Origin of the sequence: Aequorivita antarctica, from assembly GCF_007997155.1 — a bacterium.
Lineage (GTDB): Bacteria > Bacteroidota > Bacteroidia > Flavobacteriales > Flavobacteriaceae > Aequorivita > Aequorivita antarctica.
Map to the genome: position 1 here is coordinate 1 of NZ_VORT01000003.1, position 115,343 is coordinate 115,343.

At 38.2% G+C, this 115,343-nt stretch carries 101 protein-coding genes and 3 tRNA genes (1 of these 104 running past the window's edge); 47 read left to right on the forward strand and 57 right to left on the reverse strand.

Annotation, left to right across the window (positions count from 1 at the left end):
- The first annotated feature begins 158 nt into the window (after nucleotides 1-158).
- From purE to ESU54_RS04625, 4 genes are all read left to right on the forward strand, one after another.
- Nucleotides 159-650, forward strand: a complete 492-nt coding sequence (gene purE / locus ESU54_RS04610) for a 5-(carboxyamino)imidazole ribonucleotide mutase (RefSeq protein ID WP_111843614.1) — start codon at nucleotides 159-161, stop codon at nucleotides 648-650.
- Nucleotides 650-952 carry a hypothetical protein gene (locus ESU54_RS04615; protein ID WP_146743970.1) on the forward strand — a complete coding sequence of 101 codons (303 nt, stop codon included), beginning with the start codon at nucleotides 650-652 and terminating at the stop codon, nucleotides 950-952. Before purE ends, ESU54_RS04615 begins: the two co-directional genes overlap by 1 nt.
- 26 nt (nucleotides 953-978) lie before the next feature.
- Entirely contained in the window at nucleotides 979-3,000 is a 2,022-nt protein-coding gene (locus tag ESU54_RS04620; protein WP_111843612.1) for a M3 family metallopeptidase, read from the forward strand.
- Nucleotides 3,001-3,150: 150 nt separating this feature from the next.
- A complete protein-coding gene (locus ESU54_RS04625) occupies nucleotides 3,151-3,699 on the forward strand; it encodes a sigma-70 family RNA polymerase sigma factor (protein WP_111843611.1) in 549 nt (182 codons plus the stop codon).
- A 256-nt stretch (nucleotides 3,700-3,955) separates the two neighbouring features.
- Here ESU54_RS04625 and ESU54_RS04635 read toward each other — a convergent pair whose 3' ends face one another.
- The gene (locus tag ESU54_RS04635) at nucleotides 3,956-4,774 is read right to left on the reverse strand and encodes a UbiA family prenyltransferase (protein WP_111843609.1); all 819 of its coding nucleotides are present in this window, start codon (nucleotides 4,772-4,774) and stop codon (nucleotides 3,956-3,958) included.
- 132 nt (nucleotides 4,775-4,906) lie between these two features.
- Between ESU54_RS04635 and gcvP the strand changes: the two genes are divergently transcribed.
- The 3 genes from gcvP to ESU54_RS04650 all read left to right on the forward strand — a co-directional run bounded on the left by gcvP (nucleotide 4,907) and on the right by ESU54_RS04650 (nucleotide 9,493).
- Complete coding sequence (gene gcvP, locus ESU54_RS04640) at nucleotides 4,907-7,756, forward strand: aminomethyl-transferring glycine dehydrogenase (protein WP_111843608.1); 2,850 nt, start codon at nucleotides 4,907-4,909, stop codon at nucleotides 7,754-7,756.
- A 116-nt stretch (nucleotides 7,757-7,872) separates the two neighbouring features.
- Nucleotides 7,873-8,931, forward strand: a complete 1,059-nt coding sequence (locus ESU54_RS04645) for a 3-oxoacyl-ACP synthase III family protein (protein WP_111843607.1) — start codon at nucleotides 7,873-7,875, stop codon at nucleotides 8,929-8,931.
- Between the two features lie 40 nt (nucleotides 8,932-8,971).
- Nucleotides 8,972-9,493, forward strand: a complete 522-nt coding sequence (locus tag ESU54_RS04650) for a class I SAM-dependent methyltransferase (protein ID WP_111843606.1) — start codon at nucleotides 8,972-8,974, stop codon at nucleotides 9,491-9,493.
- Here ESU54_RS04650 and ESU54_RS04655 read toward each other — a convergent pair whose 3' ends face one another.
- On the reverse strand, nucleotides 9,494-11,050 hold the full coding sequence (locus ESU54_RS04655; RefSeq protein ID WP_111843605.1) for a T9SS type A sorting domain-containing protein: 1,557 nt from the start codon (nucleotides 11,048-11,050) through the stop codon (nucleotides 9,494-9,496).
- A gap of 55 nt (nucleotides 11,051-11,105) precedes the next feature.
- Between ESU54_RS04655 and ESU54_RS04660 the strand changes: the two genes are divergently transcribed.
- From ESU54_RS04660 to ESU54_RS04675, 4 genes are all read left to right on the forward strand, one after another.
- The gene (locus ESU54_RS04660) at nucleotides 11,106-11,960 is read left to right on the forward strand and encodes a glycosyltransferase (protein ID WP_111843604.1); all 855 of its coding nucleotides are present in this window, start codon (nucleotides 11,106-11,108) and stop codon (nucleotides 11,958-11,960) included.
- Nucleotides 11,961-12,095: 135 nt separating this feature from the next.
- Complete coding sequence (locus ESU54_RS04665; RefSeq protein WP_111843603.1) at nucleotides 12,096-13,196, forward strand: alkaline phosphatase; 1,101 nt, start codon at nucleotides 12,096-12,098, stop codon at nucleotides 13,194-13,196.
- Nucleotides 13,197-13,264: 68 nt separating this feature from the next.
- A complete protein-coding gene (locus ESU54_RS04670; RefSeq protein WP_200830096.1) occupies nucleotides 13,265-14,002 on the forward strand; it encodes an MlaE family ABC transporter permease in 738 nt (245 codons plus the stop codon).
- The gene (locus ESU54_RS04675) at nucleotides 14,002-14,766 is read left to right on the forward strand and encodes an ABC transporter ATP-binding protein (RefSeq protein WP_111843601.1); all 765 of its coding nucleotides are present in this window, start codon (nucleotides 14,002-14,004) and stop codon (nucleotides 14,764-14,766) included. Before ESU54_RS04670 ends, ESU54_RS04675 begins: the two co-directional genes overlap by 1 nt.
- A gap of 2 nt (nucleotides 14,767-14,768) precedes the next feature.
- Here ESU54_RS04675 and ESU54_RS04680 read toward each other — a convergent pair whose 3' ends face one another.
- The 9 genes from ESU54_RS04680 to porU form a co-directional block, all read right to left on the reverse strand.
- Nucleotides 14,769-16,205: a DUF389 domain-containing protein gene (locus tag ESU54_RS04680; protein ID WP_111843600.1), complete on the reverse strand. Its 1,437-nt coding sequence runs from the start codon at nucleotides 16,203-16,205 to the stop codon at nucleotides 14,769-14,771.
- A complete protein-coding gene (locus tag ESU54_RS04685; RefSeq protein WP_111843599.1) occupies nucleotides 16,206-17,285 on the reverse strand; it encodes a mannose-1-phosphate guanylyltransferase in 1,080 nt (359 codons plus the stop codon).
- A 156-nt stretch (nucleotides 17,286-17,441) separates the two neighbouring features.
- A complete protein-coding gene (locus ESU54_RS04690) occupies nucleotides 17,442-18,038 on the reverse strand; it encodes a SprT-like domain-containing protein (protein WP_111843598.1) in 597 nt (198 codons plus the stop codon).
- A gap of 4 nt (nucleotides 18,039-18,042) precedes the next feature.
- A complete protein-coding gene (locus ESU54_RS04695) occupies nucleotides 18,043-18,723 on the reverse strand; it encodes an SDR family NAD(P)-dependent oxidoreductase (protein WP_146848082.1) in 681 nt (226 codons plus the stop codon).
- 160 nt (nucleotides 18,724-18,883) lie between these two features.
- Complete coding sequence (locus ESU54_RS04700; protein ID WP_111843596.1) at nucleotides 18,884-20,545, reverse strand: pyruvate dehydrogenase complex dihydrolipoamide acetyltransferase; 1,662 nt, start codon at nucleotides 20,543-20,545, stop codon at nucleotides 18,884-18,886.
- A gap of 3 nt (nucleotides 20,546-20,548) precedes the next feature.
- Nucleotides 20,549-21,547 (reverse strand): pyruvate dehydrogenase (acetyl-transferring) E1 component subunit alpha, encoded by a 999-nt coding sequence (pdhA, locus tag ESU54_RS04705; RefSeq protein WP_111843595.1) that lies wholly within the window; start codon nucleotides 21,545-21,547, stop codon nucleotides 20,549-20,551.
- A 440-nt stretch (nucleotides 21,548-21,987) separates the two neighbouring features.
- Nucleotides 21,988-22,470: a cytidine deaminase gene (gene cdd / locus ESU54_RS04710; RefSeq protein WP_111843594.1), complete on the reverse strand. Its 483-nt coding sequence runs from the start codon at nucleotides 22,468-22,470 to the stop codon at nucleotides 21,988-21,990.
- A 4-nt stretch (nucleotides 22,471-22,474) separates the two neighbouring features.
- A complete protein-coding gene (gene porV / locus ESU54_RS04715) occupies nucleotides 22,475-23,653 on the reverse strand; it encodes a type IX secretion system outer membrane channel protein PorV (protein ID WP_111843593.1) in 1,179 nt (392 codons plus the stop codon).
- Nucleotides 23,654-23,687: 34 nt separating this feature from the next.
- Complete coding sequence (gene porU, locus ESU54_RS04720; protein WP_111843592.1) at nucleotides 23,688-27,518, reverse strand: type IX secretion system sortase PorU; 3,831 nt, start codon at nucleotides 27,516-27,518, stop codon at nucleotides 23,688-23,690.
- Nucleotides 27,519-27,740: 222 nt separating this feature from the next.
- On the opposite strand from porU, the gene gldJ reads away from it, so the two are divergent.
- Both gldJ and ESU54_RS04730 read left to right on the forward strand, forming a co-directional pair.
- Nucleotides 27,741-29,408, forward strand: a complete 1,668-nt coding sequence (gene gldJ, locus ESU54_RS04725; protein ID WP_111843591.1) for a gliding motility lipoprotein GldJ — start codon at nucleotides 27,741-27,743, stop codon at nucleotides 29,406-29,408.
- Between the two features lie 69 nt (nucleotides 29,409-29,477).
- A complete protein-coding gene (locus tag ESU54_RS04730) occupies nucleotides 29,478-30,758 on the forward strand; it encodes a UDP-N-acetylmuramoyl-tripeptide--D-alanyl-D-alanine ligase (protein WP_111843590.1) in 1,281 nt (426 codons plus the stop codon).
- Nucleotides 30,759-30,760: 2 nt separating this feature from the next.
- On the opposite strand, the gene ESU54_RS04735 is transcribed toward ESU54_RS04730, so the two are convergent.
- From ESU54_RS04735 to ESU54_RS04785, 11 genes are all read right to left on the reverse strand, one after another.
- Nucleotides 30,761-31,198 carry a phage tail protein gene (locus tag ESU54_RS04735; protein ID WP_111843589.1) on the reverse strand — a complete coding sequence of 146 codons (438 nt, stop codon included), beginning with the start codon at nucleotides 31,196-31,198 and terminating at the stop codon, nucleotides 30,761-30,763.
- Between the two features lie 220 nt (nucleotides 31,199-31,418).
- Nucleotides 31,419-31,493: transfer RNA gene (locus ESU54_RS04740), tRNA-Val, on the reverse strand.
- A gap of 46 nt (nucleotides 31,494-31,539) precedes the next feature.
- Entirely contained in the window at nucleotides 31,540-31,929 is a 390-nt protein-coding gene (locus ESU54_RS04745) for a DUF4280 domain-containing protein (protein ID WP_111843588.1), read from the reverse strand.
- A 2-nt stretch (nucleotides 31,930-31,931) separates the two neighbouring features.
- Nucleotides 31,932-33,272 carry an ATP-binding protein gene (locus ESU54_RS04750; protein WP_111843587.1) on the reverse strand — a complete coding sequence of 447 codons (1,341 nt, stop codon included), beginning with the start codon at nucleotides 33,270-33,272 and terminating at the stop codon, nucleotides 31,932-31,934.
- Nucleotides 33,263-33,793 (reverse strand): contractile injection system tape measure protein, encoded by a 531-nt coding sequence (locus tag ESU54_RS04755; RefSeq protein WP_111843586.1) that lies wholly within the window; start codon nucleotides 33,791-33,793, stop codon nucleotides 33,263-33,265. The genes ESU54_RS04750 and ESU54_RS04755 overlap by 10 nt, the downstream gene beginning before the upstream one ends.
- 30 nt (nucleotides 33,794-33,823) lie before the next feature.
- Nucleotides 33,824-35,608, reverse strand: a complete 1,785-nt coding sequence (vgrG, locus tag ESU54_RS04760; RefSeq protein WP_111843585.1) for a type VI secretion system tip protein VgrG — start codon at nucleotides 35,606-35,608, stop codon at nucleotides 33,824-33,826.
- A 41-nt stretch (nucleotides 35,609-35,649) separates the two neighbouring features.
- The gene (locus tag ESU54_RS04765) at nucleotides 35,650-36,096 is read right to left on the reverse strand and encodes a phage tail protein (protein ID WP_111843584.1); all 447 of its coding nucleotides are present in this window, start codon (nucleotides 36,094-36,096) and stop codon (nucleotides 35,650-35,652) included.
- Between the two features lie 2 nt (nucleotides 36,097-36,098).
- Entirely contained in the window at nucleotides 36,099-36,554 is a 456-nt protein-coding gene (locus tag ESU54_RS04770; protein WP_111843583.1) for a phage tail protein, read from the reverse strand.
- A gap of 40 nt (nucleotides 36,555-36,594) precedes the next feature.
- Complete coding sequence (locus tag ESU54_RS04775) at nucleotides 36,595-37,152, reverse strand: DUF4255 domain-containing protein (protein ID WP_111843582.1); 558 nt, start codon at nucleotides 37,150-37,152, stop codon at nucleotides 36,595-36,597.
- Between the two features lie 182 nt (nucleotides 37,153-37,334).
- Nucleotides 37,335-37,409, reverse strand: a tRNA-Val gene (locus ESU54_RS04780).
- Between the two features lie 60 nt (nucleotides 37,410-37,469).
- A complete protein-coding gene (locus ESU54_RS04785) occupies nucleotides 37,470-38,450 on the reverse strand; it encodes a YitT family protein (protein ID WP_111843581.1) in 981 nt (326 codons plus the stop codon).
- A gap of 147 nt (nucleotides 38,451-38,597) precedes the next feature.
- Here ESU54_RS04785 and ESU54_RS04790 point away from each other — a divergent pair.
- Nucleotides 38,598-38,675: transfer RNA gene (locus tag ESU54_RS04790), tRNA-Val, on the forward strand.
- Nucleotides 38,676-38,728: 53 nt separating this feature from the next.
- Here ESU54_RS04790 and ESU54_RS04795 read toward each other — a convergent pair.
- From ESU54_RS04795 to ESU54_RS04830, 8 genes are all read right to left on the reverse strand, one after another.
- A complete protein-coding gene (locus ESU54_RS04795; RefSeq protein ID WP_111843580.1) occupies nucleotides 38,729-39,946 on the reverse strand; it encodes a bifunctional folylpolyglutamate synthase/dihydrofolate synthase in 1,218 nt (405 codons plus the stop codon).
- Nucleotides 39,947-39,958: 12 nt separating this feature from the next.
- Nucleotides 39,959-42,454, reverse strand: a complete 2,496-nt coding sequence (locus ESU54_RS04800; protein ID WP_111843579.1) for a T9SS type A sorting domain-containing protein — start codon at nucleotides 42,452-42,454, stop codon at nucleotides 39,959-39,961.
- 61 nt (nucleotides 42,455-42,515) lie between these two features.
- Nucleotides 42,516-43,334, reverse strand: a complete 819-nt coding sequence (locus tag ESU54_RS04805) for an energy transducer TonB (RefSeq protein ID WP_111843632.1) — start codon at nucleotides 43,332-43,334, stop codon at nucleotides 42,516-42,518.
- Nucleotides 43,335-43,433: 99 nt separating this feature from the next.
- On the reverse strand, nucleotides 43,434-43,826 hold the full coding sequence (locus ESU54_RS04810; RefSeq protein WP_111843578.1) for an ExbD/TolR family protein: 393 nt from the start codon (nucleotides 43,824-43,826) through the stop codon (nucleotides 43,434-43,436).
- Complete coding sequence (locus tag ESU54_RS04815) at nucleotides 43,826-44,524, reverse strand: MotA/TolQ/ExbB proton channel family protein (protein ID WP_111843577.1); 699 nt, start codon at nucleotides 44,522-44,524, stop codon at nucleotides 43,826-43,828. Before ESU54_RS04815 ends, ESU54_RS04810 begins: the two co-directional genes overlap by 1 nt.
- Before the next feature lie 48 nt (nucleotides 44,525-44,572).
- On the reverse strand, nucleotides 44,573-45,952 hold the full coding sequence (gene nhaD / locus ESU54_RS04820; RefSeq protein WP_111843576.1) for a sodium:proton antiporter NhaD: 1,380 nt from the start codon (nucleotides 45,950-45,952) through the stop codon (nucleotides 44,573-44,575).
- Nucleotides 45,953-45,973: 21 nt separating this feature from the next.
- A complete protein-coding gene (locus ESU54_RS04825) occupies nucleotides 45,974-47,200 on the reverse strand; it encodes a Glu/Leu/Phe/Val dehydrogenase dimerization domain-containing protein (protein ID WP_111843575.1) in 1,227 nt (408 codons plus the stop codon).
- A gap of 130 nt (nucleotides 47,201-47,330) precedes the next feature.
- The gene (locus tag ESU54_RS04830; protein WP_111843574.1) at nucleotides 47,331-48,392 is read right to left on the reverse strand and encodes an anhydro-N-acetylmuramic acid kinase; all 1,062 of its coding nucleotides are present in this window, start codon (nucleotides 48,390-48,392) and stop codon (nucleotides 47,331-47,333) included.
- 235 nt (nucleotides 48,393-48,627) lie between these two features.
- Here ESU54_RS04830 and ESU54_RS04835 point away from each other — a divergent pair, with 235 nt between their 5' ends.
- Nucleotides 48,628-49,770, forward strand: a complete 1,143-nt coding sequence (locus ESU54_RS04835; protein WP_111843573.1) for an acyl-CoA dehydrogenase — start codon at nucleotides 48,628-48,630, stop codon at nucleotides 49,768-49,770.
- 170 nt (nucleotides 49,771-49,940) lie between these two features.
- Here ESU54_RS04835 and ESU54_RS04840 read toward each other — a convergent pair whose 3' ends face one another.
- Nucleotides 49,941-51,824, reverse strand: a complete 1,884-nt coding sequence (locus ESU54_RS04840; protein WP_111843572.1) for a putative porin — start codon at nucleotides 51,822-51,824, stop codon at nucleotides 49,941-49,943.
- 131 nt (nucleotides 51,825-51,955) lie between these two features.
- Here ESU54_RS04840 and ESU54_RS04845 point away from each other — a divergent pair, with 131 nt between their 5' ends.
- The 6 genes from ESU54_RS04845 to ESU54_RS04865 all read left to right on the forward strand — a co-directional run bounded on the left by ESU54_RS04845 (nucleotide 51,956) and on the right by ESU54_RS04865 (nucleotide 59,528).
- Entirely contained in the window at nucleotides 51,956-52,555 is a 600-nt protein-coding gene (locus ESU54_RS04845) for a ribonuclease HII (protein WP_111843571.1), read from the forward strand.
- Nucleotides 52,556-52,691: 136 nt separating this feature from the next.
- The gene (locus ESU54_RS04850) at nucleotides 52,692-55,148 is read left to right on the forward strand and encodes a 6-phosphogluconolactonase (protein ID WP_111843570.1); all 2,457 of its coding nucleotides are present in this window, start codon (nucleotides 52,692-52,694) and stop codon (nucleotides 55,146-55,148) included.
- An 84-nt stretch (nucleotides 55,149-55,232) separates the two neighbouring features.
- Nucleotides 55,233-58,169, forward strand: a complete 2,937-nt coding sequence (locus ESU54_RS04855) for a hybrid sensor histidine kinase/response regulator transcription factor (protein ID WP_111843569.1) — start codon at nucleotides 55,233-55,235, stop codon at nucleotides 58,167-58,169.
- Nucleotides 58,170-58,292: 123 nt separating this feature from the next.
- Complete coding sequence (locus ESU54_RS17785) at nucleotides 58,293-58,442, forward strand: hypothetical protein (RefSeq protein WP_170253259.1); 150 nt, start codon at nucleotides 58,293-58,295, stop codon at nucleotides 58,440-58,442.
- 19 nt (nucleotides 58,443-58,461) lie between these two features.
- Complete coding sequence (locus tag ESU54_RS04860; RefSeq protein WP_111843568.1) at nucleotides 58,462-58,782, forward strand: hypothetical protein; 321 nt, start codon at nucleotides 58,462-58,464, stop codon at nucleotides 58,780-58,782.
- 59 nt (nucleotides 58,783-58,841) lie between these two features.
- Nucleotides 58,842-59,528, forward strand: coding sequence for a TapB family protein (locus ESU54_RS04865; RefSeq protein ID WP_111843567.1), 687 nt, complete (start codon nucleotides 58,842-58,844; stop codon nucleotides 59,526-59,528).
- 83 nt (nucleotides 59,529-59,611) lie between these two features.
- Here the strand turns inward: ESU54_RS04865 and ESU54_RS04870 are convergent, their stop codons facing one another.
- Nucleotides 59,612-62,776 carry a choice-of-anchor B family protein gene (locus ESU54_RS04870; RefSeq protein WP_111843566.1) on the reverse strand — a complete coding sequence of 1,055 codons (3,165 nt, stop codon included), beginning with the start codon at nucleotides 62,774-62,776 and terminating at the stop codon, nucleotides 59,612-59,614.
- Between the two features lie 406 nt (nucleotides 62,777-63,182).
- On the opposite strand from ESU54_RS04870, the gene ESU54_RS04875 reads away from it, so the two are divergent.
- The 3 genes from ESU54_RS04875 to hemL are packed head-to-tail and all read left to right on the forward strand — an operon-like array spanning nucleotide 63,183 to nucleotide 66,256.
- A complete protein-coding gene (locus ESU54_RS04875) occupies nucleotides 63,183-64,070 on the forward strand; it encodes a 1-aminocyclopropane-1-carboxylate deaminase/D-cysteine desulfhydrase (RefSeq protein WP_111843631.1) in 888 nt (295 codons plus the stop codon).
- Between the two features lies 1 nt (nucleotide 64,071).
- The gene (locus ESU54_RS04880) at nucleotides 64,072-64,908 is read left to right on the forward strand and encodes a glucosaminidase domain-containing protein (protein WP_111843565.1); all 837 of its coding nucleotides are present in this window, start codon (nucleotides 64,072-64,074) and stop codon (nucleotides 64,906-64,908) included.
- Nucleotides 64,909-64,960: 52 nt separating this feature from the next.
- Entirely contained in the window at nucleotides 64,961-66,256 is a 1,296-nt protein-coding gene (gene hemL, locus ESU54_RS04885; RefSeq protein WP_111843564.1) for a glutamate-1-semialdehyde 2,1-aminomutase, read from the forward strand.
- A gap of 98 nt (nucleotides 66,257-66,354) precedes the next feature.
- On the opposite strand, the gene ESU54_RS04890 is transcribed toward hemL, so the two are convergent.
- From ESU54_RS04890 to ESU54_RS04925, 8 genes are all read right to left on the reverse strand, one after another.
- Complete coding sequence (locus ESU54_RS04890; protein WP_111843563.1) at nucleotides 66,355-66,702, reverse strand: hypothetical protein; 348 nt, start codon at nucleotides 66,700-66,702, stop codon at nucleotides 66,355-66,357.
- An 87-nt stretch (nucleotides 66,703-66,789) separates the two neighbouring features.
- Nucleotides 66,790-67,218 (reverse strand): hypothetical protein, encoded by a 429-nt coding sequence (locus ESU54_RS04895; protein WP_111843562.1) that lies wholly within the window; start codon nucleotides 67,216-67,218, stop codon nucleotides 66,790-66,792.
- A gap of 330 nt (nucleotides 67,219-67,548) precedes the next feature.
- Nucleotides 67,549-69,675, reverse strand: coding sequence for a T9SS type A sorting domain-containing protein (locus ESU54_RS04900; RefSeq protein ID WP_146743969.1), 2,127 nt, complete (start codon nucleotides 69,673-69,675; stop codon nucleotides 67,549-67,551).
- A gap of 188 nt (nucleotides 69,676-69,863) precedes the next feature.
- Entirely contained in the window at nucleotides 69,864-70,148 is a 285-nt protein-coding gene (locus tag ESU54_RS04905; RefSeq protein ID WP_111843560.1) for an addiction module antidote protein, read from the reverse strand.
- Nucleotides 70,149-70,153: 5 nt separating this feature from the next.
- A complete protein-coding gene (locus tag ESU54_RS04910; protein WP_111843559.1) occupies nucleotides 70,154-70,453 on the reverse strand; it encodes a type II toxin-antitoxin system RelE/ParE family toxin in 300 nt (99 codons plus the stop codon).
- A gap of 168 nt (nucleotides 70,454-70,621) precedes the next feature.
- Nucleotides 70,622-72,313 (reverse strand): lysine--tRNA ligase, encoded by a 1,692-nt coding sequence (gene lysS / locus ESU54_RS04915; RefSeq protein WP_111843558.1) that lies wholly within the window; start codon nucleotides 72,311-72,313, stop codon nucleotides 70,622-70,624.
- Between the two features lie 185 nt (nucleotides 72,314-72,498).
- Entirely contained in the window at nucleotides 72,499-73,392 is an 894-nt protein-coding gene (locus tag ESU54_RS04920) for a thioredoxin family protein (RefSeq protein WP_111843557.1), read from the reverse strand.
- 98 nt (nucleotides 73,393-73,490) lie between these two features.
- The gene (locus ESU54_RS04925) at nucleotides 73,491-74,552 is read right to left on the reverse strand and encodes a helix-turn-helix domain-containing protein (RefSeq protein ID WP_111843556.1); all 1,062 of its coding nucleotides are present in this window, start codon (nucleotides 74,550-74,552) and stop codon (nucleotides 73,491-73,493) included.
- A 108-nt stretch (nucleotides 74,553-74,660) separates the two neighbouring features.
- Here ESU54_RS04925 and ESU54_RS04930 point away from each other — a divergent pair, with 108 nt between their 5' ends.
- The 4 genes from ESU54_RS04930 to ESU54_RS04945 all read left to right on the forward strand — a co-directional run bounded on the left by ESU54_RS04930 (nucleotide 74,661) and on the right by ESU54_RS04945 (nucleotide 76,799).
- Complete coding sequence (locus ESU54_RS04930; RefSeq protein ID WP_111843555.1) at nucleotides 74,661-74,819, forward strand: YqaE/Pmp3 family membrane protein; 159 nt, start codon at nucleotides 74,661-74,663, stop codon at nucleotides 74,817-74,819.
- 4 nt (nucleotides 74,820-74,823) lie between these two features.
- Entirely contained in the window at nucleotides 74,824-75,564 is a 741-nt protein-coding gene (locus tag ESU54_RS04935; RefSeq protein WP_146743968.1) for a hypothetical protein, read from the forward strand.
- A gap of 214 nt (nucleotides 75,565-75,778) precedes the next feature.
- On the forward strand, nucleotides 75,779-76,315 hold the full coding sequence (locus ESU54_RS04940) for a hypothetical protein (protein WP_146743967.1): 537 nt from the start codon (nucleotides 75,779-75,781) through the stop codon (nucleotides 76,313-76,315).
- 124 nt (nucleotides 76,316-76,439) lie between these two features.
- Nucleotides 76,440-76,799, forward strand: a complete 360-nt coding sequence (locus ESU54_RS04945) for a four helix bundle protein (protein WP_111843552.1) — start codon at nucleotides 76,440-76,442, stop codon at nucleotides 76,797-76,799.
- Nucleotides 76,800-76,932: 133 nt separating this feature from the next.
- Here the strand turns inward: ESU54_RS04945 and ESU54_RS04950 are convergent, their stop codons facing one another.
- Nucleotides 76,933-79,197, reverse strand: a complete 2,265-nt coding sequence (locus tag ESU54_RS04950; RefSeq protein WP_111843551.1) for a reprolysin-like metallopeptidase — start codon at nucleotides 79,195-79,197, stop codon at nucleotides 76,933-76,935.
- Nucleotides 79,198-79,376: 179 nt separating this feature from the next.
- On the opposite strand from ESU54_RS04950, the gene lipB reads away from it, so the two are divergent.
- On the forward strand, nucleotides 79,377-80,102 hold the full coding sequence (lipB, locus tag ESU54_RS04955; RefSeq protein WP_111843550.1) for a lipoyl(octanoyl) transferase LipB: 726 nt from the start codon (nucleotides 79,377-79,379) through the stop codon (nucleotides 80,100-80,102).
- 359 nt (nucleotides 80,103-80,461) lie between these two features.
- On the opposite strand, the gene ESU54_RS04960 is transcribed toward lipB, so the two are convergent.
- Nucleotides 80,462-81,169 (reverse strand): hypothetical protein, encoded by a 708-nt coding sequence (locus ESU54_RS04960; RefSeq protein WP_111843548.1) that lies wholly within the window; start codon nucleotides 81,167-81,169, stop codon nucleotides 80,462-80,464.
- 355 nt (nucleotides 81,170-81,524) lie between these two features.
- Between ESU54_RS04960 and ESU54_RS17790 the strand changes: the two genes are divergently transcribed.
- The 5 genes from ESU54_RS17790 (at nucleotide 81,525) to yidD (ending at nucleotide 84,771) form a co-directional block, all read left to right on the forward strand.
- A complete protein-coding gene (locus ESU54_RS17790; protein ID WP_160113253.1) occupies nucleotides 81,525-81,686 on the forward strand; it encodes a hypothetical protein in 162 nt (53 codons plus the stop codon).
- A 31-nt stretch (nucleotides 81,687-81,717) separates the two neighbouring features.
- Entirely contained in the window at nucleotides 81,718-83,373 is a 1,656-nt protein-coding gene (locus ESU54_RS04965) for a tetratricopeptide repeat-containing sensor histidine kinase (protein ID WP_111843546.1), read from the forward strand.
- Nucleotides 83,374-83,376: 3 nt separating this feature from the next.
- Entirely contained in the window at nucleotides 83,377-84,042 is a 666-nt protein-coding gene (locus ESU54_RS04970) for a helix-turn-helix domain-containing protein (RefSeq protein ID WP_111843545.1), read from the forward strand.
- 220 nt (nucleotides 84,043-84,262) lie between these two features.
- Complete coding sequence (locus ESU54_RS04975) at nucleotides 84,263-84,493, forward strand: hypothetical protein (RefSeq protein ID WP_111843544.1); 231 nt, start codon at nucleotides 84,263-84,265, stop codon at nucleotides 84,491-84,493.
- The gene (gene yidD / locus ESU54_RS04980) at nucleotides 84,490-84,771 is read left to right on the forward strand and encodes a membrane protein insertion efficiency factor YidD (protein ID WP_111843543.1); all 282 of its coding nucleotides are present in this window, start codon (nucleotides 84,490-84,492) and stop codon (nucleotides 84,769-84,771) included. Before ESU54_RS04975 ends, yidD begins: the two co-directional genes overlap by 4 nt.
- An 89-nt stretch (nucleotides 84,772-84,860) precedes the next feature.
- Here the strand turns inward: yidD and ESU54_RS04985 are convergent, their stop codons facing one another.
- Both ESU54_RS04985 and ESU54_RS04990 read right to left on the reverse strand, forming a co-directional pair.
- On the reverse strand, nucleotides 84,861-87,353 hold the full coding sequence (locus ESU54_RS04985) for a DUF5686 and carboxypeptidase-like regulatory domain-containing protein (protein ID WP_111843542.1): 2,493 nt from the start codon (nucleotides 87,351-87,353) through the stop codon (nucleotides 84,861-84,863).
- A gap of 36 nt (nucleotides 87,354-87,389) precedes the next feature.
- Complete coding sequence (locus tag ESU54_RS04990; protein WP_111843541.1) at nucleotides 87,390-88,370, reverse strand: pyruvate dehydrogenase complex E1 component subunit beta; 981 nt, start codon at nucleotides 88,368-88,370, stop codon at nucleotides 87,390-87,392.
- A 219-nt stretch (nucleotides 88,371-88,589) separates the two neighbouring features.
- Here ESU54_RS04990 and ESU54_RS04995 point away from each other — a divergent pair, with 219 nt between their 5' ends.
- Nucleotides 88,590-89,330 carry an electron transfer flavoprotein subunit beta/FixA family protein gene (locus ESU54_RS04995; protein ID WP_111843540.1) on the forward strand — a complete coding sequence of 247 codons (741 nt, stop codon included), beginning with the start codon at nucleotides 88,590-88,592 and terminating at the stop codon, nucleotides 89,328-89,330.
- A 20-nt stretch (nucleotides 89,331-89,350) separates the two neighbouring features.
- Complete coding sequence (locus tag ESU54_RS05000; protein WP_111843539.1) at nucleotides 89,351-90,319, forward strand: electron transfer flavoprotein subunit alpha/FixB family protein; 969 nt, start codon at nucleotides 89,351-89,353, stop codon at nucleotides 90,317-90,319.
- 88 nt (nucleotides 90,320-90,407) lie between these two features.
- Here ESU54_RS05000 and ESU54_RS05005 read toward each other — a convergent pair whose 3' ends face one another.
- The 9 genes from ESU54_RS05005 to ESU54_RS05045 all read right to left on the reverse strand — a co-directional run bounded on the left by ESU54_RS05005 (nucleotide 90,408) and on the right by ESU54_RS05045 (nucleotide 103,029).
- Nucleotides 90,408-91,691 carry a T9SS type A sorting domain-containing protein gene (locus tag ESU54_RS05005; protein WP_111843538.1) on the reverse strand — a complete coding sequence of 428 codons (1,284 nt, stop codon included), beginning with the start codon at nucleotides 91,689-91,691 and terminating at the stop codon, nucleotides 90,408-90,410.
- A 10-nt stretch (nucleotides 91,692-91,701) separates the two neighbouring features.
- Nucleotides 91,702-92,970 carry a M20/M25/M40 family metallo-hydrolase gene (locus ESU54_RS05010; protein ID WP_111843630.1) on the reverse strand — a complete coding sequence of 423 codons (1,269 nt, stop codon included), beginning with the start codon at nucleotides 92,968-92,970 and terminating at the stop codon, nucleotides 91,702-91,704.
- A gap of 61 nt (nucleotides 92,971-93,031) precedes the next feature.
- Nucleotides 93,032-93,886, reverse strand: coding sequence for a cyanophycinase (locus ESU54_RS05015; RefSeq protein WP_111843537.1), 855 nt, complete (start codon nucleotides 93,884-93,886; stop codon nucleotides 93,032-93,034).
- 137 nt (nucleotides 93,887-94,023) lie between these two features.
- Nucleotides 94,024-95,151, reverse strand: a complete 1,128-nt coding sequence (locus ESU54_RS05020; protein ID WP_111843536.1) for a DUF5050 domain-containing protein — start codon at nucleotides 95,149-95,151, stop codon at nucleotides 94,024-94,026.
- 7 nt (nucleotides 95,152-95,158) lie between these two features.
- Nucleotides 95,159-96,508, reverse strand: a complete 1,350-nt coding sequence (locus ESU54_RS05025) for a PKD domain-containing protein (protein ID WP_111843535.1) — start codon at nucleotides 96,506-96,508, stop codon at nucleotides 95,159-95,161.
- A 25-nt stretch (nucleotides 96,509-96,533) separates the two neighbouring features.
- The gene (locus ESU54_RS05030; RefSeq protein ID WP_111843534.1) at nucleotides 96,534-97,862 is read right to left on the reverse strand and encodes a RagB/SusD family nutrient uptake outer membrane protein; all 1,329 of its coding nucleotides are present in this window, start codon (nucleotides 97,860-97,862) and stop codon (nucleotides 96,534-96,536) included.
- Between the two features lie 5 nt (nucleotides 97,863-97,867).
- Entirely contained in the window at nucleotides 97,868-101,158 is a 3,291-nt protein-coding gene (locus ESU54_RS05035) for a TonB-dependent receptor (protein ID WP_235004537.1), read from the reverse strand.
- A 113-nt stretch (nucleotides 101,159-101,271) separates the two neighbouring features.
- Nucleotides 101,272-102,330 (reverse strand): FecR family protein, encoded by a 1,059-nt coding sequence (locus ESU54_RS05040; RefSeq protein ID WP_111843533.1) that lies wholly within the window; start codon nucleotides 102,328-102,330, stop codon nucleotides 101,272-101,274.
- Nucleotides 102,331-102,435: 105 nt separating this feature from the next.
- Nucleotides 102,436-103,029, reverse strand: a complete 594-nt coding sequence (locus ESU54_RS05045) for an RNA polymerase sigma factor (protein WP_111843532.1) — start codon at nucleotides 103,027-103,029, stop codon at nucleotides 102,436-102,438.
- A gap of 599 nt (nucleotides 103,030-103,628) precedes the next feature.
- On the opposite strand from ESU54_RS05045, the gene ESU54_RS05050 reads away from it, so the two are divergent.
- From ESU54_RS05050 to ESU54_RS05085, 8 genes are all read left to right on the forward strand, one after another.
- Nucleotides 103,629-104,252, forward strand: a complete 624-nt coding sequence (locus ESU54_RS05050) for a bifunctional nuclease family protein (RefSeq protein WP_111843531.1) — start codon at nucleotides 103,629-103,631, stop codon at nucleotides 104,250-104,252.
- 123 nt (nucleotides 104,253-104,375) lie between these two features.
- Entirely contained in the window at nucleotides 104,376-106,130 is a 1,755-nt protein-coding gene (locus tag ESU54_RS05055) for a NupC/NupG family nucleoside CNT transporter (RefSeq protein ID WP_111843530.1), read from the forward strand.
- Between the two features lie 101 nt (nucleotides 106,131-106,231).
- Nucleotides 106,232-107,056: a thymidylate synthase gene (locus ESU54_RS05060; RefSeq protein WP_111843529.1), complete on the forward strand. Its 825-nt coding sequence runs from the start codon at nucleotides 106,232-106,234 to the stop codon at nucleotides 107,054-107,056.
- A gap of 22 nt (nucleotides 107,057-107,078) precedes the next feature.
- Nucleotides 107,079-107,513 carry an energy transducer TonB gene (locus ESU54_RS05065; RefSeq protein ID WP_111843528.1) on the forward strand — a complete coding sequence of 145 codons (435 nt, stop codon included), beginning with the start codon at nucleotides 107,079-107,081 and terminating at the stop codon, nucleotides 107,511-107,513.
- Complete coding sequence (locus ESU54_RS05070; RefSeq protein ID WP_111843527.1) at nucleotides 107,510-108,025, forward strand: energy transducer TonB; 516 nt, start codon at nucleotides 107,510-107,512, stop codon at nucleotides 108,023-108,025. Before ESU54_RS05065 ends, ESU54_RS05070 begins: the two co-directional genes overlap by 4 nt.
- Nucleotides 108,026-108,127: 102 nt before the next feature.
- On the forward strand, nucleotides 108,128-109,291 hold the full coding sequence (gene egtB / locus ESU54_RS05075) for an ergothioneine biosynthesis protein EgtB (RefSeq protein WP_111843526.1): 1,164 nt from the start codon (nucleotides 108,128-108,130) through the stop codon (nucleotides 109,289-109,291).
- 16 nt (nucleotides 109,292-109,307) lie between these two features.
- Complete coding sequence (locus ESU54_RS05080) at nucleotides 109,308-110,279, forward strand: L-histidine N(alpha)-methyltransferase (RefSeq protein ID WP_111843525.1); 972 nt, start codon at nucleotides 109,308-109,310, stop codon at nucleotides 110,277-110,279.
- Nucleotides 110,280-110,361: 82 nt separating this feature from the next.
- Nucleotides 110,362-110,643, forward strand: coding sequence for a DUF427 domain-containing protein (locus ESU54_RS05085; protein WP_200830094.1), 282 nt, complete (start codon nucleotides 110,362-110,364; stop codon nucleotides 110,641-110,643).
- Here the strand turns inward: ESU54_RS05085 and ESU54_RS05090 are convergent, their stop codons facing one another.
- Nucleotides 110,644-111,720: an aminotransferase class V-fold PLP-dependent enzyme gene (locus ESU54_RS05090; RefSeq protein ID WP_111843523.1), complete on the reverse strand. Its 1,077-nt coding sequence runs from the start codon at nucleotides 111,718-111,720 to the stop codon at nucleotides 110,644-110,646.
- Between the two features lie 87 nt (nucleotides 111,721-111,807).
- Between ESU54_RS05090 and ESU54_RS05095 the strand changes: the two genes are divergently transcribed.
- From ESU54_RS05095 to fabD, 3 genes are read left to right on the forward strand one after another with little or no spacing between them, the layout of a single operon-like run.
- A complete protein-coding gene (locus ESU54_RS05095; protein WP_111843522.1) occupies nucleotides 111,808-112,245 on the forward strand; it encodes a 2TM domain-containing protein in 438 nt (145 codons plus the stop codon).
- On the forward strand, nucleotides 112,242-112,727 hold the full coding sequence (locus tag ESU54_RS05100) for a dihydrofolate reductase (RefSeq protein WP_111843521.1): 486 nt from the start codon (nucleotides 112,242-112,244) through the stop codon (nucleotides 112,725-112,727). The genes ESU54_RS05095 and ESU54_RS05100 overlap by 4 nt, the downstream gene beginning before the upstream one ends.
- Nucleotides 112,728-112,764: 37 nt before the next feature.
- A complete protein-coding gene (gene fabD / locus ESU54_RS05105) occupies nucleotides 112,765-113,646 on the forward strand; it encodes an ACP S-malonyltransferase (protein WP_111843628.1) in 882 nt (293 codons plus the stop codon).
- Nucleotides 113,647-113,805: 159 nt separating this feature from the next.
- Here the strand turns inward: fabD and ESU54_RS05110 are convergent, their stop codons facing one another.
- From ESU54_RS05110 to galE, 3 genes are all read right to left on the reverse strand, one after another.
- The gene (locus tag ESU54_RS05110; protein WP_111843520.1) at nucleotides 113,806-114,150 is read right to left on the reverse strand and encodes a cupin domain-containing protein; all 345 of its coding nucleotides are present in this window, start codon (nucleotides 114,148-114,150) and stop codon (nucleotides 113,806-113,808) included.
- A gap of 138 nt (nucleotides 114,151-114,288) precedes the next feature.
- Nucleotides 114,289-114,480, reverse strand: coding sequence for a hypothetical protein (locus ESU54_RS05115; RefSeq protein WP_111843627.1), 192 nt, complete (start codon nucleotides 114,478-114,480; stop codon nucleotides 114,289-114,291).
- A gap of 222 nt (nucleotides 114,481-114,702) precedes the next feature.
- A protein-coding gene (gene galE, locus ESU54_RS05120; RefSeq protein ID WP_111843519.1) for a UDP-glucose 4-epimerase GalE crosses the window boundary here: on the reverse strand, nucleotides 114,703-115,343 show its 3' portion. It continues 379 nt past the right edge of the window; 641 of the gene's 1,020 nt are visible here — the last part of the coding sequence; its start codon lies beyond the right edge, outside the window; it ends in the stop codon at nucleotides 114,703-114,705.

Here is a 115,343-nt window from a genome sequence, read left to right on the forward strand (position 1 = left end):
TTCATTAAATAAAATGAAACCAACAGAATTTGAAACTTATGTTGATAGCTTAACCAATAAGCATAAACCAAAATATAAGATAAACTATTAACCAGAAAAAAGGCAACCTTAATCAGGCAAGCTCAAACCAGAAACCTGAAACCTGAAACCTAAAAACAATGAGCAAAGTAGCAATAATAATGGGAAGCACCAGCGACCTGCCAGTAATGCAGGACGCAGTAGATATTCTAAAAGAATTCAATATTGAAGTGGAAGTGGATATCGTTTCCGCCCACCGCACTCCCGACAAACTTTTTGATTACGGTAAGAACGCACATACCCGTGGCATTTCGGTAATAATAGCAGGAGCAGGCGGCGCGGCACACCTTCCCGGGATGATTGCTTCGTTGTCGCCATTGCCAGTTATTGGCGTTCCGGTAAAATCCAGTAACTCCATTGACGGCTGGGATAGCATTCTTTCCATCCTCCAAATGCCTGGCGGCGTTCCCGTTGCCACGGTTGCATTAAATGGTGCGAAAAACGCTGGTATTTTGGCTGCACAAATTATAGGCTCTTCCGACAAAAGTGTTTTAGATAGGATTATTGCTTATAAGGAAAGTCTTAAAACAAAAGTTGAAGAAGGTGCCAAAAAGATGAAAGGAAACAATTAGTGAAACACAGTATCTATTCCATAATTGTGTCTTTTATTGGCATATCCTTTATTCTTTATATGAACTATTACTTCGCCCAAGAAGTAAGCTTGCTTCAAACCAATCAACAGTTTAACGAGCCACAATTGATAATAACACCGAAGGTCCACAAAATGGCTGCCCTTATTATCGGTTTAATTGGAGTATTCTTCGGAATAAAAGGATTCAAATCTTTCAAAAAACTCAGCCTAATTGGCATAGTCCTGTCATTACTTCTTATCGCTATCAGCTTTTTTCCCCTTTGGCATTATTTTCGACCGTAAGCACATTACAAACAGAAACTACATTTATGAACAATCCTCTTTTACAAGATTATAACACCGCTCCCTTTTCCAAAATAGAAAATGCACATTTCCTACCCGCAATCAGCAAACTGATTGAGGAAACAAAAGCGGAAATAGATGCAATTACTTCCAACACTGAAGCAGCTACTTTTAAAAATACAGTAGAAGCTATTGAAAATACTGGCGAAAAGCTTGATAGAGCAACCAGCATCTTCTTCAACCTCAATAGTGCCGAAACCAATGACGAAATCCAAAAAATAGCACAGGAAATATCGCCAATGCTCACTGAATTCAGTAACGACATGTTGCTGAACGAAGGCTTGTTTGAAAGGGTGAAAACAGTTTACAGCCAAAAAGACTCTTTAAAAAATCTTACAGAAGAACAGCAAATGCTGCTCGAAAAAAAATATAAAGCCTTTTCAAGAAATGGCGCCAATCTTTCTGAAGAAAAGAAAACAGAACTGCGAAAGATAGATACAGAGCTTTCAAAGCTTAGCCTCACTTTTGGAGAAAATATTTTGGCGGAAACTAACAAGTTCGAACTGCATATTACCGACGAAAAAGATCTTTCCGGCTTACCTGAAGGCGTAATTGAAGCTGCTGCACAAACTGCAGTGGAAAAAGATAAAACTGGTTGGATTTTCACTTTGGATTATCCAAGCTACGTACCGTTTTTAACCTATGCCGACAATCGCGAACTCCGCAAAAAAATGGCAATTGCCTTTGGCGCAAAAGGTTTTCATAATGACGCATTGGACAACCAGCAAAACGTTATTCAAATTGCAGGCCTTCGCTATAAACGAGCAAATTTGTTGGGTTATAAAAGCCACGCACACTTTGTGTTGGAAGAACGTATGGCGGAAACGCCAGAAAAGGTAAAATCATTTTTAAATGAATTGCTAGAAAAAGCAAAACCTGCCGCCCAAAAAGAGTTTAATGAATTAACCGCTTTTGCGAAAGAACTGGATGGAGTTGATCACTTAGAGAAATGGGACGGCGCTTATTATTCTGAAAAACTAAAACAAAAGCTTTTCAATCTGGATGACGAAAAGCTGAAGCCATATTTCGAATTAAAAAACGTTATAAATGGCGTTTTCAAAGTTGCGGAAAAACTATACGGACTTCATTTTGAAGAAGTGCAGGACATCGATAAATATCACACCGATGTAAAAACATACGAAGTAAAAGATGACGAAGGCGAGTTGGTCGCAATTTTTTATGCAGACTTCCACCCTCGCGCAGGAAAACGCAATGGTGCCTGGATGACATCCTATAAACCACAACAAATGAAAGACGGTAAAAATGATCGTCCACATATTTCCATTGTTTGTAATTTTACGAAGCCAACTGCTAGTAAGCCTTCACTTTTAACTTTTAATGAAGTAACTACTTTGTTCCACGAGTTTGGCCATGCCTTGCATGGCATGTTGGCAAACACCCACTACCCTAGTCTTTCCGGAACCAGCGTTTATTGGGATTTCGTGGAATTACCAAGTCAGATTTTAGAGAATTGGTGTTATGAAAAAGAAACATTGGAGCTCTTCGCGACACATTACAAAACGGGTGAAGTAATTCCGATGGAATACGTTGAAAAGATAAAAGATTCTGCTACCTTCCATGAAGGGATGGCAACACTGCGTCAATTAAGCTTTGGAATGTTGGACATGGCTTGGCACGGCCAAGATCCTTCAGGAATCAAGGATGTAAAAGCTTTTGAGGTTGCAGCTTTTGAGGATACGCAGCTTTATCCAGATGTGAAAGAGAATTGCATGAGCACTTCGTTTTCACATATTTTTCAAGGTGGTTATTCGGCAGGATATTACAGCTATAAATGGGCTGAGGTTTTGGATGCGGATGCTTTCGCCTTGTTTAAACAAGAAGGCATCTTCAATAAAAAAGTGGCTGATAGGTTTAAAGGCTTTGTGCTTTCACAAGGTGGGACTATGGACCCAATGGAACTTTACATAAAATTCCGCGGACAAGAGCCAGACCCAGAGGCACTTTTGAAAAGAGCTGGACTACTTTAATAGCAAATAGAAATAGCCAGAAGAGTATAAGTTTTAGTTGCGACTGTTTAACTATTTTTGATTATAAAATATTCCAAACTAAATGGTTGGCATTTTCGTATATGTTTATAGAAACTTCCCTATTTTTGAAATTGGCTAAAAATTATTCATTTGGAACTACTTAATCCCGACAAATGGGTTGACAATTATGCAGATTACCTCTACAATTACACTATTGTGAGGGTAAACGACCATATAGTTGCACAAGATCTAATTTCGGAAACTTTCTTAGCAGGACTTAAATCGAAAAAAAACTTTAAGGGAGAAGCTTCAGAACGCACTTGGCTTATTTCAATCCTGAAGCGAAAAATTATTGATCACTACAGAAAGATAAATTCCAATAAAGGAAAGGCCGAGGTACATATTACGTATCGGGACGAGGATTCCGAAGGCGATTGGTTAGAAGAAAACGCCGCCGACCCTTTTGACAAAACCGCCGAGGACAAAATGGAAAACGAGGAATTGGGACTCGCAATTTTGCAATGTTTGGATAAACTTCCTGAAAAACAAGCGACCATTTTTAAAATGAAAACCATTGAAAATTATGATACCGAAGCAATTTGTAAAGAATTTAATATTACGCCGTCTAACCTTTGGGTAATAATCCATAGGGCTCGAAAAACCTTGGCAGAGTGCCTTGAGGAGAATTGGTTTAATTAAAGAATATGAAGTTTTTTTTGAAGTGTAATGAAGCCGCTCACGTATGTGACAAAAGCCAATATAATGAGGCCAGCTTTTTCGAAAAATTTAAATTGAAAATGCACATCCTTATGTGTGTATTGTGCCGTAGGCATGTAAAGCGAAACATCAAGCTTACCAAAACCATAAAATCTGCGAATATCAAAACCCTCCATCCTGATGAGAAACAGTTGTTGAAAACACGTCTTCAGCATGAAGCAAACAACGCGCAAGAATCTTAAAGTTGTTCAAAAAGCAAAAAAAGCAAAAACCAGATTATAGGTAGTCCTTCCACCCAAAAAGAAGAAAAAAAACGCGTTTGATGGGTTTTGGAGATAACCAGCATCCAACCCAAAATCACACAAAAAACCAATAGACTTATTATATAGGCCACCTGAGATTGGTGCTTAAAAAATTCAAAAACCAAGCAGAGACATAAAACAGCTAAGCCCAATAATTTTGTGTTCCGAACGCCAAACTGTTGTGGCAAAGTTTTAAGGTTGAGCGAATCATAAGGCACATCGCGAATTTCAAAAGGAAGAATAAGCGCCACAACTATCATAATCCGTTGAAAAAAACTTAGCAGCACATCTGCAGAAATAGAGCTTTCAGTTGCGACCATAGGCAAAATAACAGTAACGCCAGCCCACACAAAAGCCACTACAAATATCTTTAAGCTCGAAAAATTTCGCAAGTTTTTATGCCTTACAAAAGGTACTGCATAAAAAAAAGTCGCTAGAGCAAATCCTGCAGTTACCAAAAGTGTACTGATGGAAAGTTTGAACGCTATAAAAGCAAGAAAAACAAAACATATTCCTGAAAAAACCTGAATGGTTTTTAGTGAATATGTCAAACTTCGGTGGTGTAGGCCAGCTACTTTGGCGTATTTCACAAAATTATAGCCCGTTAAAGCCCCAAGAAAAACAAAGGCCCAAAGCTCCTTTGAGAGCACTAAATTATATTCTAAAACTGAAATCGCCAAAAGCGCTACAACAGCCAAAGCAACGTGAATGCTACTGTTGATATAAAACGCAAAAACACGTTTAAAAATCTTCATAATATCAAAAATAGCCAAAGTGTTAGTAACCCATAAATTTAGTTGAAAAATTTAATTATTCAGCCACTTAAAAGCAGACTATTTTAGGTTAAATATTGTAATTTTGCCACCTAAATTTCAAACGCAAATTTAATGAATACAGATTCTTTTGCTTTAAGGCATATCGGTCCTCGGGAAAACGACCTTCCCGAAATGCTTAAAACCATTGGTGTAAGCTCTCTTGACCAACTTATTTACGAAACCGTTCCAGACGATATTCTGCTGAAAAAAGCACTAGATCTTGATATAGCGATGAGCGAACAGGAATACCTGGAGCACATTACGGAACTTTCTTCCAAAAACAAACTTTTTAAAACATATATAGGCTTGGGCTATAACCAGTCTAACACCCCTCCCGTAATTCAAAGAAATATTTTGGAAAACCCGGGATGGTATACGGCTTATACTCCATATCAAGCAGAGATTGCCCAAGGAAGGCTTGAAGCTTTGCTGAACTTTCAAACTATGATTGCCGATTTAACTGGAATGGAACTTGCAAACGCTTCCCTTTTGGATGAATCTACCGCTGCGGCAGAAGCAATGGCACTGCTTTATAACGTTCGTGAAAAAGATAAAAAGAAAAGCAATGCTTCCAAGTTTTTTGTTTCGGAAGAAGTGCTACCACAAACACTTTCAGTTCTTGAAACACGTTCCATTCCCTTGGGAATAGAATTGGTGGTGGGCAAACACGAAGATTTCGACTTTTCTGAAGGATTTTTTGGAGCAATTGTTCAATATCCAAGTAGAACAGGAAAGGTTCACAACTATAAAAACTTCATCCAAAAAGCGAACGAAAACCAAATAAAGGTTGCCGTTGCTGCTGATATTTTGAGCCTTGTGATGCTAGAAGCTCCCGGAAAATTTGGGGTTGATGTGGTTGTGGGAACAACGCAGCGTTTCGGAATTCCATTGGGTTACGGTGGACCGCACGCAGCTTTCTTTGCAACAAAAGACGAATACAAACGAAGCATTCCAGGAAGAATTATTGGCGTTACAAAAGACACCGATGGCAACCGTGCCTTGCGAATGGCACTTCAAACAAGAGAGCAACACATTAAGCGAGATAAAGCAACCTCAAATATATGTACTGCCCAGGTTTTACTGGCTGTTATGGCGGGAATGTATGCCGTTTATCACGGCCCAGAAGGCTTGAAATATATTGCTAAAAAAGTTCATAACGGAGCGGCAACACTTGCAAATGCTTTAGAAAAATTGGGTTTTGAGCAAATAAACGATACTTATTTTGACACTATTGCCATCAAGACCGATGCTACCAAAATCAAGTTTTTGGCTGAAGCGAAAGAAGTGAATTTCTACTATCCTAACGACGAAACGGTTTCAATATCCATCAATGAAACTACCACGGTAAAGGATTTGAACAAAATAGTTGCAATCTTTTCCGAAGCCAATAAAAAGGACTTTCAAAAAATTACCGAACTTGAAACTGGCACTAAAATTCCACAAGAAATTGCACGTAAAACCGAGTTTTTGCAACAGGAGGTTTTCAACAAATATCACAGCGAAACCGATTTGATGCGTTACATCAAAAAACTGGAGCGCAAAGACCTTTCGTTGAACCACTCTATGATTTCTTTGGGCTCGTGCACAATGAAACTTAATGCAGCGGCTGAAATGCTTCCGTTGAGCGACCCAATGTGGGGAAATATGCACCCATTTGTTCCTGTAGATCAAGCTGAGGGCTACCAAACCATTTTGAGAAAACTTGAAAAGCAGCTCACCGAAATTACAGGCTTTGCTGGAACTTCCCTTCAACCAAATAGTGGCGCACAGGGCGAATATGCAGGTTTGATGGTTATTCGTGCTTATCACGAATCGGAAGGTGAAGGTCATAGAAACATCTGCTTAATTCCTGCTTCAGCCCACGGAACAAACCCTGCAAGTGCTGTAATGGCTGGAATGCAAGTGGTGGTAACCAAGTCTACTGACGAAGGAAATATTGACGTGGAAGATCTTCGCGCACAAGCCATAAAACACAAAGACAATCTTTCCTGCTTGATGGTTACTTATCCATCAACACACGGTGTTTACGAATCTGCCATTCGCGAAATAACTAGTATTATTCACGAAAACGGCGGACAGGTTTATATGGATGGCGCAAATATGAACGCGCAGGTTGGCTTAACCAACCCAGGTGCCATTGGCGCAGACGTTTGCCATTTGAACCTTCACAAAACTTTCGCCATTCCGCACGGAGGTGGTGGGCCAGGCGTTGGACCTATTTGTGTTGCCAAGCAATTGGTTCCGTTTTTACCTTCAAATCCTATTATTGCCACTGGTGGTGAAAATGGTATTTCGGCAATTTCCGGAGCACCTTATGGCAGTTCTTTGGTTTGCTTAATTAGCTATGCCTACATCTGTATGCTTGGGGTAAATGGTTTGAAAAAAGCTACCCAATATGCCATTTTGAACGCCAACTATATTAAAGAACGACTTAACGGCCATTACGAAGTGCTTTATGCAGGCGAACGCGGCCGCGCAGCCCACGAAATGATTGTGGATTGCCGCCCGTTTAAAGCAAAGGGAATTGAAGTAACAGATATCGCAAAACGATTGATGGATTACGGTTTCCACGCACCAACAGTTTCCTTTCCAATTGCAGGAACTTTGATGATTGAGCCTACAGAAAGCGAAAGCAAGATAGCTTTGGATCAATTCTGCGATGCAATGATTTCTATCAGAAAAGAAATTGAAGCAGCGGATAAAGACAATCCAAACAACGTATTGAAAAATTCGCCACATACCTTGGGAATGCTTACCGCCGATAATTGGGATTTCCCATATAGCAGGCAGGAAGCGGCTTTCCCAATGGAATACATTTCAGACAATAAATTCTGGCCTACAATTAGAAGAGTAGATGACGCTTTCGGGGACAGAAACTTGATTTGTACGTGTAATCCAATTGAAGCTTATATGGAAGCCTAAATAAGTATGCAATATTCAGTGTTTAGTAATCAGTGGAAACGAATAAGATTACTACATACTGATAACTGAACACTGATTACTGTTTTTTTTGTATTTTTAACAAAACATTTCAATATATGAATGTCAAGATAACCGGCATAGGTAGTTACATTCCAAGCGAGATTGCGAAGAATGAACATTTCGGTGACCATCATTTCTACAATGAGGACGGCACCCGTTTTGGCCAAGAAAATGAAACCATCATTGAAAAGTTCAAAGCTATTACCGGTATTCACGAAAGACGTTATATCCCGAAAACACTATCAACTTCAGACATTGCGTCTTTTGCGGGTGAAAACGCTATCAAAAATGCGGGAATAGATAAAGAAACGCTCGATTATATTATTGTCGCCCATAATTACGGCGATGTAAAACACGGCTCCGTGCAGAGCGATACCGTGCCCAGTATTGCAACCCGAGTGAAGCACAATCTTAAAATTCAAAATCCAACTTGTGTTGGGTATGATGTACTTTTCGGCTGTCCAGGTTGGATAGAGGGAATGATTCAGGCGTATGCGTTCATAAAAGCGGGTATTGCCAAAAAATGTTTGGTAATAGGCGCCGAAGCCCTTTCTCGCGTGGTTGATCCACACGACCGTGATTCTATGATCTACAGTGACGGTGCGGGTGCTGCAGTCGTTGAAGTTACAGACCAAGCTGGAGGAATACTGACACATTTCAGTGCAACCTATGCTTTTGAAGAAGCGCATTTCATCTTTTTTGGTGAAAGCAACAATCTAGAGAAAAAAGACAATCGCCGTTACATAAAAATGTATGGCAGAAAGATTTATGAATTTGCACTAAACCATGTTCCAGATGCAATGAAAACCTGCTTGGACAAAAGCGGCATTGGTATTGACGAAGTGAAAAAAATCTTTATCCACCAAGCCAATGAAAAAATGGACGAGGCTATTGTAAACCGTTTTTACAAACTTTACGGCAAGTCAGCTCCTGAAAATATTATGCCAATGAGCATTGACAAACTGGGAAATAGCAGTGTGGCTACAGTACCAACCCTTTATGATCTAGTATTGAACGGCGAGTTAAAAGGCCATTCCATCCAAAAAGGTGATGTGGTTATTTTTGCCAGTGTTGGCGCAGGGATGAACATTAATGCTATTGTTTATAAAGTGTAAATAATTCAGATTTATAAATTCTGAATTCTGAATTAATAAAATGTACGAAGGCAAATTTCCGAAGAAAAGATACAAACACACCCTCCGTTTTCTTAACGAAGTTATTTCCAAGGAAGAAAAAATACTTGATTTGGGCGTTCCCAATCCATTTTCCGAAATTCTCACGACCGAAGGCTTCAATGTTACAAATACCAAAGGCGAAGATCTTGACCTCCACACAGATATCGTGAAAACACAAGAATTCGGTGTGGTTACCGCTTTTGAAATCTTTGAACATTTAGTTTCGCCCTTCAATGTTTTAAATGACATCCAAGCTAAAAAATTAGTAGCTTCCATCCCCTTAAAACTTTGGTTTGCATCGGCTTATAGAAGTAAAACTGATAAATGGGACCGCCACTATCACGAGTTTGAGGATTGGCAATTTGACTGGCTTTTGGAAAAGGCTGGCTGGCGCATTGTGAAAAGTGAAAAATTCACTAATCCAGTGAATAAAATAGGGATACGACCTATTCTTCGAAGAATTACTCACAGATATTATTTGGTTTATGCGGAAAAATTATAACTATTGTTTTATTAGTTTAAAAGCTCTTAAATTTCCATTTTCCAAAGAAATTTTTACCACATACCCCCCAACTGGTAAATAAGAAACATTGAAAATATTTAGATCCAAATTATCATAGTTGACAACCAATCGTCCATTTATATCAAAAATTTGAATTTTAGAAATACCTTCTGTAATATTAAGACTAAAGGAGTTTTTAGAAGGGTTGGGATAAAGAAAAAAACTATTTGACCCATTATCAATTTCTTCTATAGATAGAATAGTGCCAAGTTGCAAAACCCACACACTTCCTTTTTCAAACCCTCCTTCATTATCAGAAAACGCACCAATGGCAATACAATTATTTTCTGTTAATCTTCCAATATTACTCACACTAAAACCAAATGAATCTCCTTCATCTATATCTCCTTCAAAATACTGAAGTCCTTCCGTGTATTTAATATAACTATTTACTGTACCGTCCACATTCAAATTAAGAATATAAAATGCACCAAAATTCAAAGCCCCATCCTCTTGATATCCTCTAGCGCCAACTGCTATTTCAATCAGTTCATCACCATTTAAATCTCCCATCAAGTCAATTGACTTTCCGAAAAACATTTCGTCATTGAATTCAGCATCAAAATTTCCAGTAATATCGCTAATTTTTTGCAGGTTGTTGACAGTGCCGTCTGTATTCATAAATAGGATATAGACTGCTCCTCTATTCAAACCTCCGTCATCATCACGATAAGCTCCAACAGCCAGATCAATTATGCCATCACCATTAATGTCTCCAATATTCGCAACCGAACCTCCAAAATAATCACCCGCTTCCAACACACCATTTAAACCTCCTTGTGTATCACTTATTTTTTGGTAATTTTTTACTGTAAAATCGACATTAAGAAATAGGATATAAACTGCACCTCTATCCGACCCTCCATCTGGATCTCTTCTGGCCGAAACCGCGATATCTTGAAATCCGTCGCCATCTAAATCCCCAATAGATTCAATATCTGTTCCGAATACATCTTCATCATCCAGCGGAGCATTAAACCCACCTTCTGTATCGCTTATTTTAACATAAGAATTAACCGTTCCATCGGGATTTAAAGATAAAATCCAAGCTGCTCCATGCCAATAGCCACCATCTCCGTCATATTCTGCCCCTACTCCAAGTTCAATTAAGCCATCATTATTCATGTCACCTAAGTAAGATAGTGATGTACCAAAAATATCCCATTCATCCAATTGACCTTCAAAACCACCTTCTGTATCACTAATTTTTTGATAACTAGCTACATAACCTTCTAAATTCAAAAAAAGAATATAAACGGCTCCGTGATTAAATCCTCCATCATCATCTTTAATTGCAGATACTGCTATATCATTAATTCCATCACCATTTAAATCACCGATTCCTTCGACAGAAAACCCGAACCAATCCTCATTTTCCAAACCATCTCCAAAACCCCCAACCTCATATCCAATTTTTTCATAAAGAGTAACATCATAATTCTGTCCGTTAATACTGTTTAAGAAAATCAATGCCATCAGTACTAATGTTTTTTTCATAATGTAGATTTTTAAAATTCCTAAATATTCCTAAATATATTAATATTTTTACACAATGAAGATAATAATTATTATACCTGCCCATAACGAAGAATCTCTTATCGGCAATATGCTTCAATCCATAGTCGACCAAACTGTACTTCCCACAAAAGTGCTTGTAGTAAATGATGCCTCCACCGATAGCACTCCAAAAATTATCCAACAATTCTCAGAAAAATATCTTTTTATTGAAAGCATTTTTCACGATTCCGAAGCACTTCATGCACCCGGAAGTAAAGTTGTCAACGCTTTTTACAAAGGTTTTGAAACCCTTGAAAACAATTTTGACCTCATCGGAAAATTTGATGCGGACCTTATTTTACCTTCAGATTATTTCGAAAAAGTTATTGCTCTATTCACTTCCGATGAAAAAATTGGAATCGCTGGTGGCAACCTTTATATTGAAAGAGAAAACGGTTGGGATTTTGAAGCCATTTCGGAAAAAACAAAAGTCCGCGGCCCTATAAAATTATACCGCATGGCTTGTTTTGAAGAAATAGGAGGCCTCAAAAAATCCATCGGTTGGGACACAGTGGACGAGCTCCTTGCCCAATACCATGGCTGGAAGATTAAGACCGACACTTCATTGCATGTAAAACACTTAAAACCCACTGGGACGGTTTATTCCACTAATTCAAAACACAAACAGGGCGAAGCATTTTACAAAATGCGATATGGGTTTTGGCTCACGCTAATAGCCTCTGCAAAACTGGCTTCCAAAAAAAATAACTTTCAGTTTTTTATGGATTCAATGAAAGGTTATTCCAAAGGGAAAAGGGCAAAACTGGAATTTATAGTTTCGGAAAAAGAAGGGGGATTTATAAGGAATCTGCGTTGGAAAAATATACTTAAGAAAATTGGGATTCGTTGATTTGGGATTTGAGATTTGGAAATTGGAAATTGGAAATTGGAAATTGGAAATTGGAAATTTAAGATATAACAACATCTCCTTAACACTTCAAAACCTTTATATTCTCTATTTTTGCTGACAAAATTTTTACATAAAATGAAAATTCGATTTCTCATCCTACTACTTTCATTTACAATAATAGCAACTTCGTGTGTTTCAGTTCAAGTTAGCGATAATACCGTTACGCCTATTTCCGCGGATGTAAAAAAACCTAAAAATATCATCCTACTTATAGGCGATGGAATGGGTTTGAGTCAAGTTTCTACCGCTATTTACTACAAAGATGGCAAACCAAATTTTGAACGTTTCCACACCATCGGTCTGAGTAAAACCTCTTCCGCAAGTGATTTGATTACCGATTCTGCTGCTGGGGCAACAGTTTTTTCTGCTGGCGTTAAAACATACAATGGGGCAATTGGAGTTGACAAAGACACAATAGCAGTACCAACCATTGTTGAACAACTTTCCAAAGAAGGCTACGCTACGGGTATTGTTGCAACTTCTTCCATTCAGCACGCTACGCCAGCCAGTTTTTATGCGCACGTAAAAAGCCGAAGAATGTATGAGGAGATTAGCGAATTTGCACCAAATTCTGGTGTAAACTTTTTTGCAGGTGGCGGACTTAAATTCTTCAACCAAAGAAAAGATGGAAAGGATTTATTAGCCGAAATGAAAGCCAAAGGTTATGAAGTGTTCACAGACCAGCTTCCACAAACACCCAGCGAAAAAAACGAACTCATCTTGCTTGCAGCAGACGGAATGCCCAAAATGAGTGAAGGTCGCGGCGATTTCCTGCCAAATGCAACCAAACTTGCACTGGAAAAACTATCAAAAAATGAAAAAGGATTTTTCTTAATGGTTGAAGGCAGCCAAATAGACTGGGGTGGCCACGACAACGATGCAGATTATTTAATTAAAGAACTTTTGGATTTTGACAAAACATTGGGGGTAGCATTAGATTTTGCCAAACAAAATGGCGAAACACTTGTTATTGTTACTGCAGACCACGAAACTGGCGGCTATACGCTGGCTTCAGATGGAAAAGATTACAATAAAATAAAACCCAGTTTTTCCACAACTGGTCACTCAGGCACAATGGTACCCGTTTTTGCGGAAGGTCCTGGCGCTTCCCTTTTTAATGGGATTTATGAGAGTACCGAAATTTACTATAAAATGATGGCTCTTTTTAATAAATAAAAGCTAAAAAAGACTTTTTGAATTAACAGTGACCTAATTTTAGTACTTTAGCCCTAGCTATCTATTTTATGAAGTATTTACAAGATATTGGTTCCTATTTTTTGATGCTTAAAAAGGTGTTTGGCAGCTTTACCAAGAGGTCTGTTTTAAAGCATCTTATCTTTAAGGAAATTGACGACCTTATTATTGGTTCCTTGGGCATTGTAGCCTTTATATCCTTCTTTGTGGGAGGTGTTGTGGCTATCCAAACCGCGCTGAATATGGACAACCCCATCATTCCCGAAAGTCTGATAGGTTTTGCTACCCGCCAGTCCGTTATTTTGGAATTTGCCCCAACATTCATATCTATCATTATGGCGGGGAAAGTAGGTTCATTCATTACATCCAGCATAGGTTCTATGCGGGTTACGGAACAGATTGACGCTCTGGAGGTAATGGGCATTAACTCGCTCAACTACTTGGTTTTTCCAAAAATTGTGGCTTTAATGTTCTATCCGTTCGTTATCATTCTTTCAATGTTCTTAGGGATTTTAGGTGGTTGGGTTGCCGCAGTGTACGGAGGTTTTAGCAGTTCGGCAGCTTTTATAGAAGGCGTACAGCAGGATTTTATTCCCTACCAACTATTTTACGCCTTTTTTAAGACTTGTGTTTTCGCATTTATTCTTGCTACGGTACCTTCTTGGCAGGGATTCTATATGAAAGGAGGCGCATTGGAGGTGGGCAAGGCCAGTACCAATTCCTTCGTATGGACGAGTGTTCTTATTATTGCCTCTAATTATATTATAACCCAACTATTGCTGAGCTAATGATAAAAGTAGAAGACGTACATAAAAGCTTTGGGGACGAAGAAATTTTGAAAGGGATAACCACAAAATTTGATAAGGGAAAAACCAACCTTATTATCGGGCAGAGCGGTAGCGGAAAAACTGTTTTGCTGAAATGTCTTATCGGCCTTTTTAAACCTGAACAAGGACGGATATATTACGAAGAAAACGCCATTCAGGATATGGATGACGAACAACAACGAAAGTTGCGAGAAGAAATAGGAATGCTTTTTCAAGGGGGAGCATTATTCGATTCTATGAATATTGAAGAAAATGTTATGTTCCCGCTGCGTATGTTCACCAAACAGAAAAAAAGCGATATGGTGGCACGGGTAAATGAAGTATTGAAGCGCGTAAACCTTGAAAACGTCAACAAAAAATTTCCTGCCGAAATATCTGGGGGAATGCAAAAAAGGGTTTCTATTGCAAGGGCTATTGTAAATAAACCAAAGTTTTTATTTTGTGACGAACCAAACTCAGGGCTTGATCCAAAAACGGCCACCTTGATTGATACGCTTATCCAAGAAATCACCCATGAATACGATATTACTACCGTTGTAGTAACGCACGATATGAACTCGGTGATGGAAATTGGCGAGAAAGTGGTTTTGCTCAAACACGGAAAACTTGTTTGGCAAGGCACCAATCAGGAAATCTTCAAGACCGACAATGAAGATGTTACAAGTTTTGTGTATTCTTCTGACCTTTTCAAAAAAATCCGTGAAGTTCAGTTGAAAGAAGGCTAATCTTAAGGATATTCTGATACCTGAAGTGTGTCCAACTTCAATTTAAATTTAAGCCATTCCTCAATTTTTTTCAAATCGGTTCTTCTTTCTTTTAATGAAACATCCTTTTTCCAGCGAATATTAATTACTGGAAGCGTATCAGTTTTTTTATAGTTTGTAGTAATTTTATTGGAGTAGCTGAAAGTTTCAACCCCTTCATAATTAATTTTCAGTTCCTCACTCAACTCCTTAAAAGGGACATTTTGGACTTTCATCAGTGCGATTTCATTTTCCAAAAAGCTTATCTTTTCGTCTTTGTTCTGAATTAATTGTTCATTCTTAACATAGAGATCTTCAAGTATGCCAGCCTTAATTTCACCCGAAAGCTTGGCCGATATTTCACCTGTTTGGTCTGCACCTTGGTATATTCGCAAATGCGTTTGTTCCAGTTTCTCAGTTTTTTCAAGTTCTGAAAGCCATTCGTTTATCTTATTCTGCGGCACGGGACGGCCAATTAAGTAAACATTTATATTTTTTGATTTATAATCTTGGGTAAATTTAACTACTTCGGCTCCTTCGTATCTGATTATGTTTTTCACAAACTCTTTTGTTTTATTCTCAAAAACTTGCTGGTCTAAAAGCTTGATGAATAACCAAACACTTGGCACCATAACTGCAATCGCAATTAAGGAAGCAATCTGAGCGGTTCTTTTTCGTCTTTTACTATTGGCATACCGCACCAACGGAAAGCGCAAAATTTTTGAAACGATAAAAGTGGAAAGCGCAATGAAAACTGCATTTATACTAAATAAATACAACGCACCCCCAGCATAAGAAGCATTGCCTATAGCCAAACCATAACCCACTGTACATAAAGGAGGCATTAACGCAGTGGCAATAGCAACCCCAAAAATTACACTCGCAATAGTACCACTTTTGGTTTTTGCCACAATCAATCCCAAACCACCAAAAATAGCTATCAATACATCCAAAATTGTAGGGTATGTTCTTGCTATAAGCTCTGGAGTTTCTTCTGTAAGCGGTGAAAGTTTAAAATATAGAAAAGCCGTGAGTACACTCAAAAACACCATCACGCCTAAGTTTATAAGCGAACGCCTCAAGGTTTCAACATCGTTGATTGCAACCGACAAACCGATACCCACAATTGGACCCATCAATGGCGAAATAAGCATCGCACCTATCACGACAGCGGCACTACTAACGTTAAGCCCAATAGATGCTACAAAAATGGAGAAAATAAGAATCCAGGCCGTATGCCCTTTAAATGAAATATCCTTTTTTACGGCGTCAATGGTTGCGTCACGATCCGTATCTGAACGAATATCAAAAAGTTCGCTCAGAAATTTCTTGATGCTTTCCCAAGTATTGAGTTTTACTTTTTCAAACTCCGCCTCATTCGGAGTTGCCTTTATATCGCTATTGTTGTCTGTATTTTCCATTTACAAATATTTTTTGCCAAATTTATTGGAAACTTCTTTCAATAATTCTTTTATTTCCTGCTCTTTTTTCTTCGGAAACAAAAGCAAAACGTCTTCTTTATCGACCACTATATAATCTTCAATTCCGTCCAGTACAACCAACTTTTTAGTGTTTGTAAAAACTACGTTGTTTTTGGAATCTTTAATATATGTTTCAGCATTAACGACTGAATTATTGTTTTTATCTTTTTCCAGTTTATCGTGAAGTGCCCCCCAAGTGCCCAAATCGTTCCAATCAAACGTAGCCCTTTTTAAATAAACATTGTCCGCTTTTTCGAGGATTCCATAATCTATTGAAATGTTTTCGGCTTCAGCATACGTATTTTCAATGAACTCTTTTTCTTCGGAAGTGTTCAAAACAGCTATTCCCTTTGAAAAAAGTGAATTCATTTCTTCTAAGTGATTTTCAAAAGAAGCAACTATACTTTTTGCACTCCAAATAAAGATGCCGGCATTCCAAAGAAAATTTCCAGCGGCGAGAAATTGTTTTGCCGTTTCATAATCGGGTTTTTCACAAAACCGCTTCACTTTTTTTATTTCTGAAGCATCATTTTTATCGCTTTCAATATACCCGAAACCTGTATTTGGAAAGGTGGGTTCTATGCCCAAAGTGAGTAAAATGTCCTCACGTTGTGCTGCATCAAAACAGGCTTGAACGTCTTTTGCAAAAGCGTTTTCGTCTTCAATCCAATGATCGCTGGGAGCAACGAGCATCAGTGCATTGGGATTGCTTTTTTTTATTTTTAAAGCGGAAAGAAGAATACACGGGGCGGTATTTCGCATAGCTGGCTCCAACACCACTTGCTTTTCTGAAATTTCTGGCAATTGCTTCAATGTAATTTCCAGATATATTTCATTTGTAAGTATGTATATATTTTCTGAAGGGATAATCTTGTTCAGCCTGGAAAAAGTTTTTTGCAGCAGCGTTTGTCCAGTTCCCAACATATCATGAAATTGCTTGGGAAACGCTTGGGTACTCACTGGCCAAAATCGCGACCCGATGCCGCCGGCCATAATTACTGCGTAATAATCTTTATTCATATTTTATAATTTGAGCCACGACTTAAAGGAACCAAGAAGCACGACAAATTCGGCTTATAATAAAACTTGTATCTTAAAGTTATCCTGTCTTGATTCATTCAACTTATCTTTTCGTCCCGTTGCCTTGATCCCTTAAGTCGTGTTTCGTGATTCATTTCACTTCAAAAATTCCACTTCGGCATTTGGATTGAAAAGATACGTTCTTCCAGTGGCAACCTCCAAACATTCAAACCGCTTAACTCGCTGCTTACCACGCTTAAAAATTTTTCCGTTGTACAATCTAAAATGCCCTCCGAAAGGGATTTCAAAGATATAGTTTTTATCGTTCTCTGGGTCAAACTGCTTTAGTGCCAATGCAAGCGTTGCATCCGTATCGCTGGAAGCCTTAGGGTTTTTAAAATGCCTCGCTAACAGCGGCAACAATTGATTCGGAAAAATCTCGGGGCGCAAATAAGGAAGCATCAACAATTGAAATGTACGCTTCCACTCCAGTCCGTGTGGCTTTATGAGTCTTCCATGTTTTGTAAAGGCTTCCAAATGCGCTATTTCGTGAACGAGTGTAATTAAAAAACGATATTTATTCAGGGAAGCATTTACGGTAATTTGATGTTGTCCATTGGACATTTTTCTATAGTCACCGTGGCGTGTAACCCTTTCATTTACAATCTTAAGGTGAACATTGTGCGTTTTTATCAACTCAAAAGTTGATACCACCGAAGCTTGCGGAATGTATTTTTCAAGAATCGCTGTCATAAATTCAAGGAGTTGTACTTGAAACCTGAAGTATTTTCCCATTGTAGAATTTATTCCCACTAAGAGAAAAGTCCACTATATATTGTGCCATTTCGGTTGCTGAAAGCGGTGCCTTAAAACCTGGGAAAGCTTCTTCAAGCATTTCGGTTTGCACAGAGCCTAAAGCCAAAACGTTAAATGATGGACCGGTTTCTTTGTATTCTTCAGCAAGCAATTCGGTTAAGGTGATGATTGCGCCTTTACTGCTGCTGTATGCACTTAAACCAGGGAATTTCACACTGCCTTGGATTCCGCCCATACTGCTGATATTAATCACATGCCCATCTTTTTTCATAAAGGGAAGTACAGTTTTTGTCAATGAAGCAACGCCAAAAACGTTCACATCATAACTTCTTTTAAACTCTTCGGAAGTGATTTCTGAAAAAGGTTTATTCACTAAAAAACCTGCATTGTTAATTACTACATCCACAGTTTTCATTCCTTTTTGTATATAGGCTGAAAGTTTTACAATTTCAGATTCATCTGCAATGTCAAATTCGAGAGCCGTTACATTTTTCAGTTTTAAATCTGAAATAGGCTTTGAATTCCGCGAAAGTGCCAATACATTTTGGCCTGCTTCGGAAAAAATTTTTACCATTTCAAAACCAATGCCTCTTGAAGTACCTGTAATAATTATGTTTTTCATCTATAAAAAATATTTGATAAAGCGGAAGATGGATGCCCAAATTATTTATCTCTAGTTACAACAAACTATAAATGGGCATTTCATCTTTTAAATATACATAAATCCCGATAGTTTCAATAAAAATGAAGCTATCGGGATTTTTGTTAATAATTGATTTTTGTTAAACAAACATCGTCACAGGATTCTCAATATACTGTCGCAATGTTTGCAGGAATTTTGCTCCGGTTGCCCCATCAACTGTTCTGTGGTCGCAGGCCAAAGTTACCGTCATTGTATTTCCAACTGCAATTTGTCCATTTTTAACCACTGGTTTTTGAACAATTGCCCCAACGGATAAAATTGCCGAGTTTGGCTGGTTTATGATAGAAGTAAATTCCTTGATCCCAAACATTCCAAGATTGGAAACCGTAAATGTACTGCCTTCCATTTCCTGCGGAGTTATCTTTTTGTTTCTGGCTTTGCCCGCAAGTTCTTTTACCTGCCCGCCTATTTGTGAAAAGGTCATTTGGTCTGCAAATTTCAATACAGGAACCAATAAGCCTTCGTCAACGGCAACTGCAACCCCAATATGAATATGTTTAGCTATTCTTGTAGCTTCTGCCGTCCATTGGCTGTTTACTTGTGGATGTTTTCTTAAAGCCATCGCACAAGCTTTTATAACCATATCATTGAAGGATATTTTCACATCCGGATCTGCATTTATCGCTTCACGAGCGGCGATTGCGTGATCCATATCCAATTCGATAGTCAAATAATATTCCGGTGCAGAAAATTTGGATTCGCCCAAACGTTTTGCAATGGTTTTGCGCATTTGCGAGTTTTTCACTTCCTCAAAACTTTCGGTTCCTACGGGAGTGTATGCTTGTCCGCCACCTGCAGCAGGTTGATAGTTCTCAATATCGCTTTTCACGATACGCCCGTTTTCGCCACTTCCACGAACTTGGCGCAAATTGATTCCCTTTTCCTCAGCTAATTTTTTAGCCAAAGGCGAAGCAAAAATACGGCCTTCGTTTGAAGTCGGTTGGCTTTCTGATTTCCCTTTGTCTTCCGAATCTTTAGCAGAAGTGGTTTTTTTGTCTTCTGTAGCTTTAACAGACGAGGATTCCTTTCCTTCCGAAGCTTCCTCGGAAGAAGTGCCTTTTTTAAAGTTTTTGCCAATCCCAGAAACATCTGTTCCTTTGGGACCGATGATGGCGAGCATTGCATCAACTGCAGCTGATTCGCCTTCGCCTATACCTATTTTCAATAGCGTTCCAGAATAGAACGACTCAAATTCCATCGTGGCCTTATCGGTTTCAATTTCTGCAAGAATATCGCCCTCTTCTACTTTGTCGCCTTCTTTTTTCAACCAAGATGCGACTGTTCCTTCGGTCATTGTATCGCTTAGGCGTGGCATGGTAATAACCTCAACGCCTTCAGGTATTTCAGTTTTTCCTGTGTTCTCCAAAGCTTTAGCGGAGGATGAACCTTTATCATCTGAAGCTTTAGCGGAGGAGGGTTCGTCAGAAGATTTACTCTCTTCTGAAGAATCACTAGATTTCTTATCTGATTTATTTCCACTTAACAGACTAGAAATATCCTCGCCTTTTTTTCCAATAATTGCCAAAAGCGAATCCACGGGTGCAGTTTCGCCTTCATTAATTCCTATGTGAAGTAATGTTCCTTCATAGAAAGATTCGAACTCCATTGTGGCCTTGTCGGTTTCAATTTCAGCAAGAATATCGCCTTCCTTTATGGTATCACCCACTTTTTTAAGCCAGGTTGCTACCGTTCCTTCTTCCATCGTGTCGCTCAATCGCGGCATGTTTATTACTTCTGCCATTTCTTATAATTTATCTGATAAAAAAGGGTAATCCTCTTGTTCGTAAACCACATCGAACATTACATTCTTCTCTGGATAAGGTGAGTCTTCAGCAAATTTTTCACATTCCTCTACCAAATCTTTCACCCTTTGGTCAATCTTTTTTATCTCGGCTTCAGTTGCCCATTTATTCTCATAAATCTGATGAAGCACATACGCAATTGGGTCTTCTTCTTGTTTTTTGGCAACTTCTTCTTTGGTACGGTAATGCTGGGCATCACTCATAGAGTGGCCACGGTAACGGTAAGTGCGCAATTCTAAAAATGTTGGGCCATCCCCGCGACGGGCACGTTGGATTGCTTCGTCCATTTCCTTTGCAACAACTTCTGGTTTCATTGCATCTACAGGTTTGCAGGGCATTTCGTAACCCAGGCCAAGTTTATAAATATCTGTGTGGTTTGCAGTTCGAGCTACGGAAGTTCCCATAGCATAGCCGTTGTTTTCAACGCAGAAAACCACTGGAAGTTTCCAAAGCATTGCAAGGTTAAAAGTCTCGTGAAGTGAGCCTTGACGCGTTGCGCCATCGCCCATATAGGTGAGTGTTACAGCATCTCTATCGAAATATTTATCGGCAAAAGCTAAACCAGCTCCTAATGGGATTTGCCCGCCCACTATACCGTGGCCACCATAAAAACGGTGCTCCTTGGAAAAAATATGCATCGAGCCTCCCAAACCATGTGAGGTTCCAGTTGCCTTCCCATAAAGCTCTGCCATTACTCTTTTGGGGTCAACGCCCATCCCAATAGGCTGTACGTGATTTCGGTAAGCGGTTATCATACGGTCTTTAGTAAGATCCATTGCGTGCAAAGCCCCTGCCAATACAGCCTCTTGACCGTTGTAGAGGTGCAAGAAACCCCTCACTTTTTGATTGATATATACTTGAGCAAGTTTATCTTCAAACTTGCGCCAAAAGAGCATGTTCTCGTACCAATCCAGGTACGTTTTTTTGGTGATTTTCTTCATCTATCTGCTATAAGTTTTTCCCGAGGGGAAAATTTATTAAACGGATAACAAAAGTAGTACTTTATAAGTAGAAAATACAAATTCCAAATCCCAAAAACCAAATCTCTAATAAATTCCAAAATTTGAATTTTGAATCATTGTTGTCCGATAAAAGGAATGACTAACTCTGGTAAACACGATATTATATGTAGTCCCTACGGGACTAGGCATTGAGGGGGTTTTATTTTTTACCCATATTTAATGCCTAACGACATACTACTCCATCTGTGCAAAATATTGGTAATCAAGAAATCGCGCCTAAACTAATTCCCGTAGGGAATAAATATGATTTTTAATCGGACATTACTGATTTTGAATTTTGGTAATTGAGTTTTACCTGCCCCTTCGACAGGCAGGTTTGGGTTTTGGGTTTTGGAATTTGTGATTTGGTGCTTCCACTTTTAGAGGTATTTCGCATCAAAGCCCAATGGTAGCAATTCCATTACTGAAGCAACTTTTACAATTTTTCCGGTTTCACCCATAAAGTAAATGGCAATTGGTGATTTTTGCTTTTGCTCATATTCTGCCATAGATTGACGGCAAGCGCCACAGGGACCAATTGGTTCGGAAAGAACTTGGTTGGAAGAACTTGCAGAAATGGCCATGGCCTTAATTTCTTCATTTGGAAAAAGAGCTCCTGTATGAAATATTGCCACGCGTTCTGCACAAAGACCTGAAGGATAGGCTGCATTCTCTTGATTGCTGCCAATGGTAATTTCACCTGAAGAAAGCCGAATGGCTGCACCCACTCTAAAATGCGAATAAGGCGCATAAGCATTTTTACGTGCTTGCTGCGCCTTATTCATTAATTCTTGAATGTCTTTTGGTAGTTCTGAAATGGTTTCAAAAACTTCCAGCTGAATTTCAATTTTTTGTTTTATCACACTACTAGTATTCGTCGTAGGTATCCCCAAAGTTAAAGGTAAGACCAAAACGAAGGGTTCCATCCAAGGGGCTGTTTGCTAGTTTAGACGTAGAGAACAAATACGAAATATCAATATTGATCGCAGTATATCGGAAACCTGCTCCAATAGTAGCAAATTTTCTTCCACCCTTCATATCGCTTTCATTAAAGTAACCCCCTCTAAATGCAAAAACATCTTGGTACCAATATTCTGCACCTAAAGCCCAAGTGAATTCTTTCATCTCTTCCCCGAAACCACCAGGGGCATCACCAAAAGATTTAAACATCCCTGAAATGAACGTTATATCGTTGTATTCTAGGTTGGTTTGAGATCTTTCTTCAGCAGTTATTTCACCATCGCCATTTAAATCTGGATCTTGACGCGTTGGCACCAATAATTTATTTACTTCTGCAGAAACACCTATTTTGTTGTATTCATCAAGTATGAAATCAAAGCCACCTCCAAGAGCAAGGTTTGATGGCAAGAAGCTTTCAGAACCTACTTCGTCATATTTTAGTTTGGGACCTATGTTTGAAATATTGAAACCCAATCTCCAACGACCGTCAAAATCATCATACGGAATTTCTTCACTTTGATAATATCCTGCAATGTCAACCGCAAAAGTATTGGCGGCAGTTGCATCAGCAACAGATGATTGCAATTTTAAATCTGAGCGAATATAACGTCCAGCAACAGCCATAGAAAAACGCTCGCTTAACCTAAGTGAATAGGAAAGATCAAACAGAAGTTCGTTTGGTTTTACAAGAAGTGGTTCTTGTTCTGCAGTTTCGCGAAGTTCTATTTCCCCATTGCTAAAATAACGAAAACTCGCAGCAACTGCGCTACGTTCATTCAGCCTGTTATAATAGGTAACATTTCCTAAAAATATATCGTTCACCAATTTGCTTAAGTAAGGAGTATATGTAACACCCACACCTTGTTTTGACAATGAAAAAGCATATTTTGCTGGGTTCCATTGTTGCGAAAAGGCATCCGCAGAAGTTACAACCCCTATATCTGCCATACCACCCGAACGTGGATCGGCTCCTATCAACATAAATGGAACTCCTGTGGTAATGGGGTTAAAATCTTCAATATTGTCCTGTGCAATAGATTTAAAAGCCACAAGGCCTATCAAAATTGGAATAAGTAATTTCTTCATAAAAGTTAATTTTGAGCAAATATAAATTTAATTTTTAAAGGATAACGAGTTTCTCAAATTTTTCAACCCGCTGATTGGTTAACGTAGATCTTACAGTTATCTTATATACATAGACACCTTTTCCAATACGATCGCCAAAATCGTCGCGACCGTCCCAGGTAATATCACGGCATAAATAACTGCCAGATGGCGGTAAAGTGGCATTTTTAGTCCAGACAACTTTTCCAGTAACAGTAAATACCTGCACCTGCACCTCCAAGGTTTCATCTGGCCTATTGTGGTTAAACCAGAATTGGGTATAATTCACAAAAGGGTTTGGGTAATTTAGCACTCGGGTAATTTCCAACTTTCCGCTACCCGCAACTATAAACTGTATATCTGCAGTGGAAGAATTATTATAAACATCCCAAGCTTTCAAAGTGAGCGTATGGAGACCATCTTCCAAATCGCGGAATTTATAATGGGTTTTCCCTTTTGTATAATCATCCACTTCTGCCTGATAAAATTCATTTAAAAGAAAAGGATTGGATTCATCACCGTCCAAAATTGCTACAATATCGTGGCCAATTCCGCTGGCAGTGTTTATCCCGTTTGGGTCTTCTAGTTTTGCAAGTAGAATTGGGGAATCATCCGTAATTCCTCCAGAAACGAAACTTTCATCGTTCATATAAAGCCTAATCAATGGTCCTTCGTTGTCCTCTGGAGCATTTTCATTAAGCCCCCCTACATTCAATTCAAGGTTTACACCTGTTTGGTCTTCCAAGATATTGTCTCTTTTCGCATAAAAACTCACTCTGCCCTTGCCGACAGGGATTTGAATATCACGCGGTACGACGAATTCAAATTCAAAAATACCATTAGAAATGGTTGCTTGTCCATTAAAAAGCCCTTCACCCAAAGTTGTGAAATCCATAAAAATATTGTGATTATCATTGTCCAAAGTTCGCCGCATCACATTTTTATCAAAAATCTTGGCCTCAAGAACACCATTGTAATCAGACATTAATGTGCCAGCAGTATTGACTACCTCTCCTTCTATTTTAATTTTACTCAAAGCCTTCAAAGTATCTGTGGCTTGTGCAATGGGAACACCGTTCAGTTTAGTAAGGCGGATGTTTCTTTTAGGAAAAGCGAGTGGCATTGCCGGGTCACCAATATAGAAAACCACGCGTCTTGTGGTACTGGGTATTTGCGTTTTAGAAATGCGGAGTCCTTCCGCAGGAGTATTGGGCGTTTCTGTATCAAAACCAAAAAGTTGGTTTGCCAAGCGTTCGTTGAAATCGACTCCAACATTGATGAATACCGCCCGTGTGGTGGTTACCAATGAAATAGCACCGCCATCTTTATTTTGAAACGTAAGTTCCCCAGCCGTAATCCGCAAAGGATTGTCAAATTTTGTGAACTCGCAAGTAACAGTTATTATACACGGAAGCTTGTCTTTGTTCTTTAGCTCCTGCGCTGCTTCTTTAGTGTAAATAGCTTCGTGGGCCAACCCATCTTCCCCACCGTGGCCAAAATAATCAATGATTATAGCTCCGGCCTCAATGGCGGTTTTAATGGCGTCATTAACCTCCGGATAGCGGTTACCCCCTGCAGATGCTTGTTGTTGGTAGGCATCAGAATGAATTTTTTTAACGTTTACAAAGGGTTTTTTTATTGAAATAGTATCGCCAAGCGCATCTAATTTTCTTTCTAAAATATCTTCATTAGGTTTATCAACATCATCAGAAATAAGCACAAAGTTGTTCCTCCAATTGCCATAGGAAGATTTTTCGTTGTACTTTATAATTTTATCCACCATAGTATTTGCCAAAGACACATTATCTGCAATAATTCTACCCATAGCAATATCCAGTCTATCTATATCGTTGCTAGAGCCAATGGAACCTTCATTCTCGTCCATATTCCCAAAGAAATCGTCAGACATAAAAGAATTACTAATGCTTGTTCCCAAAAGAGTTTGGAAGGTAGGGACGTCATTATTATTGTTGGGAATTCTGTTTTTATAGTCTATGGAAGTATCGCCCATTATCCCAACATACTTTATACGTTTTGATTCTGTGGAAGCATTGTAATAGATATACCTAATAAAATTTCGGATAGCACTGATTTCCTGTCTTCCGGAGCTGAATTCTTCATAAATCTTATCGGTTGTAACCACTTTCACGTTAAGCCCCTGAAGTTCTTTGTTGTGCTGGGCCAAACGCAATGCAGGCTGAATAAGAAAAGGAGGCGCAATAATAATGTAATCCACATCTTTAAAATTGCCAGATTCGTCCTTGAATATGGTCCCCTTTAAGTTTTGATTTTGAACCGCTGATTGAGCGATTTTTAAAGGAACATAATAATTATTTGGATTCACAGCCACATACTTGCGAACTTCGCCAAGGGTTTGTTTAAAACTAAAAGACGAAGCATTGGCTTCATTTTGCTTTGAAGTGATAAGCTGAAAATCGGTTACATCCCAAACCTGTGAAAATTCGGCGGCATTGCTTATTTGGTATTCCCCTACCCCTGCTGAATTAGCCGCGTCGTTATACTGAAAAGCCAACTGCCCTCCCGCCCCTTTCAATTGTCGCATTGCCCAAATACTAATATAGTCCAGATAACCAATACTAGATGGATTGCCAGCGTTATTGTATGCCAAATCTACTTTAACCGTAGCACTACTTGCAGGAACTTCAACATCTAGAAAGTCCATGCTAAGCAGTCCGCCGTCTCCCAATAGTGAAAAATTAAGAGGGTTCAAGCTGGTACTGTTTATGGAAACCGCCATAGAAGTATTACTTTCAGAAGCCGCAGCAGCCTTCACTATCAACCTCATCGGCTTGCCAGGAACAATATTTAAAAACTCAAAACTATAACTCTGTTCGCTTTCAATATCAAAACGGTTTCCGAACCACTTTCTTCCCAACTTAGTGGGGCTTATTTCGTCCTTTTCGTAAAATTGGTAATCATCAAACTCATTGATATTAAATTCCACAATACCTGTAGGTTCCACCATTGGAATTACACGCTTTCCCGGAGCGCCACCTGCAGTAACATAATAATAAGAGTCGTCACTATATGGATTTAGGTTAGAATCGTTCTCTTGCACATAACCTTCGGTACTAGTGCCATAAAACAGTATATAATCGCCTCCATCAAAACTGCCGTCCTGTTCGCCTGCTACTTGTATCGCATTTTCGGGAAGATCAAAAAAACGTGTTTGGTCATTTCTCAAAGGCAAAGATTGCCCGCCATTACCATAAACTTTAAGACTTCTGGGATCAATACCATCTGTGTTCATCCCCAAACTGTTCAGGAAATTTTTGTCCAATTTGTAAACGCCAGTCTTTTCTACTTTAAACTTAAACCATTGTCCCGTGGCTAAAACTGAATTGGTTATTGCCGGCGGATTATTGCGGTTTTGAGGCCCATACTTATAATTAACATCAAAAGAAAGCACTTTTTGATAGCTTCCATTGTTCTTAATTATTGGCGAAATACTAAAAATAGTATAAAGTACATCCCTAGCCATGGTACTTGCAATATGGTATTCAAGTTTGTTAGGCAATGCTTCGGGAGTGATTTTTTTTAGCTCTTCGGAAGAAACGGGACCAAAACGAACATTGGTAACAATTAAGGAGTTTTGGTCTGCAAATGCGCCGTCTTCCCACTGAGTAGTATATTGGACGGTGCTCTTGTCCATTTGAAGCTTCAGTCTTTCCAAAGCCATATCATTGGAAGAAATAGCAGACTTTTTACCACCAAAGGTCTCGGTAGCAGTATTAGTACCGCCCCAATATATATTTATACTTTTTGATTGTGCCTTTCCCAGAAAAGGCATTGCAAACAAAACAAAAAGAAGTATTACTTTTCTCATTAGTACCATTAACGCTTCAAATTTACACTTAGTATAGGGTAACATTTTAAACTTTTTCCGCAAAATGATATTAGGATAATAATTTTAAAACTAATACGTTTGCATTCGGGATTGGTCATAAAACCTTTTAAAACCCCACAGCGCAATAATAACAAAATATTATTGTGTTTTTGTCGTTAATTACTATATTGCGAACCCAATTTTATCATATTTGAATCTATGATGTTAAGAAAAAACCTTGCATTAAAGCTATTTATTACTATAATAGCGGCCTCGCTTCTTGTAGGTTGCAACAAAACGAGAGACTATAAAGACAGTTCACGTGCCACAGGCTGGAAGATGAACGCCAAAGAAGGTGGTTTTCAGTATGACCCACAAACTAAAGAACAAGAAACAGGGCCAGGTCTTGTTTTTGTTGAAGGTGGAACTTTTACCAAGGGACGGGTTCAGGACGATCCAATGCACGATTGGAACAACAGCCCAACACAACAACACGTTCAATCCTTTTATATGGATGAAACCGAAGTAACTAACCTAATGTATCTTGAATACTTAGACTGGTTAAAGAAAGTTTTTCCACCATCTGACGAAAACTACAGAAGAATTTATGAAGGAGCTGTTCCAGATACACTTGTTTGGAGAAATCGTTTAGGTTTTAACGAAGTAATGACAAACAATTATCTTCGCCACCCAGCCTATGCGGAATATCCCGTAGTAGGTGTAAGCTGGATACAGGCTGTAGAATTTAGCAACTGGAGAACTGACCGCGTTAACGAAATGGTTTTGGAAACCAATGGAATCACAGCACGTAACGCACGTTACGATGTTGAGCCCGGCGAAACATTCAGTACAGAAACTTATTTAAACGCTCCAACATTAACCTACGGAGGAAACGATTCTATTACCCGTGGCGGAAAAAAATCTGAATCCATTGCCAAGAGAAGCAAGGACAGTACAAATTTATACATCGGACGCGAAGATGGGTTACTTTTGCCAGGATACCGCCTTCCTACCGAAACAGAATGGGAATATGCAGCACTTGGTCTAGTTGGGCTTCGTAATTACAATGTTTACAGAGGAAAGAAAAAATATCCATGGGAAGGGCAATACACTCGCTCTGGAAAAAGAAGATCACGTGGCGACCAATTAGCCAACTTCAAACAAGGTGATGGTGATTACGGTGGTATAGCAGGCTGGAGTGATGATGGTGCCGATATTACTGCTCAAGTAAAATCTTATGAGCCAAACGATTATGGTCTTTATGATATGGCCGGAAACGTGGCTGAATGGGTTGCCGACGTATACCGTCCTATCGTTGATGATGAATTTAATGACTTCAACTATTACCGTGGAAATGTTTATACCAAAAACGCCATTGGCGAAGATGGAAAAGTTAAAGTAGTCACTATGGACTCTATAGTTTATGACACTTTGAGCAACGGAAAAATTATAGCTCGCAACTTGCCAGGAGAAATTCTTCAAGTGCCAGTTGATGAAAACGAAACTTACTTACGTACAAACTTCTCTAAGAGCGACAACCGTGACTATAGAGATGGAGACAAAGGTTCTTCTCGCTACTATCAATCTTTTGCCGATGACGAAAGTAGTGATGGCACCAAACGTATGTACAACTCACCTATCCAAAACGTATATGCAGATAGCTTAGGAGATCTGGACCGACAATATGATAAAACTTCAGGGAGAACAACTTTGGTCGACAATGAAGTTCGCGTGTACAAAGGTGGTTCTTGGAGAGATAGAGATTATTGGTTAGATCCTGCACAAAGACGTTATTTCCCTCAGGATATGGCAACAGACTATATTGGTTTTAGATGCGCTATGAGCCGCGTGGGGTCAAAATCTAAAAAAGGAAAACGCCCAAGAAATTAAAAATTCAAAATTTATAAAAACAACCCTCCTTGGCATACGCTTCGGAGGGTTTTTTAGTATATTTATTTTATGAATATAGAATTGATCCACAAACATTTTTTGGATAGCAGTGGTGCTTCTACAGACACTCGTAAAATTTCAAAAAACTGTATTTTTTTTGCACTTAAAGGCGAAAATTTTAACGGAAACCTATTTGCGCAGGAAGCTTTGGATAAAGGTGCCGGAAAGGTTATTGTTGATGATGAAGCTTTTCATAAAAATACCGGTGAAACCATTTTGGTGGAAAACGTTTTGTTGACCCTTCAGCAATTGGCGCGATTTCACAGAGAATTTCTCAATCTTCCCATTATTTCTTTAACGGGAAGCAACGGAAAAACAACTTCCAAAGAACTTATAAATGCGGTGCTTTCCCAAAAATTTAAAACCGTCGCCACAAAAGGAAATTTGAACAACCACATTGGTGTTCCCCTAAGCTTACTGGCAATGGACAAAGAAACCAAGTTTGGAATCGTAGAAATGGGTGCCAACCATTTGGGCGAAATAAAAATGTTAAGTGAAATAGCGGAACCCGATTATGGCTACATCACAAATTTCGGAAAAGCACATTTGGAAGGTTTTGGAAGTATTGAAGGAGTGATCCAGGGTAAAACAGAGCTCTATCAATTTCTGAAAAAACACAACAAAAAACTTTTTGTAAATGCAAACGATCCAAAACAATTAGCGAATTCTGAAGGAATTGACCGCATAACTTTTGGTACACCTCAAAGTGATTTCGATATAAAATTACTGAACAGTACACATCATCTTTTACTGGAATTCAAAGGAATACAGATACAGAGTAACTTAGTGGGCGCTTATAATTTCGCAAATCTTTCCGCCGCAATTGCTATTGGGGCCTATTTTAAGGTTTCCCCCGAAAAAATTAAAGCTGGAATTGAAGCTTATGTTCCCTCCAACAATCGTTCACAATTGATGGTCAATGGCACAAACACCATTTTGATGGATGCATACAACGCAAATCCTACGAGCATGATGGCAGCTCTGGAAAACTTTAAACAGGCGAAAGGCGACAACAAAATAATGTTTCTGGGCGATATGTTTGAACTGGGTAAAGAAGCAGAAACCGAGCACCAAAACATCGTTGATTTTTTAGTGGAAAACTCTTTTGGAAACGTATTCTTGGTGGGAAGCAATTTCTTTAAAACAACCAGCCATGCCTCTCATATAAAGCAATTTGAAACTTTTGATGAATTAAAAGAAGCAGTTAAAAGCAATTCGCCAAAAAACGCAACAATCCTGATTAAAGCTTCCCGCGGAATGGCTTTGGAAAGAATTTTAGAATTTATTTAAAGTTATTGAAAAGAACTATAAGCAAATTCCAAGGTTTCAATAGTTATATTATTTTCGGGATTTACATCCGAAACAGTCCACTTTACGGGATAGGCATTCATAAAAACCCATGATTTGAGTGGGATTCCATCGGTATCCAACAAATTTACAATTATATCCTTGGGCTTTATGGAATCTTTCGGATTAGCATTAAAAGTATTAATACACCAAATAACAATTTCAGAATTTTTTGACACTAACCCTTTTTTTAGTATTAGGTTTGAGTATTTTATAGAATTAGGCGCACGATATTTGTAGTTATTGTTTCCGATTTTTGTCATTTCTTCTGTCCCCATTTCCATTGTAATTCCAGAAATTTCTTTAAAAAACACTTCATCTTTTCCAGATGTATTTCTAAGACTTAGTTGAAAATAAAATGCAACGGGAGGGTGATTGTTCATTAGGAACGATTTTTATAATTTAAAAAAAAAGTGTCCCTAATAGAATAATTTACTGATTATAAGTATTTTAAAAATTATTAGGAGAACTTCATACCCATAATATTAACTATAAAAAGACTTAGTTCCTATAAGTAGTACTACGTAAATTTAATTCACAAAAAACCCGAAGAGAAACACTCATCGGGCGTGAAAATCATGAAATTTGTGAAATTATTTATAGTGGGTAATACTGGATTCGAACCAGTGACTTCCACGTTGTCGACGTGACACTCTAAACCAACTGAGTAATTGAACCAAAATCTTAAAACATCAAAGTTCAAAAAATGGTATATTTAATGGAGTTAACCAACCTCACACTTCACCTGTCCCGCATGTTCAAAAGTTATAACCCCACCCCACATACAATTTAAAGAACAGGTATTGTTTAAAGTGGGCATATTGGCAAGCATTACTGTCGGGCTTCCAGGAGCCCAAGGCGCTACTGTTGCTGGTATGCAAGGCATAGGCGTTAAAACCCCCAAAGCGGCAGTTGTAGCGGCAGCAACCGTAGGGTTGGCTATAGAAGAACACATTCCAAAAGGAAGAATATTTACTAAAGGTTTATTGTCTAAAATAGTGGCGGCAGGCATACTGCTGGTCATTACCCTATTTGCAGGCAACACAATTAATGTGGAAGGGGCAATACCAAAAGAACACCTTATTGTGGCTCCCATACATACTTGCTTTGGCATAATTATATGGTTTTATTTTGTTTTCTATATACGCTACGTATTCCTGTAATAATATCGTTTAGCAATACTTTTTTTTCGTTTCTTCTTGCGGCTTGCAAAGCGCAATAGCGTAGCACCTCTGTAATTTCGCCCCCTGTAAGTTCGTATCTCTCTGCAAGATCATCTAAATCTATGAAAGATTCTAGTTCAAAATTTTCTTTGAAAAGATGTTCCCACAATAATTTTCGTTGCTGCGAGTCTGGTGCTGAAAAATGCACCATATTCTGAAAACGTCTAGTAAAAGCTGCATCTATATTGTTTTTTAAATTGGTTGAAAGAATTACCAAACCTGAAAAATCCTCAATACGCTGCAACAAATATGCAACTTCTTGATTCGCGTAACGGTCATGGGCATCTCTTAAATTAGTTCTTTTTCCGAAAAGTGCATCGGCCTCATCAAAAAAGAGTATCCAGTCTTTCTGTTGGGCTTCATCAAAAAAACGACTTAGGTTTTTTTCGGTTTCACCTATATATTTTGAAACCACCAGAGATAGATCTACCCTATAAACAGGACGATTGGTTTCCTTACCCAGCAAACTGGCGGTTAGTGTTTTGCCTGTGCCAGAAGGGCCGTAAAATAATGCGCGATACCCCTTTTTAAAATTATTTTCGAAATTCCATTCCTTTAAAATCTTTGGGCTATGTTTAAGCCAATCCTTTATTTCTAAAATCGCTTCGGTTATAGCTGCTGCTACAACAAGGTCTTCCCATTTTAAAGCAGTGGTAATTTGATTTGCAGGAAATATAGTGCTGTATTGCGGCAAATGTTTTTTACCCATTGTAAAAAGACCATAATATTCTGAAGAAATTTGAAGTTTTTGATGAACTCCAAACTGTTGTTGAGCATCTATTTCTAAAATCCCTTTTTTGAACAATATATTTTCTGTGTTGGTTGTTGCCAAAAGTTTTAATCGAGTAGTAAGGTTGTAGCCACCCAGAATAAAATACGCTGTTTCTAAAGTGGGGGTAAAACCTGGTTTATTTGCGTTATTAATTCCTCCAAATTCTGAAAAGCCAGAATTCAAGTTTTGGTTTTTAATTAAAAACACATCTAAAACGTCAGGTTTTAAATAGGGAATCATCGCTAAAATTAGCATTAGCCTTTCTTCAAAACCCAGCTGTAACTCTTTCACTATTTCAGCATAAGGCGAGCTGTCTTTATCTAAATCTGGAGGCGCTATAGCGTAAACAGATTTTTGGTTGCTTTCATTTTTAAAATACAACGCCAGGCTAGTATCTACAACACTTTTAAACCAGTTAATTTCTTTTTGAAGTGTTTTTGCTAATTTTTCTATTACCTCCATGTTACATTTAGTGTTTTCTGCATCCAACCTAATTTTATTGTAGTGATATTCCACGGAATTTGATCCAATAGCATGTCAAAAGCCTTCTGTTCTACTCTCAAGAAATAGGCGTCGGCATCTTCTTCAAGTCTTCCTTTCCGTTGAAGAAAAGTTTCTTGTAAACCTGCGATTGAGGTTTGGCCAAGTACAGTCCATTGCTGGATAACCGCAAGCAACAAGCTTTCAACCAGTTCTTTATCCGTATCACTCAATGTAATTGATAAATCTATGGGAGTTTTTATACTAATGCCGCAGAGCACTTTATGGATTACCAAATCCTGCTCATTCACTATTGTGCTTCCGGCAGCAGCATATTCAAGTAAATGAATGGCTTTATATAAACTTTCAGCATCTCTAAATCTACTGTCTTGCATTAGCCCAGATTTTTCAAATAACATTGGCAGAAAAGGAGCAATAATTATTAATCCTGCACTGTTTATTAATAATGAGTCCAAAAATTCACGATCTACTTGTTCACTCATTTTTTTATGTTATTTAAATCTTTTTCTAAATTAATTAATATTAACCATGGCTCCTTTGGCTGATAAGTTTCCATCGCTGGAGATGGTACATTCGGCTCCACCTTTAACACTTGTTGACATATCGCCGGTTATTGCAACATTTGCTGCTGTGACTTTTAAAGACGCTTGACCCTTTATACTCACATTGCTACCTTCAATCTTAACATCTTCCGCAGCTTTAATATGTATGCTTTTAGAACTTTCTAATGAAATTCCTTCGCTGCTCATTTCTATCTTATTGCTATTTTGATCTAAGATTGTAATTTTTTTAGCGTCATCACTTAATATCATCGTATTTCCACTAGGCGTAAGAATTGTTATTATTTTATTTTCATCATCAAACTTTAACTGCAGTTTGTTTTGCGTAATCAATGCTTTAATTGAATTATTTTCATCTGGAATTTCGGGTGCTGGGTTGGCGCTGCTGTAAACACTTCCCAAAATAATGGGAAACCGTGGGTCTTCGTTCATAAAGCCCAGTAAAACCTCATCTCCTACTTCTGGCATAAAATAGGCGCCAATACTTTTACCTGCATAAAAGGTTGCCAATCTAGCCCAAACCGCTTCACCTTCTGCCCCGAGAAGTGGAATTTCAACCTGCACGCGAAATTGGTTTTCGGGATCTTCATACATTTTTTTTACGATTCCTGTTTGCAATCCCTTTACGCCCGGCAGCAATCCGGATGCTTCAGGTGCTGAAATACGATATTCTTCTGAAAACCATTCCGCAGCCATTCCTATTTTTACTTCCGTATGCCATTGGCCATCTTCAACAGTATGGATAACCCCAGAAACAAAAGCATTGCCGTTAAAACGACTGCTCAATCCTTCTAATTTTATTGTTGAATTTACTTTCGCTTTTGAAGAACCTTGAAAAACCAACGTTCCTCTAAATTGAGACAATCGTGATTTCAGTAAGGCCGCATCAGACCAAACGTGGATATCTTCGCTGGTAATTCCAGTAGATGAATTTAAGTTGTTGGTTTTGCCACCAAGCACTTCAGAAAGTTTTTTTCCCGTTAAATTGCCTTGTTTGTTTACGCTAGGTTCTGTGGATACAGCATTGATTGTATTTTGGGCACTCATATCCCAAGCATTTGCCGTGGTCCCGTTATATTGATTTGTAGCGTCCATTTCTACATCAAATTCAATAATATCATTCCCAAATTGCAACTGTAATTCTGGACCTGCAGAAACATTTGGCTTTGCTAAAGTTAGTTTTCCGCTATCGGTAATTACAATCATACCGTTTGCTTCTGCGCGGCTAATTATGAAGTCCCAATCTGTAGCGTAAAATTGAACAATTTCTTTGTGTTCTACTGTAGTTGCAGAGATAGCTGTAGATAAACCGTTGTTGCCCACAATTTTTTCAATTGCCGCACTGTCTTTCATGTCTGTAAAAATGGCACTGTTTCTATTAATCGCCATTTTTAGTGCTTTGTCTTTGCAAGTAATTGTTAAAGTGCTTCCAGATACAGAATCGGCATTAATTTTTTGTTTTACTACAATCCCTTTAAAAATACTTTCGTTTTTACTGTGATAGCCTAGTTTTATTTCTATCTCGGCCCCAGGCACAAAGCTATTCGACTCTGCAATTTCAAAGGTTTGCGAAGCAGGATTTCCGTCAAACAATACAATTTTTGCTTCTGCTATTTGGTTTAGGTGTTGTTCCAATTTTATGGAAACTACCTCGTAAGTACTAGGTATTTCTTTTCCTCCGGAAAGGATTGAAAACGAGAGTAAATTTGTTTCTTCAGTTAAAGGTGAGGTTGGCATAGGTTTGTATTTTAATGGGTTTCTTGGCTGTCTGTTTGGGGTTAAAATACTTTAAAATAGCTGTAAGCAAACTCCAGACTTTCAATAATCAATTCATTACTTCCTGAATTTAAATCTGAAACCGCCCATTTTACGGTCCAAGCATTAACAAAACTCCAAGATTTAATAGGATTTCCGTTTTCATCTAACAACTTTACAATTATGGTTTTGGTTTCTACCAAATCGTCAAGATTGCCGCCCAAAGTTTTATTGCACCAGGTTATTATTTCAGAATCCTTGGGTACCAAACCGCGCTTCAAAACTAGGTTCGAGAATTTTACAGAAGTAGGAACACGATGTTTGAACATGTTGTTGCCGCCTTCAGCAATTTCCTCCACGCCCATTTCCATTGAAATTCCAGAAACTTCTTTAAAAGCAGCATCCTCGTTTGCAGATACATCACTTAAACTGAGTTGAAAATAAAAAGCAACGGGAGCAAATTCATTCATTATTATCCGTTTTTAATAGTTAAACCTTCATGGCTGAGTTCTAAAGTTTCTACAGCAACTTCGTTTGCATCCGCTTTCATATCGGTACCTGTTATCTTGGTTGGCCAAGCATTGGTCAATGTCCACGTCATTGTAGGGCTACCTGTTTCGTCCAAAAGCTGGATGGTTACAGTTTCCTTTGTTATGGTGTTCATTTTTACAGCATCAAACCATCTCCAGAAATTGTTGTCGTTTACAAAGATTCCCCTCTTCAAGGTTACATTTCCAGTTTTTGTAATACCCGGCATTTTTATGGTAGAAAATAATTTATTATCCCCATGCCTATATTCTATGGGCTGTGTTTCTGTTTCCAAACCTGAAACTTCTTGAAAGGAAACTGTATTATCTTGTGAACCCAAACGTACACTAAAGTAAAACTTGGGTAAAGGCCAATTACCGTCTTGTGCTTCTCCTGCCATTTTTTTATATTTTAAATTTTTATTTTACTATTAATGAACTCTAAGGGTTTGTAACCGGAGGTATTTCTTTTTTTATTCGGTCTTCCTGCAGTGTTATAATTCGTGCCCTGTAAACTATTGAAGGTATATAATTAGCCCCAATGCTGCTCCAAATATGGCTCAATTCTGTGATTGGCACATTGTATATTTCCAGTGTCAATTTCTCCAATGGTGCCGCCATATTGGGATGTTCATTTTTGGCGAAATAAGGATTTGCTTGAAATGAAGTAATTACGGTCGAAAGCATTTTAAGGGATTCCAAATAATTTGAGGAACTGTAATTTGCCGAGATTAACAAGTATAGATTAAGATTTATTGGTGGTGCAACTTTACCATACAAATTGCCAGCTGTTGGTTTATAATTGCTCAATGATTTTGAAAAGGTTTCCTGTTCAATATTTATAACCGAAACCACAATCTTGTTTTCAATATTTTTAGAAACTGAACCATCTGGATTCACTAAACTGCTAGCTATTACAACATCTGAACTTAGACCGTAGACCATTTTTAGTTCCTGATTTAGGAAATCTGTAATGATGTTTAAAGCTTTATCAATCATCGTTATATCTTTTAAGAGTTCAATTTCTTATAAAAAGCGATTATTCAGCACTTGTCTATAAATCGTAATCTATTTGTTATTATAATATTAGCAATAAAAGGCTTTGATTCCTATAAGTGCTACTACGTATATAATGCCAACAAAAAATCCCGATGAAAATTCATCGGGATTTTAAAATTTTGTGGGTCATACTGGATTCGAACCAGTGACTTCCACGTTGTCGACGTGACACTCTAAACCAACTGAGTTAATGACCCTTTCTTTTAAAACACCAAAATACAAATTCCAAAAACCAAAACAAACATCAAAACTGAAAGTTATTTGTCGAATTTTTTAATAGGTTTCTTTTTTATCATTCCGCCTTTCGCATCCTTTACAGACGTCATAATAATAAAGGCCTGCTTGTCTATTTTATCAATTTCGGTCTTGAGCTTGCTCATCTCCAATCGAGTTATTACCGTATAAACCACATCAACGGGTCTTCTGGTTTCGCCGTTTTTTGAAAACCCGTTTTCTGCCTTAAAGATAGTACAGCCGCGCCCCATCTTTTCGATGATGGCCAAACGGATTTCATCACTTCGTTCCGAAATAATCGTGATTCCCATAAACTCCTCAATACCGTCAATTACAAAATCTACTGTTTTTGATGCGGAGAAATAGGTTAAAATCGCGTAAAGTGCTATTTCTGTAGAAAGAAAGTAGGCCGCAGTCATAAAGATAATAACGTTGAAAATCAAAATCACATTCCCTACTGTAAGGCTGGTTTTTCGACTTACGAATATTGCCAATACCTCTGTCCCGTCAATGATAGCGCCACCACGGATTGCCAGCCCAATACCAAGGCCCAAAAACAGACCCCCAAAGGCCGCAATCAATATTTTATCATCCGTAATTTGTGGGTAAGGGATTAAAGCCACTGCAATGGCCAAAAGTACGATCCCCATAACACTTTTTATTGCGAACCTCTTTCCGATGGAAAAATAGGCAAGTATCAAAAAAGGAAGGTTAAAACATACCAGCAAAAGTGAAAGCCCTACACCCGTCAGTTCATTTATCATCAGCGAAATGCCAGTTACACCCCCATCAATAAAGGCACTGGGCATCAAAAAACCCCTAAGACCGAAAGAGGCAGATAATACTCCGAGAAAAAGATAGAATAAATCTGTAAGCTCGTGTGTTACCTCTACTTCCAAATTTGTAACGCTTTTGTCAAAAGCCTCCAAAGGTTTAGAACCCGTTTTGTTCTTTTGGCGTTTCTTTACAACGTTTATTATTATGTTTCTGAAGATTGGATTCAAGGGTTTTGGGTTTTAAAAGATGAATGAAGTCAAAGTTAAACTTATTTAATTCTACAATCCGCATTAAAATACTTCCTTGCACAATTATTTCAAATAAATGTTTGCTGAAATTAAAAAGTAACTTATATTTGCAACCGCTAACAAGAAGGGCGATTAGCTCAGCTGGTTCAGAGCACCTCGTTTACACCGAGGGGGTCGGGGGTTCGAACCCCTCATCGCCCACCAGTTTTCAAAAATCCTGACGAATTCGTCGGGATTTTTTTATGCCTATATTTTGCTTAAATAACTTCAGCCACCACAAAAGTGCTCCCACCAACAAATATTAAATCTTCTGACGTAGCAACTTCAAAAGCAGCTGAATATGCGTCTTTTACCGAAATATAGTCTTCTCCAACCAATCCAAACCCTCTTGCCTGAGATAATAATAAGGAAGCATCCAACCCGCGTGGAATCTTTGGCTTACAGAAGTAATAAGTAGCATCTTTCGGAAACAGCGGCAATACTGATCCCAAATCCTTATCGTTAACAACTCCTAAAACGATATGCAGCTTTTTATAGTTTTCCGTCGCCAGTTGTTCCATCACCAACTGCAAACCATCTTGGTTGTGGGCGGTATCACAAATTGCTTTAGGGCTTTCGCTTAAAACCTGCCAACGCCCCATCAAACCTGTGCTTCTGATTGTATTCAGCAATCCATTTTTAATGTTTTCGTCGGAAATGTTCCAGCCTTTTTTTTGAAGGATTTTTATGGTTGCTAAAACAGTTTTTACATTCTTTTTCTGATAAATTCCTTTTAAATCTGAAGTGTAGCCAGAAGAATCAATTATTTCCGCAAAAGTGATTGGCGCATTGCTATCCGAAGCAATTTTTTCAAAAACACCTTTTGTCTCTGGAAGTGTTTCGCCTATAACAACTGGAATTCCTTCTTTTACAATTCCTCCTTTTTCGGCCGCCACTTTTTCCAAAGTGTTCCCCAAAAACTGGGTGTGATCCAAACCAATATTTGTGATTACAGAAACTTCGGGTGTTATAATATTTGTGCTGTCCAGCCTACCGCCCATTCCTACTTCAACAATAGCGATATCTACTTTTTCTTCTCTGAAAAAATCAAAAGCCAGCCCGACTGTCATTTCAAAAAAAGACAATTGGTTGGTTTCAAAAAAAGCTTTGTGCTTTTCAACGAATTCCGAAACATTTTTCTTCGGAATCATTTCGCCATTAATTTTTATCCGCTCCCTAAAATCCTTTAGATGTGGCGAAGTGTAAAGTCCCGTCTTATAGCCCGCTTCCTGAAAGACCGAAGCCAGCATATGGCTCGTGCTTCCTTTACCATTGGTCCCTGCAACATGAACACTCTTGAAACTTTTTTCAGGATTATTTAAATAGTTCGCGAGCTGAATTGTAGCAGATAAATCTGCTTTGTATGCGGACTGCCCTACCCTTTGATACATTGGCAGTTGTGCAAAAAGCCACGCTATGGTTTCTGAGTAATTGATGACTAGAAGATTTTATTTTACAATCAGTTTTTTGGTCGTCTGTTTTCCCGCTTGGGAAATTTTTAAATAATACACACCCGACTGTAAATTTTCAACAGAAAGGTTGAGTTGCCCGTTTTCAAAACGCTGTTGTTTTACAAGCCTTCCCATAATGTCATAAACCATCAACAAAGTTTTTTCTGAAGCATTTTTCATAAAAATGGTCACTATTTCCGAAGCTGGATTTGGAAAAACTTTCACCTCCGAAGTGAACAAATTTTCATCAGAATTCAAAATATTTCCTGAAATATCAATTTTATAAATTGAACGTCCAAAAGTTGCAGCATACAAAAACTGCGAGCCTTCGTGGATAAACAAATCCGACACCACTGCAGACGGCATATTTTCTCCCACAACGTTCCAGTTGACTCCTTCATCCTTGGAAGCCAAAACCCCAATATCGGTTCCTATAAAAAGATTTCCAAAAATGTCCTGTTCAATATCATTCACCGGAATATCCGGCAAACTGCTTGAAATATCAACCCAACTATTCCCAAAATCAATACTTTTATAAACATGCCCCACATCTTCCCCAAAACGATAACCCGAAAGCGTCAAATAGACCGTATTCGGATTTTCCTTTGAAGCCAGAATCTTAGTAACCCAACGGTTGGGAATTCCCGTTGAAATGTCTGTCCAATTAGACCCCCCATCTTGGGTTACCCAAGCTTTTCCATCATCGGTTCCCACAAAAATAACCTGACTATTAAATTGGGAAACACTGATAGTTGTTATGGTTCCAAAAGTGAGATTGCCCGTATGTGGCCCATTGGTTAAATCGGGGCTGATGGCACTCCAATTACCTGCAGCATTCGTGGTTTTGTAAAGCCTATTTGCACCGAAATAAAGAATTTGAGAGTTATTGGGATCGAATGCTATCGGGCTGTCCCAATTTTTTCGGTCGCCGCTGGATATTCCGTTTGTAGCATTGGAAAATGAACCCCCATTATTGGTTGATTTTCCAAGCGAACCATATTGATAGAGCGCATAAATAACATTTGTATTTGTGGGATCAACCAATGTCTGAAAACCATCGCCCCCATAAATTATATTCCAATCGCTCAAGCCACCCGTCTGGGTTCGGCTCGTGCTATTGTCCTGCGCCCCTCCGTATATTTTGTTTTCATTCTGTGCATCAACATACATTCTGTTGAATTGGGTAATAGGCAGTTTTAAATCCTTTACTGCGGAAGATCCTCCGTTGTTGCTGTAATAGAGACCGCCATCATTTCCCAATAAAACTTCGCCAGGAACAGATGCATTAAAAGCCATTGCATGCTGGTCCACGTGTGCATTCGTAAAAACGCTACTCCAGCTAGTGCCACCATTGGTGGATTTCTGTACTTCAAAATCTACATTGTACAGCACGTTTTCATCTGTGGGATCAATAAAAATTCCACCGAACCACCAGTGAAAACCTACATCAGTCAATTGACTGGAATTTACAGCGGTCCAAGAATCCCCACCATTAGTGGTCTTGTACACTCCCTGAATATTGCCAGAGGCATCGGCATAACGCGTATAAAGCACACTGGGATTTGATTGCGAAATATCTATACTGATTCTACCTTTTTGGGAAGCTATACTTGGCAAACCATTGGTAAGCTCAGTCCAATTGGAACCGCCGTCTGTGGTTCTATATATTCCAGAAGTTATTCCTCCGTATTGTCTCTTGTTGGGTCTTCTGATACGCTCCCAACTTGCAGCATAAACAATGTTTCCATTTGTAGGGTGAATTGCCATATCTACAACCCCCGTGGAATCACTTACAAACAAAACCTGTTGCCAACTATCGCCACCGTTTGTGGTTTTGTAAACTCCACGATTAGCGCTATTTCTGAACAATGGCCCCATTGCGCCCACAAATGCGGTGTTATCGTTATTTGGGTCCAAGACAATTTTTCCAACACTGCCTATATCTGGCAATCCTTTGGACTGCCATGTAGTTCCACCGTCTATGCTTTTATGGATTCCATCGCCATCATAAACCAAGGAACCGCCGCCAGCGTTTACTTCGCCCGTTCCCACATAAATTAAATTGTTGTTGTTTTTGGAAATTTCAATATCGCCAATGGAGAGCATTTGCTGTTCGTCAAAAATAGGCGTCCAATCATCTCCGCCATTTACGGTTTTAAAAATTCCTCCTGAAGCCGCACCTACATAGTAAACATCGGGCTGGTTGGAAGGAATTTCAATATCGGTAATCCGTCCGCCAATATTTAAGGGGCCACTGAATTGCCATACTTCACTAGCTGGATTTCTATTTGCCGCTTGTATTTTCCATTGAATTGCTTCAGAATAGGCAGAGGTATTTATTTCGCCACTGGGATAGGCACGCTGCATAAACATTAAATCAAAAGGATATTTACCATCCTTTTTTTCGAAGGAAGAAATTTCATCTCCTTCCGAAGAGTTTTTACAACTGATAAGGCAGGAAACAAGAAAAATAAAAGTAGAAATACGAATCATAGTATCTTTTTTTGATGCTTAAAGATACTGAAAAAATTATGTGTATTACTATTGGGAATTGCTATTGAGAAAGACTGAATCTATAGATAATCTTTCCAATTTGTTTTGCAGGCGCTTTATCGTCTGCATTAAATTTTGTGGCCAAAGCCGCACGTTTTGCAGGTTCTGTGAGGCATTTAGAATTGTTTGTGGTTCCACGAACGCCAGGCGTTGCGCTGATGACTTTTCCGCTTCGGTCTACTTCAATGCTAACCACCACAGTTCCGGCCTCATTGCATTCCTGTACAAATTTCTCTTTGTTTAATGCTTTTCTACCACCCAGTAAATAATTGCCGTCGCCGTCCAATCCTTTTCCAGTACCGTAATAACTACTTGCGTTGGGATCGCCATCGGGGCTCCCCTTATCACCAGGACTCTTGTCGTCGCCTTCCCCACCCTTTGCGGTTCCATCACTTTTTGGACCGTTTAAAATACTTGAAAGTGCATCAGTAGTAGATTTATCAGGTTTTGGATCTGGCTTTTTTACTTCTTTTTTGGGTTGTTCCTTTACGGGTGTTTCCACTTGTTCCTTTTTAGGCTTCTCTTTTTTTATTACGGGAGCATCTTCGTTGTCCTGTGTTACAACTTCTTCCTTTATTTCTGCTTTTGGTTGCGAAACAGGTTCGGGTGTGGTTTTTTGAGGCGCAGATTGAATTTTTTCAGTAGGCTGAATGTTTCCACTACCAGTATCTGTAGTCCCAAAATTGATAGCGATACCCTGCTCCAGTGGTGGATCGAGATACTTCATTCCCACGTAAAACAAAAGAATAAGAATGATCACATGCACGATTACCGTGATGATCATACTTTTTCGCTTATGCTCTGTATCTAAAAAGTTCAAAGTTTCAAGTTTCAGGTTTCTGGTTAAAAGTTGTGAAGTTTCCTTAATCAATATATTCAAAAGGCCACTGACTACTTTGTGCTGCCTAATGAATACTGATTAATTTGGTCTAACGGCGAGAACGACTTTGAAGTTATTTCTATTGGCAATATCCATTACAAAAACGGCATCTTCAATAGGAACGCCCTCTTCGGCACGTAGAATTATAGTAGGTTCTTTCTGTCCGGTAAGCGTCTTTTTTAATTCGTTTTCAATGCTGTATTCACTTACGCGTTCTTTGTCCACATAATAAGCTCCGTCTTTTGTGATGCTAACAGAAGCTTTCTGCACATTTGACGTTTTTCCTTTTGCCTTCGGAAGTATCAAATCCAAGGCATCTGGTGTTATTGTAGGCGAAGTTAGCAGGAAAAACACCAACAACAGAAATACAATATCTGTCATGGAGCTCATGCTGAACTCGGCGCTTACTTTATTTCTTCCTCTTAAATTCATTAAGCAGGTTCGTTTAACATGTCAAGGAAATCTACTGCGGTGGCTTCCATTTGGTGCACCACTTTATCGGTACGCACCACCAAATGGTTGTAGCCCATATAGGCAATAATACCAACTATCAGTCCTGCAACGGTTGTGGTCATTGCAGTATAAATACCTTCGGCAAGGCTTCCCATCTCGGCTTGACCACTACTGGTTGCAAGCTCGTGAAATGCCAAAACCATCCCGATTACGGTTCCCAAGAAACCAATCATAGGCGCAGCTCCGGCAATGGTTGCAAGAACACTAACGTTTTTTTCAAGTTTATAAACTTCAAGACGGCCAGCGTTTTCAATAGCAGTATTGATGTCTTCCAAAGGGCTCCCTATTCTGGAAATTCCCTTTTCTGTTAAATGGGAAACAGGAGTGTTGTTTTGGGCGCAAAGTACTTTTGCTGCTTGAATATTACCTTTAGCCACGTGATCGCGAATTTGGTTCATAAAATTGCTATCCATTTTGGTAGCTGCCTTAATAGCAAAAAGCCTTTCAAAGTAAATATAGACCGCCACAAAGAGCAGCACAAAGAGGATTGCAATAATTATTTGTCCAGCAACACCCCCTGTCAATAAAAGATCCATAATGGAAAGGGTTTTCTCTTGGGCAACAGGTTCAAGATCTTGCGCAACTTCGGCGCCTTCCTGAATAAAGAAGTTTAACATAAAAAAGGTTTTGTTTTAGTGAATAACGAATTTAGATTTCAGAAATTGTTATGCATGGTGAAATAAGACCCTCTCAAACAAAAGAAATACTCCAGCCCCCGAAATGAAGCCTATAAATGCCAGCCAAGATATTTTCTTAAGATACCAGATAAAATCAATACGCTCCATCCCCATTGCAGCAACACCAGCAGCAGAACCTATAATGAGCATGCTTCCTCCAGTTCCAGCGGAATAGGCTATAAAGTGCCAAAGCACAGAATCTATTGGCATGTCGTACATTCCTATGGACGCGGCCACCAATGGCACGTTGTCAATAATGGCAGATAAAACGCCCAACAACAGTATAACTATATCTTGATTGGGAATCGCATTTTGCAATACTTCTGCCACGTATCGAAGTGTTCCCACTTCTTCCCCATTAACCACACCATAAACAAGGCTTTCAAGCCCTGCCACGGCCATTAATATTCCAAGGAAGAAAAGGATACTGGAAATTTCTATACGTGAAAGTGCTTTATGTGCAGAATATAGATGCCTTCTTTCTTTACTGAAATCCTCTTCTGGGTGAATGTATTCTGAAACAAGCCAAACCACTCCCAATGCCAGCATCATTCCCATATAGGGTGGCAAATGAGTTAGTGTTTTAAAAACAGGTACGGAAATAATCATCCCTAAACCTAGAAATAACATAGTTTTACTGCTCAAAAGAGCTTCTTCTGCTTTATCTTCATTAACATCTACATCAATATTACCTCGGAAAGCGGGTAAATAACTGGCGATTAAAAATGGAATAGCAAAACAAACGATGGAAGGCAACACTACAAACTCAATCAACCCTCCTGCGGTCAACTTCTTGGCGATCCACAGCATCGTTGTCGTAACGTCCCCAATAGGAGACCAGGCACCACCTGCATTTGCGGCTATAACCACTAACGAAGCATACCAAATTCTGTCTTCTCTCTTGTGAATTAACTTTCTTAAAAGTGTAATCAACACTATGGTTGCAGTAAGGTTGTCAATAATCGCTGAAAGTAAAAAAGCAAGAATCCCGATAATCCAAAGCAGCTTTCTTTTGCTCTTGGTATGCACAGCACTTTTAAGCACCTCAAAGCCACGGTGAAGGTCAATAATCTCAACAATAGTCATAGCTCCAATAAGGAAAATAAGGATTTCAGCTGTTTTTCCTAAATGGTGAAGCAGCGTGCCTTCAAAACCTTCCATGGCGTGTTCACCACCACTTAGAAAATTGAATGCCTGCTCCTCAGTATTGATTACATCAAACCAACCACTTGTGAAGCCTATTGCCAATACCGCCCAAATTAATGACGCCATAATAAGCGCGGGGACAGTTTTGTCCAATTTTAAAGGGTGTTCCAATGTGATGGAAAGATACCCTATTACGAAAATTAAAATGATTATTGACGTCATACTATAGTGGGTTACAGTTAATTATATTAATTGCTTCAAAGCAATTTCAAAAGCGGTTTTGCTAATGTTTGTTTTGGTACTATTGTTATCAAATGTATTCTGAATAGCGTTCTTGATCGTAATGGAAGTATCGTTAAAAATAGCTTCATCGGTCATTTGTACTTTGCGCTCCATAAAATAAGCGAAGACCCTTGCCATTCCACAGTTGCTGATGAAATCTGGTATCAAACTTACACGTTCATCTGTAAATTCCATAATGGGACCGAAGAAAATTTCCTTATCAGCAAATGGCACATTCGCGCCACAACTAATTACCTCAAGCCCAGTTTCTATCATTTGCGAAATCTGTTTCTCTGTAATCAATCGCGATGCTGCACAGGGTGCGAAAATCTCCGTTTCGAGTTTCCAGATTTTTTCGTTTATTTCTTCAAAAGGGATCATATTTTCAGCAACCAAGGTATTGCCGTTCTTTTTTAGGAACAGTTGCTTTATTTCTTCAAAAGAAAAACCATCTTTGTTGATGACTCCTCCTTCGCGATCAATTATACCCACAATTTTGGCCCCCATTTGCGAGAGGTAATAAGCTGCAGCTGCGCCTACATTTCCAAAGCCTTGGATAACGGCGCGCTTTCCTTTTACACTTCCGCCATAAATATCGTAATAATGATGTATAGCCTCGGCAACGCCATACCCAGTAATCATATCTGCCACGGTATATTTTCGGGAAACATCGGGAGAATAATTTACGTTTTCCAAAACCTTTATCACGCCTTGACGCAACTGGCCAATTCTATTAATTTTATCTGCTTCCGTTGGTGAAAAGTGCCCATTAAAAACCCCTTCTTGCGGATGCCAAACGCCGCTCTGTTCGGTGATTGGAATCACTTCGTGAATTTCATCAACGTTTAAATCCCCACCTGTTCCGTAATAAGCTTTCAGCAAAGGTGAAACGGCTTTAAACCAACGTTCCAAAACGCCTTTTTTACGCGGGTCTGAAGGATCAAAATTGATCCCGCTTTTGGCTCCGCCAATTGCGGGCCCGGCAACAGTAAATTTCACTTCCATTGTTTTTGCAAGTGAGAGCACCTCGTTAGAATCAAGGCCTTTTCGCATACGGGTACCACCGCCGGCAGCACCGCCACGCAAGGAGTTGATGACCGTCCAGCCTTCGGCCTCGGTTTCGGGATCATTCCAGTGAAAAACTATTTCGGGTTCTTTTTCTTCGTACTTTTTAAGTAATTCCTTCATTAAATGTAGTAAGTTAGAATACCCTTTCACTAAAGCTTCGGGGCGTGATGGCTATCCTACTTCAAAGCTTCGGATAGCAAAGGCAAATATAAAAAACTTGTGAGGGGTTTATATTTATTTTAGGTAAAATTTATGGGAAGAAAATTTTGCCTGAGGAATGGTCTCGTTCCGCCCCAGTAACACTCGCCAAACAATTCACCTCATCCCGAAGCTTCAACACCCCCAAAAGCCCAAAAATCAATGCTTCCTTATATTCCACAATTACTGGAGGAGGAATAATAACTTCAACCGAAGCAAGGTTTTTCAATCTTTCAATTAAAAAAGAATTATATACACCGCCACCAGTCATTAGCACCGATGCATTTAGAGAAAATTGATTGGCTAATTGTATTGCAATGTGCTCCGTAAAGGTTCTTAAAATGTCTTCGCAAGAAATTTTAGCGGCCTCCAAAAGTGGAAAAATAGCTGACTGAACCCATTCCAACCCCAAAGATTTTGGAGGTTTTTCTGCATAGAAAGAAAGTGAATTTAATTTCTGAAGCAATTGTTCATTCACTTTACCCGAAGCTGCTAATTTTCCATCTTCATCAAAATCTTTCCCCAGTTTTTCGGCATATTTATTTAAAACAATATTTGCTGGGCATATATCAAAAGCAATCCGTTCCCCATTTTTTTCAAAAGAACAATTTGCGAAACCGCCCAAATTCAAACAATAATCATATTCCGGAAAAAGCAGCTTATCGCCAATGGGCACCAAGGGCGCACCTTGTCCGCCAAGCTCCACGTCCTGTACCCGAAAATCGCAAATCACTGTTTGTCTGAGCATTTTTGAAATGCGCGGCAGATTACCTATTTGATACGTAAACCCCTTGCTAGGCTGATGCAAAATGGTGTGTCCATGACTGCAGATGGCATCAATTTCTTGAATGTTGTGTTTTTTTATAAATTTTGAAGTTTCTTCGGAAAGCTTTTCTGTGTATTTAAAATCCAACCGTTCCAATTTTTCTTCAGAATAATTTATGGCTTCGCGCAGTTCGTCTTTCCAAAAAGAAGAATACGCAATGGTTTCTGCGGCAAGGATTTCAAAACTCCACTTTTCTTCAAAATAATTAAAAACGATTTCCGCTAAATCAATTCCATCCAGCGAAGTACCGCTCATTACGCCTATAATATGATAATTGTTCTTTTTCAAGTCTTAAAAAATGTATGAAGTTTAAAGATAGCACAGAAGATTTGAAAAAATCCAAATTACAAATACGAAATTCCAAATAAATCTCAAAAAAACAAATCCAATTTTCAAATAGCCGCAAACCTTTTGGAATTTGGAATTTGGATTTTGGGATTTGAGATTTTGGATTTGGTATTTGCTTTATTTTTAAAGTACATTTGCAATTCTTTAAAACAAACTTTTTTCAAAAATAAGCCCTATGGATTTCAGTCTATCCGAAGAACAATTAATGATTCGCGACGCCGCTCGCGATTTTGCACGTACCGAATTACTTCCAGGGGTTATAGAGCGTGATAACCTTCAAAAATTTCCAGCTGAACAAGTTAAGAAAATGGGAGAGCTCGGCTTTTTGGGAATGATGGTGGATCCTAAATACGGCGGCGGCGGAATGAATACATTGAGCTACGTTTTAGTGATGGAAGAACTCAGTAAAATTGACGCTTCCTGCTCTGTAATTGTTTCTGTAAACAATTCTTTAGTTTGCTACGGACTTGAAAAATATGGTTCAGAAGATCAAAAACAAAAATACCTTACAAAATTGGCCACAGGCGAAAAGCTTGGCGCATTTTGTTTAAGCGAGCCCGAAGCTGGTAGTGATGCCACTTCACAACGAACTACGGCGATTGAAGACGGTGATCATTACATTTTAAATGGCACCAAAAACTGGATTACCAACGGTGGCAGTGCAGATTACTATTTGGTAATTGCGCAAACTCATAAAGAGAAAAAACACAAGGGCATCAACGCTTTTATAGTTGAAAAAGGCTGGGAAGGTTTTGAAATTGGCCCCAAAGAAGACAAACTGGGAATCCGTGGAAGCGACACACATTCCTTAATATTTAACGATGTAAAGGTTCCAAAGGAAAATAGAATTGGCGAAGACGGTTTTGGCTTTAAGTTCGCCATGAAAACTTTGGCTGGAGGCCGTATTGGTATTGCCGCCCAAGCTTTAGGAATTGCAGCAGGCGCTTATGATCTTGCCCGTGAATATTCTAAAGTGCGAAAAGCTTTCGGAACCGAAATCTGCAACCACCAAGCAATCGCCTTCAAACTTGCCGATATGCACACCAGTATTGAAGCTGCACGTCATCTGGTGATGAAAGCAGCTTGGGATAAAGACCAAGGCAACGACTACGATATGAGCGGGGCTATGGCAAAATTATTCGCCTCACAAACTGCAATGGATGTATCTATAGAAGCGGTCCAAGTTCACGGTGGAAATGGCTACGTAAAGGAATATCACGTTGAACGCTTGATGCGCGACGCGAAAATCACACAGATTTACGAAGGAACTTCAGAGATTCAAAAGATTGTGATTTCTAGGGGGCTTTTGAGAGATTAATATTTTAAATGTCTCCCCGAGCACAGTCGAAGGGTCATCATTAAATATAAAATTAGAATTATAAACCCGTCCAAAGTGGCGGGTTTTTTATAATAAAATTTTATTTAAATTATCAAGCATATGTGGCTGAGTAATCCCGATTTTATTTCGGGACCGTATCGAAGCCCTATTTACAGGAAGAAATTCCAAACCAAACCAAACCGCAAAACATTATCACGATACGGATAGCCGGGAGCTGCAAAGTGTTCGTTCTTTCCACCAAAGATGGAAGTGAAATTTTCATAAACGAAGAAAATACGCGTCTGCCGTATTTTCGCATTAAAGAAAATATCTACCAACGGAAAACCGCCCAATTCCTGATCGTTTTGCACATAAAATTCCGCCAGCACTGGATCGTAGGCGTTCATATTATATTGGGTGAAGTATTTAAGCGTAACCCCTGTTTGCATAAAAAGCGCACGCTTAAACCAATGGTCTTGATAGTAGAGTGAATTACGTGTAATAATTTGTGGCACATTAAAAACACTTTCGCCGCTCAAAACTTGTTGGTACATCAGTGTATTTTCTAAAGCAAAAACCCCAAACGTAAATTCTTTTTCAGCTTTAATTTTTAGATAATCCACTCGCTCTGAAGCCTGCAATGGCGAAGGCGTACTGTCATTAGCCTTTATTCCAAAGTATGCATAATCATCAATCCCTGTGTAACTTACAGAAGCATTTCCGAATTTTTTGGTGTTAATTTCGAACTTTAGCTCTTGTGTTTTTACATTGTTCAGCTCGGTTTTCCAATTGTAGTTTTGATAATCGCTCTGATACAACAGAAAGTTGAAATTAGGCGCCACTGAATGAACTGTAATGGATGCTTTCGCATTGTATTCTTCATTCAAATCATAAGAAGCTGCCCCTTGAATATAGTTTCCATCAAAATCGCCAGCAATGTTAATTGCACCTTTTCCAGAAAGTTTAAAACCACGGTATTCCTTTTCATACCCCGCTCCAGCTTCAATTATATTTCCTTTAATTCTATTTGGAATCCGTTCTTCATCTAGTATTAAAACCGAATTGTAGCCATAGTTTAAATCGGTATAACCTGCCCAAGCCGTAATTTTTCCGATGAGGGAATTGTTGAAATCTGCATACGCTTTCGCGTTGAAATCTTCCAGCTTTGTTTTTGTTTCTAGGTTTGATGTTTCGTATGACGGACCAAAAGACGTGTATGGTTTGCTTTGGTTATACTTGAAAAATTTATCTTCATAACTCAAAACATTTCCAATAGTCAACACCGAATATCCCGTGCTGTCGCGCTGGCTGAGCAGTTCATAATAATGGTCGCCATAAAAACGCAGTCCTTCCAACTTGTTCTCGGCATCTTCAAATTTTACGTCCAACCTGCCGCGGTCGCTAAATTCGGGGTCGTCATTTATAAAAAGTTGAAGAGAATTATCGGTCAAGCCACCATTCTCTTGGTTATAAATATCTTGAGCTGCCACATGGACACGGGCAACATAGCGTTTGTTTTTGGTGTGGTAATTTGATGTGAAAAGAAAATTTCCCGTACTCGTTAAAATATGCTGGTATTTTCCGAGCGAGCGAACGCCCTTATAACCAATGGAAAAATTGAACTGCGGCGAAGTATTCACCGTAAAAAAAGCATCCATTTGCTGTCCTTGTGCGTAAGCTGTTTTAAAATAAAGCTCCGTCAAAGGCGTAGGCACGTTGAAATAATTCACATCCGCTATTTCTTTGTAATTGAAATGGTGCGACTGTGCCACAAACAGTGGTTTCAGGTTCAACCTATCAAAAGAATAAGCAAGCGAATTGTAGGTCTGTCCAACGTTTGAAAACTGAAGCAGCTCAAAATTGTCCTTTCTTAAATAATTAAACTTGTAATTTTTCTTGATAGAAAGCGTCGTGTCAACAAAAGTAGTGTCGCGGTCCGCAGAAATAATTTTATAATAATCTATCGGAGGTTTTTCTTTCTTTTTTGAAGGGTTCTGTGAAAACACCGTTGCCGAAGCGATCAAAATAAAAAGTAGCAAAAGTGTTTTTTTCATCCTTGGAAAAACTTTTGGACAAAGGTATATTTTTTTTGGTTTAAAGAGTGATTGAGTTATTAGGTTATTGAGTTGCTAAATACATTTATCTATCCTTTCTCATTAACTGAATAACTTAGTAACTTTGCTACATGCTGAAACTAAAATTAAACCCCAATCTCCTAGAATGTGGCACAGACGAAGCAGGCCGAGGCTGCTTAGCCGGACCTGTTACCGCTGCCGCAGTGATTCTTCCCGATGATTTTCAGCATCCTTTTTTAACGGACAGTAAACAACTTTCAGAAAAAAAAAGACTGGAACTAAAAGATATTATCGAGCGTGAAGCCATTTGTTTTAAAGTTATACACGTTATGATGGACGAAATTGACAAAATAAACATTCTAAATGCTTCTATTTTGGGAATGCATCGTGCCATTGAAAGTCTTTCCTGTGCTCCCGAATTCATTGCCATTGATGGCAACCGTTTTAAGCCCTTCGGAAAAACGCCTTTTGAATGTGTTGTGAAAGGCGATGGAAAATTTCTGCATATTGCCGCAGCTTCAATTTTGGCAAAAACCTATCGCGATGAATATATGACCACTCTTCACGAAGATTTTCCACAATACAACTGGAAACAGAACAAAGGCTATCCTACCAAAGAGCACCGTGAAGCCATTCGTACCCACGGAGCAACAATTTTTCATAGGAAAAGCTTCAAATTGCTTCCGGAACAAATAAAATTGGATGTTTAGATAGTTGGAATATCTATAATAGTTCCTCTCCCTTTTTCAGGGGGAGGTGCCGAAGGCGGAGGGGACTGTTGAAAACCCGTCAATAAACTATTCCAACTATACATAAAACATAACTTTTCCTTGCTATTTTTGTGTTATGGGAAAATTTCAAGGAAAACTATTTACACTTTTACTTTTCATTCCAATTATTTTGGGAATTTTTGGAAGTTGTGACAAAACTCCCCCAAAAACGGGAACTCTGATGGATTTTGTTCCCGAAAACGCTTCTGTGGTTTTTAAGATTTCAAATTTTGAAAACTTGCAGGCAGATATTGAAAACAATTCGCTGCTTTCCAAATTTGGAAAAACGTCGCCTTATTCTTTTTTTTCTGAAAAAGCGGTCTTGTTAAAAAACTTACACCCCACAACTCAAAGTCTTTTTTGCATAAACGAAGTGAATGATTCCGTGTCGGCATATACCTTTATTTCAAAACAGACAAAGAATCTTTTCCAGACAGATTCCCTTAAAAACAGAATCATTGAGACTTTAACGTTGGACGGCCAATCGCTGCAGCGCATTACCATTGACAAAGAAATTGCCTATACTGCCATCATAGACAGTGTGTTTGTAGTTTCTTCTTCACAACAGCTACTGCAGGATATTTTAAAAAGAAAAACCGAACGGGACGAAACCTTCAAAAAAGTTTTTAATCTGCCGTCTTCAAACGGATTTACAGCCTTAGTCCGTGGAAGTAAAGTTACATTAAACGATTCTACTAAAGTGAATTTCACTTCGTGGAGTGCGCTGGATATTGCAATTGCTCCAGAATCTTTCATAGCTACCGGAATCACTTTGGCCACGGACAGTATTCCACAGCTTTTGAATGTTTTTGAAGATCAAGTTCCTCAGCAGAACGATGTTTCGGCTTTGGTGCCAACAGATGCCCTAGGCGCAGTGAGTTTTACGTTTAATGATGCCGAAAGATTTCAAAAAAACCTTCGAAATTTCCGTGGAGAAAAAGAGACTTTACAAACCACAGGAATATTCGGTTCCGTTAGTGAAGTTGGCTCTATTAAGCTTAAAACCGAAACCGCAATTTTTATAAAAAGCATTGATGCTTCTTTAACGAGCGATGTTTTGGCACGCTATGTTTCTGCGAAGAGTGAATTTCGTGAGATTAAAATTAGCAGTTTCAGCGAACCACAATTATTCCGACAAACGTTTTCGCCTTTTATAAATTCCGAAAAGGCAAACTATGTTTTCCAAGTGGATAATTTCTTTGTTTTTACGGAAAGTGAAATCACCGCGCAACAAATTATAAGTGATTTTCAAAATAACAATACCTTGAAAAACACTTCCTATTTTGAAAATACTGCGCCAGATTTGAGCACGGCTTCTTCGCTATTGATCTTCAAGATGAAAGGAGATTTTTCAGAAGTTATTTCAGGATTCTTCAATTCAAAAAGCAAGTCGGAGATTAAAAATATTGCGTTTGATGAATTTCCATTGGCTGCGCTTCAGTTTAGTTATGACAGGAATTTTGCGCACCTAACCTTAAGTTGCAAAGAAGGGGGCGGAACAGCGAAAAGTATTTCGGGCACGGTTACTGAAAAGTTTAGTTTAAAGCTTGAAAGTGCTGTACTAGGAACCCCTCAGCTAATTGAAGGACATAAAGAAAGTGGCAATGTTGTAGCACAGGACATGGGCAACAAACTCTATTTTATTTCGGATAGCGGAAAAATTCTTTGGACCAAAAAACTCGGGGCAGCCATTTTGGGCAAAATTGAAGAAGTTGAAATTTCGGGCAGTAAACACATCGCCTTTGCCACAAAAGATGCATTCCATATTTTAGACCGAAACGGAAAAGATGCTAAAGGGTTTCCTATAAAATTTAAAGACAATGTAACTCAGCCACTTTCGGTTTTTGATTACGATAACAACCGCAATTATCGGTTTGTAATTGTACAAGGAAAAGAAATGTTGCTATATGACAAAAACGGCAAGACGGTAAAAGGTTTCAGTTTTAACAAAGCGAAAAGCAATATCGCGCAATCGTCCGTTCATATTAGGATGGGCAATAAAGACTACATCGTGGTTGCCGAAGAAAGTGGAATGCTAAACATTTTAAGCCGCGTGGGGAAATCGCGAATTTCGATCTCAAATAACTTCAATTTTTCTGAAATACCCATTGCAGAGGAAGACAACACTTTTGTAGTAATTACGAAAGAAAATACCAAGGAGCGAATTACACAAGATGGAAAAGTTTCATCACAAAAACTGGATGTGGGCAGCAACTATTGGTTTACTATTTTAGGGAATACAAAAGTGACCTTGGACGACAACAAGCTTCGAATAAATGGAAAACTTGTTGAACTTCCGCTGGGGTTATACACCAGACCACAACTCTTCAACGTGAGTCGAAATAGCTACATTACCATTACTGAAACCCAAGAAAAAAAGGTCTATGTTTTTGATAAAGACGGCTCTATTTTGAACGGTTTTCCGGTTTATGGAACTTCTGCTGCGACAATGGGCGAGAGCAATGGAAAAAACGCCAAAAGCATTGTAGTAAAAGGCGATGCTGATATTATAATTCTTTATTCAAGCAGTTAATTTATAAATACATAGAGTTTGAAAATGGGTTGTTGAAGTATTTTTAGTTAATTTTAATACGCAAACCAAACTTTTTAAATCTCTATGAGAGCATTCCTCTCTATATTTCTAATGCTAATAGCAACGATAGCTTTTAGCCAAAATGCTTCGCAGGACAAAAAACCTACGCTCACAGATTCCATTGTCCTTTACAATTACAGAACTAAAGTTTCAAAAACCATAAACGCGAATCCAGATAGTGCTTTATTTTATATAAAAAAACTCAGAAGATTCAGTACCGAAAAAAAATATTTAAGCAGCCTGATCGATGCTGATTATCTAAACGCCCACTATTTCCGAAGAATTCAGAAGCCAGATTCTGCTATATTTTACTTCAAAAAACAAATTACTGCATCAAAAGAAATAGGTTATTTCAGAGGCATTGCACAAGGTTATAATGGGCTTTGCCGAACGTATTATTTAATTGGTGAAGTAGAAAATTCAATAGAGGCGGGAAATAAAGCCGTTGAATACTCACGAAAATTTGACGATTTAGGAAGTATAATTTTAGCCGACACCCAAAACGCTTTGGCTATTGCCTATTCGCGTCAAAACAAAATGGAAGACGCCATTACGCATTTACTTTTTGTAGATTCCATACATAAAAAAGAGCCCATACGCGAAGATATCATTGCGGCAGCATATCAAAGCCTGGGAAACATTTATCTTGAACTTAAAGACTACGATGCTGCTGAAAAATACTATATAAAGGCCAACAAGGAATTTGAAAAAATTCCAGGCGCGGGCACATTCTATTTCAACACCACCAATGTTTTGTTAGGGCAAGTTTATTACCACAAAGGCAAACTTGAAAAAGCAGATGGATTGCTTTCAAAAACACTTCTTTTTTATGAAAAAATAAAGGAAGGAAGAACCGTTGCAGAAATAAACAACTATTTAGGTTTAATAAATCTTGAAAAAGGAAATCTTGAAAAAGCGGAAGCATATTTTCAAAGCGCACTGAATTTTCATAGGAAAAACGATTATAACCTAGAAGCTGCAAAATCTGCATTGCAACTTGGGAAGCTAAATATTCAAAAAGGAAAAGCCGCAGATGCTATTAATTTCCTCGAAAATACAATAGCATATAATCGCGAAATAAAAAATGGAACCATAAACCAAAAAGCACATTCATTGCTTGCCGAGGCATATGCCGTTCAAGGAAATTATAAAGCGGCTTATGACAATTCAAAAATTGCAAAAAATATAAACGATTCCATACAGCAAGCCCAGAGTGCTGAAAAAATCAAGGAATTAGAAGGCATATACCAAACCGAGAGCAGGGATAAAGAAATAGCACTGCTTACAACCCAAAACCAGCTTGCCGAACAACAAAAAACCAACCAACGGAATATTTTAACGGCCATTGTTTTTTTGGTAAGCATTGGCGGTATTTTTCTATTCTTTCAATTGAGAAACCGAAAGAAGACAACCAAAAAATTACAGGAACTCGATCTTGCAAAAAGCACATTTTTTGCAAACATATCTCACGAGTTCCGCACCCCGCTTACATTAATAAATGGTCCCATTGAAGACCAACTTGCCTCAAAAAATATTTCCGTAGTAGAAACAAAAAATTTAAAATCGGCACTTAGGAACACCCAACGCCTAAAAGATTTGGTCGATCAACTTTTGGCATTGGCAAAATTGGAAAGTGGAAATTTAAAATTAAATATCCAAGCTGCCAATATGCCTAATTTTTTAATAGCACATGCCGAGGCATTCCTATTTAGCTGTAGTGAAAAAAACATACAATTTTCTGTTGATGTTCATAATGATGATGATGAAGATTGGTTCGATCAGGAAATTTTGGAAAAAACACTTTATAATTTAATGGGTAATGCCATAAAATATACTCCAGAAAACGGTAATATAACATTAAACGGAAAAAGGCTTGGCAATAAATTTGAAATTTCAGTTGCCAATACCGGCAATTACATTCCGCCGGAGCAACAACAGAAAATATTTCAACGCTTTTATCAAACCAGTGCCAAAAATCCTGGAGCTGGAATTGGTTTGGCACTAACAAAAGATTTAGTTGAAATCCACAAAGGGACAATTTCATTGAAAAGTGAAGAAAGCGGCATCACTGAATTCAAAGTAATCTTGCCTGTCAACAGAGATGAATTTGAAGAAACACAAATTTTTTCCGAAAACACCAAAATTGAATATTCAGAAACAATTTCTATCCCCGATAAATTAGTTGAAAAAGAATTTGTCTTGCCTGAGGATGCCCCCGTTATTTTAGTAATTGACGATAACAAAGATATTCGTGATTATGTAAGCTCAATTTTTGAAACAACTTTTGTAGTCCACACCGCAAGCAATGGTAAAGAAGCCTTTGCAATTGCTATTGAAGTTATTCCAGACATTGTTATTAGTGATGTGATGATGCCAGAAGAAGATGGTTTTACACTTACAAAACACCTAAAAGAGCACCAGCTTACCTCCCATATTCCTATTATTCTGCTCACTGCCAAAACCCAGGTTACTTCAAAACTTGAGGCTATGGGCATTGGTGCCGATGCATATGTTACAAAACCTTTTAACAGCCAATTGCTAAAAGCAACAGTGGATAACCTCATTGAAACCCGAAGAAAGCTACAACAACGCTTTGCACAGGAAGTAATTTTGATGCCAAAAGATATTTCGGTTTCTTCCGCTGATGAACAATTTTTGGAACGACTTCAAAAAGTATTGGACAAAAACATTACTAATCCTGGCTTTACTATAGAAAACTTTAGCAGCGAAATGAGCGTGAGCAGAATGCAACTCCACAGAAAATTGAAAGCGTTAACAGGACAATATACTTCTGAATTTTTGCGAACGCAAAGGCTTAGGTTAGCAGTGAAATTATTACGGGAGAATAAAATTTCCATTTCAGAAGTGGGATATACCGTAGGCTTCAACGATGCTTCCTATTTCACCAAATGCTTCAAACAGGAGTTTGGCAGCTCTCCTTCGGAATATCTTTCGAAATAAGAATCCATACCCACTTAAAAGGACTTTAAATACAGCCTTGTTACATCTGTTATAGTTTTGGTTACAATATTCACAGCCATATTTCCATCTTCATTCTATTTTTACCTCATCTTTTCCCCAATTATGAAAAAAACAAAACAATATTCAGGTAACCTGGGGATTGTACCGGGAAAACAGATTTATTTGAACATCAATAATCTAGCAAATGGGATATATACATTAAAAATAATGCTCAACAATAAAGTGATAAAAGAAATAACCTTTAAAAAATAAACCTTAATAATAAAACAGTATGAAAACAATTTTAACAATCCTATGTATTGGTATCACCAGTTTTTGCAATGCGCAATTTTTGGACAAATTAGGCGATAGAGCCGCAGATGCCGTTGAGCGTACCGTGGAAAGACGCGTTGAAAAAGAAACCACAAAAAGCACCGACCGCGTTCTGGATACTATTGTAGACGCACCCAAAAAGGAAAAAAAGGAAAAGAAAAAAAGTAAAAAGAAATCTTCTGGTAAAAATATAATTGGCGGCGATCCGGTGGATGATAATTCAAATGCTTCAAGCACACAAAATAGTGATGCGACCAAAAGATCCGAAGACGAAGGCTAAAAAATTTATACGTTTTAGCCTAATTTTTAAAATAATTATTTATAAAAAACCAATTACCCATGAAAACATTGCTCAATACCTTCGCTTTACTTTTTATTAGCTACATCGGAATTTCACAGAATGATTGCAACAAATTCTATCCGCTTAACGAAGGAACTAAATTTCAAATTACGGTTTATGACAATAAAGAAAAACCATCCGCAATCATAGATTATGACGTTGTGAACGTAAGAAAATCTGGGGGCGATAAAATTGGGACAATCAATTCTAAGATGACCGATGGAAAAGGAAAAGAAATTACCAACACTTCTTTTGACGTCAGTTGTAATGGCGAAGTGGTTTCCATAGATTTTAAATCACTGATCAATCCACAGATTTTTGAACAATTTGGCAATATGGATTATGAAATAACGGGAACAAACATGGAGTGGCCTAATAATCTTTCCGTCGGACAAAAATTGCCAGATGCAACGATGGATATGAAGATAAGCATGAGTGGCATCAATATGAATATGACGGTAGAAATTACAGACCGAAAGGTAATTGGCAAAGAAACCATTACATCGCCAGCAGGAAGTTTCAATTGTTTTGTTATAACCTATAGCACAAATATGAAAATGGGCATTAGCCAGCGCACAACCTCAAAACAATGGGTTACCGAAAAAGTAGGCGCTGTAAAATCTGAAAATTATGACAAAAACGGTAAAGTTACCGGGAGTAGCTTGCTCACTAAATTTGAAGAATAGTTCTATTTGAAAAAAAGCATAAAAAAACCGCCAAATTTTTTTGGCGGTTTTTTAAGGTTAAGTGGATAATTGATTGTGGGGATTTATTGTTTGATAATCTGTTTTGTAACGGAGCCCATATCTGTACTTATTTTCACAAAATAAACAGCACTTTGCAATGTGCTAACATCTACTTGATAATGAGTATTGCTTGAGAAATCTATGTTCTTAAGCCTTCTTCCGCTTATATCAAAAATTTCCAAAGTACTTATTTTGGCTTTTGGCGACACAATGTTCAGTAAATTACTTGTTGGGTTTGGAAACACAGAAACTCTATCTAACGCACTTGCATCATCTCCCAAAACTTCATTACTTCTAAACTGTAATGTAAAACGGCTATTATACGTTCCTTTTTCTGCTTTGAAAGTGTAGCTCTGTTGCGATAAATTGGTTGTTATATTGTGTTCATTATCTATTAAAAATACGGTAACATCATCAAAAGTAGGACCTTGAAGTTCCTTAATGGAAATGGTGTATTCAAGGTTTTCGTCCAGCAAACTGGAGAAACCCATAAGAACTTTTGCACCATCCTCAAAAATTTCACGGCTCTGGATACCCAATTCTTTACTTCCATCTTCAAAATGTGTGTAAAGCGAAAGTACCGTTGCTAGTCTTCGACTGTCATAACCTTGATCCATTCCTGCTGTAGTCAATGGAGAAAAGCCAATAAGTGTATTGTTCTGCATTTGGTACTGATCGTTTTTCAATTGCACCCAAATTCTATTGTTTCCATCATCAAAAGGACGGGTAGCCGTGTTGTTGTGTCCAGTTACTCTCATAGCGTTTGAAAAAGTAGCAACACCAGCGGCAGTTGCCTTAATTCCAAATCCTTGTCCTGTGGAAATATATCCGCTTGGATCCGTTTGAGTTGGATCTGAAGGTGCAGGTGTACCACCCAGAAGATTGTACATGGAAATATCTTCCATACTGAAATTCATAGTGTATGCGCCAGGCAATAATGGACTCGGCGGCGTGTTCGGATTCCAAAAATAAACCTCGTCAACCATAGAATTAGCGTTAATAAAGTCTACAGCGCTGATGGCTGATGGATATGGGTTCGCCAAAACATTGGGACTTGCGTTTCTGTTATCGTCGGACGTTGGCCCGGGCGTGTTGTATTTTACTGTGAAATCAATATCTCCAGTATTTAGAGTCCCTTGTTCAAAGATCATATCATACGTTTTGTTGCCATCATTTCCATTCATCTGCGGCCGTGCAATATATCCTTCGCCAGGGTTTACGGTTCCTGTGAAATTAACCCAGTTGTTATAGTTGTCATCGGCAAAGTTTTCAGCACCTGGAAACTGTGCGGCAACAACTGGATTTGGCAAAAAGTTTTCGGTAAGATGGTTTAGGAACATATAGGAATCACCAAATGCACCGTTACGGGTTTCTGTTGTCATTGGACTTCCCGTTACCACAAATACTCTTGGCACCATAAAAGGGGTGGTGTAGTTTACATTTATTGTTCCGTTGTTGGTTACTACCGCGTTATCTTCAGATTGAACTACGCTTCCCGTATGTTCCACGATAAGATCTCCATTTACTGTAATGTCTTTTGTTACATTAAGATAATCCTCAGCCGCAACTGTAAGTGTTTTGGCTGCATCAATTTCACAACTACAGGCATCAATACTCCCTTTGGCAGCCGTATTATAATTGCTGCTTATTTTTGCATTTGAACCAAGTCCGGGAGCGCCGTTGCTCCAATTACTACCAGAATAAGTTGTTGTTGCAGCTGCAACGGTAACTGTAGCTGTACAAGACGCTTTGTTTGCGTAATCATCTTCAACAGTAAGAGTTACATTAAAAGTTTGTCCTACATCTTTACATGTAAACGTTGTTTGCCCTGTTAGGGTTCTTTTGGTTATCCCAAAATTATCTGTAGAGCCATTGTCAATATCTGTAGCGAGTATGGTAATACTCCCTGTATTTTTGTCTAAAGTAGCAGTGTAGTTTTGGCAGTTGGCAACTGGAGCCACATTATCAAAAAATGGATCTTTTACAATAATGAGTCCTTCATCTAAATCACTTACTATAATATTCCCACTTTTAAAGAAAGGATACACATTCCAAGCCCCATAAAAAGAAGCTATATCTGTACTCGGATGTGTGTCAAAATGGTTTATTTCAGTCATTGAAGGTACAGTGTTATACAGATTATCCACTTTCAAAACTCTCATGCCTGCATTGTAGTTTGCCAAATAAAAACGATTCCCTACAACGTAACCATTATGGTCAATGGCTGCTGTGGGACCTTCGTATGTATAATGTAAAAAAGGATTATCCAGGTCAGTTAAATCAAAGACAAAAGTACGGGTGCCCCCTCCAATGTTTTCTTCATCTACTTCGTCACCAGCAATAAAAAACTTTTTATCCTCAGTAAACCAACCCTGATGGGTATAGAACATATTTGCATAGGTTACAGAAGAAATAAGTACTGGACTGTTTTTATTGGTAACGTCTATGATATTAACTTTTTTGTTTCCACCAAAAGCTCCCACCAATATTTCATGCCCTTGATAATCTGGATCTGGACCGTCATACAGTACAACTTCGGCATCATGACAATAGCCCCAAGTTGACATGTTCCCTACCACTGTTGGGTTTGTAGGGTTACTATTTAAGTCTAAAATTCTAGGGCCTCCACTATTTCTGTTTGAGCCTAATAAATATAAGTAACCCGTGTCTTCATTAATAATTACATTATGGGTAGTAGAAACGCCAGTATATAATCCATCGGTTGTAAATGTTCTCATACTTCCACCAATAGGACTTGTAGAGAGATTCCTAAGTCTTGTAAGATCAAAAATTTGAACTCCAAAACCCGAACTTTCACTTACCATATAGGCATAATTATTATATACCTTTACGTCATGCCACCAACTCGTTCTACCAGCAGTAGAGTTTAATTTTCCCAAAAATCGTGGACTGGTCGGGGTTGAAATATCCACAAATGCGAGACCATCATTTAATGTTACTAATGCATACTCTTTATTATCTAACGGATCTGTCCAGCCCCATGAATCCTGAGCTTCCATTGGGTTGCTTCCAGTATATGCTTTCCCGCCTAAGTTGGCAATACTTATATGTCCTTGCAGTGTAAGTCCATCACAAGGAAAACCATTCGCCATTCCACCAACACATGGGGTTTGCGAAAAAATAAATGGGGCACTAAGCATTAAAAAGAATTGTAATAATCGTTTCATAAATGTAGGTTTTGGGTATAACTAACTAAGAAAAAGTTGGATGAGTTGAGATTATTCGGTCATATAAATAAATTCTACATAAGGTAGGAACACAATTGACCAAGAAGAGAGTGGCGGCAATAGCTGGCCACAACATAAGTAGGTTCATTTTCATAATCTGGGTTGTTGAAAATATGGTACAATAATAAAACATAATTCCGATAAAGTGCAAGTTTTTTGGATGAAAAGTTAAAATTTTTAAGAAACAACGCTCTAATTATCAGTCATTTCTTACAAAAGAAAGCTTTTACATTATAAATTTAAAGAAATACTGTATGGGAATACCACAAAATTCTTAGAGACAACTGGTTTCATTAATTATATTTGCCTCATGCAACCTATCTTGACCCATTCCAATATCCCTTTAATGAAAATAGACCTTTCTAAACATGGAATTACGGGCTATTCTTTGGTTTTAAAACGAGAAGATTTATTACATCCTTTTGTTTCTGGCAATAAATTCAGAAAATTGAAGTATAATATTCTTGCGGCCAAAGAACAGAAACACAATACACTGCTCACATTCGGCGGGGCTTTTTCAAACCATATAGCTGCGGTAGCAGCTGCCGGTAAAGAATGGGGGTTTAAAACCATCGGCATCATACGCGGTGAGGAACTTGAACGTAAAATATCGGAAAATACAACACTTTCTTTTGCTGAAGAATGCGGAATGCAGTTGCATTTTATTTCGCGTGAACATTATAGACATAAAGACGAAACTAAATTTCTCAATAATTTAAAAAATCAATATGAAGATTTTTATCTTTTACCCGAAGGCGGCACCAACGCACTGGCAGTAAAAGGATGCGAAGAAATTTTGGGAGAAATAAACGACTCTTTTGATTATATCTGTGTTCCCATAGGCACAGGCGGCACCATGGCCGGCTTGGTAAAAGCATCAAATATAAACCAACAAGTTTTAGGGTTTTCAGCTTTAAAAGGAACCTTTCAAGCTTCTGAAATTGAAAAATATACTTCCAAAACCAATTTTGAAATCACAGATAAGTATTGTTTTGGTGGGTATGGCAAAATAGATATTGATTTGATACGTTTCATAAATGAGTTTAAAGAAAAGACCAACATTCCACTAGATCCGATCTATACCGGAAAAATGATGTATGGCATCATGGATCTACTAAAAAAGGGGTATTTCAAAGAAAATAGCCGTATTTTTGCAGTCCATACTGGAGGCCTGCAAGGCATTGCCGGAATGAATCAAAAATTAAAAAAGAAAAATCTACCTATAATTGAATAAAATGATTGGCAGAATAGTTACCCTTCTACTTATATGTATAATTTGTTTTAGCAGTTGCAAATCGAAAAAAACGGCTGTCAAACACCGAAAAAAGCACAATACCGAAAGGGTTGTCAAGGTTAGGCAACCTATAGAAGAAAAAAACACAAAGGCAGAAGAACCTGAGGTTGTAGTAGTACCCGTAAACATTCCTTACAGTGAGCGCGTAGCCAATTATATTAAGGAATACAGCGATATTGCAAAAGAAGAAATGCTTCAGTACGGAATTCCCGCCAGTATTACTCTTGCCCAAGGAATACTAGAAAGCGGCGCTGGAGCAGGCGAACTCACTATGAAGGCCAACAATCACTTCGGAATTAAATGTCATACTGGCTGGGAAGGTGATAGTGTATATCACGATGATGATGAACGCGGGGAATGTTTCAGAAAATACAAAGATCCAAAATACTCTTACAGAGATCATTCGTTGTTTTTAACCCAACGAAGCCGCTACCAAGATTTGTTCAAACTTCGGAAGGACGATTACAAAGGTTGGGCAAAAGGCCTGCGAAAAGCAGGTTACGCCACAGACCCCAAATATCCCGATAAACTTATTGGTATTATTGAACGCTATAATCTAGAGGCATATGACAATGAGGTTTTGGGCAAAAAAGTGAACTACACAAAGTCCGATGATTCAAAAATAAGTACCTATACAGTGCAACCGGGCGACACGCTTTACAACATTTCAAGACGTTTTAATCTTACAGTCGAAACCTTAAAAGAATACAATGGATTAAAGAACAATGATTTAGCTATCGGCCAAATGCTTTATCTGCATGCTGTGAAAAATCAGTAGTAAAAGTCTTCAATGTTCAGTGTTCAAAATTAATAAATCCTCGAATCCAATTATGAATTATCAAAGAAGTAGTGCGCTTTTCTCAGAAGCCCAAAAAGTTATTCCCGGCGGCGTCAACTCGCCTGTTCGCGCTTTTAAAGCCGTTGGCGGCACGCCTATTTTTGTTGAAGAGGCAAAAGGGGCTTACCTCTATGATGTTGATGGCAACAAGCTGATTGATTATATTAATTCCTGGGGGCCAATGATTCTTGGCCATGCACACCAAACTGTGGTTAATGCCGTTGTTGAAAAAGCACAAAAAGGAACTTCCTTCGGGATGCCCACCGAAATTGAAACCGAAATCGCTGCGCTCGCAGTGGCTATGGTTCCGAATATTGACAAAATCCGTTTTGTAAACAGTGGAACCGAAGCTTGTATGAGTGCCGTTCGCTTGGCGAGAGGTTTTACCGGAAAGGATAAAATCATAAAATTCGCAGGTTGTTATCACGGACATAGCGATTCTTTCTTAATTCAAGCAGGAAGTGGTGCCGTTACTTTCGGAACCCCTAACAGCCCAGGCGTTACCGAAGGAACTGCAAAAGACACGCTTTTGGCAAACTACAACGATCTAAAAAATGTGGAAGAAGTAATTGCCGCAAACAAAAACGAAATAGCTTGCATCATCCTGGAACCCGTTGCAGGAAATATGGGCTGCATCCCTCCTGTTAATGGTTTTTTGAAAGGCTTGCGAAAGCTCTGTAACGACAACAACATACTTCTAATTTTTGACGAAGTAATGACCGGTTTCAGGCTTGCCGCTGGGGGGGCTCAGGAATTATATGGTGTAAAAGCTGATATTGTAACCTTCGGAAAAGTGATAGGCGGTGGACTTCCTGTTGGTGCATTTGCAGCTAAAGCAGAAATAATGGATTATTTGGCGCCCATTGGCCCGGTTTACCAAGCGGGGACTTTAAGCGGAAATCCATTGGCGATGGCAGCTGGGCTGGCAATGTTGAAAGAGTTGAATGAAAACAAAGAAATTTTCAATTCAATAAATAAAAAAACAGCATACCTCCATAAAGGTTTGAATGAAGCGCTTACTTCAGCAAATGTGAAATTTACAATCAACAGAATTGGGTCTATGATTTCGGTACATTTCTCTGAAAAACCCGTTACCGACTTTGCATCTGCTGCCGAAGCTAACAACGAAAATTTTAAAATATTCTTCCACGGATTGCTGAATGAGGGCATTTATATTGCGCCCAGTGCTTTTGAAACTTGGTTTATTTGTGATGCGCTGAGTTATGAAGATTTGGATGCAACGATTGCTGCTTGTGGGAACGTAGCGAAGACCTTAAATAGGGGTTAAAACCACAGAGGCACAGAGAGCGCAGAGCTAATTTCATTTTATAAAAAAAGACCCTTTCTAAGTTTAGAAAGGGTCTCGATTTCAAATATAATTAATCACTAATTATTCGTTTTGAGCCATTTGGCATACTGGTCTGCTGTCAAGGTTTTTTTCATTGATTCCTTTAACTGATCGTCCAATTTTTTCTTTTCGGCAACAACTGAAGCATCTTTAGCGTCTTTTCCATCCACATTTTTTTGATAGCCAACTTCTTTGGCTACAAGAGCTCTAAATACAGCGCGACCTTGGTCACCGTTTAGACCCAATGTTTCAGTAAGGTTTGCAGTTTCAGTTTTTGCAATCACTTCTGGTCTGCTTTTATCTTGTGACAACTGTTGTGCAGAGCTTGTTTGAACGCCCATAAACATGGTTGCCGCAAATGCAAATACTGTTAGTCTGTTTTTCATTGTTTTAAGTTTTAAAGTTACTAATGTAACTATTTTGTATATAACTAAAACAATAACCGCACCAAAAGTGTGAATTTTAAGAATATTTTAATGCTGGCCTTTTCTTTCGGACTTTCCTTTAGCCTTTCTTTTATCGTGTCTCTGGGTTTGTTTAAGCTCCCATTTAGTCATTTGTTCTTCCGTAAGAATTTCTTTTAGCTCCTTCTTCATCGAAATACGACGGTCCAGCATAGCGCTTTTGGCTTCATACTTTTGGGCATCAGTCATTTCTTTCCTGTTTTCAGGACGTTCGGGTTTATTATTTTCCGATTTTAGGATAAGTTGCTTCACTTTTTGCTGTTGGGAAGCATTAAGATCTAGAGCCAATGTCATTTCTTTCATCTTTAAATCTGCTCTTTGTTCTGGGGTGAGATTTGCTTTCATCTCTTTGCGGTTTTCTTTTCTTTCAGAATTCTTGTTCTGCGCATTTACTGCGAAAGTGGCCAAGGCCATAAAGATTATCAATACTTTTTTCATAATATTTTGTTTTTAAATGTTCAACATAACTATGACATTGAAAACCTGATTAGGTTTAATTTCCTAAAAATATTTTGCTGTAAGCAAAAAGATCTTCAAAACGTATTCTTTACTAACTGTAAGGGTTGGTTGCCTAAATAGCGGTTTTTTGATTTTGTAAAATGTGATAGATTTAACTTACTAAATATTGAATACCACCGCTCATATTTCTGGCAGGGATGCCAGACCCCTTATGCCAAAAAGGAGGAAAAATGTGGGAGGTGGTGTATTTAAAACAAAAAGGAACCGTTTTACAACGGTTCCTTTTCAATATAAACATAGTTTCTATAATTATTTCACCACAAAACGCAATACATTGTTATGGTCTTCAAATTTCAACACATACACGCCTAAAGTAAGATCAGAAATATTGATACTACTATTACTGGCATCAACGGTTTGTTGTTTTACTTTTTGACCAAGTATATTATAAATGGCAACATTGTATTCTTCAGTTAAGTTTGATAACGAAATAGCTTCATCTGCCGGGTTTGGATAGATGGAAACACTTAGCAAAGCTTCGTTTTCATTTATTCCTACAGTTACACAAGGATCTGGTGCTGTTCCAGCATTTGGAACGTTTAGGTTACAAGCCCCATCTGCTGAAAAAGTAGCGGTAATGTTAATTGGCCCACCATCTGATGGCATTTGTACGCCCACAAAAGTGTGTGGCGAAGTTAGGCCTCCCACAGGAACTGAAGCGGTTCCATCACCTGATAGGTCTAAGCTTCCAGTTGCTGGTGGGTTAACAAAGGTTATGGTAACATCTGCTGTAAAGAAGTCGTCACTGCCATCGCTAGGCGTGCCATTATCATTACACGGAGAGATGTTTGTAGTATTTATAGCTGTAATATCACAAGCGTTAGGATCGCAAATATATACAGGCAATGTATATCCTCTTGCTTCAAACCTGTCAGTGAAAGCATCTATTTCGGCACAACTGTAGCCCATATCAATAGCTGCTTGTCTTACTGCAATTGCTGCGTTTTGTTGGTTAGTGCCACTATTGGTCATCCCAAGGCCTTCCCAAACTGCTGCGTCCATTTTTTCTCTTCCAATGATTTCCCAAATTTCAAGAAGTACTGAAGCCCAGATTTGTCCGTCTGTATGGATAGAGCCAGTAAGCCCTCCAGGATACATTGCGCCATAATTGGTAACTCGACCTCCCCAAAATGGGTTGTGTCCGTCCCAGCCAAAAACCCAGAAATATTGTGTGTCTGAACTGTCCCAAAAGCCCGTGCTTCTTTTATAGGAATTTGCCCAATAGTCACCAGTTCCTTCACTTAAACCATTTACTTGGCTAAGATTTCCGTTGGTGATAAAGTCGTGAAGTCCGTGGCCCAATTCATGGAGCACAACGTCCATATCTTCAGCGTCATCTACACCACCTTCTCCAAACTGGAGACTTCCGTTACTGTAAAAAGAGTTATCAGCACCATTGGCACCGTGCGGATCGTAGCGAACCACTCCGCCATTGTAGATTGAAACCAAAGGAATTCCTAAATCATCATTGATGTAACGGAAACTTTTATCAATATGGTGATAGCAGTTTGCAGCTTCAAAACCCTGCTCGTCACGCGTAAAACTAAAATCTGGTGAATTTTGGATAAATAAACCAGTGGAAGGCGAGCCCAATTCTGCTATTTCCGTATAAGGGCCTCTTAGTCTGTAATTGGTCCCGTCAAATTCAATATCCAAAAGATTAACTGCTGTTCTTGCAGCATCAAGTTCGGCATTGGTTTGGTCATTATTATCCACATAATTTCCGCCATAAGTACTTCCCGTTTTTGTAAGTGGGTCCGGGTCAAAAACCATTGCTGTGCCTGTAGCCAGTACTGAAGGTCTGATTGGGTTTTTTATGTCTTTTGGATTGTGTTCTCCATCTTTTTTGTGGTAGATGGCAATATCTTTGGTGCTCAACACAGCTCCTGTTTTTGCATCAACGATGGTTTCCCAGTTTCCCATGCGGAATTCAGACATTGTAGTTACTCTATATACCAGTTTGCTACTGCCTAATTTATTATACACATAAAGTTTTATGTCTTTCTGCGAAATATATCCCTCAATATTTAAAGCCGATTTAGCTGCGTTCAATGCAGCATTTTCAGAGATTGATGGGTTGGTGTCTATGGTTTCCACAGCGCTGTCAAAAGTACTAGCGTGGTAAGTAACTTGGTTGTTATTGGAAACGTGAACCGCAACCGAAGAATCAAAAACTTCCACTCCATTAACGGTGTGATAGAAACGAAATGTTTCACCGGAAGGACCAGAATGACTGTTCAGCATGGCGAAACTTTGATTTGTTTTGTTGACGGGCATATTGCTGTCCATCCATGTTTGCGCAACACTTTCCTTGTTTTGGGCAAAGAAAAGCTGCGTAAAACATAATAATAGCGAAGTGAATAATAGTCTTTTCATAAAAAAAATTAAGTTTAGAATTTGTGAATAGGTTTCCAAATGTAATATTAATGGATTATAATTCAAAGAATTCCGCCCAAAGTAATTTGAATAATTTATGGAATATCAAAATTAAACCCCATAAAAAAAGGAAACCACACTGCTGTAGTTTCCTTTTTAAGTTCGTTTATAGATGTCCAATTAAATTTTCAGACGGACATTGGATTTACTTGAATTTGTCCTCCAATTGCTTTTAAAACTTTCATTATTGTAGCAAATTGAGGTTTGGCTCCATCAGATAATGCTTTGTATAAACTCGGTCTACTCAATCCTGTTTCTTCCGCTATTTTTGTCATTCCTATAGCTTTGGCAATATGACCGATTGCACTAATTATATCTGCGTTATTTCCTTCTTCTAATACAGTATTGAGATATTCAGCAATCATTTCTTTGTTATCTAAATAATCTGCTATGTCAAATTTTGAAGTTACCATATTTTCTATTTCTTTAATTTTTCTAAGATTTCTTTTGCTTTCGTAATGTCTTTTTGTTGCGTAGATTTATTTCCTCCAATTAGAAGTAAAATAATTTTTCCGTCTTTTTCTTTGAAGTAAACTCTGTATCCTTTTGCGTAATTCACTCGTAACTCAATTATTCCGTTTCCAACAGCCTTACAATCACCAAAATGTCCGTCATTTTCAATTTTCTGAATTCTAAACAAGATTTTTGCCTTGGCTTTTAAGTCTTTTAACTTCCTAAGCCATTTATCAAATTCAGTTGTTTTCTCAATGAAAAACATAAAATCTGTATCTACTTGGATACAAATTTACATTATTTTTTTGAATTATTATAATTGAGATTACGTTTTCTAGCATATGGTTTGATGCACCACAACAAGGTGAGATTCTCATAAAAAAAGGAAACCACACTGTTGTGGTTTCCTTTTTAAATAAATTTAAAGAGGTTTTTACAAAACTGAAACCATCAAGTTATCATCAGTCTTTTCAACTTTCGCAACCTTTGAAGCCGTCAATCCTTTTATAGCTTTGTCCCACTTTTTGTTGCTCAAACCGCTTTGGGCTTTTAACGCTTCCAAAGCAACAGGTGATTTGACTTTTAAAAGTGTGTAAACAGCTTTTTCGTCTTCGGTCATTTCCACTTTTTTCTTTTCGGGGCGCATTTGAGGGAAGAAAAGCACTTCTTGTATGGAAGGGTTGTTAGTCAAAAACATAATCAATCGGTCCATCCCGATGCCCATGCCGCTGGTTGGGGGCATACCGTATTCCAAAGCTCTAAGAAAGTCATAATCTATAAAGGCAGTTGCTTCGTCATCACCTCTATCTGCAAGTTTCAATTGGGCTTCAAAACGCTCGCGCTGGTCTATGGGGTCATTCAACTCACTGTAAGCGTTTGCTACTTCCTTTCCGCAGACCATCAATTCAAAACGCTCCGTTAATTCAGGATTTTCGCGATGCTCTTTGCAAAGCGGACTCATTTCCTTTGGGTAATCTGTAATGAAGGTTGGTTGAATGTAGTTGCCTTCACACTTTTCGCCAAAAATTTCATCGATGAGTTTTCCTTTGCCCATGGTGTCGTCCACTGGAATTTTCATATCCAAAGCAGCTTTGCGGATTTCATCCTCAGTCTTGCCAGTAATATCAAAACCTGTAAAGTTTTGAATAGCCTCAGCCATTGTTACTCTTGGGTAAGGGGCTTTAAAGTCTATTTTGTGCTCTCCAAAAGTAGCTTTTGAGGTTCCGTTTACTTGTATAGCGCAGAATTCCAGCAATTGTTCACAGAAATCCATCATCCAGTTATAGTCTTTATAGGAAACGTAAATTTCCATGGCAGTAAACTCTGGATTGTGGGTGCGGTCCATCCCTTCGTTTCTGAAGTTTTTGGAGAATTCATATACGCCGTCAAAACCACCGACGATCAATCTTTTTAGGTATAATTCATTAGCAATTCGCATATACAATGGAATGTCCAAGGAATTGTGGTGCGTAATAAAAGGTCTTGCTGCAGCACCACCCGGAATGGGCTGCAAAACAGGAGTTTCAACTTCAAAATAACCGCGTTCGTTAAAGAATGTTCGCATGGCGTTGAATAGCTTGGTTCGCTTTACGAAAATCTCCTTTACATGTGGGTTTACCACCAAATCCGCATAGCGCTGGCGGTAGCGTTGTTCAGGGTCTGTAAAAGCGTCGTGTACTTTTCCTTCGGCATCAACGCGCGGTTGCGGCAAAGGTTTTAATGCTTTGCTCAACAAGGTGAAGTTTTTTACCATGATGGTTTTTTCACCAACTTGGGTTTTGAAAAGTTCGCCTTCAATCCCTATGAAATCGCCTATATCGAGCAATTTTTTATAGACTTCATTGTAATGGCTTTTGTCTTCGCCAGTGCATATTTCATCACGGTTAAAATAAACCTGAATACGTCCATCTGCATCCTGAAGCTCTGCGAAAGAGGCTGAACCTTGGATTCTGCGCGACATCAACCGTCCAGCAACCACTACCTTTTTTCCTTCCTCAAAATTGTCCTTTATCTTTTTTGAAGTGTTGTTTACAGGGTATAAATCTGCGGGATAGGGGTTTATTCCACGATCGCGCAGTTGTTGTAGTTTTTCTCTTCGGATGATTTCCAGTTCAGACAGTTGCATAAATTATGTATAAAAATAAGTTTGCAAAGATAGCGAAATGAAGTGCGAATTACGAAGTGGAAAATTCGAAATACCTTGATTAGAAAAAAGAATAAAGAAAATAGAACAAAGAATCCAATGACTATTGCAAACCAACGAATTAACAAATCCCGAATCCCAAATCCCAAATCACGAAGTAACAAGTATCACTCTTTCCCCTTAATTGCCGCTATTGCAATTTTCACCCTTTCGTTATTGGGATTTATGGCCAGTGATTTCTCGTAGTTTAACAGCGCTTTTTCCATTTGGTTTGTAACATATAATTTGTTTGCCAAGTTTTCATAGGAATAAGATTCATTAGGAAACAAAATTGTATTCATTTCGGCAATATAGAGCCCCTCCGCTTTTCTTTCAGAGTAGAATAGAACACTGGAATAGGTACTTAATTCGCCTAAATGCTCAGCTTCTTTTTTTAGCTTCGGAAGCAATTTTTTTGACTTTCTCTGGAATTTTTCAAATCCCATTTCGGTTAGCGCATCATTCACAATGGTAACCGCATTGTAGTTGGGCACGTAGCCTTTATCCTGAATAATTTGTAGAATATCATCCTCAAATGTATTGACGGGATGCTCCACAATTCTATTTATTTCTTTTCCGTCTTTGTAGAATATAAAAGTAGGAACGCGATGAATATTCAAACCTTCTTCCTCCCCGCCAGGGCTTTGTTTGTAGTTTTCGCTATCGTTTGATACAGCTATCACGGTAAGCCGATCCAAAGGAAATTGGGCTTCCTCCAGAATTTTATAGAATATGGGAAGTTCCTTTTTACTGTCTCCACACCAAGTGCCAAAAAAAACAGTAATCGTGTATTGCGGAAGTAGCTTTTGTATAGCGACAACTTTTTCTTTATTGGGTTGATAGGCTTCATAGTTTGTTAAAAACCATTCAGAATAGGTGTTTACTGAAAGTGCTTCCTTGTTGATTTTACCAAGTAACATTGGAGTTTCGCCATTTTGCATAATTTCTGTATTAAACGGCTGGGCGTAGTTAGTGAGAATTGAAAATGTAAATGCGATGGAAAAGAGAATTAAATTTTTCATGGGTGCTGATTTTAGAATTAACACCACGAATATTTAAAAAATGGAGGAAGAATTGCTGAAGACAGGGTTTGAAAAAGGGCCTAGACCCCCGTTTGAATTTAACTGGAATACAGGTTTTTAACGTCTTCCCGAGAGCTCACATTCAGCTTTTTATAGAGGTTATTAATGTGGGTTTTTACCGTGCTTAAACTAACGAACATATCAGAAGCTATTTCTTTGTTGCTTTTGTTTTCTAAAATGAGTTCCAGAACCTTCTTTTCTTGGTTAGAAAGAGATTCTTTATTGGGAGGGAAAAAACTTTTCATCTTTCTCAGTTTCCCATAAAAAAAGAAGTTGCCAAAAATTGATAAAGCTGCAATTGCACCCAACCCATAAACCCACCAAGACAATCCATCAGGTTTAATTGTAGCTATCAAATATTTATCTGAAGCAAGTTCCTCTCTGTATTGCTCTGTGTAATTGCTGTTGGGATATTTTTCTTTGAGCCTATTTAATAAATTGTCATAATAGGAGTTGGTTTTTAAATCTTCCAAATAATAGGCATGCAACGGTTGTGCTCTGTCGGAAAAAAAGGAGTAGCTATAAAGCTCTGCCAAAGGTTCATGTAGCTGTTCGCCGTATTGTTGCAAAATGCTGAACCATTTTTTTGAATTAATTTTTCTATTAGCTTCACTGCGATAAGTACCAAAAGCAAAACGCATATCGTGTTTTAAGGAGTCGATTTTTAAAAAAGCATTGGCCTTTTCATTTTTAGAGATTACAAGACAGAACATCTCATTGTCAAACGAAAAAGGAAGCGTCAAAGTGTCGTTATTATTTGCGATAAAATTCACCTCTTTGCTATTTGGGCATTGCCCCGTGAAATGTGCCGTGTTTTGATCATTTTCGTTGCACATATCTACGTGGATTCTATAAATTTTGTTTTCAGCAGGTAAATTATCCCCTGAAAAAGAAAAGTATCCTGTAGAATCAGGATATGTTTTATTGAGAATTTGCTCAGGAAATACTCCAGAAATTTTCCTGTAGTCATCAACCACAGAAAGATAAACAGCACCTTTGGCAGATTCAGCATCTACATAACCCGAAAATTGATATTGTGCTTTACTGGCCGTTACAGCAAAAAAGAAAACGAGCAGCGCAATAATTTTTTTGAAATCCATTTTTAAAATAAATCACTAAGGTAATAAACTCTGTTGAATCAAAATCTTGTAACAAAAGGAAAAATGACGGGACAGATAGCTTAAATAATAATCGTAAATTTGTTTTCTATGAATATATGGAGAGTCCTGTTAGCAATCATTTTTCCACCACTTGCAGTTATTGGCAAGGGTTGTGGATCTGTTCTTATTGTCTTTATACTTACCGTTTGCGGATGGATTCCCGGCGTGATTGCCGCACTTATCATTCTAAACAATCCTAAAAGATAAACCCATGAAACTAAAATTACTTTCGCTATTTATCTTGGCTTTTACTTTTGTAAGCTGCCAATTTACGGAAACTATGGTTATGAATGAAGACGGTAGCGGCACCATGAGAGTGGAAGTGAACCTCAACGAAATGATGGCCTTTGGCGGCGGGGCAATGGGTGATTCAACAGTAATGAAAATGGATACCATTGTCTATATGAAACAATTTTTGGAGGAAAAGAAAGACAGTATCTCCAAACTTTCCATCACCGAACAACAAAAACTGAAAAAGTTGGAGAATTTCAACATTCATATAAAAATGGACTCGGAGACTTCTGAAATGGTTTATGATATTTCCACCAATTTCAAAAATATAAATGAGGCGAATGATATGCTGAACGGATTGGAACAGGCTGGAAATTTAATACCCAACAAAGATGCGAATACCGAAATTAAAAAGGAAGAAGATTCCCCCGAAGTAGTTGGTGTTAATTATTCTTTTAAAAATGGTATCTTTAAACGAGATGCTTACATAAAAGACGAAAAGCTGCACGCACAGCAAGTAGACAGCATGAAACAAGCCGAAGCTTTTATGGGTGGTTCCAATTATATGTTGAAATATACTTTTCCAAAGAAAATAAAGAATACTTCAAATCCAGACGCTACATTTTCAGCAGATAAAAAAACAGTAAGTATTCAAGCACCTTTTTTAGAATACTTTAAAAACCCGGATTTGCTGGATTTAGAAGTGGAGTTGGAGAAATAGGGAATCGTAAATATTGAGTTATGAGTTATTGATTACGAGCTCCTTCCCCTAGTTACTAATTTAAATTAATTGACGGAAACACCCTTTAAAGGCAGGGGGAATTAACAAATCCCGAATCACAAATCACGACTCACAAATCACGAATCCCGACTCACGACTCACGAATCACGAATCCCGACTCACGAATCACGAATTAACACTAAACACATAAAACATGAAAGCACTCTATTTTTTAATCCCATTATTTATGGTAAATGCTTGCAAAACGCAAACGGGTGCTGTAACCTCTTCAGAAAACACAACGATAGAACATATGGAAAACAAACCAACAGGCTGTCCTGAAGAAGGAACTTGCAACGTAGTCGTCCATAAAAACAAAAGCTTGTCCATACAAGAAGATGGAACTGGTGCCTTATATCCTCAAATAATAGAAGGTACAAGTACAGTAGTAGAATACACTTATTTAAAAGAAGGTCCTCCGGGAACGGCAGACGGCAATTATTCTGAAACCATTCACTTTGAAATTCCTGCGGCCACAACAACATTGCGCAAGGAAAACGCATCCTTGAACGATGTAAAACTGCTCTACGGAAAACACTGTTTTTGCAGAGGGGAAGCGGGTTATTACCCAATAACCGACGGAAAGCTTTTAATTGAAAAAAGCGGTCAGGGAATTGTGTTCGATCTTAAATTTAAAGTAAATAAAACCTCACAAGTAGTTACGCATATTTCGGAAACGATGAAACTTTGAAGTAGAAAAAAGAGAAAAGAATAAAGAGGATAGATGTTAGATATTGATTAAATAATCACTTTTTACATTCTCTTTTCTTTATTCTTTTTTCTTTGCTCTTTATTCTTTTACAAAAAATACTGCAATGCGAAAAAGGCATAATTATAAAAACTTAAATATTTGGAAACTGGGACTACAGATAACCATGGATATTTCTGATATTTTAGACACTTTTCCTAAACACGAAATATTTGGATTGACATCGCAAATGAGTCGTTGTTCTGTTTCAATGCCTAGCAATATTTCAGAAGGTTCTGCAAGAACCGATAAGGCCTTCAGTAATTATTTGGATATTTCCCTTGGATCTTCTTTTGAATTGGGAACTCAGCTATTGATTGCTCATCACAAAAATTATATAACCACAGAAACGCTGGAAGAATTGGAAGCAAAAATTTCAGAGTGGCAGAAAATGACAATGGGCTTTCAAAAAAGATTAAACGGCTAAGAAACCCCGTCTTTCCTCTTTATTCTTTATTCTTTATTCTTTATTCTTTATTCTAAAAAAAAGAGAAAAGAACAGGAACCACCCCGTCTTTTCTCTTTATTCTTTATTCTATTTTCTTTATTCTCTATTCTACTCAGTTCTTAACAACCTTCTTAGTAGTTACTTTATTTCCGTTTTTCACAACAAGGAAATACATTCCACTTTCAACATAATTGTAATCCAATTGTTTGCTGAAAGTATTTGATGCAGAAACATCGTCAAAAGTAGTTTGACCGATAATTCTTCCTCTTAAATCATATAACGAAACTTCAATATTATCATTGGAAGCTGGTTTGAAAGTAAGGTTGAAAGTTCCGTTTGAAGGGTTTGGATAAACTGCAAAGTTTTCAAACGTGAATTCTTCAACACCAACAGTTCCTGTTACAGTAATAACGGCATTATTAATATCATAGAAAATGTTGTCAGACGAAATAACCATCAACCTACCTGTTGTAGTGTTAAGGTTTGGCACGTTTACAATAGCACTTCCATTGTTTGGTACACCCAATGCAACAGCTACTGGATAAGTAAGTCCGCCATCAGTAGAGAACATAATATCAACATTAGGACTGTCCACTGGAGCTACATCAGTTCCTGCAACATCCCAAGTAACGGTTTCAGTAGTTTGGGTAGTCCAACTAGTAGCAGTATTTTGCGAGCTTACCACAAATGGTCCTGCGGTTCCATCTACAGTAACAAACATATCATCACGTGCTGAAGATCCGCCAATGGCTGCATTATCACGAACGTTATATCTAAAACGCATCGATCTTCCTACTTGAGGAACAACTTCCCAAGTGCTCTGTGTGTTTCCAGCTAATACAGTTGCCAATGCTGGCATATATCTGTCTGGTGATAGCAATGGATCAATAGACCTAAAAGCTGGCCCTACTGTTGAAGTGTTTTGTGGTGGTTGAGGGGAATCTTGATTATCCATCTGCTCCCAGCAGTGTGAAAGCACATCTCCTGCGTCAGGGTCTGTAGCAGTACCTCTCAAAATAAATGGAGTTCCTTTTGGAATAGTCATATCAGGGCCAGCATCTGCCGTTGGCGGCAAGTTGTTGGTTGGGCTTTGCACCGCGCACTGGCCTTGACCATTTTTAATATAAGTCCACATTTCCTGTATGCTTATACCGTGAAAATAGTCATCACTATGTGTTTGAACATTCTGGGGAGCGCATATTCCCGCATATGCCATAATTGTGGAACCACTTCCTGGCTCAAAAGCAGTAGGTAGGTTTCTATTGCCCCCGCCGCAAGCATTTGCAGTTCCATTAAAAGTATGGTTTGCGCCGAATTGATGTCCCATTTCGTGCGCTACATAGTCAATATCATAATTATCCCCAATTGGGGCATTAGTTCCAGTTACTCCTCTTGCTTTTTGACCAGTAACGCAGGGTACACGTAAACCGGCGATACCCCCAGCTCCAGTACTGAAAACATGGCCTATGTCATAATTGGCATTTCCAATAATATTATCACAGGTAGTTTGGTTTTGGCCAAGCATTGTACTTCCGTTATTGTTAGTGTATGGATCTGAGCCCGAATTAAGAAAGATAATATCTGTGTTGTTGGCTACTATAACCATAGTCAATGCAACATCCCTTTCATAAACACCATTTACACGCGTCATGGTAGTGTTCATTGCTGATAATACAGCAGCTTTTTTAACGGCATCAGGAGCACCTGGATCAACACCTTGTTGGTTTAAGTGATATTGCGAATATTCCCCAGTACAAGCCAAAGCAAGTCTAAAGGTTCTTAAAAGACCATCGTTTGCATTTCTGTTGGCTTCAGGCATATCTATTATCTCATGTTCCACTGTGTTACACTCAAAATCTCCAGAATATGCAGGAAGTGTATTGATGTTATAAGAAATGTAATAGTTCTTATCACTGGTATAAGGATCAATATAGATAGTAGAATAGTTTGGTGAAGAAATCATCACATTTACACCTACACTAGAAACACTAAACCGTGCTACGGCTGAAGCATCTTCAATTCCCTGAGCCACATAAGATCTAATATTTGGGTGTTGTGCCTGTAGCGGAGCTTCCATTATGGAAGCTTCATATACACGGAAATGTTGAAGTACACCATTGTTGGTAGGCAACTCTATAATAACATTGCTATGTACGGTATTTCTTGCCGGAGCGTGAGTCAAAAGAGTTGTTAAAGCTGAAGTATTAAGATCAAACAGATTGTAATCCTGCGGCATCGAGTTTCTAAAAGCTTTCTGTCGGTTTTGCGTTTCAGTAGACGAAGCTTTCGTCCATAACGCATTGTTCTGTGCATTTACCCCAAAGCATAAGAGTGCAAAGGATAAAACCAGCATGTGTTTAAAAGTACTTTTTTTCATTTTATTTGTGATTATTATGAATGTTTATAACTGTAAATATAAGAGTCTTTAGGGAAATTTGGGAAACTTTAAGAAACTAACTTTCTGCATTTAGCTAAAAAAACGCATAAAATTCAAAAAATGAATCCTAGAAATGTAATTTATCAATAGTTTTGCCCTTAATTTTTTAAAAAGCTACATTGAATCGATCGCTAGAAATAATAGATTTAGGGTTAAAAGATTACCAAGAAACTTGGGATTTTCAGGAATCGCTTTTTCAAAATATTCTTCATATAAAAAGCAACAACAGAAAAGATAATTTGGAGCAAGCCACTCCAAATTATCTTTTGTTTGTGGAGCATCCGCACGTATATACCCTCGGAAAAAGCGGCCATATTGAAAACCTGCTCATTTCTGAAGAAAAATTAAAAGCCATAAATGCTAAATTCTACAAAATAAACCGCGGCGGCGATATAACCTATCACGGCCCGGGACAGATTGTTGGCTACCCAATTTTGGATTTGGAAAATTTTTTTACCGATATCCACAAATACCTCCGTTTACTAGAAGAAATGATTATCCGAACCCTAGCGGAATACGGTCTAAAAGCAGAACGTAGCAAAGGCGAAACTGGAGTTTGGCTTGATGTCGGTACCCCCTTCGCCAGAAAAATATGCGCCTTGGGTGTCCGCGCCAGCCGTTGGGTGACCATGCACGGTTTTGCACTAAACGTAAATACCGATTTGGGTTATTTTGACAATATGATCCCCTGCGGAATTAAAGGCAAGGCGGTAACCTCCTTAAATGTGGAATTGGGAAAGGTTGAAATTTCTATGGAAGAAGTGAAAGAAAAACTTTTGAAACATTTTCTTGTTCTTTTTGAAGCTGAAGTGAAACAAGAAGAAAATCACCATATTTCATTATAAAAAATAGAAACTCTTGTTACCTTTAAAACGGGGACTGAGCGGAGCCGAAGTGCAGTAAAAGGGTCTGCCATCTTTAAAACGGGCACTGAGCGGAGCCGAAGTGCATTCGAAAGCTTTTGTGCCAGTCCTGAGCGGAGCCGAAGTGCAGTAAAAAGGCCTTCCTCCTTCGTCCCTCCCTTTAAAACAAAAGAGGAATCTTTAGAAGGGATTTCTAATTGAGATGAGATAAGCAAATAGATTTAAAAACTATTAAAAGCCTAATATTGTGTTATCGTCAACTATCAGGTTAGAATTTGTTATTTGGAATTTGTTATTTGGAATTTGTTATTTGGAATTTGGAATTTGTTATTTGTTATTTGTTATTTGTTATTTAAACAAATATACTTCCCAATCATATACCGCGTAATGGGCTTTAAAGTCTTCCCAGTTTGCGGATGCAAACCATAGCTGGTAAAATATTCAAGATCGCCATCCCTGTTTTTGCCATACCAAACCCGAACGCTTCCATCTTCATTAAAAAACTCAGATTCACAAGTCGGTGTAACTTTTTCAAAATCAATTATTCGTTCCTCTTTATAAGCTTTAAGGTTTCCTTCTCTTAGTTTTTCTGAATCAAAGGAAGCTTCAATATAATGTCTTCCCTCCCATTCCATCCAACGCTGCTTGGTAAAATAATGATACCCAAAGAACCCAATAACCGCTAGCAAAACAACAGCTATAATAGACAGTACTAATTTATTTTTCTTCTTTGGAACCTTTCTTCCCTCTGAAATTCCCTTTACTTCATCTATAGTATTCTTAACAAGAAAATCCCTGTAATTCTCATATCCTAAATATTGTGCTAAAGCAATCAAAACTTCTGGTCTTGGAATTTGAATATCATCATCCGAGTTTTTAACAGCCCTTTTATATAGTGTTCTAAAACTTTTCTCTCCATAGGGAAAAACTTCCGAAACAATTTCAGACAACCTATGTGCGCATTTTGAATCCGATGGCTCTTTATGACCTTCAAGCGCCAATTCCTCGCTTACTTTATCAAAAGCTTTTAAAAGTAATTCGCTATGCATCCATACTGTTTTTCAATTTTTTAAAACTACAAAAATCAGATGGAAAATACTTGGAAATTCTTTTCCATAACCTTTCCATTTCCTTTCCAACCTTTCCAACACATTCTTCATTCATTTGCTTCAGTATTGCAATGCCACCTTGGGTGTAACAGGGTTTACAAAACATTTCAATACTGCTACTGGAGCCGCAGCTTAAAGTGATTGGCCATTTTTGAGAAGTAACCTCTTGCCTTACTTCTGCGCTCCACACTTCTCAAATTGGAAGGATTCCCTTCCACCTTAATGTGTCGCTGTAAAAATTCTCTGGGCAAGTACCCGGACAGCCACACTAATACCAACTTTTAAATCAAACAAAATGAAGAAAATAATTTTAATAGTACTTACTGCATTCCTCAATATGGGTATTTTTTCCTGTACCCCACAAGCAATTTCTGAGGAAGTAAAGAGCACACAAGCCTGTTGTGGCGATCAAGGCCATTTTCCACCCCCTCCTCCAGGAGGAAACGGAGGCGGATAAATATTCGCCAATTTGTTAGTACTTTAGAGGAATGAAAAACCTACCCCTTTCATTCCTCTTTTCTTGGCTTCTTTCTTCCCTTTCAATCCCTGTTGTTTGCAACGCCCAAACCGCTTCGGACTCCATAGAACAATATTATCAATTAATTGTAAACCCCCAAACAAGCATAGACATTCCAGAAGGTATAATGTTCTATTCCCAAAAAAAAGAAAATGACCTAAAACGAAAAGACACGCTAAGCGCAGTAAGAGACTTAAGGCTGATTGCTATAGGCCAAGCGAAAATTGGGAATTTATACGACAGTGAAAATGCTACAGTAGAAGCACTTGCTCTAATAGATAAATACCATTACAAAGACACCCTTATTGAAGCCAAAAAAGGAATCTACAATGAAATGGGAAATTTATACCGCGAATCATACAATACCAAAAAAGCTATTGAAGCCTACAATTTATCTTTAAGTTTTTCGAGAAAACTATCAGACAGTCTTACACTTATTAATAACAAATCCAACATCTATAAAGACTTAGGGCAATATCAAAAAGCAGCCGAGCAACTCAATCTTGCCTATGTGAAAATTCGCAACGATACGAATTCCCTTCAATCTGCAATGGTTCTCGATAATCTGGGATATGTGCAGTCCAAGTTGGGAAACCCAGATGCCCTGCTCAATTTAAAAAAAGCACTATCTATTAGGGATACCCAAAACAACTTGGAAGGCATCTATTCCAGCAACAAGCATTTGGCGATGTACTATTTTGACCGAAATGACAAACAACTATCCCAAAGCTATTCAAATAAAGCCTACCAAACTGCACAATTACTAAATAGTATCACCTACCTCCAAGACGCCCTTTCTCTCTTTGCAATAATGAATGATGACCCAAAAATCATTCAGTTCAAAAAGATTACTGATAGTATTGCCAAAGACAAACAACTGGCCGAAAATAAAAATGCTTATTTAAAGTACAACGTTGCCAAGGAAAAAAAGAAAACCTCAGAGGCACTTCTGGAACGTGAAATGGAAAAAAACCAAAAACTCATTTTCATTATTCTTGGAATAATCATTTTTCTCACTTCTATTTTCATTTACCTAATACAAAGAGTAAAATATAAAAAGGAAAAAATATTACAAGTCCACAATACGGAAACCCGCATTTCTAAAAAGGTCCATGATGAAGTAGCCAATGACGTATACCATCTTATGGCTAAAATTCAAGGAAACGCCCCCGATAATGAGGAACTACTAGATGAACTAGAAAAGATATACAACAAAACCCGCGATATTTCAAAAGAAAACAGCGCCATGGAAATCCAAGAAAATTTCAGTGGTCAACTCAACGATTTGCTGTTGAGCTATCAAACCGAAAAAGTAAAAATAGCTACACGCAACATTTCTAAAATTGATTGGAGTACTATTTCAGAAACAAAAAAGACGACTATCTATAGGATACTACAAGAATTGATGACCAATATGAAAAAACACAGCAACGCCAATGTAGTGGTGCTTTCTTTCCAACAAAACAATAAAAAAATAAACATTGAATATACAGACAATGGCAAGGGATGCGAAATAAAAAACAAAAATGGTCTTCAAAATGCGGAAAACCGTATTAAAACTCTAAATGGAACTATTAATTTTGAATCCAAACCCAATGGTGGGTTTAAAGCAAAAATCACTTTGTAAGCTATGTTCAAAAAAGTGTTGGTTTCTGAAGACCTAGGCAGCATCAGCAATGGTATAATTTCCGTGCTGGAAGCGCTCCACATAGACAATTTTATACAAGTGCAATATTGCGATGATGCCTACCTAAAAATTAAAAAAGCAAGTCAGGACAAACGCCCCTTTGATTTGTTGATTACCGATCTCTCCTTTAAAACTGACCACCGTGAACAAAAATACGCTTCTGGTGAAAAGCTCATAAAAGCCTTGAAAGAAGAACATCTTAATATAAAGATAATAGCCTATTCAGTAGAAGACCGCCCACAAAAAGTGCGAAACGTAATGATAGACAGCAAGGCAGATGCCTATGTTTGCAAAGGTAGAAATGGTTTAAAGGAACTGGATGAAGCCATCGCAGCGGTATTAAATGGACATACCTATCTTTCCCCAAAAGTTGGCAACGCGTTACGGGAAACCGCACCCGCAGAAATTGACGATTATGATGTAGAAGTGATGAAGCTCCTCGCCAACGGCCTTTCCCAAGACCAGATTAGCGTAAATTTCCAAGGCCATAATATACATCCCAGCAGCCTCAGCGCCATTGAAAAACGCATCCTCAAACTTCGCAACCATTTCAATGCCAACAATTCCGTTCACCTTATTTCCATAGCTAAAGACCTAGGACTGATTTAGATAAAAAGTCGGTTTTGCCCATTGTGGAGCAACAACTCTTTTCAATTTTAATTTCGTTTTCAAATAAAATACGCACATTACGGAAAACCGCAAAGAAAATTCCCACACTCTCCATAAATTAGCCAATATTCAGCCGCAATCAGGTTCTGGGGAGAATAAAACGGCTGAATTAAATCCCTTACAGAGGATGCTGTAAGGGATTTCTCTTAAGCCAAACCATATGATATATAAAGTAATCCCATTTATAGTACACACAGACCATAAAACAGGTTACTCAAACCATGTGTCGCTCCAACTAGAACAATTAATAAACAAATATTCCGAACAAGGCTGGACATATTTAAAAATCGAAACCGTAACCAATCATGTACAGGGCAAAAAAGGCTGCCTTGGCTTCGGCGCAAAACCTGGCTTTACCTTGGTCAGCAATATGTTGGTTTTTAAAAAATGATAAAATCCATTCTACTTTTAAGTATAAGAAGCTACTGGCGTTTAGTTCCAAAGAAAAATCGCAGAAAATGTCTTTTCAAAAAATCCTGCTCCCACTACATATATGAACAAATTAAGAAAAAAGGCTTAGAAGCAGGATTGAGGGCGGTGCATTTCAGAATAGAAAACTGTAACGCCAATTACCAAATAATGAAGATTGACGGTGAGAAAATACTGATAACCAAAACCAATAAAGTATATCCTGAAAAGGAATTGAGTGAATTTATTTTGAAAAAGTAGGAGGCCTTACGGTTTTCTGTAATAGAATGTTAAGTGAGTGTTTAAAGTTTGAAACCAATACTTAAAACTGAAAGGAATCAAAGAAATACTTAAAAAGTAAACCCAAAAACCCCTGTTACCCCAAAGCTTCGGGCGTCTGGATTGTCAAAATAATTCCCACGGAAATTGAAGTCTACCCTAAAGACACGGAAGATATTTCCCACGCCAACACTCCATTCCCAATAAATATCCTCGGGGGCTTGGTAAACTATATTGGACGCATTTAGGTCTTTGTTTTCTTGTGATATGGTTCCATAAACAGCCCTAAAGCCCACCACTTCACGCAAATCAAGCTTTCGCAATAAAGGTATTCGCGAAAAGATGCGTCCTCCAAAGTTGTGCTGCAGATGGAGCGAGGTATAGGTATCACTTACAAATTCGTAATAATCTAATTGCGTAAAACTATTGTAAATACTAAAATACGTCTGGTTTCCAGGTATAGGATTCAATAAACTAAGCGGAACCGCACCAAGGGTCGTCCCTACTTCAACAGTAGAGAGCAAACGGCCAATACCTCCAATATTCCATGGCTGGGTATAAAGGGCCTGTATCTTTTTATATTCAAAATCGCCCCCCATAACACCTTTTAAACCATAGCTATAACCAGCATAAAAAGAGGGAAAGTCGCCATCATTTATTATCGTGCGTTCAACGCCATAGCCAGAGGTTTTTCTTCCGGGAGCGTATAGAAAACCGAGTTGTATTTCAGCTTGTTTCAGTTCGCTTTTCGTTTCACCTGTAAAAACACCATCCTCCATTACCTTATAATCAATACTGAAAGTCTCGGTTGCAGACTCCAAGGTTCTATAAGAGCCCGTAAGGCGCAAAATAAAATTCTTCCATGGCTCAATATCAAACCCTATGGTTGAAAGGTTTATTCGTGAAAGCCTATCGTTTGAACCAACTGACAACAAAGAGGAAGAGGCAAGACTTCTGCCCAAAACATCGGTACTATTGGTAAGACTTGCTCCTGTTTGTTCCACATCGCGCCGGTTACCACCAAAGACCGTGAGCCGCGATTTTCTATCTAAAAGCCACTTGGCACTGACTCCATATTTAAATCTATCATCCTTAAAACCATACGCCCCAAAACCTTCCAAACGCCAAGGGTCATTTTGAGTGAAATACGTTCGTCCACCCAAGCGTATTCGCATTCCTTCGGCTTCATTGAACCCGAAAATGGAAAACACAGGACCAATATCAAAATTATTTACCTCGTAATACCCACTCGCTAGCGTAGCGCCAACATTGTACAAAGCCTTGAAACGCCGGACAGTCTTAAGGGTGTCTAGCATTTTGTAAACGCCCTTTTCATCCTTGCTCAACTTTTCCATCCGGTTCTTTTCCCAAAACTCATCCGTTTGGTTATAGATTTCATATTGATAAGGATCTACTTGGTCATTGTAGAATTTTTTCCCTTTCGGAATGTCGAAAGTATAATTATTATAAAGCGTTGTCCGCTTACCATAGACGCCCTTTGCAGTTTCCTTTTTTTGAAAGCTGAAATCGCTCATAAAATAATCTCGCGTTATCAAAAAGATGGAATCGTTTAGCACATCGAATTCTTGTTCAATATATACATCGCGCACCCAGTTTAGGTTGGCGCTTTTGGAAGCTTGCAGATTTATTTCTTTAATGGCCCAAGTAGAATCGTTCACCCAAAAATCACCTTTAAAAGTCAGTTCGTTTTTTCGGCGTGGGTAGTATATAATATTGTAGCACCATTTGTTATCGCGATAGGCACTGTCACGCAATACATAATTATAAACATCTATCCCAGTACGTGAAAGTGGACTGGTAAAAGCCTTGTCGAAAAACTTTAAATAATTGTCATAAACATCATACTCGCTGTAAAGATCTTTTACAAAAGCGATAAGAGTTTGATTATTCTCAAAACCAGAGTTTTTATTACCGAGTAATATTTCCTTTTCTCCATTCAACAAATTGTCGCCATATACTTTTGAAACGGCTTCGTTGATAAAAATAGGCAGATAGGTATTCCCAGTAACATTTGAAGTATCGGTCTGGTCAAAAACAAATTCCATCCCTTTAAAAACCCTACTCTTGATGAGGGCACTGTCTATAGTGTTTAAGTCAAATTCAAGCTTTTCATATTTATCGTACTGATACTGTTTGAATTTTTTTACACCGTTTTCCCTTCTATTCTCCCAAATCTTCCGAAGAATATCGAGAGCCGGATTGTCCTTTTTTGAAGTTTTTCCACTGTAGACTACAACCTCGTCCAATGCATCGGCACTTTCCTCCAGCAACACTTCCATATTGTAGTTGGTTCGGGAAGGAAGCTCCACCTCTTTGGTAGTATAACCTATAAATGAAAAAAGAACTGTTTTATAGGTTTTGTCGCTTTCCAAATAAAAACGACCATTTTCATCTGAAATAGTTCCCTCTTGCGAATCCTTAAAAATCACATTGGCAAAAGCAACCGGATAATCAGAGCCGTCTTTAATAACACCGCTGACTTTGGTTTGGGAAAATACCGAAGCACCAAAAACAATAAAAAAAAACAATAAAAGGTACTTCATAAATTTATGGGACTGATATTTATTAGGAATATAAAGTTAGTCTCTATAAAGAACTTTCTTTACAGCCTTAACAACATCTTCACTATTTGGTAACCACTCTTCAAATAAACCAGGAGAAAATGGCGCGGGAGTATCTGCAGTATTTATCTTTACAATTGGGGCATCCAAATAGTCGAAAATTTGATTTTGAACTTGATAGGTTATTTCAGTTGAAACGTTTCCAAAAGGCCAAGCTTCTTCTAAAATCACCAAACGGTTCGTCTTTTTTACGGATTCTAAAATGGTTTCATAATCCAAAGGACGAACAGTTCTCAAGTCGATTATTTCACACTCAATACCATCCTTGGCAAGAGTTTCAGCTGCTTTATAAGCCTCTTTTATAATTTTTCCGAAGGAAACAATGGTTACATCTTTTCCTTTTCTTTTAATATCAGCAACCCCAAGTGGAATTAGATATTCTCCTTCCGGCACTTCGCCTTTGTCGCCGTACATCTGCTCGCTTTCCATAAAAATCACGGGATCATTATCACGGATGGCGCTTTTCAACAAACCTTTTGCGTCAGCTGGATTGCTCGGCACTACTACTTTTAGGCCCGGACAGTTGGCATACCAGCTTTCAAAAGCTTGGCTGTGCGTGGCGGCAAGTTGGCCTGCTGATGCTGTTGGTCCGCGGAACACAATAGGAATATTAAATTGTCCGCCACTCATTTGGCGCATTTTAGCAGCATTGTTTATAATTTGGTCAATAGCAACCAAAGAAAAGTTGAAGGTCATATATTCAACTATCGGCCTATTGCCGTTCATTGAAGAACCAATGGCTATTCCTGTAAACCCATTTTCTGAAATGGGGGTGTCAATTACGCGTTTTGCTCCAAACTCGTCCAACATTCCTTTACTGGCCTTGTAAGCGCCGTTGTATTCGGCCACTTCCTCACCCATTAAATAAATAGTTTCATCGCGGCGCATTTCCTCGCTCATCGCTTCCTGTATAGCTTCTCTGAATTGTAATGTCTTCATCTGTCTAAATTGAAATGTAAATAACTGAAAAATTTTCAGGGACAGCAAAAATAGTATAAATCCAATCTGTTTAAGTAGTATTTCCCAACTTTTAACCAAAATTTATTATGCGTGCATAGCAAAATAAGGAAATATATTCTTAACTTCGCATATTAATAATCCGAAGCCTTTGGCAAAGGGTTACCCAACAAAATTTACAATCCAAAAAACAGTTCAAAAATGAAAATATTAGTCTGTATAAGTCACGTACCGGACACAACTTCAAAAATAAATTTTACCGACGGCGACACAAAATTCGAAACCAATGGAGTTCAATTTGTAATCAATCCAAATGACGAATTTGGCCTTACCCGTGCTATGTGGTTTAAAGAAAAACAAGGCGCAACCGTACACGTTATAAACGTTGGCGGTCCAGAGACAGAACCTACACTTCGCAAAGCTTTGGCCATTGGAGCCGATGAAGCAATAAGAATCAATACTCCTGCAACCGACGGGTTTTCCGTGGCAAAACAACTTGCAAATGTTGCGAAAGAAGGTGGTTATGATTTGGTAATTGGCGGACGAGAGTCTATCGATTATAACGGCGGAATGGTTCCTGGTATGATGGCAAAACTTATTGGAGCAAATTTCGTAAACACTTGCATAGGTCTTGAAATTGAAGGTGATAAAGCCACCGCAATTCGCGAAATAGATGGCGGAAAAGAAACCTTAAAAACTTCACTTCCATTGGTAATTGGCTGTCAAAAAGGTTTGGTTCAGGAAAGCGACCTTCGCATCCCGAACATGCGCGGTATTATGCAAGCCCGGTCCAAACCATTAAACGTTAAAGAACCAATAGCTTCAAATGCGGAAACAAATACAGTTTCCTTTGAAAAACCAGCCCCAAAAGGAGCTATTAAATTGGTCGATACCGTGGACGAATTGATAAGTCTACTGCACAACGAAGCGAAGGTAATTTAAGAATCAAAAAAAAGAAAAACATGTCAGTTTTAGTATATACAGAATCAGAAGAAGGAAAAATCAAGAAAATAGCTTTGGAAGTAGTTGCCTATGCAAAAGGAATTGCAGACCAGATGGGAACTACGGTAACCGCGGTTAGCATCAATGCGAATGATATTTCAGAATTGGGCAAATATGGTGCTTCAAAAATTTTGCAAGTTTCCAATGACAAATTGAGCAATTTCAATGCAGAAGCTTACGCAGATGTAATTGCACAGGCTGCAAAAAGCGAAGACGCCAAAGTTATCATCGTTTCTTCCAGCGCAAATAGTAAATTTTTAGCTCCAGCTCTTGCAGTGAATTTAGAAGCAGGTTATGTTCCAAACGTTACTGCGCTTCCGGAAAGCACTTCGCCTTTTAAAGTGAAATCAAATGTTTTCACTAATAAAGCTTTTGCTTCAACTGAAATCAAAACCGATGTAAAAATTATTGGTCTAGGTAAAAACTCTTATGGTTTAAAGGAAAACGAAACTTCTGCTGCAAACGAAGCTTTCGCTCCAAATCTTGATGCCCACGATTTTGATATGGAAATTGTTTCCGTAGATAAAGCAACAGATAAAGTAACCATCGCTGATGCAGAAATAGTTGTTTCTGCTGGCCGTGGCCTTAAAGGACCTGAAAACTGGGGAATGATTGAAGATCTTGCAAAAACATTGGGCGCAGCTACAGCTTGTTCCAAACCAGTAAGTGATATGGGCTGGAGACCACACAGCGAGCACGTTGGGCAAACTGGAAAACCAGTTGCTTCAAACCTTTATATTGCAATCGGTATTTCTGGTGCAATCCAACATTTGGCAGGTATCAATGCTTCAAAAGTGAAAGTGGTTATTAACAACGATCCCGAAGCTCCATTCTTTAAAGCGGCGGACTATGGTATTGTGGGTGATGCTTTTGAAATTGTGCCGAAACTCACCGAAAAATTAAAAGAATTTAAAGCACAAAATAGCTAATCTCTCGAAGATAAATATTTGAAAGTAGCCGTCTCAATGCAAATTTGGGACGGTTATTTTTTTGGTTAATAGCAATACGTTTATTAGATCAATTTTTAATAAGCCTAAAGTTCTGTTGTGAATTTTCTGTCCGCAACTTTAAAATATAGGTTCCAGTACTTAAAGATGATGTTTCAATTCTAAAATTATCTTGAATTTCAATTTTAATTTCTTTGCCCAAAACATCAAATAAACTTACATCGCTAACAGGCAATTTTGAGTTTAAAAACAATTCATTTTTGAATGGATTTGGATAGACCCTCATTAAACCGCTATCTGAACCAGGAACTTCCAATTGGCCACATTCAGGATTATCCCCTGCTTCCATATTCAAATTTCCGTTATCTATAAACCAATTTTCCCAACTGCCACCACTACCTGTTTCCCAATCTGAAAGATCAAAATAGTTTGGACCACCGTAGGTGCCAGGAACTTTATAAACTTTTATGGCTTCTCCACTTCTATTCCAAGTTACTGGCGTACCAACCTCAAGTGTTTCTGGCGCATAATCTAATACGCAATTAGTTTGTAGAAAATAAGCGAATTCAGGATAATCGGGATATTCTCCGTATACATATGCTTTTCCATTTGGCTCAACACAAACTGCGGTATATTCATTACAGGCAATACCAAAACTACGAGGACCATTATCCTCAATAAATCGAGCTAAAAAGACACTTATTCTACCTTGTCTGTCACGTTCCGCGAAATGGGTATCGGTAATTAAATTCTGCATAAAGGGCACCTCCAAAAAATCGTTATAACCTAAAGCTACTCTCGAATGATAGGGATTACTTAAAGCCACAGGGCTATCAAGAGTACCGTATTCAGCAGTAAAATACGAACTTCCCAGTATTGCCATTCCTGCACTTGTGCCGCCAACAACACCCTGTTTTACGTTTATATATTCATTAAGGGTTGTTTCCATGGCGTTGTCCTTGAAATAGGAAACATAATCCCATTGGTCACCTCCGGCAAACCATATTGCTTCTGCATTGGCCACTTTTTGCAATACTACTGGGTCGATAGCCCCGGTTTCGTTATGGATAACAAAAGTGGTTACCGAATTAAGGGTTACACCTAATTCGCTATAAAAGTAATCGTTGTACCCATCATCTCCGGTGGATCTTAAAACCACAACATCGCCACCATCGGCCTTGTTTAAAAACCAAACCATAGCCTCATCGTTTTCTGAAGCTCCGCCCATTAGGCAAATCCCGGCTTGGTGGTTGGTATTAATATCGGATGTGCTGCCAGTTACATATTCAGTATAATTCTGGGAATAAACTAAGACGTTTAAAAATAATGCTATTAAAAGGAGTGTTTTTTCCATTATTGAAGTTTTATTCTTCCTTTTTCTGTTGCATCATTCTATACATCAACACTGCCGTTATTTTCGCTTGAACACCAACTGTATTAAGGTTTCCCATTTCTTCAATTGTATGGTCGCCAGAACCGCCAGTTAGGCCCATACCATCCAAAGCCATATCAACATAACCCGATGTAAACGATATATCTGCTGCGCCAGCATTTCTTGGGTTTACGGCTTCCACAGCTCCAAACCCCAAATCTTTACTTACTGTGTTGTAGTATTCCAGCAATTTCATATTTCCATCTGTCTGCGCCAAAGGTGGATATCCTTCATTGTCGAATATTAGTTCTGCCGATGTTTTTGGATATTTGTTAGCTACGATTTCCTTCATAATCACTTTCGACTTTTGCAATTGTTCTGGCGAAACCGCTCTTAGGTCGCCGTGAACAACAGCCGTTTGAGCCACTACATTATTTTTTCCGAAGGCAGTGCCACCTGTTAAATCTTCATTGGGCGCTACGTTTGTTCCTCCCAAAAAAAAGCCTGGATTAAACGTAAGATCTTTTTCCTTTGCCAATTGCAGATAAAATTCATTTAAGATGCGAGCCGCTTCATAAATAGCTCCTGTGCCAATACTTTCAGTAAAGATTTGTGATGAGTGCGCTGGTTGACCTGTGACAGTAAGTTGCCAATCTTCGGAACCTCTTCTGGATACCACTATGGTTTTTGGGTTGTTGTCGCCATTTTCAAAACCCAAGGCGATATCTGCCCATTTTGCCCCTTCAACTAAATCTTTTTTGGACAATTCAATTGGCGATCCACTTTTTTCCTCATCGCCAGTCATTATTATTTCGATGGACATTTCGTCCAATGCACCAGATTCTTTTAAGGCTTTCATTGCTAAAATAATAATAACATCGCCACCCTTCATATCTGCCACTCCAGGACCTTTCATAATTGAATCGTTGAGCATTGTGAATTCCTGAAAAGGACTGTCAAGCTCAAAAACCGTATCCAAATGACCTATCAATAAAAATTTGGGTCCTTTTTTTCCTTCCTTTTTGGCAATAAGATGACCAGCGCGGCCATAAGCTTCACCAGAAGTCAATTCTGTTTTAAAACCCAGCTTATCCAATTCTGCCTTGTAGAGTTCACCCACTTTTCTAACCCCATCAATATTTAAAGAACCGCTATTTATGTTCACTGTTTTTTTTAGCAATTCTATGGAAGCGTCCAGATTTTTATTAACCGATTTTACAATATTTCTTTCAATTTTGGCATTTTGAGCTATATTGTTCATGCCGATTAATAGGCTGGCCAATAGAGCGATTCTTTGAAATTTCATTCTTAAATTCATCTATCTAATTTATCGTAAATGTTTCGCCGGGCAAATAAATATCCAATTTAAGATTACGTGCACCAAGCTTTCCATCATGTTCATTTTTGGATTTTGTGGGGTTTTTTAGCACAATAACCTGCGCGTCACCCAAGACTTCGGCAGTATAGCCTTTTACTAAAATTGCAGTAGATTCGTCAATGCCTATCCCCATTAAATCAGGGTGTTCAATTATAGCACTAATCAAGCGATTATAACGGCTTCGCTTTACAAAATGTTGATCTATAATTACTCCAGTAACCATCCCCAAACCTGATTTTATTTCGATATTCTCAGCTTCAATATTTCTGAAAGTAGAAGAATAATCGGAGTGTTTTAGTTCGTTTCCTGTAATCATCATTTTGCTCATAACCGCCGCACCTGCACTTGTGCCAGCAACCAAGCTACCTTTGTGGAATGCCTCGTGTATGGCCTCTTCGACAGTAGTACCGCCTACAATATCCATAAACCTATTTTGGTCGCCGCCGGAAATGTATATCATGTTGGCGTTTTTGATTGAGTCTAATTTAGATTTAGACACATTTTCATCTTTATAGATCTGAAGACCAACTATATTAGTAAGACCCGCTTCCACGAATTGTTTTTTGGCATAATAAACGGCTGAATCCGGTTCGGCGCTAGACATTGGCAATATTATGCCATAGCCAGATTTATCCAGCTGTGCTTCTTTAATAATGCGTTGCACCATGGCTTCGGGCCTTGAGCCACCACCAATAATTACCAGTTTACCATTGCCACCGGATTGCTGCGCAAAAGCTGAAAACTGAAGCGCAGCAAAACCGATTAAGGCAAGGGGGATATAGTGTTTTAAAAGTTTCATCTGTATAAAATATTTGATAAAGCGGAAGATGGAAACCGAAGGTTCACGAACTCCTTTTTTTTAATCTTCACGTTGTGAGTAATGCCCAGATTATTCACCTTCGGTTGGTTTACACAATGTATATGGGCATTTCATAATTAATTTCCAATTACGATACCTCGAGTGTCTCCAGCGGCTTGGTAATATAATTCAGTATTGGAACCGTCCAGATTTGCCCGCATCATTGCATCGGTACTTCTGTCTCCCCAATAAATTTTGTTTTCGGAAACCTCATAACCAATGCCATATACAACCCTTCCAATACCGGTAGCTATGGTTGTAACGTTAGTGCCGTCTAGAGCAGCCGATTTTATGCGTATATCGCCAGAGCCTACGTATTCATCGTAATAAATACGGTCGTTTATCACTAACATACTTCCGGTTTCTATATCAGGGATAATCAAGGTTTCATTGCTTCCATCAAGGTTTTTGGACCAAATGCCACCATCATAATTGCCCCAGAATATTTTTCCGCTTGCAAAGTGAATTGAGACGCCTTCTGGATCGTTTACTTGACCAATTGCGAAATCCTCCTTCGCATTAACATCGGTAGAGCTTAAATCGGTTCGTTGAATACTGTTGCTTGTAGACCAATATAGTTTATTGCCAGAATAATCTATTGCCATTCCAATTGGTGAATCAAGGCCCACCCTGAAATCTTCAAATTCGCTGCCATCGGTATTGACTCTGTAGATTTTACCTGCATCAACATCGCTTATATACAGTTTGTTTGTTAAAGTATCTAGCACCATTTCATAAGAAGATTGTAAAGCTATATTCGGCAAAGTTGTAAAAATTGGTGCCTGTTCGTTTATCAACCCCTGAAAAACGGAAGCTCCGTCTGTATAATAGATAGGAATACCCACTGCATTTGGATCTTTTACAACAACAGTTTTTGATACTTCTCTTACTTCTAAAGACCCTGAAGTGGTTACAACCAAGCTTACTTGATACGCGCCAGGTTGGATATAAGTATAAACAGGGTTTTCTTCAACTGAAGAATCGCCGTTTCCAAAATTCCAATAAAAAGTGGCTTCCCCAACAGTAGTTGGAACTATTGACGTATTTGTGAAAGTTACGGCTGCAGGTGCAAACTCGTTATTGTCTATTGTATATGTAAATTGAGGAACCGTACTGGCTGGTGGCACGGGAAAACCGTCGTCAGAGCAGGATTGGAAAATACTCCCAAAACCTATAAATAGTATTGCTATTATTGTGTTTTTCATCTGTATCTTATTTTATTAAAGCAATTCCTCTTGGGCTGGCAATTCCTGTTGCTAATATTTCTCGGCTGGAGCCATCAAGATTTGCGCTATACAACTCGCCCGTATCACGGCCAGACCAATACAATTTGTTGGATTCATTGTCTATTTGAATCCCATATATACGTGTTCCGTCAGAATCAATGGTTTGTATGTTAGAGCCATCCAGATTAGCCACATTAAATACTGCCCCGTTTTGATCGTCAAAATAAATTTTATCGTTCACAGTGTCTACAGCAATAGCGTATCCATAAACACCTGAGATAAGAATCTGAGGGTTTGTGCCATCCAAATTGGCAACATACAGATTTTCAACATTTACCTCGTAGGCGTACATTTTGTTGTTTTCCACATCCAAAGCAATGGCTCTCCATTGGGCGCCAGCTATATTCAATATCCCAATTTCAGGAGAGGACCCATCAAGGTTTGCACGCGACACATTGCCGTCGTCATCAACCCAATACACTTTACTGTTTACTTCATCTACCACTACACCGTAAGGATCGCCAATGTTGCTCACAACCATTTCGGCACCGCTACCGTCAAGATTTGCTCTCCAAATATTTCCAAGGGGATAAGTGTCAAAATCACTGAAATAAATTTTTTGGTTCGTGGCATCATAAGCCAAGCCAACACCTGCTTTACCTACAAGATTTAGCACATCAGTGGTGGTCCCGGAACCATCCAATAACAAACTTCTAATAAATTCATCGCCATAAGCAATATAATACAATGATGCTGGTGTTTGTTGACCTGCCGCCACTGTTATATCTTTCGTTGAAGTATTTGATCCATATAAGGTAGTGGCGGTAAGCGAAACGGTGTAATTTCCCTCTGAAGAATAAGCAAACATTGGATTCTCTTCTGTTGAAGTTGAATTGGCAGCATCGCCAAAATTCCATGTGTAGCTTGTTGCGCCAATTGATGTATTTGTGAACTGTACAGGAACGCCAGCCGTTAAATTATCTACATCTTCAACAGAGAATGAACTGGAAGGTGTTACAGTTATTTCAATATTTGAAATGGTTGAACCACCTGCGCCCGTTGACACCAAGGTGACTAAGAACACATTGCTGCTAGTATATGATTTTGTTGGCGATACTTGGGTAGATGTTGTGCCATCGCCAAAACTCCATTTAAAGGCTGTGGCATTTTGTGAGTTGTTTGTAAATTGAATGGTTTCACCAATCGCCACATCAGTAGCACTTGCCGTAAACTCTGCCTGTGATTGCGGAGGAACTGGATCGTCATCTTTTTGACAAGAAAAAAGGGCGAATAGCGCGAAAGTAATAAGGCTGTATTTGTATATAAGTGTTTTCATATTCTATGTTTTATCAAATTAGTTGTTAGTATCCTGGATTTTGAACCATCCCTGGATCTTTATTGGTTTGTAGCTCATCAAAAGGAATTGGAAATAAAGTTTGGTTAATGCTTGTTACATTAAATAGTACATCTACCGCCCTTTCGGTTCTTACAAGGTCGAACCAACGTTGACCCTCAAAAGCGAATTCCACACGACGCTCTTTTTCAATAGCGCTAATTAATTGATCTATGCTGTTGGATGTTATTCCAGACAAGCCAGCGCGTGTTCTTATAGCGTTTAAATCAGCTTTTATCTGGTTTGCTTCTGGAGCTGGGCCTTTTGCCAAAGCTTCTGCTCGAATTAAATACATATCTGCCAAGCGTATCACTATAAAGTTATCTGCGCCCAAATTTAAATCGTCATATTTTATGGCATAAGCCAAACCTTCGGCGAAGGCAATACTGGCCTCAAAACGTTCGTCGCCTACTTCAAAGGCATCCAGCAAATCTTGCGATGGTTCAACTTCTCTCCTTCCGTTCAGAGATTTTGGGAAATTGTACTCAGCTATTCGGTTGCGTTCCAATTGCGAAAAATAAATTTCAAAAATAGATTCAGCATTTTCTTCATCTGCAAAAACATCGGCATAGTTGGATAGTAAGGTATAGCCACCGTTGTTAATTACATCCGAAGCCATTGCTGCAGCTTGTTGAAAGTTGCCTTGATACAAATAAACACGGGCCAAAAGTGCCTTGGCTGCAAATTTTGAACCTCTGATTTTGCTTCCAGAACTAGGTAGGTTTTCAGCCGCAAAAGTCAAATCGATTATAATCTGGGCATAGACTTCATTAACTGGAACCCTTGGCGCATCCAAGCCGTTCACGCCAATGGTTGGCTCTAATTTTAAGGGAATAGCCCCATAATAACGGGTTAAATTGAAATGATTTAAAGCCCTGATGAAATACAGTTCTGCCAAGGCCACATTCTTTTCTTCCACTGTCATATCATTTATGATGGGCACTTTGCTAATAACGTTGTTTGTCACGTTGATGCCATCATACATAATGGCCCACATATTACTATTGCTGCCATTTTCAGGAAGTATACTGTTATTGTCCACCTCAGCATACTCGGTAGCCGTCGCGTCTAAAGGATGTGAAAGATTATCAGCCGCCAAATCTGAAAATATGCTATACGTTCTTCCGTAATAGCTAAGGCTTTGGAGTGAGGCGTAAGCCCCCAAAATTCCTTTGTCTATGTCTTCTTTTGTTTTGAACGCTTCTGATGCCGAAATTGAATTTTGTGGTTCAACATCTACTACGTTGCAGGAGACTACTGCAAAACATAGTATCGAAATATATAATAAATTTTTCATCTTGTTTATATTTTTAGATTAACACCCAATGTGAAGGTTTTTGCCTGCGGATAGGTAAAGAAATCGGTGCCAATTACAGCATTGTCGTCACCCCTATAGTTAACTTCTGGATCGAGACCTGAATAATTTGTAAATGTGAACAGGTTTTGTGCACTTACATAGACTCTCATTGATTCAAAAAACCGTTTATTCATGTTTTTTTGGTTCAGTGTATAACCCAAGGTTACATTTTTAAACCTTAGATAAGAGCCATCTTCCAAAAACCTGGATGAAACACGTTTATTTTGTGCAGCGGCAACTGGATCTGTAGTTGCGCGTGGAATATCTGTAATATCACCGGGCTGCCTCCATCTTCTGGTAACAGATTCCAATTGATTGTCGCCACCTTGAAGCGATTCTAAATACAATCGGGAACCATTGAAAACATCGTTGCCTTGCGAACCTTGAAGAAATATGCTTAAGTCTAAGTTTTTATATGCAAAATTATTGGTGAAACCATACACAAAATCGGGGTGCGGATTTCCAACCACGGTTCTGTCTGCAGATGTTATCTCACCGTCAAAATTAGTGTCGGCATACACAATATCTCCCGTTGAAGGATCTACACCCAACGACTGATAACTGTAAAATATACCTATTGGTTGGCCTTCCATAATACGGTTACCACCACGGCCAATATCATCAATAGGTTGGCCATTGTAGAGTTCTAGTACCTTATTGCGGTTTCCTGAAATGTTAAACTGAGTATTCCAAGTAAATTCGCCTACGAGGTTTTGAGTTGAAAGGGTAAGCTCGATACCTTTATTTTCTACCTTCCCTACATTTTCGGTAATTGATGAAAATCCGGAGCTGGTTGGCAAAGGTCTGCTCAATAAAAGATCATTGGTCTGTTTGTCATAATAATCTGCCGTTAGCGTAATGCGATCTTGGAAAAATCCAAGGTTTAAACCAAGATTAAGCTGAGTGGTACTTTCCCATTTTAAATCTGGATTGGGAATATTGCTAGGATAAATAGCTGGTGAACCACCATAGGATGTATTTCCATAAAGTTCAGAAAACAAAAATGGACTTATATCGTCATTACCGGTCAAACCATAACTCACACGCAATTTAAGGTCTGAAAGAAATTTAACATCCTTTAAAAATTCTTCCTGGGAAACGCGCCAAGCTATTGATGCAGCTGGGAAAAACCCAGTTTTGTTATTGTCACCGAATTTTGATGAAGTATCAAATCTACCAGTCAAAGTCAAGATATATTTATCACTGAAGTTATAATTTACCCTGCCAAAGTAAGAGCGAATACCTTCGTCCGATGCGCTGGCACTGGCAGAAACTATTGTAGCTGCAGAGTTTATGTATTCCAGATCGTCATCTGCAAAATCCTGGCCCCGAATAAAGGAAGACCTAAAATTTCTTTTCTCAAAACTGTAGCCAACCAAAGCATCGAGTTTGTGCTTATTAAGACGTTTGTTGTATTGTAGCAAGTTGTTGGAAACAATATTTGAGATATTGCTATATGTTTCAAAACCCAAACCATTATACTTGGCGCCTTGAACTGTTTTGGTAGATTCATAACCGTGTTCCCTGAAGTTTAGGAAATCTACTCCGAGTTTTGATGAAAAAGTCAAGTCTTCGACTATATTCCAATCTAAATAAATGTTTGAATTTGTCCGGTATGAAAAGTTCTCATTGATGGCCTCATTGGCAATAGATACCGCATTTGAATATGGTCCATCTTGATTGTAAGAACCATCTGCATTATAGACCGGATAAATTGCAGGGGTTGATATACCGTTTGGCAATGGACCGTGAAGCGTTTGGTCGCTTTCCACCCTATCGGTATGTGCGTAACTCAACCCAATGCTGGTACCAATCTTAAATTTGTTTGATATTTTATGGTCTAAATTCGCGCGAAAGTTGAAACGGTCATAATCTGTACCAATCAAGATACCTTCTTGCTTAAATAGAGTTCCGCTCATAAAAAACTGTGTTTTTTCTGAACCTCCAGCGGCAGAAATCTCATAGCTATTTATGGGTGCGGTACGGAAAATAATATCCTGCCAGTCTGTATCTATGGTATTATCATTTATCTGTTCTTCTGTAAAAACAGTACTGTTGGTCAAATCATTTCGATACTCTTTCCACTCTCTGGCGTTTAACATATCCAATCTATTCCAAGCGCTCTGCATGCCCGAATATATGTTTACGGAAACAATAGTTTTCTGTTCTTTACCGCGTTTGGTTGTGATTAAAACAATACCGTTGGATCCTCTTGCGCCATATATAGCGGTTGCAGAAGCATCTTTTAGTATACTTATGGATTCAATATCGTTTGGGTTTAAATCGGTAAGCGCACTTGAGCCTTGGCCGGAATAGCCAATTTGGCCGAAGTCGCCAGTTGTTACAGGAATACCATCAATAATATATAAAGGCTGGCTACTGCCGCTAATAGAGGTAAGCCCTCTAATCCTAACAGACATTTGACCTCCAGGGGTTCCGGAATTTTGATTAACCTGCACACCCGCAGCTTGGCCTTGCAGCAAGCCATCAACCGATGCCAATGGTAAATTTTCAATCTGTTTGGCATTAATTGTGGATAGCGCATCACTTACCAATGACTTTTTTTCAGTACCGTAACCTATAACCACAATTTCCTCCAGAGCGCTACTATCTTCAACCATCGTTACAGTTATATTTGAGATACCAAATATTGAAACCTCTTGTGTCTTATACCCTACATAAGTAATCACCAAAGTACTTGCATCATTGGGAACGGTAATTTTGAAGTTTCCATCAAAATCTGTGGCCGTGCCTTTTGAAGTTCCTTTAATAATTACAGTGGCTCCTACTAAAGGAACACCCTCAGTGTCCATTACAGTCCCAGTAACTTCACGTTCTTTCTGGTTGGTTGGTTGTATTTTAGAATTTTGATCGATTTTGTTCTTGATAACAATCTGCCTATCATTTATTATATAGGTTAAATCAGTATTCATCAATGCCTTGTCAAGAATTTTTGAAACGGTAGATTCCTTTAATTCAAGCGTTACATTGTATTTGAGTACATCATCTTTGTAAAAGAAAATATATTCGCTTTTACCCTGGATTTCCTTAAAAAGTTGTTCCAAACTTACATTGGCAACTTTAATATCCATCTTGGTTTGAGCCTCGATTGTAGTTGCGAAGGCTGAACTAATCCCAATGCTAATCAATAGTATAAAAGTTCGTATCATATGCCCAAAATAGTACCTGAAAGATTTTAACCTTCGCAAAGGATAAAGGTTCTTAATTTTATTCATAATTTTGTGTTAGTTGGTTAATATTGCTGTGATTACAGTGGTATTGATTTTAATGACTAGAAGGTGTTGGCGCATCTTCTAGTTTTTTTGTTTATGTCAAATTTGAAATGTTTTTAATTAATTATAATTTTATGATCTGCTGAGAACTTATATTCAAATCCTGGTGGTTCCGCTTCTTTAATGGTTTCTAAAACGCTCTCAATACTGTCCTTTACATCTAGATAACCCGAAAATGTTTCATTTGCCCTCGCGTTATCTGCAATAATAATTTCCACATCGTAATACCTCGATATTTTTTTCATTATAGATTTCAAAGGGTCATTTTTAAAGATAAAAACCCCATCGCGCCAAGAAAAATATGGCTCCACATCAACATTGGCCTCGTTCACATTATGTTTTTCCTTATTAAATGTAACCTTTGTTCCTGGCTTCATTTTGATGTTTTTTTCAGAATCGAAAAGCGTATTTGAAGTATAATTTATTTGAACGCTTCCACTTTTTAGAACGGTGTAAATAGCATCGTCATCATTATAATTATTAACATTGAATACGGTACCCAATACCTGAATTTCGTGATTTTTGGACTTCACGAAAAAGGGTTTGTTTTTATTGTGACTTACTTCAAAAATTGCTTCGCCTTCAAGATATACCTCTCTTTTTTCAACAGTAAAACGAGCGGGAAATATAAGTTTTGAACCAGAATTGAGCCAGACTTTACTGCCGTCCGAAAGGACTATCTCAGATCGTTTTCCGAAAGGAACAATCAAGGTGTTGAAAATAGGCTCAGATGAAGATGCTATATGCTGAGCTACAGAATTTGATTTGCCTATACTCACTTCTTCCCCTGAATTGGAATAGCTTATTTGAGCATTTTTAGCTGTAATAGAAATATTTTTATTGTCATTCAAGATTAGTTGAACATCTTGATTTGTAGTCTTATCATTATGGATTTTCGCAAATTTTTCAATTGCTGAATTAGAAACCTTAGAATTGAATAATGAAAAGGTTAAGAATACAGCAACGACAGCTGCAGAAGCAGCAACTGTAAATCGAAAAAAGTGCCTTCTAAGTCTATATGCGTAGATAGAGCTATAAATCCGCTTCCTTAAAAGCGATTTATCCTTTCCGGAAAATTTTTGGAAATTTAAATTACCATTTTTGTTCTGTGTCATATATATTTTCCAATAAAATGGAAATTTTAAAAGTTCTTACCTAAAAATTCAAACCACCCTTGGGTTATATAAGTATAAGTAAGAACTTCTCAATATATAGACACTTTATTTTTTAAAAAAACAAAAAAATATTAGGTAAACCAAGATAAGATACTGTAATTGGCTACGTAAAACCTTGATAGCTCTATAAATCATGGTTCTTGAAGATTGTACAGAAATATTCATTTGTTCTGCAATTTCTTCATAGGAATAATTTTCACTGAACCGCATGGACAAACCTTTGCGTTGTTTTTTACTGAGCGATTTTATGGCCTTGGTGAGTTTTTGTGAACGTTCCATTTCCCATTCATTGGCTATAAAACCTTCTTCTGTTGATATTTGGAAAGAGATATTGTTTTCTTGACCTCCTATAGTCAACTTCCTTTTGGAGATTTGGATGCGTTTTAATATTTCGTTTTTCAGTGAGCGCATTAAATAAAAATCCACACGATCTGTATTGGAAAGATTTTTTCGATACTTATAAAGATTTAAAAATAAATCGTGGATGCAATCCATCACCTCGCTTTTATTTCCAGAAACACCCATTCCATAAGTAAATAGGTCGTCAATATAAATATCGTAGAGCATTCCTAGAGCCTCCAAGTTACCGTCTTGTAGCTTCGCCCATAAGCGTAATGATTCAGATTGATTCTGTTTCAAAATTTTAAATATGCTTTTAATTACACAACGAAGTACCTTCTTTAAATACAGAGGAAAAGATAAACAGAAATAATAAAAATCTCTGTCAAAATACAAGCCAATTCAATGACCAAATTCAATATAAATTTTGATGCTTATTCATTTGTCTGTGAATTTAAAAAATTAATTGAAAACAAAACATCGACTTTAAACAATAATTTAGTGAAGTGATGATTCAGAAATTGTTCTCGTGGCCGATAAATTTCAAGGACGGAACAATGGCCGCCTAACCAAAGAACAGTTATTGTCCTCCCCATCGGCAATAACTGTGCATTGTCTAACTTCCTTCAATTGATACAGATACGTACTGAACTAGGGTGGCTGAGCCTGCCCGCTCCGCCTTGGCAGGCAGGTGATTTTCTTTTTTTTCAAAAAAAAGAAAATTGTACCGAAGCCAACGCATAATTTTTATTAATTTGTGCCTCGAAAAAAGGCTGTTTAGATAGGGAAACATCCAAATTTAAACAGCCTTTTTTTTATTGTTTTTTTATTCGTTAATTTTATAATCCATTGTTGAACTGAACACTGCGTAACGCGTACTGAATATTGACCACTGAAGAATGAGTTTAGTAAAACTTACCATAAAAGGAATATCCTACAGCCAAACACAAAATGGCGCGTATGCCCTTATCTTGAACGAAGTGGACGGCGAACGCAAACTACCAATAGTAATTGGCGCGTTTGAGGCACAGTCCATCGCCATTGCGTTGGAAAAGGAAATAACACCTCCACGCCCATTGACGCACGACCTTTTTAAAAATTTCGCGGATCGTTTCGAAATTGTAGTGAAACAAGTAATAATTCACAAATTGGTGGATGGCGTTTTCTACTCTAGCATAATATGCGAACGCGACAAAATTGAAGAAATAATAGACGCCCGAACCAGTGATGCCATTGCGTTGGCACTTCGTTTTAAGGCACCTATTTTTACATATAAAAACATTCTGGACAAAGCTGGAATTTATCTGAAAACCTCCACCTCAAAAAAAATGCTTTCAAAAAAAGAAGACGCGGTTATAGAAAATTTGATTTTAGGGGAAGACAAAGAATCAGTCAAACCGGCCAGCGAAGATTACAGCAAGCTCAGCCTTAGTGAATTGAACAAAATGCTGAATGAAGCCGTAAAAAACGAAAACTACGAAAAAGCAGCAAGCGTAAGGGATGAAATCTCAAAACGACAATGATTTCGGTTGTTTTTTTCGTTTGTCAGTTTATTCCCCTGAGCACAGTCACAGGGTTGAATTGTAAACATTAAACCTTGAACTTTTCACCCTGAGCTAGCTGAAGGGTTGAATTTTGAATAATTTATGCAGAAATTTACAATTGTAGCCATCGCACTACTTTTCTTCGGAACTATTTTTGGGCAGAGCATTGAAAAAACCTGGCAATTTTCAGAAGTAAAAGACGAAAACGGCCTTTCCATCCTCAAGACCAATCCAGAAAAAGATTATTTAAAACTCGAAAACGGTATTTTTGAATATCAATTGTCGCCTAACGATAGCCTAAAATCTAGTGGTGATTATATTTTTCAGAATAATCTACTCGTACTTTTCTTCAACAAACCCAACGAAAGTATCAGACGGTTCCGCGTGTCGCAAGTTACCGATAGCACACTTTCACTTTCTGAAAATAATATTGAGTATCAGTTAAAACTGCTTGGTAATGAAGCCGCTATAACACCACTAACTGTGGCAAAATCTTCAGAAATAATACCCAGCCAAGGTTTTTCAATGCAAAGTTTTTGGCGCGGAATTTTGGGAATGATTTCATTGCTTGTAATAGCATTTCTTTTCAGCGCAAACCGAAAAGCCATCAACTGGAAAACAGTGGGCATCGGTTTAGCATTCCAACTGTTGATCGCTATTGGAGTTTTAAAAATTGGTTTCATAAAAAATGGTTTTGAAGCAGTAGGCCAACTTTTTATCAATGTTTTGGAATATACTAGAGCTGGGAGCGAATTCCTTTTTGGCGGAATGTTGGACATAAACTCATTCGGTTTCATCTTTGCATTTCAAGTTTTACCGACAATTATATTTTTCTCAGCCTTAACCTCAGTGCTGTTTTACTTTGGAATAATTCAAGTTGTTGTAAAAGGAATGGGCTGGTTGCTCACCAAACTTTTGAACATTTCTGGAGCCGAAAGCTTAAGCGTAGCTGGAAATATCTTTTTAGGACAGACCGAAGCACCACTTCTTATTAAAGCCTATTTGGAAAAAATGAACAAGAGCGAAATGCTTTTGGTAATGATTGGTGGAATGGCTACCGTTGCTGGGGCTGTACTTGCTGCCTATATTGGTTTTTTGGGAGGTGACGACCCCGTATTGCGATTGACTTTCGCAAAACATCTTTTGGCTGCCTCTGTTATGGCAGCTCCGGGCGCAATTGTTATCTCAAAAATATTGTTCCCACAGACCGAACCTATTAATACAGATGTAAAAGTTTCTTCAGAAAAAATTGGATCTAACTTTTTGGATGCCATAGCAAATGGAACCACTGAAGGTTTGAAACTGGCTGTAAACGTGGGTGCTATGCTCTTGGTTTTTGTAGCGTTTATCGCTATGTTCAATGGAATACTTGGTGCTTTGGCAAGCTTTGACGGTTTTTCCATTGAAGCATTAAGCTTCCACTGGCATTTTATGTCTCTTAATGAGCTTATCGCTGAGAAAACAGCCTACGAAGGTCTATCGCTCGAATTTATTTTAGGAACTATCTTAGCACCTTTAATGTGGTTGATGGGTGTGGCCAAAGAAGACATGACAATGATGGGCCAATTGCTCGGAATAAAACTCGTTGCCAGTGAATTTGTGGGATACATTCAGTTGGCAGATCTTAAAAACGTACAGAACGAGCTGCATCTCAATTACGAAAAAAGTATTATTATGGCAACCTATATGCTTTGTGGCTTTGCGAATTTTGCTTCCATCGGCATTCAGATTGGAGGGATTGGTTCCTTGGCGCCTGGTCAGCGTAAAACCCTTTCTAAGTTTGGAATAAAAGCTTTAATTGGTGGGACGATTGCTTCCCTTATTTCTGCAACTATTGCTGGAATGATTATCGGCTAACGTCCAATTATAGTTAATAACTTTTCAAATAATATAGTATTCCCATTCGTTCCCTTAAAGCGATTTATCTATTTTAGAAAACTCAAAAAAAGCGAAGGAAAATGAAGCAATACCACGACCTCCTAAAACACGTACTCGAAAGCGGAACGGAAAAGCAAGACCGAACTGGCACTGGCACCAAAAGTGTTTTTGGTTATCAAATGCGTTTTGACCTCAGCGAAGGCTTTCCAATGATAACGACCAAAAAACTTCACCTAAAATCAATCATCTATGAACTTTTGTGGTTTTTGAACGGTGACACAAATATTAAATACCTTCAAGAAAACGGAGTCCGAATTTGGAACGAATGGGCTGATGAAAATGGTAACTTAGGCCCCGTTTACGGCCACCAATGGCGAAACTGGAACAGTGAAGAAATTGACCAGATTTCAGAAATTATCCAAACTCTTAAAAAAAACCCTGACAGTCGCCGTATGCTGGTTAGCGCTTGGAATCCCAGTGTAATGCCAGATACTTCAAAACCATTTTCTGAAAATGTTGCCAATGGCAAAGCGGCACTTCCGCCCTGCCACGCTTTCTTTCAATTTTATGTGGCTGATGGAAAACTATCCTGTCAATTGTATCAACGCAGTGCCGATATTTTCTTGGGCGTTCCTTTTAATATTGCATCTTATGCTTTGTTAACAATGATGATGGCACAAGTTTGTGGTTACCAACCTGGCGATTTTATCCACACCTTTGGCGATGCCCATATTTACAGTAACCACTTTGACCAAGTTGCACTTCAATTATCGCGTGAACCGCATCCTTTACCAAAAATGTTGCTCAATTCAGAAGTAAAAGATATTTTTGGCTTCACTTTTGATGACTTTACACTTGTTGACTACAATCCACATCCACACATTAAAGGTGCTGTTGCCATTTAATTATAAACTCAAATCCCCCAAAATGAAAAACCTATTTATTGCAATTTGCATTCTATTCTCAACAACTATTCTTGCCCAAGAAGAATGGGGAAATGTTGTAGCAAACGAAGTAACCATGAAAGAAATTGCTCCTATTTGGCCCGGCTGTGAAGCCGGAGCTGCCGCAGTACGCGACAAATGTTTTGATGAGAAGCTTATTGCCCACATTATCAAAAATTTTAAATATCCTCCAACAGCATACAAAAAAAACGACCAAGGAAAAGTAACTGTTGAATTCATTATCAACGAACAAGGCTTGGTTGAAATACAAAAAGTTACCGGAGGCAGTAAAGAATTACAGGAAGAGGCAAAGAGAAACATTATGGCAATTCCAAAAATGTCCAAACCTGGAATGCTAGCAGGCAAACCACGCGCTATTAAATACACCGTTCCGTTTAATTTTAAAACTGGGAAATGATATTTAAGAAATTTCTTTTTCTATGCTTTGTAAGCTGTGCTTCAATTTCTTTTGCTCAGGAAGAAGGCTCCGTTACTGAAGTTACAGAATCTGAAATGACAACGGGAGATGTACCTTATGCAGTAATTGAAAATGTCCCTAAATATCCTGGCTGTAAAGGAGATGACAATATTGAACTGAAAGACTGTATGTCAACCAAAATTGCTGAGTTTATAAACAAGCACTTTGACATGAAAATGATTGAAGCGATGGATTTGCCTCCAAAAATATACAGATCCGCAGTGCAATTTAAAATTGACAAACAAGGAAACGTTGTAGATGTTCGGGCACGCGCAGATTATCCTGAGATTGAAAATGAAGCTGTTCGTGTTGTAAGTAATCTTCCCCAGATGAAGCCTGGAAAGCAAAGAGGAAAAGAAGTTGGAGTACTGTATTCGCTTCCTATTATTTTCAAAGTGGAACCCCCGAAAAGAGTCGAGAAAAAAAGTAATAAACGCAAAATAAAAAACTGACAAAAACTAGTTTAACAACTGTTTAACGCTAGTTAAATAGTCTTAAACAATTTTAATAATTATATTTAAAGTGTCGTCAAAAAAAATTGCGACACTTTTTTTATGATTACTACAGACACTTTGGTTTCATTCTTTCTCGAAACCCGTGAACATACTGAAAATATTTGCAAACCCCTAGAAATTGAAGACTATGTGGTTCAGCCCATTATAGATGTATCGCCTCCAAAATGGCACCTAGGACATACCACTTGGTTTTTTGAGGAATTCATATTAAAACCCCACAAAAAAGGCTACCAACTTTTTCACGAAGACTTCGCCTTTGTATTCAATAGCTATTATGAAAACGTTGGTAAACGCGTAATTAGAAATGACCGCGGAAACCTCTCGCGTCCTGGCGTGGCGAAGGTTTACGATTATCGTCAGTATGTAACCAATGAAATGAAAGATTTTCTTTCTGAAGAAATTTCCAAAGAATTAGAAGAAATTCTGTTAATAGGAATTCATCACGAAAAACAACACCAAGAGCTGTTGATTACAGACATAAAATATATTTTTGGAAACAACCCCTTGTTGCCAAAATACAACGATTTATTTTCAGAAAACCTATCACAGAATTTTCAGCAGGAATGGATTGATATGAAGGAGGGTATTTATGAAATTGGTCATACTAATTCCGACGAATTCTGTTATGACAATGAATTAGGTCGCCACAAAGTATATCTTCAGAATTATAAAATTTCAAGTAAACTCATTACCAATGCAGAATATCTTGAATTTATAAACGCTGGCGGCTATAAAGATTTCAACCTGTGGCACGCCGAAGGCTGGGATTGGGTTAAACAAAACGATATTGCGATGCCCATGTACTGGCATAACATCGATGAAGAATGGCACCAATATACGTTGAAGGGACTTCAAAAAATAAATTTGGAAGCCCCTCTTTCACACATTTCCTATTATGAAGCATTTGCCTTCGCCCAATGGAAAAACTGCAGATTACCAACCGAATTTGAATGGGAGGCCGCGCAACAATTCTTTGAATGGGGAAGTCGCTGGGAGTGGACAGAAAGCGCCTACCTACCTTATCCGGGTTATACAAAAGCGCCTGGCGCCATTGGCGAATACAACGGTAAGTTTATGGTAAACCAAAAAGTGCTGCGAGGCGGTTCTGTGGCAACTTCTCCGAAACACACAAGACCTACTTACCGCAACTTTTTTCAAACCAATCTGAGGTGGCAATTTACCGGATTAAGGTTAGCAAAATAATTACGACTATCTTTTTATGACAACAACTTTCACAACATCATTGGACACGACTTTTAAAAAAGAAGTTTTTGAAGGCCTCAGTGCTTTTCCCAAATATTTATCATCAAAGTATTTTTATGATAAAAAAGGGGATAAACTTTTTCAGGATATTATGGCAATGCCTGAATATTATCTTACGGGATGCGAATTTCAAATTCTTTCCAATCATACAGAAACTATCGGCGAACTTTTCCGCGACCGTGAAAAGGGTTTGGATTTAATTGAGTTGGGTGCTGGCGACGGAAAAAAAACAAAAGTGCTGCTAAAGTATATGACGAAAAACAATTTCAATTTCGTTTACAAACCCATTGATATTAGCGAAAATGCGGTGGAATTGCTCTCAAATAATTTAGCCATAGAAATGCCCATCCTAAATGTAGATGCCGAAGTGGGCGAATATTTTGAAGTTTTGGAACGGCTTAAAGGGTTCAATAAACGCAAAAAGGTAATTATGGTTTTGGGAAGCAACATAGGCAACCTAAAGCACCCAAAGGCAATCGAATTTCTCTCAAAGTTAAAAGAGGCTATGCTTTCTAATGATTTGCTTTTTATGGGTTTTGATCAAAAAAAGAATCCGCAGACTATTTTGAACGCCTATAACGATGAAACTGGAATAACAGAAGCTTTCAATAAAAATGTTTTAACTAGAATAAACCGTGAAATAGGCGGGAATTTTGAGGTTGAAAAGTTCAAACACTGGGAAGTTTATGATCCAGAAACTGCTACTGCAAAAAGTTTTCTAGTTGCCACCGAACCTATGCAGGTAACAGTTGAAAAAATAAACTTAACTGTAAATTTTGAAAAATGGGAAACCATCCATACCGAAATTTCACAAAAATATGACGACAAAATTGTGAGTTGGCTTGCCGAAGAATCAGGGCTTGAAATCGTAACCTCATTTTCGGACGATAAAGAATATTATAAAAATTACGTTTTTAGAAAAGCCTAATGCTTTATTTCAACTGTGCTCAGTATAATATTATAAGTGCTAATTCAAAATACATACTTTTAAACATTTCTAAATTTAAATTATGAAAGCCATTTGGAACAATAAAACGCTTGCAGAAAGTAATGAAACCAAGATTATTGAAAATAATCATTATTTTCCAGCCGAATCCATTAACAAAGAATATTTTAAAGAAAGTGATACCCACACTCATTGTCCGTGGAAGGGTGAAGCATTCTACTACACTCTGGAAGTAGATGGCAAACAAAATCAAGATGCCGCGTGGTATTATCCAAAAGCAAAACATCCCGCCAAAGAAATTGAAGGCCATGTAGCTTTTTGGAAAGGAGTGGAAATGAAAGAATAGTTATTTTAAAACTTTAAGTAACTTTTCTAATTCAGTTTCTGAGTTGTAATAATGAAAGCTTACGCGAATCCCACCACCACGTGGGGAACAAATAATATTGTTCTCCTGGAGCTTCTGAAATAGTGCCTGATCTCCTTTTAAATTATAAATAGAAGCGTGCTTTTCGCGAAGTAAGGTGTCATTTTTCAACAAGCCCATCTCGGCAAAATGTTCTTTTGCTTTGGCTGAAAGTGAAGCAATTTTTTGATACAAGTTTTCCTTCCCAAGCTTTTCCTGAAACAACATGGCCTGCTCCAAACTCCCATAATTCAAAGTATCTTGATGGCCTGGTTCAAAATGTTTCATAAAAGCAGTTTCCGTAGCCAGACTTTCAAACCTTTCCGCTGAATTGAACCCTATGGTTTTTGGAAAAATACGTTCCCTCGCAGCCTCCTTCACCATTATAAAACCGTTACCGTAGCCAGCAGTTAACCATTTGTAGGCACTGGCGCCCAAAACATCGATAGCATTATCTGAAAAATTGAAATGCTCCGTTCCCAAATATTGCGTGCCGTCTGCAATCAAAAGAAGGTTTGGATGATAGCTTTTTAACTGCTTAAGAAATTCAAAATCTATCTTTATACCACTGAGCCATTGCACGATGCTGAACATAAAAACATCCGGCCTGTGCTTTGCGACGGCTTCTTCTATGTTTTTCTCCAAATTTTCGTCAATTTCTGCATAGCAAACATCAAAATCGCGCATTTCAACGGGCCAATTTATGGACGGATAATCATTTTTGAGAAGAAGAATTTTTTGACCCTTCGGAAGTCCTTCCAATACGGTATTTATTCCAAAGGATAAATTAGGAACCAATGCAGTTTCATCGGTGGAAGCATTAAAAAAGCCAGAAACCGTTTGCCGAATCTGCTCAATATGAAGTTTATGTTTGTCACGGAAAACGCTCGCATGGTTCATCAAATCTAAATCGTGCTGTCTTCGCCATTCAATAACAGGTTTTGGAATTACGCCATTTGAAGCCGTATTCAGATATACACAAGATTCTAAAGCTGGAAAGTGTTTTTTTAAATCTTCCATAAGTAATGGCCAAAATGGCGAATTTTAGGTATTTTTACAATACTGAAAGTATCAGTAACAGTTGATTTTCAACGAAAGTAACCAACTATGTTTTCAAAAGCTAAAAAAAACGAAAGAATTGATGCCGAACAACGCGAGCAGTATGAATACGCTCGTAGCCGCATCAAACAGAAAAAAAACTTGATGCGCCATTTTATATTGTTTTTGGTGGGTTCGGTACTCCTTATTATTATCAATCCTTTATTGGGCTACGGCAATAATTTCTTTATAAAAGATTGGTTCATCTGGGCCATTTTAATCTGGACTTTCATATTTCTCGTACATCTTTTCAACGTGTTTGTGATGAACAAATTTATGGGCAAGGAATGGGAAGACAGACAGCTTGAAAAACTGAAAGCCCGTCAAGCGGAGCGTATGGTCGAAATTCAGAAAAAAGTAGATACGGAACTGCAACTGCCTACAATACCTTCTGAAGAGTTAAAAAAAAACGAGATGAACAACCCATTACCGCCAGACGTACAATGATTACAATGATTGCCGCCGCTGGCGAAAATAATGAATTGGGAAAGGACAACGGCCTTCTTTGGCATTTGCCAGATGATTTTAAACGTTTTAAGCAGCTAACCACTGGCCACCATATTATTATGGGGCGAAAGACTTTTGAATCTTTTCCAAGACCACTTCCCAACAGAACACACCTTATTATTACCCGAAATAAAGATTATAAAAAGGAAGGTGCAGTTGTGGTTCATAGTATGGAGGAAGCGCTAAAAATTTCCGAAAAAGACGATCAGCCTTTTATAATTGGCGGTGGTGAAATCTACAAAATGGGGCTCCCATTTACTGATAAAATTGAGCTCACCCGAGTGCACGGAACCTTTCCTGATGCCGATACTTTTTTTCCCAGTTTCCCTGAAAAGGAATGGCTACTTATTTCTGAAGTTGAGCACGAAAAGGATGAAAGACACAAGTTTTCTTTCAGCTATCAAACTTGGGTTCGAAAATAAAACCGCTATATTTAATTCTCTAAAAAAAACATTAAAAATGAAAGCATATATATTTCCTGGACAAGGCGCCCAATTCACGGGAATGGGTAAAGATCTTTATGAAAATTCCTCAAAAGCGAAAGAACTTTTTCATCAAGCCAACGAGATTTTGGGCTTCGATATTACCAAAATAATGTTTGAAGGCACCCCCGATGAACTGAAAGAAACCAAAGTTACCCAGCCCGCGATTTTTCTTCACTCCACTATCTTGGCGGAAGTGATGGGCAGTAATTTTCAGCCAGATATGGTGGCTGGACATTCTTTAGGTGAAATTTCGGCTTTGGTTGCCAATAGAACGCTTGCTTTTAGTGATGGGTTGCAATTGGTTTATAAACGCGCATTGGCAATGCAGCATGCTTGTGAATTGACACCATCAACAATGGCTGCTGTTTTAGGCTTGGAAGATCATTTGGTTGAAGAAATATGCGCAAACACTCCAGGAATTGTAGTGGCTGCAAATTATAACTGTCCCGGCCAACTGGTAATTTCAGGAGATGTGGATGCCGTTGGAAAAGCCTGTGAAAGCTTGAAAGAAGCTGGCGCACGTAGAGCACTGATTTTACCTGTTGGTGGAGCATTTCATAGTCCGCTGATGGAACCTGCAAGAGAAGAGCTTGCAGCTGCCATTGAAGCCACACAATTTACCGAACCAGCCTGCCCTATCTATCAAAACGTTTCAACCTTTGCGGTTACGAATCCTTCGGAAATAAAAGAAAATCTAATTTTTCAATTGACCGCTCCAGTAAAATGGACGCAGAGCATACAGAACATGATAAAAGATGGTGCGACTAAATTTATAGAGGTTGGCCCCGGAAATGTTTTGCAAGGATTAGTGAAAAAGATTGATTCTTCTATGGAAACTGAAAAGGCGGAGGTTTAATTTGATGATTTGAAAATTCTTTAATTCGTTATATAATAAAACGCCGAAGTTAAAATTAACTTCGGCGTTTTTATTTTAGCTACAAATTTATTGGTTTATCAAACTACCAATTGCTGGCTTTTTTCGAGCATATTTAGTTTTAAAAGCGAATTAAATGTCTCAAGAATTTTTTGCCACATCCTCCACACGTTTCGCGGAATCTGCTTTGTTTAGACTTAATCTTACGGTACTTATTTCCAATGCTTTTAGATCGTGGGGAATTCCCCCTTCAAGTGCAACTAAGTCTCCTTTTTTCAAATGGTGAATAGTTCCATTTACTCCAAACTCAATAGCACCTTCAAATATTTCAACAACAATCGGGAAAGGCGTTTTGTGTTCTTTCATTAGCTGTCCTTCCTTAAAGGCGATTCTAATTTCCTTTCCAGTTTCCGTTTCCATTAAAACTTGTATTGCTGGCCTGCTTTCGTTGTATTGAAGATCGTTAATCAATGATGCTACTTTCATATTATTTTGTTTTACGTTATTTAGAATGGTTCAAAATTAATGATTCTAAAAGTTTAAAAATATGATTTAACTCATCTAAAAATAAAAATGCCGAATGATAATTATCATTCGGCGTTTTTATTCATAATTTGAAATCTCTTATGCGCTTATGCTACAGTCCTCACAATCCTTCGTTTTACCATAATAGGTTTCGCGATATTTGTGGAGGGTTTTAAAGGGAATATTTAAAAATGTTTTTTTAATGTAGATCACACTTGTAGTGAACATTCCCATTTTTTCTGTAAATCGTTTTTCTGTTTTTGTTTGTCGTTTCACTGAAACTAACTTCATCATAGTTTTTTTGACCCCCTTTGGCTCCTAATGTATTGTTTTTAAAGCAAAAGTAAAGAGTACTATTCAGGGACAAAGAAACAAATCCTAATGGCCAATTCCTAATTATTAGCGTTAAATCTGGGTTAAACCCTTGTGAATTAACCATCAGCCTCATAGTTATTTAAAACCTTTAGGGTTTAAATTGAATACTTTTTTTCGGAATTAGGTTATCCTGCCTTATTAAATACCTCGCACTTTCTGCTCCCACTTCCAAGCCGATTTCAAAGCATCTTCCATTGTTTTTTCAGCTTTCCAACCTAAAACTTCATTTGCCTTTTTGGTGTCGGCATATACTGAAATCACATCTCCAGGGCGACGTGCCACGATTTTATAATTCAATTTTTCGCCAGTTGTTTTTTCGAATGAATTCACAACTTCCAAAACAGAACTACCTCTGCCCGTCCCTAAATTGAAAACCTCAAATTGGGTTTCATTTTTTTTGGAAAGCAATCGCTGCATTGCAATAACGTGCGCCTTTGCTAAATCTACCACGTGAATATAATCGCGAATGCAACTACCGTCTTCGGTTGGATAATCATTTCCAAAAACAGACAATTCTTTTCGTAAACCAGCAGCGGTTTGGGTGATGAACGGAACTAAATTTTGAGGCACACCTGCGGGAAGCTCTCCTATTTCTAGTGTTTCGTGGGCACCAATTGGGTTAAAATAGCGAAGCGCAATAGCTTTTAAAGAAGAAACCGAGCAAGTGTCCTTTAGTATTTCTTCACTAATTTGTTTTGTATTTCCGTAAGGTGAAGTAGCCGCTTTAACGGGGGCATCTTCAGTAATAGGAAGTGAGTCTGGCTCGCCATAAACTGTAC

Bases quoted from the DNA above. Each gene is read 5' to 3' on its own strand.
- ESU54_RS04935 (WP_146743968.1), top strand. From the start codon at position 74,824: ATGAAACTAAAATTACTTTCGCTATTTATCTTGGCTTTTACTTTTGTA.
- ESU54_RS04845 (WP_111843571.1), top strand. From the start codon at position 51,956: ATGCTGAAACTAAAATTAAACCCCAATCTCCTAGAATGTGGCACAGAC.
- hemL (WP_111843564.1), top strand. From the start codon at position 64,961: ATGAATTATCAAAGAAGTAGTGCGCTTTTCTCAGAAGCCCAAAAAGTT.
- vgrG (WP_111843585.1), bottom strand. From the start codon at position 35,608: ATGCCAACCTCACCTTTAACTGAAGAAACAAATTTACTCTCGTTTTCA.
- ESU54_RS05065 (WP_111843528.1), top strand. From the start codon at position 107,079: ATGAAAAACCTATTTATTGCAATTTGCATTCTATTCTCAACAACTATT.
- ESU54_RS04645 (WP_111843607.1), top strand. From the start codon at position 7,873: ATGAATGTCAAGATAACCGGCATAGGTAGTTACATTCCAAGCGAGATT.
- ESU54_RS04675 (WP_111843601.1), top strand. From the start codon at position 14,002: ATGATAAAAGTAGAAGACGTACATAAAAGCTTTGGGGACGAAGAAATT.
- ESU54_RS04670 (WP_200830096.1), top strand. From the start codon at position 13,265: ATGAAGTATTTACAAGATATTGGTTCCTATTTTTTGATGCTTAAAAAG.
- ESU54_RS05000 (WP_111843539.1), top strand. From the start codon at position 89,351: ATGTCAGTTTTAGTATATACAGAATCAGAAGAAGGAAAAATCAAGAAA.
- ESU54_RS04875 (WP_111843631.1), top strand. From the start codon at position 63,183: ATGAAAATAGACCTTTCTAAACATGGAATTACGGGCTATTCTTTGGTT.
- ESU54_RS05005 (WP_111843538.1), bottom strand. From the start codon at position 91,691: ATGGAAAAAACACTCCTTTTAATAGCATTATTTTTAAACGTCTTAGTT.
- ESU54_RS05090 (WP_111843523.1), bottom strand. From the start codon at position 111,720: ATGGAAGATTTAAAAAAACACTTTCCAGCTTTAGAATCTTGTGTATAT.
- ESU54_RS04870 (WP_111843566.1), bottom strand. From the start codon at position 62,776: ATGAAACGATTATTACAATTCTTTTTAATGCTTAGTGCCCCATTTATT.
- yidD (WP_111843543.1), top strand. From the start codon at position 84,490: ATGATAAAATCCATTCTACTTTTAAGTATAAGAAGCTACTGGCGTTTA.
- ESU54_RS05115 (WP_111843627.1), bottom strand. From the start codon at position 114,480: ATGAAGTTAGTTTCAGTGAAACGACAAACAAAAACAGAAAAACGATTT.
- ESU54_RS04990 (WP_111843541.1), bottom strand. From the start codon at position 88,370: ATGAAGACATTACAATTCAGAGAAGCTATACAGGAAGCGATGAGCGAG.
- ESU54_RS17790 (WP_160113253.1), top strand. From the start codon at position 81,525: ATGAAGAAAATAATTTTAATAGTACTTACTGCATTCCTCAATATGGGT.
- ESU54_RS04665 (WP_111843603.1), top strand. From the start codon at position 12,096: ATGAAAATTCGATTTCTCATCCTACTACTTTCATTTACAATAATAGCA.
- ESU54_RS05040 (WP_111843533.1), bottom strand. From the start codon at position 102,330: ATGACACAGAACAAAAATGGTAATTTAAATTTCCAAAAATTTTCCGGA.
- ESU54_RS04690 (WP_111843598.1), bottom strand. From the start codon at position 18,038: ATGACAGCGATTCTTGAAAAATACATTCCGCAAGCTTCGGTGGTATCA.
- ESU54_RS04910 (WP_111843559.1), bottom strand. From the start codon at position 70,453: ATGTTTTTCATTGAGAAAACAACTGAATTTGATAAATGGCTTAGGAAG.
- ESU54_RS04745 (WP_111843588.1), bottom strand. From the start codon at position 31,929: ATGCCAAAGCAAGTATGTATGGGAGCCACAATAAGGTGTTCTTTTGGT.
- ESU54_RS04995 (WP_111843540.1), top strand. From the start codon at position 88,590: ATGAAAATATTAGTCTGTATAAGTCACGTACCGGACACAACTTCAAAA.
- ESU54_RS04890 (WP_111843563.1), bottom strand. From the start codon at position 66,702: ATGAAAAACAGACTAACAGTATTTGCATTTGCGGCAACCATGTTTATG.
- ESU54_RS04925 (WP_111843556.1), bottom strand. From the start codon at position 74,552: ATGGATTTCAAAAAAATTATTGCGCTGCTCGTTTTCTTTTTTGCTGTA.
- ESU54_RS04750 (WP_111843587.1), bottom strand. From the start codon at position 33,272: ATGGAGGTAATAGAAAAATTAGCAAAAACACTTCAAAAAGAAATTAAC.
- ESU54_RS04810 (WP_111843578.1), bottom strand. From the start codon at position 43,826: ATGAATTTAAGAGGAAGAAATAAAGTAAGCGCCGAGTTCAGCATGAGC.
- porU (WP_111843592.1), bottom strand. From the start codon at position 27,518: ATGAGAAAAGTAATACTTCTTTTTGTTTTGTTTGCAATGCCTTTTCTG.
- ESU54_RS05060 (WP_111843529.1), top strand. From the start codon at position 106,232: ATGAAGCAATACCACGACCTCCTAAAACACGTACTCGAAAGCGGAACG.
- ESU54_RS05070 (WP_111843527.1), top strand. From the start codon at position 107,510: ATGATATTTAAGAAATTTCTTTTTCTATGCTTTGTAAGCTGTGCTTCA.
- lysS (WP_111843558.1), bottom strand. From the start codon at position 72,313: ATGCAACTGTCTGAACTGGAAATCATCCGAAGAGAAAAACTACAACAA.
- ESU54_RS05025 (WP_111843535.1), bottom strand. From the start codon at position 96,508: ATGAAAACACTTATATACAAATACAGCCTTATTACTTTCGCGCTATTC.
- pdhA (WP_111843595.1), bottom strand. From the start codon at position 21,547: ATGAAGAAAATCACCAAAAAAACGTACCTGGATTGGTACGAGAACATG.
- ESU54_RS04765 (WP_111843584.1), bottom strand. From the start codon at position 36,096: ATGAATGAATTTGCTCCCGTTGCTTTTTATTTTCAACTCAGTTTAAGT.
- nhaD (WP_111843576.1), bottom strand. From the start codon at position 45,952: ATGACGTCAATAATCATTTTAATTTTCGTAATAGGGTATCTTTCCATC.
- ESU54_RS04635 (WP_111843609.1), bottom strand. From the start codon at position 4,774: ATGAAGATTTTTAAACGTGTTTTTGCGTTTTATATCAACAGTAGCATT.
- ESU54_RS04950 (WP_111843551.1), bottom strand. From the start codon at position 79,197: ATGAAAAAAAGTACTTTTAAACACATGCTGGTTTTATCCTTTGCACTC.
- ESU54_RS04900 (WP_146743969.1), bottom strand. From the start codon at position 69,675: ATGAAAAGACTATTATTCACTTCGCTATTATTATGTTTTACGCAGCTT.
- ESU54_RS04655 (WP_111843605.1), bottom strand. From the start codon at position 11,050: ATGAAAAAAACATTAGTACTGATGGCATTGATTTTCTTAAACAGTATT.
- ESU54_RS04850 (WP_111843570.1), top strand. From the start codon at position 52,692: ATGGGAAAATTTCAAGGAAAACTATTTACACTTTTACTTTTCATTCCA.
- ESU54_RS04755 (WP_111843586.1), bottom strand. From the start codon at position 33,793: ATGAGTGAACAAGTAGATCGTGAATTTTTGGACTCATTATTAATAAAC.
- porV (WP_111843593.1), bottom strand. From the start codon at position 23,653: ATGAAGAAATTACTTATTCCAATTTTGATAGGCCTTGTGGCTTTTAAA.
- ESU54_RS04920 (WP_111843557.1), bottom strand. From the start codon at position 73,392: ATGAAAAATTTAATTCTCTTTTCCATCGCATTTACATTTTCAATTCTC.
- egtB (WP_111843526.1), top strand. From the start codon at position 108,128: ATGATTACTACAGACACTTTGGTTTCATTCTTTCTCGAAACCCGTGAA.
- ESU54_RS04835 (WP_111843573.1), top strand. From the start codon at position 48,628: ATGGATTTCAGTCTATCCGAAGAACAATTAATGATTCGCGACGCCGCT.
- ESU54_RS04650 (WP_111843606.1), top strand. From the start codon at position 8,972: ATGTACGAAGGCAAATTTCCGAAGAAAAGATACAAACACACCCTCCGT.
- ESU54_RS05095 (WP_111843522.1), top strand. From the start codon at position 111,808: ATGTTTTCAAAAGCTAAAAAAAACGAAAGAATTGATGCCGAACAACGC.
- gldJ (WP_111843591.1), top strand. From the start codon at position 27,741: ATGTTAAGAAAAAACCTTGCATTAAAGCTATTTATTACTATAATAGCG.
- ESU54_RS04930 (WP_111843555.1), top strand. From the start codon at position 74,661: ATGAATATATGGAGAGTCCTGTTAGCAATCATTTTTCCACCACTTGCA.
- ESU54_RS05085 (WP_200830094.1), top strand. From the start codon at position 110,362: ATGAAAGCCATTTGGAACAATAAAACGCTTGCAGAAAGTAATGAAACC.
- ESU54_RS04905 (WP_111843560.1), bottom strand. From the start codon at position 70,148: ATGGTAACTTCAAAATTTGACATAGCAGATTATTTAGATAACAAAGAA.
- ESU54_RS04960 (WP_111843548.1), bottom strand. From the start codon at position 81,169: ATGCATAGCGAATTACTTTTAAAAGCTTTTGATAAAGTAAGCGAGGAA.
- ESU54_RS17785 (WP_170253259.1), top strand. From the start codon at position 58,293: ATGAAAAAAACAAAACAATATTCAGGTAACCTGGGGATTGTACCGGGA.
- fabD (WP_111843628.1), top strand. From the start codon at position 112,765: ATGAAAGCATATATATTTCCTGGACAAGGCGCCCAATTCACGGGAATG.
- ESU54_RS04970 (WP_111843545.1), top strand. From the start codon at position 83,377: ATGTTCAAAAAAGTGTTGGTTTCTGAAGACCTAGGCAGCATCAGCAAT.
- ESU54_RS04815 (WP_111843577.1), bottom strand. From the start codon at position 44,524: ATGTTAAACTTCTTTATTCAGGAAGGCGCCGAAGTTGCGCAAGATCTT.
- ESU54_RS04880 (WP_111843565.1), top strand. From the start codon at position 64,072: ATGATTGGCAGAATAGTTACCCTTCTACTTATATGTATAATTTGTTTT.
- ESU54_RS04735 (WP_111843589.1), bottom strand. From the start codon at position 31,198: ATGAACAATCACCCTCCCGTTGCATTTTATTTTCAACTAAGTCTTAGA.
- ESU54_RS04985 (WP_111843542.1), bottom strand. From the start codon at position 87,353: ATGAAGTACCTTTTATTGTTTTTTTTTATTGTTTTTGGTGCTTCGGTA.
- ESU54_RS05050 (WP_111843531.1), top strand. From the start codon at position 103,629: ATGAGTTTAGTAAAACTTACCATAAAAGGAATATCCTACAGCCAAACA.
- ESU54_RS04695 (WP_146848082.1), bottom strand. From the start codon at position 18,723: ATGAAAAACATAATTATTACAGGTACTTCAAGAGGCATTGGTTTTGAA.
- ESU54_RS04860 (WP_111843568.1), top strand. From the start codon at position 58,462: ATGAAAACAATTTTAACAATCCTATGTATTGGTATCACCAGTTTTTGC.
- ESU54_RS05080 (WP_111843525.1), top strand. From the start codon at position 109,308: ATGACAACAACTTTCACAACATCATTGGACACGACTTTTAAAAAAGAA.
- gcvP (WP_111843608.1), top strand. From the start codon at position 4,907: ATGAATACAGATTCTTTTGCTTTAAGGCATATCGGTCCTCGGGAAAAC.
- ESU54_RS04620 (WP_111843612.1), top strand. From the start codon at position 979: ATGAACAATCCTCTTTTACAAGATTATAACACCGCTCCCTTTTCCAAA.
- ESU54_RS04680 (WP_111843600.1), bottom strand. From the start codon at position 16,205: ATGGAAAATACAGACAACAATAGCGATATAAAGGCAACTCCGAATGAG.
- ESU54_RS04940 (WP_146743967.1), top strand. From the start codon at position 75,779: ATGAAAGCACTCTATTTTTTAATCCCATTATTTATGGTAAATGCTTGC.
- ESU54_RS04770 (WP_111843583.1), bottom strand. From the start codon at position 36,554: ATGGCAGGAGAAGCACAAGACGGTAATTGGCCTTTACCCAAGTTTTAC.
- ESU54_RS04660 (WP_111843604.1), top strand. From the start codon at position 11,106: ATGAAGATAATAATTATTATACCTGCCCATAACGAAGAATCTCTTATC.
- ESU54_RS05100 (WP_111843521.1), top strand. From the start codon at position 112,242: ATGATTACAATGATTGCCGCCGCTGGCGAAAATAATGAATTGGGAAAG.
- ESU54_RS05035 (WP_235004537.1), bottom strand. From the start codon at position 101,158: ATGAATAAAATTAAGAACCTTTATCCTTTGCGAAGGTTAAAATCTTTC.
- ESU54_RS05055 (WP_111843530.1), top strand. From the start codon at position 104,376: ATGCAGAAATTTACAATTGTAGCCATCGCACTACTTTTCTTCGGAACT.
- ESU54_RS04700 (WP_111843596.1), bottom strand. From the start codon at position 20,545: ATGGCAGAAGTAATAAACATGCCGCGATTGAGCGACACGATGGAAGAA.
- ESU54_RS04945 (WP_111843552.1), top strand. From the start codon at position 76,440: ATGCGAAAAAGGCATAATTATAAAAACTTAAATATTTGGAAACTGGGA.
- ESU54_RS05020 (WP_111843536.1), bottom strand. From the start codon at position 95,151: ATGAAAAACACAATAATAGCAATACTATTTATAGGTTTTGGGAGTATT.
- ESU54_RS04775 (WP_111843582.1), bottom strand. From the start codon at position 37,152: ATGATTGATAAAGCTTTAAACATCATTACAGATTTCCTAAATCAGGAA.
- ESU54_RS04685 (WP_111843599.1), bottom strand. From the start codon at position 17,285: ATGAATAAAGATTATTACGCAGTAATTATGGCCGGCGGCATCGGGTCG.
- ESU54_RS04800 (WP_111843579.1), bottom strand. From the start codon at position 42,454: ATGATTCGTATTTCTACTTTTATTTTTCTTGTTTCCTGCCTTATCAGT.
- ESU54_RS04825 (WP_111843575.1), bottom strand. From the start codon at position 47,200: ATGAAGGAATTACTTAAAAAGTACGAAGAAAAAGAACCCGAAATAGTT.
- ESU54_RS05030 (WP_111843534.1), bottom strand. From the start codon at position 97,862: ATGAAAAATTTATTATATATTTCGATACTATGTTTTGCAGTAGTCTCC.
- ESU54_RS04865 (WP_111843567.1), top strand. From the start codon at position 58,842: ATGAAAACATTGCTCAATACCTTCGCTTTACTTTTTATTAGCTACATC.
- ESU54_RS04730 (WP_111843590.1), top strand. From the start codon at position 29,478: ATGAATATAGAATTGATCCACAAACATTTTTTGGATAGCAGTGGTGCT.
- ESU54_RS05010 (WP_111843630.1), bottom strand. From the start codon at position 92,970: ATGAACAATATAGCTCAAAATGCCAAAATTGAAAGAAATATTGTAAAA.
- ESU54_RS04840 (WP_111843572.1), bottom strand. From the start codon at position 51,824: ATGAAAAAAACACTTTTGCTACTTTTTATTTTGATCGCTTCGGCAACG.
- ESU54_RS04975 (WP_111843544.1), top strand. From the start codon at position 84,263: ATGATATATAAAGTAATCCCATTTATAGTACACACAGACCATAAAACA.
- ESU54_RS04965 (WP_111843546.1), top strand. From the start codon at position 81,718: ATGAAAAACCTACCCCTTTCATTCCTCTTTTCTTGGCTTCTTTCTTCC.
- ESU54_RS04895 (WP_111843562.1), bottom strand. From the start codon at position 67,218: ATGAAAAAAGTATTGATAATCTTTATGGCCTTGGCCACTTTCGCAGTA.
- ESU54_RS05015 (WP_111843537.1), bottom strand. From the start codon at position 93,886: ATGAAACTTTTAAAACACTATATCCCCCTTGCCTTAATCGGTTTTGCT.
- ESU54_RS04855 (WP_111843569.1), top strand. From the start codon at position 55,233: ATGAGAGCATTCCTCTCTATATTTCTAATGCTAATAGCAACGATAGCT.
- ESU54_RS05110 (WP_111843520.1), bottom strand. From the start codon at position 114,150: ATGAAAGTAGCATCATTGATTAACGATCTTCAATACAACGAAAGCAGG.
- purE (WP_111843614.1), top strand. From the start codon at position 159: ATGAGCAAAGTAGCAATAATAATGGGAAGCACCAGCGACCTGCCAGTA.